The sequence below is a fragment of the Stutzerimonas tianxiuensis genome (genome assembly GCF_053470365.1).
Window position 1 is genome coordinate 1 of sequence record NZ_JBPVWS010000010.1, and the last position, 114,219, is coordinate 114,219.

The following is a 114,219-nucleotide window of genomic DNA, read 5'->3' on the forward strand; positions in this document are numbered from 1 at the left end:
CCTGAACCGCCGTATACGGAACCGTACGTACGGTGGTGTGAGAGGACGGCGGATGTGAATCCGCCTCCTACTCGATCTGTCAGGCCTTGTCGCGCTCCAATAAAGGCTTCAGGAAATGACCGGTATGTGACTGGGTCATCGAGGCGACTTGTTCAGGGGTGCCGGTTGCGATGATCTGTCCGCCCTTCGAGCCTCCTTCCGGCCCTAAATCCACGAGCCAGTCAGCGGTCTTGATGACGTCAAGGTTGTGTTCGATTACCACAACAGTATTGCCGTGGTCGCGAAGACGGTGAAGTACGTCAAGGAGTTGCTGGATATCCGCGAAGTGCAGGCCAGTGGTTGGCTCGTCGAGGATGTACAGGGTTTTGCCCGTGTCGCGCTTGGAAAGCTCTCGGGATAGCTTGACGCGCTGAGCTTCGCCGCCGGACAGCGTGGTCGCACTCTGTCCCAGCTTTATATAAGACAGCCCTACGTCCATTAGCGTTTGCAGCTTACGCGCCACCGCAGGCACGGGATCGAAGAACTCCCTGGCTTCCTCAATGGTCATGCCCAGCACTTCGGTAATGCTTTTGCCCTTGTACTTCACCTCGAGCGTTTCGCGGTTGTACCGCTTGCCTTTGCACACATCACAGGGCACATAGATGTCGGGCAGAAAATGCATTTCTACCTTGATCACGCCGTCGCCTTGGCAGGCTTCGCAGCGCCCGCCCTTCACGTTGAAGGAGAAGCGCCCGGGTCCGTAGCCCCTCGAGCGTGCTTCCGGTACGCCAGCAAACAGTTCGCGAATGGGCGTGAAGAGGCCGGTGTAGGTGGCCGGGTTAGAGCGAGGCGTCCTTCCAATCGGGCTCTGATCAATGTCCACGACCTTGTCCAGGTGCTGGAGGCCGTCGAACGAGTCGTGTGGTGCCACTTCCAGTGTTGTAGCGCCGTTCAAGGCTGTGGCGGTGATCGGGAAAAGCGTGTTGTTGATCAGCGTCGACTTACCCGAACCCGAAACGCCCGTGATGCAGGTAAGCAGGCCGACAGGGATCTCCAGATCCACATTGCGCAGATTATTGCCCCGCGCGCCCTTGAGTTTGAGCAGCTTGCCTGGATCGCGCGGTGTACGTTCGGCTGGATAGAGAATCTTTACCCGGCCAGATAAATACCCACCGGTCAGCGAAGCAGGGTTGGACATCACTTCGTCGGGCGTGCCTTCTGCGACGATTTGCCCGCCATGCACGCCGGCGCCTGGGCCAATGTCGACGACGTAGTCTGCCAGGCGTATAGCGTCCTCATCGTGCTCGACGACAATCACTGTGTTGCCTATGTCGCGGAGGTGGCGAAGGGTGCCCAGCAGGCGTTCGTTGTCTCGCTGGTGTAGGCCAATCGAAGGCTCGTCGAGGATGTACATGACGCCGACCAGGCCTGCACCGATCTGGCTCGCCAGGCGGATGCGCTGGGCTTCGCCGCCGGACAGCGTGTCAGCGCTGCGGTCCAGGGTCAGGTAGTCCAGCCCAACGTTCACCAGGAATTGCAGTCGCTCGCAGATCTCCTTGAGAATCTTGTCTGCGATTTCGCCGCGACGGCCCGGTAGCGTGAGTCCAGCGAAATATTCTGTGGCGTCGCCAATCGGCAGCCCGGTCACTGCCGGTAGCGTCTTGTCCCCGACCCAGACATGGCGAGCTTCGCGGCGCAGCCGAGTACCACGGCACTCCGGGCAGGGCTGGGTGCTGAGATACTTGGCGAGTTCTTCACGTACCGAGTTGGATTCGGTTTCGCGGTAGCGGCGTTCGAGGTTGGGGATGATGCCTTCGAAAGGGTGCGATCGCTTTACGATGTCGCCGCGGTCGTTTAGATAGCGGAAGTCGACATTTTCCTTGCCGCTGCCACGCAGAACATATTTCTGCTGCTCGGCGGGCAGAGCATCAAACGGCTCGTCGAGGCTGAACCCGTAATGCGAGGCGAGTGAGCCGAGCATCTGGAAGTAATAAACATTGCGCCGATCCCAGCCGCGGATAGCGCCTTCAGCCAGTGTTAGCTCGCCATTGACCAGGCGCTTGGCGTCGAAGAATTGTTTGACGCCAAGGCCATCACAGGTTGGACAGGCCCCGGCTGGATTGTTGAAAGAGAAGAGCTTTGGCTCCAGCTCACTGATCGAGTGTCCACAGACGGGGCAGGCGAAGCGAGCAGAGAAAATCATCTCTTCGCTGTCGTCCTCTTCTTCCATCGGCGCGACCAAGGCGATGCCGTCGGCCAGTTTCAGCGCCGTTTCGAACGATTCGGCGAGGCGCTGCTGCAGGTCGTTGCGGACCTTGAAACGGTCCACCACAACGTCGATGGAGTGCTTCTTCTGCTTGTCCAGCTTCGGCAGTTCATCGAGCTCGTAGAGTCGACCGTTGACCCGAGCGCGTACAAAACCCTGCGCGCGTAATTCATCGAATACCGCCAGATGCTCGCCCTTGCGCTCGCGGATGACCGGCGCAAGAAGCATCAGCTTGCGACCTTCAGGAAGCGCGAGGACCTGGTCGACCATCTGGCTGACCGTTTGGGCTTCCAGCGGGGCGTCATGGTCAGGGCAGCGTGGCGTGCCCGCACGTGCATAGAGCAGCCGCAGGTAGTCGTAGATCTCGGTGATGGTGCCGACGGTGGAACGTGGGTTGTGGGAGGTCGACTTCTGCTCGATGGATATGGCCGGCGAGAGCCCTTCGATGGTATCGACGTCGGGCTTTTCCATCATCGAGAGAAACTGCCGGGCATATGCCGACAGAGACTCGACGTAGCGGCGCTGGCCCTCGGCATAAAGTGTGTCGAAGGCCAGCGAGGACTTGCCCGAACCAGACAGGCCTGTGATCACGATCAGTTTGTCGCGTGGCAAGGTCAGGTCGATGTTTTTCAGGTTGTGGGTCCGAGCCCCACGAATCAGAATCTTGTCCAAAGCAGCCTCGCATGGCGGGCGAAAACCCGAAAGTATACGGCCAGGGGCGACATCGCGGCAAAGTAGCGAACCTGTGCCGAGCAGGGGATGACTGCTAGAATCGCCGCCGGTTAATTCAAGCGAGACCCCACATGCAGGATCCTTACAGCGAGCGCATGAGCGCTAGCGAAACCCGCGCAGCCTCCGGCTTAGCCTTGGTTTTCGCGTTTCGCATGCTCGGCATGTTCATGGTGCTGCCGGTGCTAGCAACCTATGGTATGGATCTGCAGGGTGCAACGCCGGCACTCATTGGTCTCGCCATTGGTGCTTATGGTTTGACCCAGGCGGTGCTGCAAATTCCGTTCGGAATCATTTCCGATCGAATTGGCCGTCTTCCGGTGATCTATTTCGGGCTGTTGATCTTTGCTGCTGGCGCTGCATTTGCCGCGACGGCCGACACCATCTGGGGAGTGATAGCCGGTCGTGTCCTGCAGGGGGCGGGTGCGATCTCGGCCGCGGTAATGGCCCTGTTGTCCGATCTGACCCGTGAGCAGCATCGCACCAAGGCAATGGCGATGATCGGCATGAGTATCGGGGTGTCGTTCGCGGTGGCGATGGTTGTCGGCCCGCTGCTGACGAGTGCATTCGGACTTTCCGGGCTGTTTTGGGTGACGGCTGGTATGGCAGCGCTAGGCATGCTGGTCGTAGCCGTACTTCCGCGCGCGCCAGCACATATCCGGCACCGGGAATCCGGAGTCGCCCGGCAGGCGCTGGGTGCAACGCTCCGCCATTCCGATCTGTTGCGGCTTGATTTCAGTATTTTCGCGCTGCATGCCGTTCTCATGGCCAGCTTCGTCGCGTTACCGCTGGCGCTGGTGAATGAAGCCGCCCTGCCCAAGGAGGAGCACTGGTGGGTGTACCTTACCGCGCTGGTAGTAGGTTTCTTCGGTATGGTGCCTTTCATTATCTATGGTGAAAAGAAGCGTCAGATGAGGCGCATCGTCCTGGGTGCGGTCGCGGTGCTGGTACTTTCCGAGTTGTTCCTCTGGTGGTTCGGCGATCGGCTCTGGTCGTTGGTCGGCGGCATGATCGTCTTCTTCATCGCTTTCAACTTGCTGGAAGCTTCATTGCCGTCACTGATCAGCAAGGTCGCCCCGGCGGGTGGCAAGGGAACGGCGATGGGGATCTATTCAACGAGTCAGTTCCTTGGTTCCGGCCTGGGCGGCGTGCTCGGCGGCTGGCTCTACCAGCTGGGTGGTCTAGGGACGGTGTTCGCAGGGTGTGCAGCGCTGTGTGCGCTCTGGTTTGTTGTGACCTGGAGCATGCGAGAGCCGCCATACGTCACGGGGCTGCGTCTGCCGCTGTCCGCCGGTGCGGCGCGTAATCCAGCACTTACGGAGCAGATGATGGCGATCCCGGGCGTATCCGACGCGGTGGTGATCGTCGAGGAGGCCGCTGCTTATGTGAAGGTGGACATGAAGGTGCTGGATCGAGCTGCGCTGGATCACCTGGTGGCCTGAAGGAAAGGCGCCAGATTTTCGGTATGTAGGTTTGGCTTTGGCCTTCGTCCGGTCGCGCCGGTTGGCCCACTTCGGGCGGTAGGGTAAGATTGCCGGTCATTGGCTGTTTCCCGCATGCGGATTCGAGCCAACCACCTTCATGTTTGAGCAAAGGAGTTACCCATGGCCAGAGGGGTGAACAAAGTCATCTTGATCGGCAATGTCGGCGGCGACCCGGAAACCCGCTACATGCCCAATGGCAATGCGGTGACCAACATCACGCTGGCCACTACCGACAGCTGGAAGGACAAGCAGACCGGCCAGCAGCAGGAGCGCACCGAGTGGCACCGCGTCGTGCTGTTCGGCAAGGTTGCCGAGATTGCTGGCGAATACCTGCGCAAGGGCTCGCAGTGCTACATCGAAGGCCGCCTGCAGACCCGTGAGTGGGAAAAGGACGGCGTTAAACGCTATACCACCGAGGTGGTTGTGGACATGGGCGGGACCATGCAGTTGCTTGGTGGCCGTGGTGGTAGCTCCGACGATGCGCCGCGTCAATCCCAGCCGCGCCCGCAGCGTGAATCCCAACCGCAGCAGCAGTCGCGCCCGCAGTCTCAGCCACAACCCGCTCAGCAGCCTGCGCCGGACTACGACAGCTTCGACGACGATATTCCGTTCTAGAGTTCACTCCATGCGAATGCGCCTGATGCTGTTGGGCGGCGGTAATGCCCTGGGTCAGGCGCTTATCCGCCTGGGTGCCGAGGAAGACATTGGCTTCCTCGCGCCGCGCCCGCCCAGTCAGGGCTGGGATGCGCCAAGTCTGACCACTTTGCTCGACGATAACCGTCCGGATATCGTGATCAACCTCGCCTATTACTTCGACTGGTTCCAGAGCGGGCGGGTCGATGAAACGGCGCTGACCAAGCAGGAGCGCGCCGTAGAGCGCCTGGCCGAGCTGGGGCAGCATCATCAGTTCGTATTGATGCAGCCGTCCAGCTACCGTGTTTTTGATGGGGCCCGAACGACTTCTTACAGCGAAAAAGACGAAGTGGCGCCGCTGGACGCGCGTAGCTGTGCCCTATGGCGTATGGAGCAGAGCGTGCGTGCGCTTTGCCCTCGGCACGTTCTTCTGCGCTTTGGCTGGTTGCTGGACGACAGTTCGGACGGCTTGCTAGGCCGTTTCCTTCAGCGTCTTGAGCAGAGCGAGGAGCTTTGTCTCGCCGATGACCGTCGTGGCAATCCTACGCCGGTGGAAGATGCGGCGCGGGTCATCCTGGCTGTGCTGAAGCAATTGGATTGTCAGGCGCCACTTTGGGGAACCTATCACTATGGTGGGCATGAGGCGTCAACCCCACTGGTGGTTGGTCAGGCGCTCCTGACCGAGGCGGCCAGTCATCGCCCGCTGGCGGTTGAAAGCCTGACCCCCATCGCTCATGCAGCTTGCTCAGATGCAGCAGACGAGCCACAGCACGGCGTGTTGGCTTGCAAGAAAATATTCAACACCTTTGGCATCAAGCCGCGTGCCTGGCGCACGGGGCTGCCGAGCTTACTGGAGCGTTATTACCGTCATGGCTGAACTGCCTGTTCTGGTTACCGGAGGGGCCGGGTTCATCGGCTCTAACCTTGTTGATGCACTTGTTGCTCGAGGCTGCGCCGTTCGGGTATTGGACAATCTGTCTACCGGCAAGCGCAGCAATTTGCCGGATGATGCGGGCGTTGAGCTGATCGTTGGCGACGTCGCGGATGCACAAACCGTATGCGATGCCGTTCGGGGATGTCGCGCCGTTGTGCATCTTGCGGCTGTGGCATCGGTACAGGCCTCGGTCGATGATCCGGTTGGCACGCATCAGAGCAATCTAGTGGGAACCCTGAATCTCTGTGAGGCGATGCGGCAAGCAGGTATACGCCGGGTTCTTTTCGCCTCGAGTGCGGCGGTATACGGTAACAACGGGGAGGGCGAGCCCATCGGTGAAGAGACGCCGAAAGCGCCGCTGACGCCCTATGCTGCAGACAAGCTGGCCAGCGAACACTATCTGGATTTCTACCGGCGTCAGCATGGACTTGAGCCGGTAGTCTTCCGTTTTTTCAATATCTATGGCCCCCGCCAGGATCCGTCTTCACCCTATTCGGGCGTGATCAGCATCTTTACCGAGCGTGCCCAGAAGGGCTTGCCTATCGCCGTTTTTGGCGACGGCGAGCAGACGCGCGACTTCGTGTATGTCGGCGATCTCGTCGAGCTTCTCATGCAGGCGCTGGAGTCGTCGGTGGTGCCGGAGGGCGCTGTGAATGTCGGACTGAACCAGGCGACCTCGCTGAACCAGCTGCTTGATGCAGTGGGTGAGGTGCTTGGCGAATTACCCGAGGTGAAATACCAGGCAGCGCGGCAGGGGGACATCCGTCATTCCCGTGCTAATAATACGAGGCTGCAGCAGCGCTATCGCTTACCAGAGCCTGCTACCGGAATGCGTGAAGGTCTGGTCAAATTGCTAGGTTTGTAGCGATTCGCGGAAACAGAAAAAGGCGCCGAATGGCGCCTTTGTTTTGTCAGAGGTTCGGCAGTGCCGATGACTTCAGAACTTGTAGCCGAGACCGACCATGTAGACCATTGGATCGACGTCAACATCGACTTTGACCTTGGCGCCGCCGAAGTTCGTTGTGCCTGTCGTATCGATGTCGATATAGCGAACCTGGGCGTTGACCATCACATTGTCGGTCAGCATGTAATCCATGCCCACTTGCGCAGCCAAGCCCCACGAGTCCTTCATGTCCAGGCCGCTGAAGCCCTTGCCCTCAGCTTCGCTGCTGAGCTTGTCATCGAAGAACCAGGTGTAGTTGATGCCAGCGCCGACGTAGGGTTGGAACGCTGACTTGCTGTCGAGCGGGTAGTACACGACGCTGAGGGTCGGTGGCAGATGCTTGAGTTCGCCCAGCTTGCCGTTCAACGATGCAAAACCGCCGGGCATGCCAGCAACACCGACGTCATGAGTGAAGGGGCTGGCGGCGAGCAGTTCGATACCGATTTTGTCGGTAACCATGTAGGCGAAGTTCAGACCCAGCTGGGTGTCGCTATCGAGCGTAGCCTTGGTGCCGGCAACGCTCGTGGAGAGGGCGCCTACCCAGATGTCACTGCTTTCCTCGTGCGGATCAACAGTAATCGCACCAGCACGCAGAAGTACATCACCAGCCTGGTAGGCCTGGGCGAAGGGGGAGGCGAGAGCTACGGCCAGCACGGACGCGGTAAACAGGGTCTTGCGCATAATGGAAACTCCATCGAGACATGGTGTGTTGCGACTGGTGGCCATGGTAGGACGTGCGGACGTGGCGACTTTGATCCAGCTCAACGAAACGCTCCGCTTTGCCCCGGCTGCGACGTAATGCCCGGGTTGCCTTCCTTTGCGGATCTAGATGATAATGTTTCTCTTTTCTGGTCTGACCTTCGTCTGCAAGGACCCATCAATGCAAGCCCTAATACCCCGACTCTTGGCGGTAGCCGTGTTGCCCTGCTGCATGCAGCTCCATGCAGCTCCGCTGGACGCTGCGCTAGAAGAGAGCCAGCAACTGGCCGCCGAAGCCAAGGCGTCGCAGGCGCGTATCGAGCAACTCGATGACGCGACGCGGCAGATGCTCACCGAATACCGCAATGCCGTTCAGCAGGCAGAGGCCCTGAAGGCCTACAACGAGCAGTTGGTCGAGCTGACCGCTGCGCAGCGCAAGGAGCTGGACGGGTTTCAGCGTCAGCTGGACAGCATCGAGCGTACCCAGGAAGCCGTTGCGCCGCAGATGGGGCGGATGATCGAAGTGCTTGAGGAGTTCATCGCGGCAGACCTTCCGTTCCTCCCCGACGAGCGCGCCGATCGCCTCGCCAGCCTGCAGGACATGCAGGCGCGCGCTGACGTCAGCCTTGCTGAGAAATATCGCCGCATCCTCGAGGCCTACCAGATCGAGAGTGACTACGGCCGGACCCTGGAAGCCTGGCGCGGCGAGCTGCCGGTCGAAGGCGGCAGTCGCAGCGTCGAATTCCTGCGTCTGGGTCGGACGATGCTTTATTACCAGACACTCGATGCACACGAGAGCGGTTGGTGGAACCCGAAGACCCGCGCCTGGGAAATACTCGATGGCAGCGCGCGTCGGCCAATCACCAAGGCGATCGCCATTGCTCGTCAACAGCAAGCCCCGACCTGGCTCGAACTGCCCATCAAGACCCTGGCCAAGGAGGCTGCGCAATGAGCCGCTTGTTGACGTTATTGCTCATCGGACTGTTGCCGGCAATGGTTCAGGCTGCCGAGCCCCTGAGCCCCGACCAGTTGCTCCAGCGTATTCGCAGCGAGCGCGCCGCGGAAGTCGACGCCATGCAAGCGCGGGAGCAGGCCTTCATTCAGAATCGCAGCGAGCACGCGCAACTGCTGGCGCGAGCCAATGCTGCGCTTGAAAAACAGAAAGCCGAAGCTGAGCGTCTGAAAACTGAATTCGATCGTCAGGAAGCCGAGTTGGCCGAGCAGGAAAAGCTGCTGGCTCAGCGCGTCGGTCATCTCGGTGAACTGTTTGGTGTGGTCAGGCAGAGCGCTGGTGACATCGCCGGGCAATGGCAGGACAGTCTGCTCAATGCCCTGTATCCGGAGCGTTTGCAGCGCCTGCGGGCGTTGGCGGAAAGCCGCACGCTGCCGTCGGCCGATGATCTGGACAGCTTCTGGATGACGCTGCTTGAGGACCTTACGGCCAGTGGTCAGGTGGAGCGTGTAGAGCTGCCGGTAGTCGGCGTCGACGGGCAGCGCAGCACCCAGCCGGTTCTGCGGGTCGGTAACTTCTCGGCATTCACCGATGATAATTTCCTGCGCTACGACAGCGACGCTCGCGAGTTGCTGACGCCGAGCCGTCAGCCTTCCGGCATGGGAACGGTCAAAGACTATATGAACAGCAGCGAGGCGTTGGCCACGCTGCCGATCGACCCGAGCCGTGGTTCGTTGCTGGCTCAGCTGCAGCGCCAGCCCCAATTGTGGGACCGTGTCCAGCAAGGTGGTCTGGTCGGCTGGGTCATTCTCGTCCTGGGTGCCATCGGCCTGATCCTTGCGGTATGGCGCATGGTCTATCTGGCTCGGGTTGGACGAGCGGTAAACCGGCAAACGCGCGAACTCAATCAGCCGCGTGACGATAATCCATTGGGCCGCATCATCGGTGTGCTGGGGCCGAAGCCCCAACTGTCAGACCTCGAGACCCTTGAGCTGAAGCTCGACGAGGCGATCCTCCAGGAAACACCACCACTCGAGCGCGGCCAGCCGCTGCTTAAGCTACTCAGCGCCGTCGCGCCGCTACTCGGCCTGCTGGGCACGGTGACCGGGATGATCGTGACCTTCCAGGCAATTACACAGAGTGGCGGCGGGGATTCTCGGCTAATGGCCGACGGTATTTCCCAGGCGTTGGTTACTACGGTGCTGGGACTGGTGGTGGCGATACCGCTGTTGTTCCTACACAGCCTGCTGGCCAGCCGCAGTAAGGCGCTGATCCAGCTGCTCGAACAGCAAAGCGCTGGGCTGATCGCGCTGCATCTGTCGGGGACTCCGCGTCGTGACTGATCTGCATGGCCAATGGCTGCGTTTGGTCGACAGCGGTTATGCGCTGCTCGACTTCATGGCGGCGGGTGGCGCGGTGATGTGGGCGCTGGCCGCCTTGTGCGTGCTGTATTGGACGCTGGTCTTCGAGCGGTTGTGGTTCATGCGCCGGGTGTTTCCGCGCTGGGTGGAAGCCCGCCGCGAGGCCTGGTCACGCCTGGGTAATGATTCCGGTAGCTGGCAACGCGCCGTGCGTAGCGCCTGGCTGGCGCAGGCCCAGCAGCAACTGGCCGGACCCTTGCGCATGAGCAAGACGCTGGTGGCGATGTACCCGCTGCTTGGATTGCTGGGCACCGTCAGCGGAATGATTGCGGTATTCGATGTGCTGGCGCTTAACGGCACCGGCAACCCGCGCGGCATGGCCGCGGGCGTCTGGCAGGCGACACTGCCGACCATGGCCGGCATGGTGCTGGCCATCACTGGACTGTTTAGCCTGGCGCGTCTCGAACGTATTTCGCGCCAGGCTCTCGACCGGCTGGCCGACCAGCTGCGTCACGATTGAGGATTAACGGATGCGTATGCGTCGTCACCACTACCAGCAGGAAGAAGATACCGGCATCGACCTGACGCCGATGCTCGACGTGGTTTTCATCATGCTGATTTTTTTCATCGTCACCAGCTCCTTTATCAAGGAATCCGGTGTCGAGGTTCAGCGGCCGCAGGCCGACACCGCCAGCGCGCAGGAAAAGGGCAATATCCTGATTGCGGTGACGGCGGATGGTCAGGTCTGGATCGACAAGCAGGCCGTGGACGTACGCAGCGTCAGGGCCCACGTCGAGCGCATGCGCGTCGACCAGCCGGAAGGTGCCGTCGTGGTGCAGGCCGATCAGGATGCGCGCACGGGCCTTGTGGTTCAGGTGATGGATCAGGCACGTCTCGCCGGGGTTCAGGACGTGGCCCTGGCCGCCAGTTCGGGAGCGCAGTGATGGTTCGTGGGCTGACCCGCGTCGGGTTGTCCTTCATCGCTGCCTGCGTGGTGGCGTTGCTGTTGTTTGCGCTGATGCTGAGCATGGTCAACCCGCCCCGTAGCGAGGTGACCGACGACCCGGTGGCCATTGCTAATTTCGTGCGGATGGACAATCGCAACGAAAGCACTGCCACCCGCTCGCGGCAGCAGGCACCGCAACCGCCTCAACCAAAGACACCCCAAACCCCCACGCCGCCGACCCCGAGCATGGCCACTCCGAGCGCCAATCTGCCGAAGCTCGATTTGCCCCTGCCGAACATCGACACCGGTGTATCGGTCGCCAGCGCGCCAGCGCCCAGCCTCGCCGGGCTGACAGCCGCGTCCGCTCCGGCAGCACCTCCTGCGCCAGCCGCTCCTTCGGCAGACGAGACGGCAGGACAGTCCGGTCCCGAGCAGGAAGTCATGCCGCTCAATGATGTTCGTCCCGAATACCCTTATCGGGCGCGTCAGCGCGGTATCGAAGGCCATATCAAACTCGCCTTCACCATCACCGCCGCCGGTAAGGTTGAAAACATCCGCGTGCTGGAGGCTTCGCCGTCGAATGTGTTCGATCGCGAGGCCCGCCGTGCCGCGGCCCGCTGGCGTTTCGCCCCGCGCACCGAAAACGGTTCGGCCGTCTCGCGTGAAGCCGTGAAAACCCTGCATTTCCGCCTGCAAGGAGAACGCTGACATGCCCCGTTTGCTGTTGTTGATCTCGTTGTTGTTCGCTGCATCGGCTCAGGCTGCCCAGAGCGTTGATCCCTCGGTGTTCAAAGCATTGGAACGAGCCCAGAGTGCGCAGGAGAAGGGCGACTATGGCGCTGCGCATCGCGCGCTGAAACAGGCCGAGGCAAAGCCAGGCAGTGCCGAGGAAGCCTTGTTATGGCGAAGCCGGGCGTATCTGGCCTGGGCTGAAGGCAACAATCGTCAAGCGCTGGAGCTACTCGACAAGGCGATCGCCAGTGGCAAGCTGGACGAGGCAATTCTGCCGAACGAGCGGCTCAATCTGGCGAAACTCAACCTGGTCGAACGCCGCTATGCCAAGGTCGTCAGCCTGCTGGGCTCACCCGCCAATGCAAGCGAAGAAGTGCTGCAGATGCTGGTGCAGGCTTATCAGGGGCTCGGGCAGCATGCCAAGGCATTGCCACTGGCCGAACGCTATGTCCAGGCCAACCCCAACGCGGCCGACACCTGGTTGCAGTTTCTGGTAGCCGGTAACGCTGAGCTGAAGCGTTACGAGACAGCAGAGCGCTGGCAAAGCAGGCTTCTAGCCCGTCATCCGGATCAAGCCAAGAGCTGGCGGCAGTTGGCGGGCTTGCAGCAGATGGCTGGCGATGAAGACAAGGCGCTGGCAACCCTCCGTGCGGCTCATGTCAAAGGTCTTCGATTTACTGAGGCCGAACTGGACAATCTAGTCTTGCTTGCCAGCGCCGCGGGTCAGCCCTGGCAAGGTGCCAAGCTGCTTCAGGGCATGCTTGACTCACGCCTTCTTCCCAGTGATGCCAAGCGGCGCGAACGTCTGGGGATGCTCTGGTGGCAAGCGCGTGAGCGTTCGCAGGCGGCGCAGATCTACCGCAATCTGGCGGCTCAATCCGGTAGCGCCACGTTCTGGCTCAACGTCGCTCAGCTGGAGCTGGAGCAAGCCCATTGGCAGGCCGGGCTCGATGCGCTGAAGCAGGCCGAGCGCGCAGGCGCCGAGCGACGCAAGGTTCGCTCATGGCGGGAGTGGGCCGAAGGCGAGCTAAGCTTCGAGCGTCAGCGTCAGGTCGCCAGCACTCGCTGACGGTGATGGGACGAACTGAGAGGGCGCTTTCAGGCAGCGCTGAGATGTCCTGAACGAGCGCTGCGCACGCTGCGTAGTAGAGGCAAACAGAAACCCCGCACCGACGCGGGGTTTCGCTTTTCTGCGTGGTGATATGCGGATGCTGGTTAGCGAAGGGCAAGTTCGCCCGCTGTGATGTGCGAGGCTCAGTTATTACCGTGCGTCCACGATATGCGCTGTTACCTGCTGCCAGCTTGCAAGACGAAATCGATTGGTATCGCTCAATGACGCCGTTCAGCTAGTTGATAACGGCGTCGCAGCGCTGCCTTTATTCAAGCTCGTAGAGATAGATCTTCTGCGCTTCCATGCGATAGCCCGCATCGGCCAGTTCGCTGGTGGCGTGTTCGACTTTTAGCGGACCTTCAATCCAGAAGGGCTGGTACAGCTCGTCCACTTTCACCCCGAGCTCGCTGGAGGCATGCACGATCTGGTTGGACGGCGGTGGCGGCACATGAATGCAGGCGCCGAAATAGGGCACCAGCAGAAACTCGGTCACTCGTCCGTCCTCGCCCATGTTCAGCGGCACGATATAGCCAGGCAGCTTGACCTGAACGCCATCTAGTTCTTTGACGACCGGCTCGGCGGGCGATTGCTGAGCCGCAGCCGGGCCCGCTTCCGCAGCCAGCGCATCGGCCAATTGCGACATATCGTGGATCGCTACCGGCGGTGGCGGCGGCGGAGCGTCCGCTGGGATCAGGTCCGACCATTGCAGCTCTCGGACATCGGCAGCAGCGAAGGGCGCCGCCAGGGCGAGCAGGGTGGCAAAAAGCAGGCGAGACATGGAAATCCTCATAATCTGATCGACAGGCCGTCGGCCAGTGACTGCCGGTAAGCGCGCCACGCCGGCACACAGCCCATCAGCAGGCCAGCCAGCAGTATGCCCGCCAGCAATGACCACTCATAGGCGCTTGGCAGTGCCAGCGGCAGGTAGAGACCGTAGTGACTTTGCAGCGGCCCTTGCGCCACCGCAATGGCGATGTACAACAGCAGGAGCCCGAGCAGCGCGCCCGCGAGTGCCAGGCTGAGGGCTTCGACCACCAGCAGGCCGGCGATATGCCAGGGGCGTGCGCCCACCGAACGCAGTATCGCCATTTCCCGGCGCCGCTCGTTGAGGCTGGTGAGGATCGCCGTGAGCATGCCGATCAATCCGGTCAGCACGACAAATAACGACACCACGAACAGGGCCTGTTCAGCGGTGCCCATCAGGCTCCAGAGCTCCTGCAGCGCCACCCCGGGCAGAATTGCCAGCAGCGGCTCGCCGCGGAACTGGTTGATTTCACGTTGCAGGGTGAAGGTGGCGATCTTGCTGTTGAGGCCCAACATGAATGCGGTGATCTGTTTGGGCTGCAGATCCATCTGGCGCGCCTCTTCGGCATCGATGCGCGCCGCGCCGCGGGCTGGCATGCCGTTCTGCCAGTCGATATGCAGCGCTTCCATGCCCGCAAGGTTGATATGCAGCGTGCGGTCCACCGGCGTGCCGGTGCGTTTGAGGATTCCGACTACGTGAAAAGGCTTGTCGTCATGTTTGACCAGGCTGACCGTGGCGACGCCATGCGCCAGCACCAGTTGGTCGTCCAGCTTGTATTTCAGTGCCTCAGCTACTTCGGCGCCCAGCACCACTTCGAACGGATCGTCGGCGAATGGCCGGCCTTGCGCCAGTTGCAGGGGCTGCTTGCGGCCGTAACGGTAGTGCTCGAAATAGGCGCTGCTGGTGCCCATCACGCGATAACCGCGGTGAGAGTCACCCAGGGAAATAGGGATCGCCCAGCTGACTCGGGGGTGCTCGGCGAAGTGCTCGAAGCTCTCCCAGCGAATATTGTTGGTGGCGTTGCCGATACGGAACACCGAATAAAGCAGCAGGTTTACCGAGCCGGAGCGGGCGCCGACGATCAGGTCGGTGCCACTGATGGTGCTGGCGAAACTGGCCCGAGCCTCGGTGCGCACGCGCTCCACGGCGAGCAGCAGGCATACCGATAGCGCGATGGCGAAAACGGTGAGCAGAGCAGTGAAACGGCGGTTATTCAGGCTCGCCAAGGCCAGGCGCAACAGGTACATGGCCTACAACTCCGGGGCGCGTGCGGCGTGATTAAGGTCCGCCAGTGAGAGGCTACGGTCGAAAAGTGGCGCCAGGCTCTGGTCGTGGCTGACGAACAACAGGCTTGAACCGGCTTCTCGACACTCGGCAAACAGCAGTTGCAGGAAGGCTTCGCGGCTGTCGGCGTCGAGCGCCGAAGTGGGCTCGTCGGCAATTACCAGTTCCGGCTGACCGATCAGTGCACGCGCCGCGGCGACGCGTTGTTGCTGACCGATCGACAGTGCTTCGGCCCGTCGCTCAAGCAGGCTCTTCGGTAGGCCGAGATGCTGGAGCAGGCTTGCCGCTGCCTGCGCAACACTGCCGTGTCGCTGTCGTGCGCGTTCGGCTCGCGTCTTGGAAAAATGACAGGGCAAGCCGACGTTTTCAGCCACCGAAAGGAAGGGCAGCAGGTTGAACTGCTGAAAGATATAGCCAGTGTGATCGACCCGGAAACGATCCCGCGCACCGGCCGAAAGCGCTGCGAGATCGGTGCCGAGCAGCTGAACCGTTCCGCGCTGCGCTTTCTGCACGCCACCAATCAGGCCCAACAGGGTGGTCTTACCGCTGCCCGACGGCCCCTTGAGGAACAGGCTCTGGTTGGGTGCCAGCGTGAAGCTGGGAATGTCGAGCAGCTCCGCCTGGCCCGGCCAGGCGAAACCCAATTGGTGCAGTTCAAGCAGTGATGCGGTCATCGAGATGATCCGTGTCGGGCGAGCCGGGAGTTTACTGCGTCGAGCCAGGCGGCAGACAGGATCAGATCAGAAGGCTGCGCGTGGCTGGTCCGCGGTGAGTTGCACGCCCTGTTGACCCTTCGGACCGATCAGCTGTGCCTGGATCTTCTGCGTACCGGGGAACGCTTTGAACAAGCCTTGCAGATCGAGCGCCTTTAGCGCTTCGGGCGTGGCGCAATTGAAGTGGTAATGCGCGTGGATTTCGCTGTGCTGGCTTTCATGATCTTCATCGTGCTCGTGCTCGTGCTCGTGCTCATGGCCCTCGCCTTCGAATAGCGGGCTCTCCAGCTCGGATTCGGCCAGGGTGCAGCCTGCTGCTGCAGGCAGGCCGAACAGCCCGTTCGGCTGTTCCAGCTGTTTGCGTGCATCGGCGACCTTGCGCTTATCCGCTTCGCTGCTCGGCGCGTGCTCGAAACCCACCAGATTCATCGCCGGGCTGCGCAATTCGACTTCCAGCGTGGAACCGTCCAGCGCCGCGTCCAGTTCCGCTGCGCCATGCTCGTGGGCGCCGAGACTGTCGTGGTGCGCGTGGTCATGGTCATGGTCGTGATCAGAAGCCAGGACGAAACCGGGCAGTAACGCGAAAGGCAGGGCAAGTAGCAGACGGCGCATGGCAGACTCCATATCAATTAGTGGTTACGTTATAACAAATGTTTGCAGCCGCTGGCCAGTCTCAACGTCTCGTGGGAGCATGCGACCCAATGTCTTCAGGAGAGTGGCGATGATTCGAATTCGCGGCCATGTCGGCGAGCTGCCGGTGGACCTCAGCATTGAAATGGACGACCACGACTGGGCTCAGCTGGCGCGTCAGATGCCCGCCGCTCAGGCCGAGACCGCCCCGGTGCAACCGGCCGACAAGCCGACGGCTGATCCCCATTGGCACGAGGCGCAACGGTTGTTGCGCGCGGCGCAGAGCATGGACGGGCCGCAGCTGTTAGCGGAGCTGCAGGCTCTGGCCGGTAGCGCTCAGATGGGCAAGCGCCTGCTGGTGCGCTTGCGTCACTGCGCGCAGGTCAAGGTGGATAGCGGTGCGGATGCGCCGGTCTACCGCTGGATCGACTGAAGGGCTCAGCCGGCGTTCCGAATTAAAGACGTTGGGTCTGGAAGGTATCGCAGCGTGTAGGGTCGCCACTGTCGAAGCCGATACGAAACCACTTCACCCGTTGCGCAGAGGTGCCATGGGTGAAGGCATCCGGAACGACCCGGCCCTGACTTTGCTGCTGCAAACGATCATCGCCGATGGCGTTCGCCGCGTTCAACGCTTCCTCAAGATCCCCTTCCTCGAGCCAGTCATGACGTTGCTGGGCGTGGTTGGCCCAGACCCCGGCAAAGCAATCCGCCTGCAGCTCCTGGCGAACCAGCAAGCCGTTGTCACCCTCCATGCGCGCGCCGCGCTGACGGGCAGCCTGCATCTGTTGCGATACGCCCAGCAGCGTTTGCACATGGTGGCCGACCTCATGGGCGATCACGTAGGCCTGAGCGAAGTCGCCCGCGACCGAAAAGCGCGAGGCCATCTCATCGAAGAACTGCAGGTCGAGATACACCTGTTGGTCGCCCGGACAGTAGAAGGGGCCGACTGCCGAATTGGCGAAGCCACAGGCTGAGTTCACGCCACCACGAAAAAGCACCAGGGTAGGGTCTCGGTACTGCTGACCGGACTGCTGAAACAGAGCGCGCCAGGTGTCCTCGGTATCGCCCAGGATTGACTGAACGAAAGCAACCTGCGGGTCGTCGCCGTTGGCTGGGGCGCTGGACTGCTGGGTTGGTGTAGGACCGGACTGATCAGTCAGCTGACCGAGGATCTGCATCGGATCCTGGCCGGACAACAGGCCGATCACCACCACGATAGCGACGCCCGCCAGAGTCAGGCGCCCGCCACCGATGCCTCCGCTTCGGCCGCGAGCGTCCACCACATTGTCACTGCGACGAGCCTTTCTCCAGCGCATGCCTGAATCCCTCTGCCGGTTGCTGATTCTGGTCAGACCGGCCTCAGGGACTGCAAATTCAGCGACTCGTAGGCGTTTCGTCTGTTTCGTCAGTCTGCCGGGTACTCGGCCAGCACCGACTGCTCACCTTTGTTGCCCACGGCGATCACCTTGAACGCGTCTTTATGTTCGCCCATCTCCATACCGGGCGAGCCCATGGGCATGCCGGGCACCGCCGCACCGATCAGATCGGGTTGTGCTCGGAGCTTGAGGATGTCGGCAGCCGGGACGTGGCCTTCGACGAATTTTCCGTCGATCACGCCGGTATGGCATGAGCCCAGGCTATGAGGCACGCCGAGGCGGCTCTTGACTGCGGCCATGTCGGTTTCGACGTGATCGTCGACCTCAAAGCCGTTGGCTTCCAGGTGTTCTATCCATGCCTTGCAGCAACCGCAATTGGCGTCGCGGTGCACCTCGATGGCAATGGGGTCGGCGGCCTGCGCGAAGCTGGCGAACAAAGCGGTGACGAGCAGTAAACGGCGCATGGAAATTACTCCGGCGTGAAAGTGCGCAGCATATCCGCATGCTTGTGGCGGCCCAAGTCAGGTCATGTGAGCGAATGTCACAGGAGGCGGACGCGGGGAGGGCGGCGAACCAAAGCGGGGTGATCCGGTCGGATGTCCATCATGGTGCGGAGCCGCTGTCAGGAGAGTTTTCGATGCGTTTTGCCCGTTTCGTTCTGCTCGCGCAGGCGTTGGTGATGGCCTGCCTCAGTCTGGCCTACTGGCTGCGGCCTCACGAGATGGCCAATCTGAACGGCATGCTGTTAATGGAGACTGCATCGGTAAGCCATATGCGCGTCTACTACGGCGGCTTGCAGTTGGGGCTGGCGCTGTTCCTGATCTGGAGCGCGCGCGCACCGGAGCGAGCTCGCCCAGCCCTGATCATGCTGGTAATGACCATGGCCGCGCTGGTGCTGGGAAGGCTGGTGTCGCTCTGGGTGGACGGCGGTGAATTGGTCGGCTTCGATCTGGCCTCGATGCTCTACCGCGTACTGGCTGTAGTGCTTGCTGGCCTCGCTTGGCGCGCCGTGCGCGAGCTACCGGAGCCAGAGTCGGAGCGCCTCGAGCCTGCTACCCATCGGCTCGTCAGCGAATCACCGATGCCATTCAAGTTGGGTGACACCCCACCGCACGCAGAGCCTGGTCCAGGTGAGCCTTCACCTCAGCCGTTCCGTCGCGGAGATCCTGTCGCCTGATCTGAGTCCGGGTGGCCGAGGTCTGTCAGGTATCTGCCTGACGAATTGCCGGTGCGGCTGGTCGGATAAGTCTCTTCAGCCTGATGCACTCATCGGGCGCTTCCGGCCAGGCGTTCGTAATCCAAGGTCAGTTGTTCAAGCTTGCGCAGCAGCGAGTCGCTGGTGGTGACGATCACGGTAGGCACGAAGCGAGAATCGTCCGCCAAGGTGAAGCCGGCCCGGGCGAAACGCCATTGGGTATCGATCTTCTCGAGCTGACTAACGATTTGCGCGGTGTTCTGCGGCGCCGTTTTCAGCTCATTCAACCCCTGTTCGAACTCATTGACTGCAGCGTCGAAATCGCTGCGCAAGCGCTGCTCTGGCAGCTTCCAGCTCATGGCCAGGTAAAGCATGGCGATGCGCTGACTGAGCATGCGCTGGCGCCCGCTGCGGTTTACCAGCCGGGCGGCCTGACTGCCGCTGTGACGCTCGATCTGTCCGACCAGCGCTTCACTCTGGCTAAGGAGGCGGTCAGCCAGGCGCAGGAGTTCGGCGGATTGGCTGCGGTCCGGGCGGGTCAAAGCCAACTGACGATACTGGTGCCAGGTGTCAGTTGCTTCGTTCAATGCTTTGCGGATATCCCCGTCAGCGGCGTATTCATCGAGCCACTGAGCGTTCTCCTCGACGTTGGCAATGCTGTTGTCGAGCTGACTGGCGGCGAGGTCGACACGGGTGTCGGTGCCGATCATCAGGTAGGTCTTGGCGATGCGTTGGCTGAGCATGCGCTGCATGCCCGCGCGGTTGACTGCTTCTGCGTCGCTGATGCCGGCCTGACAGGGCAGGCTGCCGGACAGCAGACCGAGTAGCAGCGTGGTGATTAGCGAAATTTTCAACATGGAGCGCTCCTGACGTCCGGGCGGGCGCGATGCTGACCGATCGGTCAGTCGACGTGGGCGAGACGATAGAGCGCTGCGTGCTAACGGCATTGATGATTATCAAGGGCGCCGGAGCGCTGCTTCAGCCTGAGGCGTGGCGCACACAAACGCAGTGCAGAACGGGCGCTTCTGGCTCAGCCTTTGGCCTCGTGCTCCAAGACCCAGACCGCCGCTTCCACCCGCGACCGCAGGCCTAGCTTGTGCAGCAGATTTTTAACGTGGACCTTGACGGTGCCTTCGGTAATACCGAGTTTGCGCGCGATCATCTTGTTGCTCTGGCCTTTGGCAATCTGCCGCAGGACCTCTTTCTCGCGCTTGGTCAGGCTGGAGAACGGCACCTGCCCGGTGGGCTTGGGCCGCACCCGGATCGCTTCGGCGAGCACCTGGGTCAGTTCAGGACTCAAGGCCATACGGCCGGTCGCCGCCAGGCGGATCTGCTCGATCAGCTGTTCGGCGTCCATGTCCTTGAGCAGATAGCCGTCAGCACCGTTGCGCAGGGCTTCGAGGACATGGCCCTGCTCATCGGACACGGTAAACATCACGATGCGTGCGTCGATGTCCACGTCGCGCATGCGCCGGGTGGTTTCCAGCCCATCGATACCCGGCATGTTGAGGTCCATCAGGATGAGGTCGGGCTCGGTCTGTTGCGCAAGCGCGATGGCGTCCTCGCCGTTGCCCGCCTCAGCGACCACCTCAAGGTCATTTTCCAGTTCCAGCAGGTCACGCAGACCCCGACGCATCATGGGGTGGTCGTCGACCAGCAGGATTCGTGCAGTAGTCCCTTCGTTCATGCGTGACCCGTTCCTGTTTCAGGGGAGATGTGGCGGTAGGCGGGCGGGAACCGCAGGTACACCAAAGTGCCTCCCGCAGGGCGCCGACCGATGTTAATGGTGCCGTTGAGGCTGTTGGCTCGCTCGCGCAGGATGATCAGGCCATAGTGGCCGGCACGCTGCTCTTCAAGGCGGATGCCGATGCCGTCGTCCTCGATCTTGACGTGAATGGTGCCGACGCTGTCCTGGGTCAGGCTCAGCCAGCAGTGCTCCGCCTCGGCATGCTTGACCACGTTGCTAAGCGCTTCGCGGACGATCTGCAGGCAGTGCACTTCTTCGTTGGGCGTGAGCGGGCAGTGATCGAGTTGGTAGTCACTCTCGACCTGCAGCCCCGAGTTGGCGCTGAACTCCTGAACCGTGGCGTAGAGCGCCGGTTTGAGCCCGGGTTCGTTGACCTTGATGCGAAAGGTAGTGAGCAATTCGCGCAGCTGGCGATACGCTGAATTCAGCCCCTGCTCGATCTGCTGCACGCTGTCGTCCAGTTGCGCCTGGTCGCTCTGCTTCTGCATCAGCCGCTTGAGGCGTGCCAGTTGCAGTTTCTGCGCGGCTAGCGCCTGCGCCAGGGAATCGTGCAGCTCACGGGCAATCACCGCGCGCTCCTCCATCAAGGCCAGGCGCGCCTGTTTCTGGCCAAGTCGTGCCAGGCTCAGCGATGCGGCGAAGAGATCGGCCAGGGTCGTCAGCGGTAGCGTTTGCCAGGGCTGCAGTGGCTCGCCTGTGCGACTGGCCACCCGCAGCGAGCCCAGCTCGTCCGGCCCTGAGCGCAGCTCGAACGTCAGCAATTCTTCGCCAGTCGGCAGTCGGCCGGTCTGGTTCACCGGGCAGGCCTCGCACTGAGGCAGCTGGCAGTATTCCGGTGGCCGCAGATTGTGGGAGGTCATCGCCGTGTGGCTGCCCGCTTCGGAGGATCGGTTCAGGCACAGCGAAATCGGGCCGGTGTCGAGGATCTGCTGCACCTTGCTGAGTTGCGCGCCCATCATCTGGGTGGGGTCATCCGGCTTGCTGTAGAGCATCCGGGCACTGTCGAACAGCAGCTGCAGCGTCGCGTTGCTGCGAGTCAGGGCAGCGGTCTTGTCATCGACCTTCTGTTCCATGTCCGCGTAGAGGCCGGCCAATTCCTGGCTCATCTGGTTGAGCGTGCGGGCCAATAGGCTCAGCTCGGTATCGCCGGGAATCTGCACCTGGCCGCTGAAATCGCCCTTGCCGATATCGCGCGCCATCCGGGTCAGGCTCCGCAGCGGCGTGGCCAGGTTGTTGTGCAATCCGTAGATCAGCACAAAGGCGATCACCACGATGACGAACAGCGTACCGGCCTGCAGTGCGCGGATAACGCTGAGCTTGCCTTCCGAGGCCTCCTGCAGCGTGCGAACGAAGGTGTCCAGCTCGTTGACGAACGCTGGCGCCTCCCGACGGTACTCCTCCAGCCGCGCCGGTTGCGCATCGAGCAGGGGGCGCATGCCTTGCTCCCAGTGCTGCGACACCGCGGCGTGCAAAACCGGCAGACGGGTACCGTCGTGGCGGTGCAAGGCCGAGCGCAACGAAGGAGAACGCAACGTCTGCTGCAGGGTTTCAATGCGCTCATAGAGCAGGGCTTGCGAGCCGTGTTCGGCCGTGAAAGCCAGGCGGTAGGCCTGCATGCGCAGACTGCCAGCCTGATTGATCGCCTCGGCATCGCCTTCCAGGGCGTCCGCCAGGTAGAGGCTGGCAAGCATGCTGACCAGCGAGACACCGATGATCACCACGAAGGCTACCAACGTATTGAACACGATCGAGTGACGGGTGGAGAGCGGCTCGCTTTCGGTTGAAGACATGTTCGACTCGACGGTCAGGCGATGCCCCATTCTGCGCCTGGTCGGTCCAGCTGGCCACGGGTGAGAGCGTACCTCCAATGCTTTTGAACCCTCTTCTGAGGCGCCACCGCTGGCCGGCGCCACCACCTAACCTGCTGATTCATAGACTTTTTTATTGTTGAGATAGGGATACCTCGCAAGAGGTAGTCAGCCGGTGTGTGGCAAATCGCCATTCCCCCTGTGTTGACCACAGTCAAATTCGGATCGATCCCCCCCGCTTAGCGTGCAAGCCATTCCTGAACCCGCTGCGTTTGCCGGCCGGGTGTCTTGGCGCCAAGAGGATCGACCAATGAGCAATATCGAAAAGTGGGATGTGGAGGACCAGATCTTCTGGGACACCACTGGCAAGCGGGTCGCCAATCGCAATCTGTGGATCTCCATCCCGAGTCTGCTGATGGGCTTCGCCATCTGGCTGATGTGGGGCATCGTCACGGTGCAGATGCTCAACCTGGGCTTTCCGTTCGCGCCCGCCGAGTTGTTCACCCTGACCGCCATCGCCGGCCTCACCGGCGCCACCCTGCGCATTCCAGCGTCGTTCATGATCCGCATCGCTGGCGGGCGCAACACCATCTTCCTGACCACCGCACTGCTGATGATTCCTGCCGCCGGCGCGGGCATTGCCCTGCAGAGTCAGGACACACCGCTGTGGGTCTTTCAGCTGCTGGCCTTCCTCTCCGGTATCGGTGGCGGCAACTTCGCCTGCTCGATGAGCAACATCAGCACCTTCTTCCCGAAGAACCAGCAGGGATTGGCCCTGGGCCTCAACGCCGGCCTCGGTAACTTCGGTGTCACCACCATGCAGATCCTGATCCCGCTGGTGATGACTGCCGGTGTGTTCGGCTTTATCGCCGGTGACCCGATGACACTGGTCAAGGACAGCGGCACCTTGATCGGCGGCATTCCTGCCGGAACCGATACCTGGATTCAGAATGGCGGTTGGGTCTGGCTGCTGTTCCTGGTGCCGCTGGCCTTCGCCGGCTGGTTCGGCATGAACAACCTGCTGGTGATCTCGCCGACGCCGGGTTACCCGCTGAACGCGTTCGGCAAGATTCTTGGTCTCTACGCCGTGGCCTTTTTTGCCGCCGCCGTCGGCCTGTACCTGTACCTGCCTGCGCCGACCGGCCTCGGCGTGCTGAATATGTGGGGCGTGATGCTGCTGACCATCGGCGCGACGCTCGGCATGCTGCGCCTGCTGCCGGGCAGCATCAGCCCGAACATCAAGCGCCAGTTTGCGATCTTCCGCGACAAGCACACCTGGTCGATGAGCGTTCTCTACATCCTGACCTTCGGCTCGTTCATCGGCTTCTCCATGGCGCTGCCGCTGTCGATCACGGTGATCTTCGGTTTCATGAATGAGGTCGGCGCTGATGGCGTGGTGACCCGCGTCGCCAACCCCAACGCACCGAGTGCGCTGACCTACGCCTGGATCGGGCCGTTCATTGGCGCCCTGATCCGCCCGCTGGGCGGCTGGATTTCCGACAAGGTCGGCGGCTCCATCGTCACCCAAGTGATCTCGGTGGTCATGGTTGGTGCCTCGGTCGCGGCCGGCTACGTGATGCAGCAGGCCTACAGCTCGGCCCAGCCTGAAGAGTACTTCTTCCTGTTCCTGGTGCTGTTCCTGGTGCTGTTCGCCGCCAGCGGCATCGGCAACGGCTCGACCTTCCGCACCATCGGCGTCATCTACGACCGCGAGAAGGCCGGCCCGGTACTCGGCTGGACCTCCGCTGTCGCCGCCTACGGCTCCTTCGTCGCGCCGATCGTGATCGGCGAGCAGGTCAAGGCGGGCACCCCGGAAGTAGCCATGTACGGCTTCGCGGTGTTCTACGCGCTGTGCCTGATCCTCAACTGGTGGTTCTACCTGCGCCCCAACGCCTACGTGAAGAACCCCTAAGTCCGGAGAGCCGCCATGAACATCATGCTTGCCTACGACAACTCGCGTAACGCCAGGAAAGCCCTGGACGCCACCCTCGAGATGTTCGGTCCGCTCAACCCCCTGATCATGCTGATCGGGGTGGTGGAAGACACCCGCGATACCAGCGATTCGGCGGCCGAGCTCTACGAGCGTGAACGCCGCGAATTTCAGGCCTTCCTGCAGGAGGCGGCGGCCAAGGTCAGCGCTTTCGGCCTGGACGTCGACGTGATGCTCGCCGAAGGCGACGCCCGCAAGATGATTCTCAAGGCCGCCGAGCACAAGAAGCCCGACCTGCTGGTCATCGCGCGGCATTCCAACGAACCGGACGGCGGCTTCATCTCCCGCTCGCTGAATCTCTTGGTCGACGAGCTCGACTACATGACCTTCGGCAGCGTCAGCGCCTTCCTGGCCCGCCGGGCGCCTTGCCCGGTCCTGATTCAAGCCTGCCCCTGAGTGAGGAGCTCAACATGAGAGTTTCTACGCTGTTCGAATGGAAGCGCCCCGAGATCCGGGCCCTGCACCTGACCTGGATTGCCTTCTACATCTGTTTCTTCGTCTGGTTCGGCATGGCGCCGCTGGCCTCCAGCATGCTGAAAAGCGTGAACTGGCTGACGCCCGAGGACCTCAAGCTGTTCGCCATCGCCAACGTGGCGCTGACCATCCCGGCGCGCATCCTGGTCGGCATGGCGCTCGACCACTGGGGGCCGCGCCGGGTGTTCTCGGTGCTGCTGGTGACGATGGCGGCGCCCGCGCTGTTTTTCGCCTTTGGTGATAGCCGCACCCAGCTGCTGGTGTCGCGGCTGATCCTCGGCTCCATCGGCGCCAGCTTCGTGGTTGGCATCCACATGACCGCCATGTGGTTCAAGCCAAAGGACATCGGTTTCGCCGAAGGCTTCTACGCCGGCTGGGGCAACTTCGGTTCCGCCGCTGCCGCCATGAGCCTGCCGGCCATCGCCATCCATGCCTTCGGTGGGCCGGAAGGCTGGCGCTGGGCGATCGCCAGCTCGGCGATCATCATGGCCGTCTACGGCGTGTACTACTGGTTCGCGCTCACCGACGGCCCGGTCGGCACCATCCACCGCAAGCCGCACAAGGCCAGTGCGCTGGAAGTCAGCACCTGGGCCGACATGGTCAAGCTGATCATCTGGACCATCCCCATGGTCGGCGTGCTGGGGATCCTGGTCTGGCGCATCGAGGGGCTGGGTTACCTGGGTGCGACCGGCGCGGCGATCTGCTACTCGGTGATCGCGCTGGTGGTGATCTTCCAGGTGGTGCAGATCCTGCGGGTCAACATACCGATCCTGAAGAAGGGCGTGCCGGAAGACGACAAGTACCCCTTCAACACCGTGGCTGCGCTGAACTCCACCTACTTCGCCAACTTCGGTGCGGAGCTGGCGGTGGTGTCGATGCTGCCGATGTTCTTCGAGCTGACCTGGGGCCTGACCCCGACCACGGCGGGCATCATTGCCGCCTCCTTCGCCTTCGTGAACTTGGTGGCGCGGCCCATGGGCGGGCTGGTCTCCGACCGCTTCGGCAACCGCCGCTTCGTCATGCTCGCCTACATGCTCGGCATCGCCGTCGGGTTCTTCCTGATGGGGCTGATGAACGCGTCCTGGCCGCTGATCGTCGCCGTCGCCATCACCGTGGCCTGCTCGATGTTCGTCCAGGGCGCCGAGGGCGCGACCTTCGGCATCATCCCCTCGATCAAGCGCCGGGTCACCGGGCAGATCTCCGGCATGGCCGGGGCCTACGGCAACGTTGGCGCCGTCTGCTACCTGACCCTCTACACCTTCGTGACCCCTTCGCAGTTCTTCATGGTGATTGCCGCCGGTGCGTTCGTCAGCTTCGGGCTCTGCCTGCTTTGGCTGAAGGAGCCCGAGGGTGCGTTCTCCGACGAGTACTACGTGTCCAGCGTGGACCGCGAACTGGAGGCCCGCCAGAAGCTTGCGTCCTGACGTTTCTACCCTGATGCGCCGGTCCCAGAGATCGGCCAGCCGAGATTGATAAGCCGACCGGTCGGGCCCGTGGTTCGCAACCGGAGTGAGGAGAAATAACCAATGAGCCACTTGCTCGATCAACTGCGCTTCTTCAACAGGAAGCAAGGCGAGTTCGCCGACGGTCATGGCGAAACCCGCATCGAATCCCGCGACTGGGAGAACGTCTACCGCTCGCGCTGGCAGTACGACAAGATCGTGCGCTCCACCCACGGGGTGAACTGCACCGGTTCGTGCTCCTGGAAGATCTACGTGAAGAACGGCCTGATCACCTGGGAAACCCAGCAGACCGACTACCCACGCACCCGCAACGACTTGCCCAACCACGAGCCGCGTGGTTGCCCGCGCGGCGCAAGTTACAGCTGGTACATCTACAGCGCCAACCGCCTGAAATACCCCAAGGTGCGCAAACCGCTGCTCAAACTGTGGCGTGAGGCGCGGCGCAGCATGAGCCCGGTAGACGCCTGGGCCAGTATTGTCGAGGACAAGGCCAAAGCTGAGTCCTACAAGAGCAAGCGCGGCATGGGCGGTTTCATCCGTTCCAGCTGGGAAGAGGTCAACGAGATCATCGCCGCGGCCAACGTCTACACCGTCAAGCAGTACGGCCCGGACCGCGTCATTGGCTTTTCGCCAATCCCGGCCATGTCGATGGTTTCCTACGCGGCCGGTAGCCGTTACCTGTCGCTGATCGGTGGTGTGTGCCTGAGCTTCTACGACTGGTACTGCGACCTACCGCCGGCCTCGCCACAGGTGTGGGGCGAGCAGACCGACGTGCCGGAGTCGGCCGACTGGTACAACTCCAACTACATCATCGCCTGGGGCTCCAACGTCCCGCAGACCCGTACCCCGGACGCGCACTTCTTTACCGAAGTCCGTTACAAGGGCACCAAGACCGTCGCCATTACCCCGGACTACGCCGAAGTCGCCAAGCTCACCGACCTCTGGCTCAACCCCAAGCAGGGCACCGATGCCGCCCTGGCCCAGGCCTTCGCCCACGTCATCTTCAAGGAATTCCACCTGGAGACGCCGAGCGAATACTTCCGCGACTACGCCAAGCGCTACACCGACATGCCAGTGCTGGTGCGCCTGAACGAGAAGGACGGCAGCTACATTGCCGACCGCTTCCTGCGCGCCTCCGACCTCGCCGAAAACCTCGGCCAGGACAACAACCCCGAGTGGAAGACCATCGCCGTCGACGGCAGCACCGGCGAGCTGGTTTCGCCGCTCGGCTCCATCGGCTACCGCTGGGGCGAGAAGGGCAAGTGGAACATCGAAGCCCGTGAAGGCAAGGACGGCCGCGACGTTGACCTGGCCCTGACCCAGATCGAGGGCGGCGAGACGGCCGATGTTGCCTTCCCGTATTTCGGCGGCATCCTCCACGAGCACTTCCAGCACGCCGAAGGCGAAAGCATCCAGTTGCGCCGCGTCCCGGTGCGCAGCATCACCCTGGCCGACGGCAGCACTACCAAGGTCGCCACCGTGTTCGACCTGATGGCCGCCAACCTGGGCATCGACCGTGGTCTGGGGGGCGGCAACGTCGCCAAGAGCTACGACGACGCCAGCGTGCCGGGCACCCCGGCCTGGCAGGAAGTCATCACCGGCGTGGCGCGTGAGAAGGCGATCCAGATCGCTCGCGAATTTGCCGATAACGCCGACAAGACCCATGGCCGTTCCATGATCATCGTCGGTGCGGCGATGAACCACTGGTACCACATGGACATGAACTACCGCGGCCTGATCAACATGCTGATGTTGTGCGGCTGCGTCGGTCAGACCGGTGGCGGCTGGGCCCACTACGTCGGCCAGGAAAAACTGCGTCCGCAGTGCGGCTGGCTGCCGCTGGCCTTCGGCCTCGACTGGAGCCGTCCGCCGCGGCAGATGAACGGCACCAGCTTCTTCTACAACCACAGCTCGCAGTGGCGCCACGAGAAGATGAGCATTCACGAAGTGCTCTCGCCGCTGGCCGACAAATCGCAGTTCCCCGAGCACATGCTCGATTACAACATCCGTGCCGAACGCGCCGGCTGGCTGCCCAGCGCGCCGCAGCTCAACCGCAACCCGCTGCAGATCTGCCGTGATGCCGAAGCGGCCGGCATGTCGCCGGTGGACTACGTCACCCAGTCGCTCAAGGACGGCTCGCTGCGCTTCTCCTGCGAGCAGCCGGACAGCCCGGAAAACTTCCCGCGCAACATGTTCATCTGGCGCTCCAACCTGCTGGGCAGCTCGGGCAAGGGCCACGAGTACATGCTCAAGTACCTGCTGGGCACCAAGAACGGCGTGATGAACGAGGACCTCGGCAAGCGCGACGGCTTCAAGCCGCTCGAGGCCGAATGGCAGGACGACGGCGCCATCGGCAAGCTCGACCTGGTCACCACCCTCGACTTCCGCATGTCCTCGACCTGCGTGTACTCCGACATCGTCCTGCCGACCGCGACCTGGTACGAGAAGGACGACATGAACACCTCGGACATGCACCCCTTCATCCACCCGCTGTCGGCGGCCATCGACCCGGCGTGGGAAGCGCGTTCGGACTGGGAGATCTACAAGGGCATCGCCAAGGCCTTCTCGAAGATGGCCGAAGGTCACCTAGGGGTGGAGAAGGATCTGGTCACCGTACCGCTGCTGCACGACAGCCCCGGCGAACTGGCTCAGCCGTTCGGCGGCACCGACTGGAAAACTGCTGGCACAGATCCGCAGCCGGGCAAAAACTGCCCGAACATGGCGGTGGTCGAGCGCGACTATCCGGCCACCTACAAGAAGTTCACCTCCCTCGGCCCGCTGCTCGACAAGCTCGGCAACGGCGGCAAGGGCATCAACTGGAACACCCAGGCTGAAGTCGATTTCCTCGGCGAGCTGAACTACAAGGTGCGTGACGAGGGCGTCAGCCAGGGGCGTCCGCAGATCGAGTCGGCCATCGACGCGGCCGAGGTCATCCTCAGCCTCGCGCCGGAAACCAACGGTCACGTGGCGGTGAAGGCCTGGGCCGCGCTGTCGGAATTCACCGGCCGCGACCACAGCCACCTGGCGCTGCCCAAGGAGCATGAAGCGATCCGCTTCCGTGACATCCAGGCGCAGCCGCGCAAGATCATCTCCAGCCCGACCTGGTCAGGCCTGGAAGACGAGCATGTGTCGTACAACGCCGGCTACACCAACGTCCACGAGTTCATCCCGTGGCGCACCATCACCGGCCGCCAGCAGTTCTTCCAGGATCACCCCTGGATGCAGGCCTTCGGTGAGCAGCTGATGAGCTACCGGCCGCCGATCAACACCCGCACCATCGATTACGTGAAGGGCAAGAAGAGCAACGGCCATACCGAGATCGTCCTGAACTGGATCACCCCGCACCAGAAGTGGGGCATCCATAGCACCTACTCGGACAACCTGATCATGCTCACCCTGAGCCGTGGCGGCCCGATCGTGTGGATGAGCGAAGTCGACGCCAAGAAGGCCGGCATCGAGGACAACGACTGGATCGAGTGCTTCAACGCCAACGGCGCCCTGACGGCCCGTGCGGTGGTCAGCCAGCGCGTGATGGAAGGCATGGTGATGATGTACCACGCCCAGGAACGCATCGTGAACGTGCCCGGCAGCGAGACCACCAAGACCCGCGGCGGCCACCACAACTCGGTGACCCGCGTGGTGCTCAAGCCCACCCACATGATTGGTGGCTACGCCCAGCAGGCGTACGGCTTCAACTACTACGGCACCGTGGGTTGCAACCGCGACGAGTTCGTCGTGGTACGCAAGATGGCCAAGGTCGACTGGCTCGACGGCCCGAATGGCAACGACCTGCCACAACCCCTGCCGCAAGACATCTGAGGAATAGGCCATGAAGATTCGTTCACCCGAGGTGGCAGCGCATGGTCCCCGGACCATGCCCGCTCTGAAGATCAAGGCGCCGGTTGTGGAGGTTGCACAATGAAAATTCGTTCACCCAAGGTGGCAGCGCATGGTCCCCGGACCCTGCCCGCTCTGAAGATCGAGGCGCCATTTGTGGAGGCTGCACAATGAAAATTCGTTCACAAGTTGGCATGGTCCTGAACCTGGACAAGTGCATCGGCTGCCACACCTGCTCGATCACCTGCAAGAACGTCTGGACCAGCCGCGAAGGCATGGAATACGCCTGGTTTAACAACGTCGAGACCAAGCCCGGCATCGGCTACCCGAAAGAGTGGGAAAACCAGGACAAGTGGAAGGGCGGCTGGGTGCGCAATGGCGACGGCACCATCAACCCGCGCATCGGTGGCAAGTTCCGCGTGTTGGCGAACATCTTCGCCAACCCGGACCTGCCGACCATCGACGACTACTACGAGCCGTTCGATTTCGACTACCAGAACCTGCACACCGCGCCGATCTCCGAGCACCAGCCGGTGGCCCGGCCACGCTCGCTGATCTCCGGTCAGCGCATGGAGAAGATCGAGTGGGGCCCGAACTGGGAGGAAATCCTCGGCACCGAGTTCGCCAAGCGGCGCAAGGACAAGAACTTCGACAAGGTCCAGGCCGACATCTACGGGCAGTACGAAAACACCTTCATGATGTACCTGCCGCGCCTGTGCGAGCACTGCCTGAACCCAACCTGCGCCGCGTCCTGCCCGAGCGGGGCGATCTACAAGCGCGAGGAGGACGGCATCGTTCTCATCGACCAGGAGAAGTGCCGCGGCTGGCGCATGTGCATCAGCGGCTGCCCGTACAAGAAGATCTACTTCAACTGGAAGAGCGGCAAATCCGAGAAGTGCATTTTCTGCTTCCCGCGCATCGAGGCTGGCATGCCCACCGTCTGTGCCGAGACCTGCGTCGGCCGCATCCGCTACCTCGGCGTACTGTTGTACGACGCCGACCGCATCCATGAAGTGGCCAGCACGGTCAACGAGCAGGACCTTTACAAGAAGCAGCTGGAGATCTTCCTCGACCCGTCCGATCCGAAGGTCATCGAGCAGGCGCTCAACGATGGCGTGCCGATGTCGGTGATCGAAGCCGCGCAGAAGTCGCCGGTATACAAGATGGCCGTCGACTGGAAGCTGGCCCTGCCGCTGCACCCTGAATACCGCACGCTGCCGATGGTGTGGTACGTGCCGCCGCTGTCGCCAATCCAGAACGCCGCCGCAGCCGGCCACGTCAGCATGGACGGCGTGCTGCCGGACGTCGACAGCCTGCGCATTCCGCTGCGCTACCTGGCCAACCTGCTCACCGCGGGCGACGAGGAACCGGTCAAGCTGGCCCTCAAGCGCATGCTCGCCATGCGTGCCTACAAGCGCGCCGAGCAGGTCGATGGCGTGCAGGACCTTGAAGTACTGGACAGCGTCGGGTTGTCGGTGGCCCAGGTCGAGGACATGTACCGCTATCTCGCCATCGCCAACTACGAAGACCGCTACGTGATCCCGACCGCGCACCGCGAGGAGGCCATGAGCGACGCCTTCGCCGAGCGCTCCGGTTGCGGCTTCAGCTTTGGCAGCGGGTGCTCGGGCGCCTCGGACACCAACATGTTCGGCGCCAAGAAGGCCAACCGCCGCGACATCATCCAGACCGTCCAGCTGTGGGAGGACTGAGCCATGCGCATCCTTAAAGTGATATCCCTGCTGCTCGACTATCCCGACCAGCACTTGCGCGACGGCCACGCGGAGCTGGCTCAGGCCATCGGCGCGGCCCGCGAGATCAGCCCGGCGCAGCGCATCGCGTTGCGGCGCCTGCTTGATGAGCTGACCGAGGGCGACCTGATGGACGTGCAGGAGCGCTACACCGACCTGTTCGACCGCGGCCGCGCCCTGTCACTGCTGTTGTTCGAGCACGTGCACGGCGAATCCCGTGACCGCGGTCAGGCCATGGTCGACCTGATGGCGCAGTACACCGAGGCCGGTTTCGACATCGGCGTCCGCGAGCTGCCGGACTACATCCCGCTGTACCTCGAATACCTCGCCACCTGCGAGGACCTCGAAGCCCGCGAGGGGCTGGCCGACGTGTCGCACCTGCTGGCGCTGCTGGCGGCGCGTCTGCAGGAGCGCGAAAGCCCGCATGCCGCGTGCTTCGGCGCACTGCTGCAGATCGCTGGCGAGCCGGTACAGGAAACCCTGGCCGGCCTGCAGGAGCAGGTCGCCGCCGAGGAACGCGACGACTCGCTGGAAGCGCTGGACAGGATCTGGGAGGAGGAACAGGTCGATTTCCTGAAGGCCGAGCAGCAGGATCGCTGCCCATCCATGCCGAGCGGGCCGGGCAAGGCCCGCGAGGAAAGCCCGGTGCCGCTGCACTGGACCGATTTCAAGCATGACGGGCAGGCCGCCGCGCTCGCCCAGGAGGTGCGCAATGTCTAACTTCAATTTCCTGCTGTTCGGGGCCTACCCCTACATCGCCCTGGCCATCTGCCTGATCGGCAGCTGGGCGCGCTTCGACCTGTCGCAATACAGCTGGAAGGCTGGCTCCAGCCAGATGCTGTCGAACAACCGCATGCGCCTGGCGAGCAACCTGTTCCATGTCGGCATCCTCTTCATCCTGGCCGGCCATTTCGTAGGCCTGCTGATGCCCGAGGCGCTGTACCACCACTTCATCAGCAGCGGCCAGAAGCAGGTTGTGGCGATGGTGTCAGGTGGCTTCTTCGGCATTCTCTGCCTGATCGGTTTGTCGATGCTGATCCGTCGCCGCCTCACCGACGCCCGCGTGCGGGCCACCTCCAGTTCCAGCGACATCATGATTCTCTTCGTGCTGCTGGCGCAGCTGGTGCTGGGTCTGCTGACCATCGTCGCCTCCACCGGCCATCTGGACGGTTCGGTGATGGTGCTGCTGGGCACCTGGGCGCAGAGCCTGGTCACCCTGCAGCCAGTCAAGGCTGCGGGCGCCATCGAGTCGGTCGGCATCATCTACAAGCTGCACGTGTTCCTCGGCGTGACCCTGTTCGTGCTGTTCCCCTTCACCCGTCTGGTGCACATCGTCAGCGCGCCGGTGTGGTACCTGGGACGGCGCTACCAGATCGTTCGGCAGAAGGGCGTCAAACCGGCCATGCCACGCCCGCAGCGTCCGCGTACCTATGAAGCGCCGGCCCGCGAAACGTCCGCGCCTACGGCTGTACCCGGTTACGCCACGGCGAAGAGCAAGACCCCGGCGTGATGACTTGGCGGCTGGCGCACTTTGCGTCAGCCGTTCTGGCTGAATCGACCAAACCTTACATACGGCTTTAGCGAGGTGATCATCATGGGTTGTGGATGTGGTGGAAGCACAGGCGGAGGCGGCTGCGGTGGCGGCGCGCGTCCGGAGATCGAAGTGCCGGTCGATGCCCCGTTGTTCGAGGCGCTGGCGAACGAAGTTCAAACCCATACTGCGGCTGAACAGGCGCCCGGCGAACCCTCGCTGATCGCCAGCAGTGAACAGGAGTGGCCGCGGGTCCACGTCAACGGCGTGGCCATCGCCTCTCAGGCCATCGCTCAGGAACTGCAATATCACCCGGCCGAAAGCCGTGATGAGGCCGTCTACCTGGCGACCCAGGCGCTGGTGTTGCGCGAGCTGTTGCAGCAGCGCATCGGCGAGTTGGGGCTGGTGGTGCGAGCCGAGTCCGGCGAGAGCGAGGAAGAAGCGGCCACTCGCACCCTGATCGAGCAGGAAGTGCCACTGCCGCTGGCTGATGAGGCCGCCTGCCGGCAGTACTACAACGGCAACCAGCAGCGCTTCTTCAGCGCACCCTTGCTGGCCGCACGGCATATTCTGCTGGCCTGTCCGGCGGACGATGCCGAGGCCCGCAGTCTGGCGCGTGAACAGGCCTTGGAATTGATCAGGCAGCTGCAGGCCGCCCCGCAACGCTTCGCTGAACTGGCGCTGCAGCACTCGGCCTGTCCGTCGAAGGGCCAGGGCGGCGCGCTGGGGCAGATCAGCAAGGGCCAGACGGTGCCGGAGTTCGAGCGTCAGCTGTTCCGTCTGCCGGTAGGCCTGTGCCAGCAACCGCTGGAAAGCCGCTACGGCTACCACCTGGTGTTCGTCGACCAGCGCATCGAAGGCGAGCAGCTGCCCTACGAGGTCGTCGCCGGTTCGATCCGCGCCGAGCTCAACCAGCGGGTCTGGCAGATCGGCGTCAGCCAGTACCTGCAGAACCTGGTGGGGGCGGCGCACATCGATGGCATCCAGATGCAGGGCGCCGATACGCCATTGATGCAATAGCGGAGACTTAGCTCACGTAGGGTGGATGACGCTTCACCCATCCACCTTTGCGGGCTGGAAGTGGATCGAAGCGGCGGGACTCGCACCACCCCACCGGGTCGCGCCACCGGGCGGGGCCAATGGTGGATGAAAAAAGCGTCATCCACCCTACGAGGTTTCAGAGGTGTTCTCGATGACTGAACTACGCGATGCCCACGGCCGCCAGATCGATTACCTGCGCATGTCGGTGACCGACCGCTGCGACTTCCGCTGCGTCTACTGCATGGCCGAGGACATGACTTTCCTGCCGCGCCAGCAGGTGCTCGGCCTGGAGGAGCTGGAACGCATCGCGCGGATCTTCGTTGGCCTGGGGGTCAAGAAGATTCGCCTCACCGGCGGCGAACCGCTGGTGCGCCAGGGCATCGTCGGCCTCTGCGAACGCATCGCGGCACTGCCCGGTCTGCGCGAACTGGTGATGACCACCAACGGCTCACAACTGGTCAAGCTCGCTGCACCCTTGGCACGCGCCGGGGTCAAGCGGCTGAACATCAGCCTGGATAGTCTGGATGCAGCCAAATTTCACGCCATCACCCGCACCGGTCAGCTGCAGCAGGTGCTCGACGGCATCGAGGCGGCGCGCGATGTCGGCTTCGAGCGGATCAAGCTCAATGCTGTGGTGATGAAGGGCCGCAACGCCGAGGAAGTCGCCGACCTGGTGGACTTCGCCATCGCCGGTGGGCTGGACCTGAGCTTCATCGAGGAAATGCCGCTGGGTGACGTCGGTCGTTCGCGCGGCGAGAGTTTCTGCTCCAGTGACGAGGTCAAGGCGCTGATCGCCGAAAGGCACACGCTGATCGACTCGGCCGAGCAGAGCGGCGGCCCGGCACGTTACGTGCGCCTGCCGGAGCATCCGCAGACGCGCATCGGCTTCATCTCGCCGCATTCACACAATTTCTGCGCCACCTGCAACCGCGTGCGGCTGACGGTGGAAGGGCGCCTGCTGCTGTGCCTGGGCCACGAGAACGCCATTGACCTGCGTGCCTTGCTGCGTCGCCACCCGACCAGTGATCAGTCGGCGATCGATGCGATTCACGCCGCATTGCAGCGCAAGCCGTTGCGCCACGAATTCTCCAGTGGCGGGGAGGTCCAGGTATTGCGTTTCATGAACGTCAGCGGCGGTTGAGCCAACGACCCATGGGCTACGAGCCGACCGCTTAATTCGCTACCATCGAACGCCATTGCCGGTCTGACCCACATGCCCAGCTGCGGCGATCGGAGCTTGTTGCCGAAACCGCTGGTGCCATCGCCTGCAACGCTCACGGCACCACTCAGCGGCACCACTCAGCGCGCGCATACCTCCAAAGGGGAATGGGTTCGCATATGGCACGGGTGCAGCCTGTGCACACATCTTCAAAGGAGTTTCGAGCCATGGCTCATTTGTCCAACACCGAATTTCAGGCCCTGAGCATCGCGGTGCTTACGGTGAGCGACACCCGCAACATCGATTCCGACACATCCGGTCAGGCGCTGATCGACGGCCTGCAGAGCGCCGGCCATACCCTGGCCGAACGGGCCATCGTCAAGGACGACATCTGGCAGATCCGCGCCCGCGTCTGCAGCTGGATCGCCAGCGAGAACGTTCAGGTTGTGCTGGTGACCGGTGGTACCGGCTTCACCGCCCGCGACAACACTCCACAGGCGGTACAGCCGCTGCTGGACAAGGACGTCGACGGCTTCGGCGAACTGTTCCGCTACGTTTCGCTGGGCGAGATCGGCACCTCCACCGTGCAGTCCCGCGCGCTGGCCGGCATGAGCAATGGCACGCTGGTCTGCTGCCTGCCGGGCTCGACCAACGCCTGCCGTACCGCCTGGAACAAGATCCTCGTCGAGCAGCTGGACAGCCGCACCAAGCCCTGCAACTTTGTGCCGCACCTCAAGGCTTCCGCGGTCGAATACTGCGGGCCACGCTCATGAGCGCCGGTGGCTGCGACACCAGCGGCCTGAAGCCGGTCGACGAGGCCATCGCCGAACTGCTGGCGCGGGTGCCGGCGCTGCCGCCGGTGGAGCATGTGGCGCTGTCCGATGCCCTTGGCCGGGTGCTGGCCGAATCGCTCGACGCACCTTTTCCGGTGCCGGCCTGGGACAACAGTGCAATGGACGGCTACGCCCTGCGCGCGGCCGACCTGCCGGCCGACGGCGGTTGGCTGCCACTGGCCGGGCGCATCGCCGCCGGTGATGCGGCCGACCAGCAACTGCCTGCCGGCCACGCTGTGCGCATCTTTACCGGCGCGCCGCTGCCGCCGGGTGCCGACACCGTGGTGGCGCAGGAAGACTGCCAGGTCGAGGCGGACCGCGTGCATCTGCCCGGGGTTACCCCAGGCGCCCATGTGCGTCGGCAGGGCGAAGAGGTGAAGACCGGCGAGGCGGTGCTGCAAGCCGGCAAGCGCTTGCGACCGCAGGAAATCGGATTGCTGGCGAGCTTCGGCGTGGCCCGCGTCGCGGTCTATCGGCGGCTGCGCATCGGCTTGCTGTCCAGCGGCAACGAGCTGCGTGAGCCCGGCGAGCCGCTGGCGCCGGGACAGATCTACAACTCCAACCGCTATTGCCTGCTCAGCGTGCTGCGCAGTCTCGGGATGGAAGTGCACGACTACGAAATCCTCGTCGATGAGCTGGCCGCCAGCCGTGACGCCCTGGCGCTGGCAGCCTCCGAATGGGACATGTTGATCACCTCCGGTGGCGTCTCGGTCGGCGAGGAGGATCACCTCAAACAGGCGATCCGCGAACTGGGCGAGCTGCACATGTGGCGTCTGGCGATCCAGCCGGGCAAGCCGCTGGCGTTTGGCGAGGTCAATGGCAAACCGTGGATCGGCCTGCCAGGCAACCCTGCGGCGGCGCTGATCACCTCGCTGGTGGTGGCCCGGCCGTTCCTGCTCAGTGCCCAGGGTTGCACCGAGGTGTTGCCTAAGCCGCTGCGCCTGACCGCGGGCTTCGCCTGGCGCAAGCCGAACAACCGCCGCCAGTACCTGCGCGCTCGGTTGGAGCAGGTCGACGGTGAATTGCGCGTGTGCCTGCACCCGCGGCAGGGCTCGGCGATGCTGACCTCGGCCAGCTGGGCCGAAGGCCTGGCCCTCGTCGAACGCAACCGCACGTTGGAAGCGGGTGAAGTGGTGGAGTATCTGCCGTTCAGCGAACTGCTCGGCTGACACACGAAAACGCCCGGTCGATGAGGAGTCGGCCGGGCGTTTTCGTGCCTGGGTCAGCTTTGTCGCTGCGGCAGCATCCGTCGCAGAACGTCGTCGCGGCGAACGTAATGGTGAAACAGCGCGGCTGCGGCATGCAAACCGATCAGCCAGTAACCAAGCTCGGCCACGGTTTCGTGAATTTCCTTGATATCGCCGGCCAGGTTCTTGTCCGGCGAGAGCAGGGCCGGCAGTTCCAGGCCAAAGAAGGGAATCGGTTTGCCCGCAGCACTCAGTGTCAGCCAGCCCAGCAGTGGCAGGCCGATCATCAGGCCATACAACGCCAGGTGCGCCAGCTTGGCGAGACGTTGCTCCCAGGCTGCGCTGGCAATGGCGAGCGGCGCCGGGCGCAGCCATCTGGCCAGCAAACGCAGCCAGACCAGCATGAACACCGACAAGCCGAGCATGAAGTGCCACTGCTTGAGCAACTCGCGCGGCTCGCTGCCCTTGGCGAAATTACCCTTCAGTTCAATCGTTGCGTAGACCGCTGCAATCAGCAGCACCATCAGCCAGTGCAGGCCAATGGACAGCCGTCCGTAGCGTCTTGGCATCAGTTTCTCGTTCATTTCACCTACTCCGCGTGTGGATACTTGCCGCGAGTCTAGGCCTCGAAACTTAAGCGAAGCTTATCCGGGCAAGCGTCGCGACGATTCGACGCGGTGCCGCTGCCTAGCCTGCTTCAAGGCATGGTAGCGGCGGCTGATATGGCTCGCGTCGATGGAAGGTCGGCGCTGCGCGAAGGGCCTGGTTTTGGATCGGGAACAGGCTCAGGTTCGGGGGATACGTACAACCACGCGCAGTCCGCCCAATGACGAATCGAGCAGTTCGACAGTCGCGCCGTGCAGCTCGGCGATGCGCGCGACAATCGACAAGCCGAGCCCCGCGCCCCGGCCGTCGCCGAAGCGAACGAAGCGCTCGAACAGTTGCGCGCGCAAGTCGGGCGCAATGCCGGGCCCGCTGTCCGCGACCTCGAGGATCAAGTGCTCGGCGGTGCTGCGCAGCTGTACCTCGACCCGCCCGCCTGTGGGCGTGTAGGCCAGTGCGTTGCCGACCAGATTCTGCAACAGCGTCGCCAGGCTCGCGGCATCGCCGGTCAGCGTGCAGTCGGCGTGCTCATCAACTTCCAGCGCGAGCTCCTGTTCGCGGGCAATCGCCAATGGCGTCAACTCGGCGAGGGTGTCGCGTGTCAGCCGGCACAGGTCCAGCGGCGCCAGGCGCAGCTGCTGAGCGCTGGGCTCAAGCCGGGCGAGGGTCAGCAATTGCGTGACTACACGTGTTGTACGGTCAACCCCGGCAAGCAGCTGCCGGATCGCCTCGTCACGCTCGGCGTCGCTGCCGGCCTGCAGCGCGTTCTGAGCATGAACCCGAAGTACTGCCAGCGGCGTGCGCAGCTCGTGTGCCGCGTCAGCGATGAAGCGTTTTTCCCGCTCGACCAGTTGATTGACCTGCTGCAGCAGGCGGTTGAGCGAGGCGGCCACCGGCTCCAGTTCCGGCGGCAGCGGTGCCAGCAGCAGTGGCGCGAGGTTGTCCGGATCGCGACTCTTCAGCAGTTGCGCCATGTGTGCCAGCGGGCGCAAGCCCCAGCCCACCGCCAGCCAGATCAGCAGCGCCAGCAACGGCAGGCCGATCAGGTCGGGCAGCAGGCTGCGCCCGGCTATCTTGCCGACCAGCTCGCCGCGCACGTCATCGCGCTCGCTGACCAGAATCCACAGATCGTCTTCACGGTCTTGCAGCAGGAACAGGCGCCAGGCATGCCCATCGAGCTGCACGTCGTGATAACCGCCACTCAGGCCGCTGAAGGGCGGCGCCGAATCCGTCTTGGCCAGCTCCTGCAAGGCGCCGTTCGGCGCACCGGCGGACTGCAGCACGCTGCTGCCGTCTGCGGCATAGACCTGAAAGCCGAGTTTGGTTTCGTAATCGTGCCCGGGCACCCCCTGATCACGCCGCGCGTTCACCGCTGCGTCCAAGGCAGTCTGCAGTGCCTGGCGCGCTGACGGCTCCATCTCATGCATCACCAGCCCCTGCACCAGCCGCGCACTCTGCGCCAGCTGAGCGTCGAACAGCTCTTCGATTTCGTGGCGAGCGTCGCGGTAACTGCGCCAGGAGATCAGGCTCAGCGACAGCAGCAGGATGCCAAGTACCAGCACCAGAGTGCGGTTGCGGATGGAACGCCTCAGCATTTGTCCACCAGATAGCCGACCCCGCGCACGGTGCGGATCAGCTCGGGAAAGAACTTCTTGCGCAGGTGGTGGATGTGCACCTCCAGCGCGTTGCTCTCGACTTCCTCGTCCCAGCCGTAGAGCACCTGCTGCAGGCGATCACGGGTCAGTACGCGGCCGGGCTGTGCAATCAGCTCATGCAGCAGGACGAACTCCTTGCGCGGCAGGTTGATCGGCGTGCCCTGGTAACTGACCTGCTGGTTGACCGGGTCGAGCAGGATGCCGCGGTACTCCAGCACTGGTTCCGGGCGATTGAAGCTGCGCCGGAGCAGGGCGCGCAGGCGCGCCTTGAGCTCGGCGACATCGAAGGGCTTGACCAGATAATCGTCGGCGCCGGCGTCCAGCCCGGCAATGCGGTCACTGGTAGCATCGCGCGCGGTGAGTACCAGCACCGGGACGGGGTTAGCGCTGGCGCGCAGACGCTTGAGCACTTCCAGCCCGTCCATCCGCGGCAGGCCGAGGTCGAGAATGGCCAGCTCGAAGCTCTCGTGGCTCAATGCGTGCAGCGCGCTGGCGCCGTCCTGCAGCCAGTCCACCGTGTAGCCCTCGGGCTTCAGCGCGGTGCGGATGCCCTCACCGAGAGCACGATCATCTTCCACCAGCAGAATGCGCATGTCGTTCCTGTCGTCTTGAAGGGTTCGCGGCATTGCTGTGCATTCAACGCCGCCGCACCCGGTTATTCCAGCTTTTCCTTGACCTTCGCCAGCAGGGCCTGGGCTTCGTCGCGACGGCCAGCATCGGCAGTTTCGCGACCAGGGCGGGCGGGGGCGGCAAGGGCCTTCTCCAGTGCCGTGCGCGCTTCGTCATAGCGTTTCTGGCGCAAGAGGAAATCACCGTGGAAGTAATTCGGGTCGATGCCGTTCGGGTTCAGCGCCAGCGCCTGCTTGAACAGCGCTTTGGCCTTGTCCTCGTCACCGAAGCCGATTGGCCAGCCGGGCACCTGGTAGTAGAGGCTGGCGAGGCTGGTGTAGGCAGAGCCATCCAGCGCCTGTGGCTCAAGTTCGATGGCTGTTTCCAGTTCGGCCTTGGCCTGTTTGACCAGCCCCAGGGCGCCGAGCCCGCCCTTGGCGCCGGCCCAGGTGCTGAGCACGATGCCGTGCCAGATGTGCAACTCGGCAGCCTGGGGTTCGCCGGCCACCGCGCTTTCGGCCTCCGAGGCGAGCCTGGCGAAGGCCGCCTGGCGCTGTGTCGCGGGCAGCTGGTAGTTGATCTCCGCCCAGCGTGTCTGGATCTGGCGCAGCGATGACTCGCCGGCCGGGCTGAGCGCGAAGGAGGGTTGACTGGCCAACGCCAGCAGGACGCTGCACAGACCAAACAGACGCTTCATGGGTGTTCTCCGGTAGAGGTGGGTTGGGACGAGGGCGGCCGCGACTGGTCGGCACGGGCGAAGCGCTTGATCACCGGCAACTGCTTGCGCAGAGCCTGGTCGACCAGCCGTGGCAACAGGCCGTTGAGGCGCACGAAGAGTTTTTCCGGCCAGCCGAGGTAAAGCTCTTTGCGCTCGGTGGCGATGGCATGGACGATTTGTCGAGCGACTTCTTGCGGATCGTCCATCTCCACCTTCAGCGCGTCGTTCATCGCCACCACGTCGGCACTGTTCATCGCCGTGCGGGTGGCGCGTGGCGCGATGTAGAGCACCTTGACGTGACTGTCGGCCAGCTCGCGGCGCAGCGCCTCGGAGAAGCCGCGCAGGGCGAACTTGCTGGCGCAATAAGCGGCAAAGCCCGGGTAGCCGATGGAGCCGAAGGTCGAGCCAAGGTTGACCAGCAGCGCCTGCGGTTGCTGGCGCAGCAGCGGCAGCAGCAGATGGGTCAGCTGCAGCGTGGCGGTGACGTTGACGCCGATCAGCCGGGCGATGGCGTCCTCATCCTGCTGTTCGAGCAGGCTGAACTGGTTGATCCCGGCGGCATTGATCACGCCGTTTAGGCCGCCGAAACGCCGCGCGGCATCCAGCACGGTATGCCGGCCGCTGCGCTGGGTGAGGTCGGCGCAGACCACGCTGACCTGCGCCGGATAGCGGCGTGTCAGCGCCTCCAGGGCAAGGCTGTCGCGACCGACCAGCAGCAGCCGGGCGCAGCCCGCGCAAAGCTGCTCCACCAGCACCTGGCCGATTCCACCACTGGCGCCGGTGAGCAGAATGCGTGCTTCACGCAGTTGCATGGCTGTGCTCCGGCGCGCTCAGGCTGCGGAAGATGTCGCCGTAGAGGCGGTAGACGACGCGCGCGGTGTGCACCACGGCGGCCTTGTCGTCCTCGTCGTCGAGGCGGTTCATCAGCTTCTTGAAGAACTCGATGTGCTCCAGGTCCAGGCTGCCGTGCGAGGTCAGGTAGCTGAACGCCTTGGCCGGCAGGTCGAGCTTTTCCTGCAGCACGCCGGCGGCCTGGGTCGCCAGGGCGATGCTGGTGCCTTCGAGGACGTTGACCATGCCGAAGAAGCTCGCCGGGTTGTGTCGCGCGATGCGGTTGTAGACGTAGGCGACCATCAGTTCGGTGGGCAGTGCCGGCTGGCCGTGGCGCACCGCCTCGGCATCGCCGCCACAGGCGCGGATGTCGTTGAGGATCCATTCCTGATGGCCGATCTCTTCCTCGATGTACTCCGCGATGGCCTCGCGCAGCCATTCCAGCCGCTCCGGCAGGCGTGCGCCGCAGGCCATCAACAGCGGCACGGTGTGCTTGACGTGGTGGTAGGCCTGAGTCAGGAAAGCGATGTACTGCTCGCGTGTCGCGGTTCCGGCCAGCGCAGCGTGGATGATCGGTGCGCGGAGCAGGTATTCGCGTTCGGTATTGGTCTGGTGTTGCAACTGGTCGAAGAAATCCATGGTGAACCTCGAAAGTCAGGACGGAACGGCGTTGGTCGCCGATTGGTAATGGTTGAAGAGGGCGTTCCGACGTAGCCGGCCGTTGGCGGTGGCCAGGCCGTTGCCGGCGTTGAAGGGCTCAGCGGCGCGCAGCCAGTGGTGCACGCGGGCGTAGTCGGGCAGGCCGGCGTTGACCCGATCGACCGCTGCCTGAAGCTCGGCATCGCTCAGCTCGGGGCGGCGAGGTACGAGCACGGCGACGTTCTGCGCCAGCGCCTCGCCATGCAGCCAGGCCTGGGCGATGGCTGCCTGCTGTACCAGTTCTGCCTCCACCCACTCGGGATTGACGTTGCGTCCGTAGGCGGTGACGAACTGATGCTTCTTGCGCCCGTGCAGGATCAGGAAGCCGTCCTCGAAGTGGCCGAGGTCGCCGGTCGGCAGCCACTCGCCGACCTGCGGAGGTTCGCCGAGGTAGCCGAGCATATGCGGGCCGCGCACCAGTACCTCGCCATCGTCGGCCAAGCGCAGCTCGACGTGTGGCAGCGGCCGGCCGACCGTGCCGATGCGCCGCGCCTCGGGTGTGTTCAGGCAGACCACCGAGGCGCATTCGGACAAGCCGTAGCCCTCGAACACCGGCAGCCCGAGGCGTTCGGCGCGCTCCAGCAGTTGCGGCGCCACGCGACCGCCACCCACCGCGATAAAGCGCAGCGATGCGGGTAATGGCACGCCTTGCTCAGCCGCGCTGACCAGCGCCAGCAGCAGCTGCGGCAGCAGGATCAGGCTGTGCGGCTGGCTCGCGTTTAGCGTGGCGAGCAGGCGCGGCAGCTCGAAGCCCGCCGCGCCGCTGAAGCCGATCTCGGCCAGCGGGCGCAATTCGATCCGTGCACCGGCCAGCAGCGGCGCATAAAGCCCGGCGATGTTTTCCAGCAGGGTCGCCAGCGGCAGCACGCAGAGATGCTGGCGCACATCACACGGCAGGCTGGCCCGCCGCAGGCTCTCGGCCACCGCCAGTTGCGCCTCGGCATCCAGGCAGACGCCCTTGGGCTGGCCGGTGGTGCCGGAGGTATAGGTGATCTTCAGCGTGCCAGGCGGCACCGGCGTGACGGCATCCGGCTGGCGCTGCAGCAGGCCAGTGGCGGTCTGCTGGAAGCCGCAGCGCTCGCTGAGCGGGCTGGCGGTGCCGATCAGACAGTCGGTGCCGGCGTGCTGCAGCACGTGCTCCTGCTGCGCCGCGGAAAAGAATGCCGGCAGCGGCACGCAGACCAGCCCGGCGCGCAGCAGGGCCAGGTCCCACAGCGCCCACTCCACACCGTTATCCAGCGCCAAGGCGACGCGCTGCACGCCGAGCTGTTGCAGATGGCTGGCGCGCGCGGCCACCTCATGGCGCAGTTCGGCGTAGCTCAGTTGGCGCGGCCCTTCGCTCAGCGCGATGCCGGCGTGCTGGTCGAGTGTCGTCCAGAAGCGTTCAGCTGCAGGCTGCATGGGGCGCCTCCGTGGTGTCGAACAGCGGCTGATAGCCGAGTCGCGCATAGAGGCCGAGCTGCAGCAGGCGCTGGTGGCCGGGCAGGATCTCGCCGGCCATCAGCTGCGGCCGGCAGGCGTAGTAGCTGCCCCAGTCGGCCAGCTCCTCGCCCATGCGCGCCGGATCGGCCAGACCCAGCGGCAGCGGATCGAGCGCCAGGCGCTGGAAGCTGTTAAGCAGTGCCGGCGTGCCGGTGAACACCACCCAGCGAAAGCCCTGAGCGACCAGCAGATCGGTCAGCGCGACGATCAGCAGGCGCGCCGAGGCATTGCCGAAGGCGGCGAGGTTGCCGACCTCGACGATCTCCTCGCGCGGCACCGTACGCCCATGGCGCTGGCTCACGGCCTGCTCGATGGGCTCGTCCAGATAGCGTTCGAGAAACAGCGGCCGGCGCCGGGCGCTGCGCAGGCCAACCGCGCCCTGCACCTCGCCATTGTCGCCATGCAGGCCGAGCAGGCAGGGCATGAAATGACGCACCCGCGCCTGATAGTGCTCGGCGAAACGCTGGCGGATGAAGTCTTCCAGCGCTGTGCGCCGCTCGCCTGCATCGGCCTGCGCCAGTTGCAGCGTCAGTGATGGCTCACGGCCGATACGCGCCAGTACGTCAGTTTGATCAACCCAGGGCAGTTCCATCGGGGAACCTCGGTTAGAAGCCTGGGGCGATTGTTGGGTCGCAAACTTAAGGCAGCCTTAAGCCGGTTGCCGTGGTGCAACGATCCGTGCTGACGACGATTTTTTCACATGTGCCTGGCTATGCTCGGCCGCGTGGATCACGCCTCGCTCAGCCAGTAGGCCAGGGCGCTGGCGGCTAACACCCAGATGAGCACGACTGCTGCAGCGCCCGCCCGGCTGTTCGGGCGTGGCGTGTTTTCCCAGTCAAGTGCCTGAGCGCGGCACTCGCTGAGGATGGTGGGAGGCATCAGGCGTATGGCCAGCCAGATGCCCAGGGGCAACAGCAGCAGATCGTCGAGGTAGCCGAGCACTGGGATGAAGTCCGGAATCAGGTCGATCGGGCTCAGGGCATAGGCGACCACACAGACCAGTAACCCCCGCAACCACCAGGGCGTATCCGGGTGGCGAGCACAGCACCAGAGCGTCATGACGTCACGTTTGAGCTGGCGTGCCCAGCGCTGCAGGCGCGACGTGAGGCGAGACAGGCTGAACATTCGATTGCTCCTTTGTGCAGAACAGGCGGCAGCGCTAGCGATGAGGAAAGAACCGAGATGATGCAAGCAGGCTCTTACACCCGACAACGCCTGGGCGCGATGGTCCGCCGTCGCTACCGCTGGGTCGGCCTGACGGCTCTATTGTTCGCATTCGGTGCCACAGCAATAGCGCTGCACTGGAACGAGCGCTGGTACTTCAACCTGACCCGGCAGATGAACGTCACTCAACATGATCTGGCGAACCGCTGGTTGCCTGGCTATGCGGTATCCATCGATGGCAAGCCGGTAGAAGGCATCAGCCGGAACCTCTCGGCGGTCAGTTATGACGCGGATCTGGATCGCCTGCTAGCGGTGGTGAACGGCGGGCCGACTGAGTTGGTGGCGCTGAGCAAGAGCGGCGAGCTGCTCGAGCGCTATCCGCTGCAGGGTTTCGGCGACATCGAAGGCGTGACCTACATGGGGCACGGTCGCGTGGCCGTGTCCGATGAGCGAGCGCAACAGATCAGCATCTTCCGCTTGCCGACGCAGCCACGACCCATTGATGCGTCCGAGGCGCAGTTCTTCTCGCTCGGGATCAACCTAAACGGCAACAAGGGCTTCGAAGGGCTGACGTACGATGCAGCGGGCGACCGGCTGTTTATCGTCAAGGAACGCGACCCTCGGCAGCTGTACGAGGTCGGTGGAGTCGCTGCCAGCCTCGAGGGGCCGCTGCAGCTGACCATTCGCGACCGCAGCGACTGGATCGCGGACCAGGTGTTCGCCACCGATCTGTCAGACATTCACTTCGATGCCGTTACCGGTCACCTGATCCTGCTCAGCGACGAGTCGCGCTTGCTCATGGAACTCAGCGACAGCGGGCGCATGCTCAGCTATCGCAGCCTCAATCGCTGGTTCGGTGGTCTGCGGCATTCTGCGCCGCATCCCGAGGGCGTCACCCTTGATAACGATGGCACGCTGTTCGTCGTCAGCGAGCCCAATCTGTTCTACAGCTTCCGTCGTACTGGGGGCTAACGCCGGACAGCGCTTTCACACTTCGTTCACGCCCGCTTGACGAAACCCTGACAGCACGCAGATCAGACTTCGAAGCGTGCCGTGGTGGCCCTTGGCGCTTGCCGAGGGCTTCGTTTTCTCATGCCCGAGTGATCTCATGTCTTCTCGCCATTTGCGTCCACAACGCGCCAGTAATCGGCGTAACAGTTCTTCACCTCACCGTCGGGCACTGCTAACCATGATGCTCGCCGGACTCTCCCTGACCGGTTGCCAGAACGCATCGGAGCTGCTGGTCGCCGACGAATACCCGCCCGCATATGCCGATGGCTTTCGTGCCGGGTGCGGCAGCGGCCGCCAGGCTGCCGGCGCGCTGGCTCAGTTTCGCAAGGACGTCCCGCGCTACATGGACCAGCCGTTGTACGCCGAGGGTTGGAATGACGGCTATCGCCAATGCCAGGCGATGCAAATTGACACCGGTGGGCTGACAGCCTGGCGCAGCAATGCGCTGGAACGTGATCGCGACCGGGCATGGCGCCACCATGTGGATCAGGCCAAGGCAGAAGCTTTTCACCGCTGAGCGCATTCGTGGTCCATGGAAGGCGCACGAAACCAAGCCGGTGCGCCTCAAGGCCAGCCGCGGGTGACTAGCCCGCGGGTTCGGCCGCGAGCAGCGGCCGCTCGACCGGTGTCGCTCGATACAGCACCAGCCGGTAACAGGCCAGGCAGATCGTCCAGTCGAACAGCAGCGTCCACAGGTTGTGCGAGAAGAAATGCGCGCCCTGCATCACCCGCCCAATCGACAGCACCGTTCCCAACCCCAGCGCCGTCGCCAGGGCGATCCGGGCGGCACGCGGGCTGCGGTCGCGCAGCATGAAAAACAACGCCAGCAGCGAAAAGCCTGCCGAGGCGTGGCCGCCGGGCCAGCAGCGCCCCGGCTTGAGCGTCGGCGCGCGCTCGCTGAGCAGCGGCGTGAAGGTTTCAGCACCACCGAATTCCACCAGGCTCCACGGGCAATGCACGCCTGTGAGCGCCTTGAGCGGTGTGACGATGCTGGTCGACAGGCCCAACGCCAGCACCAGATAGCCCAGCGGCCGGCGCCACGGGGCCAGCCGCGTCGGCAGCAGACTGAGCAGGAAACCAGCGATGGCGAGTACGCCAAGCGCGATGACCGCTTGCTTGATCCGGTCATGCAGGACGTCTTCGAGCAGCCAGCTGTGGCGCCCGACGAAACCGACGCCGGGCTGATAGAACAGGTGCGACAGGGCAAAGTCGAGGTTGCTCGGCTCGCCCACCAGCAGCGCTACCATCAACAATCCCGGCAAGCCGAAGCCAAGGGCGAAGTTGAACGGGCGGCTCGCGGCAGGCGTGTTCGGCGCGACGGACATCTTTACTCCAGAGGCGCCGCGAAGGGCGCCGACAGGTTCAGCGCTGGCTGAGTTGGGTGGCGGTGGTTTGTGGGCGTTTCCAACCGAGCAGGGCGTGGCCGTAGTCGTAACTGGCGCCCTGGTAGTAGGCGATGTCGCGGCGCACCAGCGGGTCGTCCGGCGTGGCAGAGGACTCGTTGCTCGCCTGCAGCGCGTCGTCGTGGCGGCGTACGCAGCGGCGGGGGCTGAGGATGGCCAGGTCCTTGCCATCGAACAGGCCAAGGTGCTGGTAGTTCCCGATCAACGCCCGTCCCGGTTTGGCGTCGTCCCGCAGCAGGTTGCGGCCGAAAAAGGTCGATGCATAGTCCAAATTCAGCAGCCCGAGCAGCGTTGGCGCGATGTCGATCTGACTGGCAAGGGTGTTGATTTCGCGAGGCTCGACCAGTTCCGGCCCGTAGATGAACAGAGGAATGTGGTAGTTGGCGACCGGCAGATCCTGCGAGCCCGCGCTGCCTGCCGTGTGGTCGGCGACGATGATGAACAGGGTGTCCTTGAACCAGGGCTTGCTCTGGGCGTTGCGCAGGAACTCGCCGATGGTCGCGTCGGTGTATTTCACCGCGCCTTCACGGCCCTCGCCGGACGGAATATCGATGCGACCGTCCGGGTAGGTGTAGGGCCGGTGGTTGGAGGTAGTCATCATCTGCAGGAGAAAAGGCTTGCCGACGGCGTAATCGGCATCCGCCTCGCGAATCGCCAGCTGATAGAGGTCCTCGTCGGCCATGCCCCAGGCGTTCTTGAAGTGGATGTCGGCTTCGTCCGCGCTGCTCTGGTCCACTACGCGATAGCCGTTACCGCTGAAGAAAGCGCTCATGTTGTCGAAGTAACCGCGCCCGCCGTAAAGAAACACGCTGTCGTAGCCCTGCGCCCGCAGCTGTTGGCCGAGGCTGGCGAAACCGCTTTCACGGCCGATGCGCTTGACGATGGAGCGACCGGGCGTGGGCGGCACCGACAGGGTGATGGCTTCAAGGCCGCGGTCGGTGCGGGTGCCGGTGGCGTAGAACTTGTTGAAGAACAGGCTCTGTTGGCGCAGCCGGTCGAGGTTGGGCGTCAGCCCGCGCGTGTCGCCAAAGCTGCCGAGGTATTTTGCGCTGAGGCTTTCAACGGTGATCAGCACCACGTTGAGCTTGCGCAGCTGGCCGGGGTTGTCGATCACGCGGCGGATGTCCAACGGGTCCTGACCGATGAAGCGGGCGTTGGGCTCGCTCACCTCAGCGCGCAAGCTTGCGGCAACGTCGACCTCGGGCAACGTCGAGTAGAACTGCTGGTAATCCAGCTCATTGTTGCGAAACGCGGCGAAGAACTGGAACGGGCCGTTGCTCGCCAGCTCGCGCTGATACGGATTACCGCCAGTGCCGCGCGGAAAGTCCTGACCCACGAGCAATCCCGCGCCCAGGGCCGTCGCCAGCAGTCCGGCGAATGCCGTCGCGCGTCCGCGCCAGGGTAGGCTCGGTGACTCCAGTGCGCGACTAAGTGGGCGCTGCAACGCGGCAGTGGCGATCAATGCCACCAGCCCGATCAAAGCGAGCAACGCGTAGACCGGGTACGACTCGAGGATGTTGTTCACCACCTCATCGGAGTAGACCAGATAGTCCACCGCGATGAAGTTGAAGCGCACACCGAACTCGTCCCAGAACAGCCATTCGGCCACGGCGGTGAACAGCATGGCGTACAGGCTCAGGCCCATCAGCACCGTCAGCCAACGGCGGTGCCAGCGGCTGGCCCAGACCCGTTTTGGGCACAGCAGCAGATAAATCCCAAGGGGAAGCGCGGCAAATGCCAGGTAAGTGAGGTCGTAGACCATACCGAGGCCATAGACGCGCAATAGACCGATGGGGCCGCTGGCGGCTTCCTGCCAGTGGGCAAAAAGCAGGGCGCTACGGGTGATCAGGAAGATGCCCAGCCAGAGGCCGAGCAGCAGGGACAGATAACGAAGTTGAGCATGGCGCAGGAGTGTCATCGTATGATCCACAGGCAAGATTGAACGCGCCGAAGTCTGCGCACCCGCCTGTGAGCCCTTCGTAAAGAGGGCGTGAAAATTCCGTCATTTGCCTGCTAGCGAACCGATATGCGCATTCTGGTCATCGAAGACAACCGCGACATCCTGGCTAACGTCCTGGACTACCTGGAGCTCAAAGGCTATGTGGTCGATTGCGCTCAGGACGGACTAAGCGGCCTGCATCTGGCTGCCACCGAGCACTACGACCTGATCGTGCTGGACATCATGTTGCCTGGCATCGATGGGCTGCAGGTCTGCAAACGGCTGCGGGACGATGCCGGGCGGGACACCCCGATCATCATGCTAACGGCCCGTGATGCGCTTAATGATCGGCTGCAAGGGCTGGGTGCCGGCGCCGACGACTACCTGATCAAGCCGTTCGCGCTGTCGGAGCTGGTCGCCCGTATCGAGGCGATCCTGCGGCGCAGCCAGGGCTCGCGCAAACACAAACTGCATGTCGGTGATCTGCACTATGACCTCGATACCCTCCAGGCAACCCGCGCCGGGCAGCCGCTGCGATTGAATCCCATCGGCCACAAACTGCTGGCGATCCTCATGCAGAAAAGCCCGGCGGTGGTACGGCGCGAGCAGTTGGAGGAAGCGCTCTGGGGCAATGATGTTCCCGACAGCGACAGCCTGCGCAGCCATATTCACCAGCTACGCCAGGTACTCGACAAGCCGTTCGCGGCACCACTGCTGCACACCGTGCATGGCGTCGGTTTCCGTCTCGCGGAGCCTGAGCATGCTGGCTAAGCAACCCTTCGCGCGACGCATCGTCATCGCCTTCACGCTGATGACGCTGGTGGTCAGCGGGACCTTTTCCCTCGGAATCGTCGCGGTCGTGCATTTCATCGAGGAGCATCTGGTGACCCAGGAGCTGGGGCACGAATTGGACAGTGTGCTCAATGACGTCCTGGTGCACGGGGACGCACCACGGCTCGACGCGGTCACCCGATTCTTCGCCTCGAACCTGCCTGGCTACGCCATTCCCGAGGCGTTCAGGGGACTCGCCGATGGGTTCACCGAGCTGGTCCGTAACGAGGATGCCTACTACGTCTATCAACGCGAAATCGACGGCGCCAAGTATCTGCTGGTCGAGGAACAGCATGAATTCGAGGCGCGCGAGAACGCATTGTTCATGGTGGTGCTGGCCGGATTCGTGCTGAGCATCCTTGGTGCCTGGGGGCTTGGCTGGTTGATGGCGAGGAAAGTCATGGCCCCGCTGTCACGCCTGGCGCAGCAGGTTCGTCATCGCGATCAGCTGCATCCGCTGGCGCCACCACTGGCGTTGCAATATCCGGACGACGAGGTCGGCCATGTGGCGGCGGCGTTCGACAGTACCCTTGGCCAACTGCGCCAGAGCCTGGAGCGCGAGCGGCTGTTCACCAGCGATGTCAGCCATGAGCTGCGCACCCCTCTGATGGTCATCCTCGGCGCCTGCGAACTGCTCGATCAGACCGAGCTACCGGAAAAGTCGCGTACCCAGGCCCAGCGCATCGAGCGCGCCGCGCAGGAAATGCACGAGCTGGTGCAGACGTTCCTGATGCTGGCGCGGACCCGGCCGGAGCAGACCGCCTTTGCCGGCACCGCCAGCCTGCGCAGCGTGGCGCAGGAGCAGAGCGAGCGCTGGGCGCCGCTGTTTCTTGAAAAGGGGCTGACGTTCAATGTGGTCAGCGAAGGCGAGGACAGCGGCGAATACAACCTCACGCTGCTTGGCTCGGTGATGTCCAATCTGCTGCGCAATGCCCTGCATTACACCGACAGCGGCTCGGTGCGGCTGATTCTCGAAAACGCCGGCTTTCGCGTCGAAGACACTGGCATGGGCATTCCGCTGGAGCAGCAGGAACGCATGTTCCAGCCCTTCGTGCGCGGCGCCGACAGCCGGGGGGAGGGCCTGGGGTTAGGGCTGTCGCTGGTCAAGCGTATCTGCACACATCAGGGGTGGTCAGTGGGTGTAGCCCCTTGCGAGCCCAAGGGCAGCTGCTTCCAGGTGCGTCTGAAAAGCGATGGCGTTTGACGTTTTTTTCACATCCATTTGACAGAGCCTTGATGCGCGTCTCGATAGCGTGGTGTTTCGTTACCTATCGGAATGCCCGCCATGACGACATCGAGCCCCATCGAACTGGAGTTCTCGCGCAAGTACGACCGCCAGCACGCCTACGAATACCTGCATAAACACCATGACGGCCCTGCCCGGCGCCTGTCGCACTGGCGTGATGAGCAGATGGCGCGGCGCGCGCTGAAGATCGCCGGCGACCCCGATCTGGTACTCGACCTGCCGTGCGGCGCCGGGCGCTTCTGGCCGCTGCTGGCCGAGCACCCGAGCCGGATGATCTTTGCCGCCGACAACTCGGCTGACATGCTGGCGATTGCCGAGGCTGCGCAGCCGCGCGAGATCCTTTATCGGGTCGAGAGCTTTCAGACCTCGGCCTTCGCCATCGACATGGGCGACAACGCGGTAGACAGCATCTTCTGCATGCGCCTGCTGCACCACATCGCCGATCCGGCGCACCGGCTGGCGATGCTGCGCGAATTCCACCGCGTCACACGCGACACGCTGATCGTCTCGCTGTGGGTCGATGGCAACTACAAGGCCTGGAAGCGCAAGCGCCTGGAGCGTCGTCGGCCGGCGAAGGACAACCAGAACCGCTTCGTTGTCGAGCGTTCAGTGATCGAGGCGGAATTCGCCGAGGCCGGCTTCGATATCCTCGATCGCAGTGACTTCCTTCCGGGCTACGCCATGTGGCGGGTCTACGTGCTGCGCAAGCGGGGGTGAGCATGAGCCGACCACTCGTATTGCCGGCTCGTGAAGCGAGCACCAGCACCTTTCAACGCTGGTGGAACACCCAGGGCGAATGGGTCGAGGAGCCCAATCAGCGCCGCGCCGGCGAAAGCGGTGTGCAACGGATACGGCTGCGCGATCCGCAGCAGCCACTGCTGTACTGCAAACGCCAGATCGGCCATCTGTATCGCTCGTGGCTGCATCCGTTCGGCAGGCCCACGGTGCTGCGTGAACTTCAGGCGCTACAGGCCATCGGCCGACTCGGCGTGCGGGTACCCGAAGTTGTCTACTGCGGCACCCGGCAACTGGCCGGCCAGTGGCAGGCGCTGCTGGTGACGGCGGAACTGGAAGGCTTCATCAGCCTGGAAGACTGGTATCAACAGGGCCTGGGCGAGCGCTTTGGTACGGCGGTACAGGAACGCATGCTGGCTGCGGTCGGCATTAGCCTCGGGTGCATCCATCAGGCGCATTGGCAGCATGGTTGCTGCTATCCCAAGCACATTTTCGTCAAGGTTCACGGCGAAGGTGACGCGGCTGGAGTCGAGGTTGCCCTGCTCGATCTGGAGAAGAGCCGTCGCCGGCTTCGTCGCAGCGCCGCGGCACGGCATGACCTGCGCCAGCTCAGACGTCATCGCCAGGCCATGCCTGAACTGGACTGGCAACGATTGCTGGCCGCCCACCGCACCTTCAGCGAGTTGCACTGCGATGTCTGAGCCGACTTGCGTGGTTACCGATGCCATAAGCGGCGTTGACGTGCCAGTTGACGGTGCGGCGCTGAAGGGTCGCAGCGGACTGGCGCGGATCTGGTACGCCTCCGGCTATTCGGCGGCAGGTCTCAAGGCCGCTTATATGGGCGAAGCGGCATTCCGCCAGCTGGTGCTGCTGAATCTGCTGCTGATTCCTTTGGCGTTTCTGTTCGATGTCAGCCGCGTCGAACGTGCGGTGCTGATCGCCGTGGTATTTCTCGGCCTTATCATCGAACTGCTCAACTCGGCCATCGAGGCGACGGTCGATCGCATCTCCCTCGAACTGCACCCGCTTTCCAAACAGGCCAAGGATATGGGCAGCGCCGCGCAACTGCTGGCGCTGTGCCTGATCGGCCTGGTCTGGGCCGTGATTCTGATTCCCTGAAGGACGTACCCCATGCTTTCCTCAATGCGGCGACCCGGTCGACAGCGCCCGCTGCCCGGTTTCTATGGCTTGGCTGCGCACCTGCGGTTCACGTCTGCCAGTGCGCTGGCCTTGCTGGCGTTGTTTGCTCTGTTGCGCCTGGGGCTGCTGCTGTTCAACCGCGAGCTGATCGGCAGCACACCGCTGGGCAGTTTTTTCGAGGCATTCGGCAACGGCCTGCGCTTCGACCTGCGGGTGACGGTATACATCCTGCTACCGCTGCTGCTCGGCGTGCTGAGCGTGCGCGTGATGGCCGCCCGCGGGCTGCTGCGGCTGTGGGTCAGTGTGTGCGCCAGCCTGGCTATCCTACTCGGGTTGATCGAGCTGAACTTCTATCGCGAGTTTCATCAGCGCCTCAATAGCCTGGTATTCCAGTACCTGCAGGAAGATCCGGCCACCGTGCTGAGCATGCTTTGGCACGGCTTCCCGGTGCTGCAGCTGCTGGCGGCCTGGGGCGTGGTGAGCGCAGCGATGTTCGCCCTGTTCCGGTGGCTGGAGCGGCTGACCCGAGGTGCGCCGGTGCTTCATTCGACCAGCGCGAGCCGCGGCGGCGCGGCTTGGTATACCCGCACGGCAGTCTTCACCCTGCTGGTGCTGGTCTGCGTGGTGGCCGCGCGCGGGACGTTGCGCCAGGGGCCGCCGCTGCGCTGGGGCGATGCCTTCACTACCGAATCGATGTTCGCCAATCACCTCGGTCTGAATGCGACACTGTCGCTCTATGATGCCGCCAGGAACCGCTTGTCCAGCCACCGCGACAACAGCTGGAAGGCGACGCTTCCGAGCGATCAGGCGCAGTCGATCACCCGTGAGCTGTTGCTGACCGACAACGACCAACTGGTGGATGCCGAGCTGGCGCCGGTACGCCGCGATTTCCGGCCGCCAGTGGACGGGCAGCTGCCGGTGCGCAATGTGGTGGTGATCCTGATGGAAAGCTTCGCCGGGCGCTTCGTCGGCGCGCTGGGCAGCGGGGAAGGCATCACACCCAATTTCGACCGGCTTGCTGAGGATGGTCTGCTATTCAGCCGCTTCTTCGCCAACGGGACGCACACTCACCAGGGCATGTTCGCCAGCATGGCCTGCTTCCCCAACCTGCCGGGCTTCGAGTACCTGATGCAGACGCCTGAGGGCGGCAACCGTTTCTCCGGCTTGCCGCAACTGCTCAGCGCGCGGCAGTTCAACGACGTCTATGTCTACAACGGCGATTTCGCCTGGGACAACCAGTCCGGCTTCTTCAGCAATCAGGGCATGACCCGCTTCATCGGCCGTGGAGACTACGTCGATCCGGTCGTCGCGGATCCGACCTGGGGCGTCTCCGATCAGGACATGTTCGCCCGCGCGGCCGAGGAGCTGGGTCAGCTGGACCGCGGCAAACCGTTCTATGCGCTGCTGCAGACACTGTCCAACCACACGCCCTATGCGCTGCCGGAACAGCTGCCGGTCGCTCCGGTACAGGGGCATGGCAATCTGGATCAGCACCTGACCGCGATGCGCTATTCGGACTGGGCGCTGGGGCAATTCTTCGACAGGGTGCGTGGCGAGCCCTGGTACGCACAGACGCTGTTCGTGGTGGTCGGCGACCACGGCTTCGGGGTGCCGGAGGAGGTGACCGAGATGGACCTGTTCCGCTTCAACGTGCCGCTGCTGTTGATTGCGCCGGGCATTACCGAGCGTTTCGGCAGCCGTCGTGATGTGGTCGGGACGCAGGTCGACGTGGTGCCGACCATCATGGGCCGGCTTGGTGGCGAGGTCCGGCACCAGTGCTGGGGGCGCGATCTGCTCAGCCTGGCGGCGAACGACCCCGGCTTCGGCATCATTAAACCCTCGGGCAGCGACCAGACGGTGGCGATGATTCGCGGCGACCGCGTGCTGGTGCAGCCGAAGGAACAATCGGCGCGACTCTATCGCTATCGTCTGGGCGCCAACCCGCACGGCGAGCGTCTTGCGCCGGATAGCGATACGGCACAGTTGCAGCGCCAACTGGAAGCCTACCTGCAGACTGCGACGGCCAGTCTGCTGGGCAATCGCAGCGCGGATCGTGAGCGCGGGGCAGTGCCCGGCGGTGTTCCGCTGGCCAGAGCGGTGGTGCCGGCAGAGTCGTCCAGGCCGCCGATCCTGGTGCGCCAGGCGACCGAAGGCTGAGCCGATGTTCCGGTGACAAACGACTTACGGCTTGGCTTTATGGAAAAGGGGGTGGCGCTCAACGCGGGATCTTCACCTTGTCGTCATCGAAGTCGCCGCGCTCGGCGTCGCGGTGGCAGGCCACGCAGTTGGCGCGACCGCCGACTGACTCGCGGCGAAACTTGGCTTCGCTGACCTCGTCATGCTTCTGGTCGAACCAGCGCGTCTGGCTGATGCGCGGCGGTTCGCCGGCAGTCGGCGAGGGCTCGACCGGCAAGCGGTTGGCCGCCGAGGCGCGCAGCAGGAAGTCGAGGATTTCGCGCGCCTGTTCGGCATCGAGCGTGGCATTGCTGCCGTAGTGCTCATCGAGGGTCTGCATCTGCTGGCGCCAGGCCTCGGCCGGCAGCAGGCCCGGTGCGTAGAGCATGTGGCAGGCGGCGCATTCCTCCTTCCACACCAGCGGCGCGTCGCTCGGTATCGCCAGGCGCTTGGGTCGCTTGTAGCGCTTGCGGTCGTGGTCGTCGTCATCGGCGAAGCTGAGGCCGGCCAACGCCAGAGCCGAGGTCAGCCCGGCGACGGCAACCATGGATGCGATCTTCATGGCGCGCTCCTATTGGATGCTGTCGATCCAGCTGATGAAGTCGCCTTTTTCCTGCGCCGTGCATTCGCGGGCGAAGACGTCGTCGCAGTTGCGGCGGAACCACTTCTCGACCTTCTTAAGGTTGGTGAAACGCTCGGGATTGGTCGCTGGCGCCAGCGGCTCGACCTTGCGGTGAGCGGGCGTCTTGCCCGGCTGGCGTGGGTCGGCAGTGTGGCAGGTGGTGCAGCTCATGGTCTTGCCGTTGCGCTGCTCCTCGGCGAAGTACAGCGCCTTGCCGCGCTCGGTGGAAAAGCCGTTGAAGTTCGAATCCTGCTGACGGGCTTGCGCGGCGTAGCCGGCCAGCAGAGGATGTTCGGAACCAGCTAGCGCTGGCAGGCTCAGGCAGCAGGCGAGCGCGATGAGGTGGGCTTTCATGGTGCGGTCCTCCAGGATGGATGAGCGCAGCCTAGGCGCCCCGCCTTACGCCAAGCTGAATCTAGCCAGGTGATGGCATTCAGCTTGGCTTCAGCTGCGGGGCATACAAGGGAGGCATTCCCTATACCGAGGATTGCCGCCGTGGCTGCCTTCAACCGCTTTCGCTTGTTTCACTGGTTACTGGCCGGTTTCTTTCTTGGCGTCTATCTGAGCGGCGACGACGCAGAGCTGCTGCATATCTGGCTGGGCTATGGCCTGGTGGCATTGCTGATGTGGCGCCTATTGATTGTGCCGCTGCGCCTGCGCGGTTTTCCAAAGCTGCTGCCGCCGAAGGGGCAGCGCCGTAAGCCCGGCCTGTCGGCAATCGGCAAGTGGCTGACGGTCGGCGCGCTGGCGAGCTTTGCGTTGGCCAGCCTGATTGGGTTGGGGATGGTCGATAACGGCGACGTGCTTGGCGCATTGCCCGGCGTCGGCGCGGAGGTGTTCGGCGCCGCCAGCGACATCGACTTCATCGTCTGGCTGGATGAACCCGACGAAATGCACGAATTATTCGCCAACCTGGGACTGTGGCTGATCGGCCTGCATGTCGGTTACGTGCTGCTGTTTCGCCGCAAGATGGTGTGGCCGATGCTGCGCGGCCCGTCCTCGGCAGGACCGGCTCGGAGCCCGAGCACGACGTTGACTGCACCCGCACCAGCTCCCGTCTCAGGGGAGTTCACCCGGCTGCGCATCGCCTCACGCCAGGCCGAAACCGCCGACAGCTGCTCATTCATCCTGCAGGTCCCGGCCGCCCAGCGCGCACGCTTTGCCGCGCAGCCGGGGCAGTTCCTCACGCTGAAGGTGCCCTGTGGCGAGATGCCGCTGCTGCGCTGCTATTCGCTGTCGCAGCGGCCGCAGGGTGATGGCGCGCTGCGCATCACCGTCAAGCGCGTGCCTGGCGGGCGCGCATCGAACTGGCTGCTGGATACCCTGCAGGCGGGCGACTGTATCGAGGCGCTGCCGCCGGCCGGCCTGTTTGTGCCGCGCAACCTGGATGACGATCTGCTGCTGCTCGGTGCAGGCAGCGGTATCACGCCGCTGATGGCGATCCTGCAGGCGGCGCTGGTCGAGGGTAGCGGGCGGGTGTGCCTGTTCTGCGCCAGCCGCGATGCCGCTTCGCTGATCTTTGCCGAGGAGCTGGCTGAATGGTCCGCGCGATATCCCGAGCGCCTACAGCTTTGCATCTGGCTGGATGCAGAACAGGGCGTGCCTAGCGGCCCGGCCATTGCCGCGATGATTGCCGGTTGGGCTGCCGCCGACGCCTTTGTCTGCGGGCCGCAACCGTTCATGAACGCCGCCAGCGCCGCGCTGAGTGAACTGGGCGTGGAGGCCGCTCGCATCCATCTGGAGCGTTTTGGTACTGCTGTGTCGGCCGCCGCGCCGGGCGCACGGCGGAGTCGCCTGAAGGTGGCGCTCGACGGCCGTCATTATGAGCTGGATGTACGGCGCGGTGAGGTGCTGCTGGAGGCGATGGAACAGGCTGGCCTGCAACCACCGAATGCCTGCCGCTCGGGCGTCTGCGCCGTATGCAAATGCCGGGTGGTGGAAGGCAGCGTAAGGATGCGCAGCAATCAGGTGTTGAGCGAGCAGGAAGTACATCAGGGTTGGGCGCTGGCTTGCCAGGCCGAACCGAGGAGCGCCGAACTGCAGGTTGAGTACTGACGAGCGGATCTGCGAGTCCTAAGGCGGGTTACGCCTCAGCCTTGTCCACTTGGCCGGCCGCAAAGGCCAAGACCATGCCGCGGCCTGGCGGCGCGGAAATCGCTGGTCGCTCGCCACCCTGCGGCGCGGTGTGGCGAGGCGGGGTCAACGCTCCGTCATCGGCAGCTCGTGTGGCTGCCAGGCTGTCCACGAGCCGGGTCTCGATGTCATAGACGATGCGCAGGCCTTTTTCGCGCGTCGGGCCGGGGCTGCCGATCGGCTCGAGCATCAGCACCTATGCATCTCCGTAACGGCCGGATGGTGACAGAAGTAGAACGCCGACGAGTGTCGGCGTTTACCCGGTGGTCATTTGCGAACCAACAACACACCCGACTCCATGTGGTGCGTGTAGGGAAACTGGTCGAACAGGGCGCAGCGCTCGATGCGGTGGGTGTCGTGCAGCTGGGCGATGTTCGCCGCGAGGGTTTCCGGGTTGCAGGAAATGTAGAGGATGCGCTCGAAGCGGCGGGTCAGTTCGCAGGTGTCCGGGTCCATGCCGGCGCGGGGCGGATCGACGAACACGCTGCCGAAGGTGTAGCTCTTCAGGTCGATCCCCGCCAGGCGGCGGAACGGGCGCACTTCGTTCAGTGCCTGGGTCAGTTCCTCGGCCGACAGGCGAACCAGGCTGACGTTGTCGATGCCATTGTCATCGAGGTTGGCCAGCGCCGCGTTCACCGAGGACTTGCTGATCTCGGTCGCGAGCACCTTGGGCACCCGGGTTGCCAGCGGAAGGGTGAAGTTACCGTTACCGCAATAGAGTTCGAGTAGGTCGTCGTTTCGCTCGCCAAGGACGTCGTAGGCCCAGTTCAGCATCTTCTGGCACACCTCGCCGTTGGGCTGGGTGAAAGCGCCTTCGGGTTGGCGGTAGCTGAAGGTCCGCCCCGCAACGGTCAGCTGCTCGGTGACGTAGTCGCGGCCAATGACGATGCGCTTGCCTTTGGAGCGACCGACGATACTCACGCCAAGCTTCTCCGCGAGCTGTTCAGCTTCGGTCTGCCAGGCGTCGTTGAGCGGGCGGTGATAGGCGAGGGTGATCAGCGCGTCGCCGGACAGCGTGGTCAGAAATTCGACCTGGAACAGCTTGAAGCTCAGCGTCTCGCTGGCTTGCCAGGCGGCCTTGAGCTGCGGCATCAGCTCATTGATGCGGCGACTGGCGATAGGGAAGCTGTCGATCAGGATCGGCGTGTGCTTGTCGCCCTGCTCGAACATCGCGTAGTGGCGCTGGCCGTCTTCGCGCCACAGGCGGAACTCGGTGCGCAGGCGATAGTGTTCACGCGGTGAGTCGAAGACGTCCGGCGCGGGTGCGTCGAAGGGCGTCAGCAGTTCTACCAGCCGCGCGGCTTTCTCGGCGAGTTGGGCGTCGTAAGTGGCGGGATCGAACTGCGGAGCGCTCATGGGGACCCTTGGAGTAGTAGGTAAATCGTAGGGTGGATCGGGGCGCGCAGCTGGCGCTTCATCCATCCACCGTCTCCGCATGAAAGGTGGATGAAAAAAACGCCATCCACCCACGCAACCGGAGGGCGCGGATTGTACGGTCGTCAGCTCGGGTTGTCAGGACCGCTCGGGTCCTGCTCGGGGCTGCTTTGGTGGGCTGAGGCGGAAAGCCGCCCGGCCCACCCTAAGGTCGTCCCGAACGCAGGGTGCGGCCGGACGGGGTTCCGCTCCAACGGCAGGACGCGGCTGTCAGCCGGCGAACCAGCCCAGCTTGATCACGAACAGGATCGACAGGATCCACATCGCCGGGCTCAGGTCGCGCCAGCGGCCGGCCAGCAGCTTGATCGCGGTCCAAGCGATAAAGCCGAAGGCGATGCCGTTGGCGATGGAGAAGGTCAGCGGCATGGCCAGGGCGGCAATGGCCACCGGTGCGGCGACGGTGAGGTCTTCCCAGTCGATGTTGACCAGGCTGCTCATCATCAACACAGCAACAAACAACAGTGCCGGTGCGGTGGCGTAAGCCGGAACGGCGCCGGCCAGCGGGGCGAAGAACAGGCTGAGCAGGAACAGCAGGGCGACCACGCACGCGGTCAGGCCGGTGCGGCCACCGGCGCTGATGCCGGCGGCGGATTCGATGTAGCTGGTGGTGGTTGATGTGCCCAGGGCTGCGCCGGCCATGGTCGCGGTGCTGTCAGCCAGGAGGGCGCGGCCCAGGCGAGGCATGCGACCGTCCTTGTCCAGCAGATTGGCCTTTTGCGCCACGCCAATGAGCGTGCCGGAGGTGTCGAACAGGTCAACGAACAGGAAGGCAAAGATCACGCTGATCAGGCCGATGTCCAGCGCGCCCATGATGTCCAGTTGCATGAAGGTCGGCACCAGCGAAGGCGGCATCGACATGACGCCGTTGAGCTCGGAGAGGCCGAGGACGATCGACAGCACGGTGACCACCAGGATGCCGATCATCACCGCGCCGGTGACCTTGCGGTAAGCCAGGGCGGCAATCAGGAAGAAGCCCAGGCAGGCCAGCAGCGGGCCGCCGGCAGTCAGGTCACCCAGGCCGACCAGCGTGGCAGGATTGTCGACCACGATGCCGGCGTTTTTCAGCGCGATGATCGCCAGGAACAGGCCGATACCCGCTGCGATGCCCGAACGCAGCGCCAGCGGAATGCTGTGGATGATCCACTCGCGGATCTTGAAGATCGACAGCAGAAAGAAGATCGCGCCCGACAGGAACACCGCACCCAGCGCGGTCTGCCAGGTGTAGCCCATGGTCAACACCACGGTGTAGGTGAAGAAGGCGTTCAGGCCCATGCCCGGCGCCAGGGCGATCGGGTAGTTGGCAACCAGGCCCATGATCGCCGAGCCGATGGCCGCGGCCAGGCAGGTGGCGACGAATACCGCGCCGTGATCCATGCCGGTTTCGGCGAGGATGCTCGGGTTGACGAAGAGGATGTAGGCCATCGTCAGGAAGGTGGTGAGACCGGCGAGGATCTCGGTGCGCAGCGTGGTGTTGTGCGCCTTGAGTTGGAACAGCTTCTCCAGCATTTTGATTCCTCTTCTTGCCGGTCGATGATGCGTTGGGGTTGTCTCTCTGGACGACTTGCTCGTTACAGCAAAGCTTATCCGGGCGATGCCCGCAAAAGCGGCGCATCTTACACCGTCGTTCCAGCCGGTTGAATGTGATTAGAGTGACCCGTCGGTTCTGCTACGTTGGGCTCTGCCACCTCTGAGGCTGGCGCCTGTCCAAAGAGCCAACGGGTGCATCACGCGCCTGTGTCTGCACTGCGGTTTTCGAGGGTGAGATGTTCAAAAGATGCAGCCAAGAGTTCGGGCAGCCAGGTAGTCGAGGCCGCGGCTGGGGCGGAACCACCGCAAAGGAGCCTGTCTATGCCTGAGCCGATCATGGGGCTGTGCACGCTGGTGCTGGCAGCCGGCCAGGGCAGCCGCTACCGCGAGCTTGTCGATCAAGACAAGCTGCTCGCGCCCAGCCGTGATGCGCCTGCTGCACCCGGCGTGCTGGCCTCGACGCTCGAGTCGCTGGCAGGGGTCACGGAGCGACTGGTGGTGGTCACCCGCGAGGATAATCTTGCGCTGCGCGCGTGGCTTGATCAGCGGGCCGGATCGTTCGGTGCCGAGGTCTTTACGGTGCGCAGCAACGGCCTGGGCCACAGCCTGGCGCAGGCCATTGCGCAGTATCCGGCCGAGCAGGGCTGGCTGGTTGCGCTTGGGGACATGCCTTATATCCGCCGCGAAACCATCCGTGGCATTGCCGCTGAAATCCGCCAGGAGCGGCTGGTGGTGCCGCGCCATGTCGGGCAGCTTGGTCATCCGCGAGGCATCGGTAGTTGCTACCGCTCTCAGGTAATGGCACTCGACGGCGATCGCGGCGCGCAAGCCTTGTTCAGCGCGGGCCCAGTCACCGAAGTCGAGGTTGATGATGTTGGTGTGCTGCAGGACATCGACCGACCAGAGGATCGCCGAGACGCCTGAGGCCGGCGCGGTGCCGATCAGCGGTCGGTGCCTCGCGGGCTGCGGTTGAAGGGCCCAGCACAAACCTGTCGGCCCCTTCCGGTTCCTTCCGGCCCATCAGCTGAACGTTTTTTCCGACGTGGCAGTCGTACCCCTAAGCGCACGGACAGCGCACCTAATGCCTGAAGTTTTCGGCGATCCTGCACAGAACAGGCAGCCGAAGACTCCCAAACCGTGAGGCTGCCATGAGCGAAACATCTACCGCTGCAGGTGGGATTTCCGCCTGTTCCATTACCCTCCAACTGAACGGCCAGCGCCGCGAAGTCGAGGTCTATCCCTGGACCACACTGCTTGATCTGCTGCGCGAACAACTGCACCTGACGGGCACCAAGAAGGGCTGTGACCACGGCCAGTGCGGCGCCTGCACCGTGCTGCTCAACGGCAAGCGCATCAACAGCTGCCTGACCCTGGCCGTGATGCACGACGGCGCCCAGCTGACCACCATCGAAGGGCTGGCTGAGGGCGAGGAGCTGCACCCGATGCAAGCCGCCTTCGTCAAACACGACGCCTTTCAGTGCGGCTATTGCACGCCCGGGCAGATCTGCTCGGCGGTGGGCATGGTGGCCGAAGGACGGGTGCAATCGCGCGATGACCTGCGTGAGCAGATGAGCGGCAACGTCTGCCGCTGTGGCGCCTATCCGAACATCGTCGCAGCCATCGAGGATGCGACCGAAGAGACACGCGAGCGGCTTGCCGGTGCGAAGGAGGTGACGCCATGAATCCCTTCAGCTACGCACGCCCAAGCAGCGTCGAAGAAGCCATCGGGCAGTTCCGGCCGGAAAGCCGTTACATCGCCGGCGGCACCAACCTGCTCGATCTGATGAAGGAAAACGTCACCCGTCCGTCGCAGCTGATCGACATCACCCAGCTGCCGCTGGCGGATATTGAGGAGACGCCCGAGGGCGGTCTGCGCATCGGTGCGCTGGTCAGCAATGCGGATCTGGCCTGGCATCCGCTGGTGGAAGCACGCTATCCGCTCTTGTCACAGGCCATCCTGGCGGGCGCCTCGCCGCAGTTGCGCAACATGGCCACCACCGGCGGCAATCTGCTGCAGCGCACCCGTTGCTACTACTTCTACGATGCCACCACACCGTGCAACAAGCGCGAGCCCGGTACCGGCTGCTCGGCGCGCGAGGGCCTCAATCGCATCCACGCGATTCTCGGCCACAGCGACGCCTGCATCGCCGTCCATCCCTCCGACATGTGCGTGGCGATGGCGGCACTGGAGGCGGTGGTGCATGTGCAAGGGCAACGCGGCGAACGGCGCATTCCCATGGCCGACTTCCACCGCTTGCCGGGCCATGCGCCCGAGCAGGACAACACCCTGGTCGATGGCGAGCTCATCACTGCGGTCGAGTTGCCGCCACAGGACTTCTCCGCGCACAGCAGCTACCTCAAGCTGCGTGATCGTGCCTCCTATGCGTTTGCCCTGGTTTCGGTCGCTGCTGCACTGGAGATGGACGGCGACAGCATTCGCAGTGCCCGCATCGCCATGGGCGGCGTGGCGCACAAGCCTTGGCGCAAGAAGGAAGCGGAGGCGGCGCTGGTTGGCAAGACGGCTGACGAGGCTGCGTTCAGCGCCGCTGCCGACATTCTGCTCGAGGGTGCCAGCGGTTTCGAACACAACGCCTTCAAGATCGAACTGGGCCACCGCGCCATCGTCCGCGCCCTGACAGACGCCGCCAAAGGAGCCGCCCAATGAAACCAGCCAATTCCCCGTTCGGGCAGCCGCTCAACCGCGTCGATGGCCCGCTGAAAGTCACGGGTCAGGCGCATTACGCCGGTGAGTTCGATGTGCCCGGCCTGCTCTATGGCAGCGTGGTCAACAGCAGTATCGCGCGTGGTCGAATCATCAGCATCGACGCCAGCGCGGCCGAAGCGGTGCCGGGCGTTGCGCTGGTGTTGACCCACCAGAACCGTCCGCCCATTGCGAGCTACGACGATCCTTACGAGGACGACGATGCCGCCGACGGCTCGCCGTTCCGACCGCTGTTCAACGACCGTATTCTCTACAGCGGCCAGCCGATCGCGCTGGTCGTGGCGGAAAATCTCGAGCTGGCCCGTTATGCCGGCAGCCTGGTGCGCGTCGAGTACGAGCGCGAGCCCCATCACACCGACCTGCTCAGCGAACTGGAAACCATGCACAAGGCACCGGCTGACCTGCCGGAGCCGCGCGGTGACGTGGACAGCGCCCTGGCCAGCGCGCAGTTCAAGGTGGACGTGCAGTACACCACGCCGGTCGAGCACCACAATCCGATGGAGCCGCATGCCTCGACCGTTCACTACTTTCCCGAAGGCAACCTGGAAATCTACGACAAGACCCAGGGCGTGCAGAACTGCATGCGCTATCTGGAAGGCGTGTTCGACATGGAGGGCAAGATCCGCATCCTCTCGCCGTTTGTTGGCGGTGCCTTCGGTTCCGGCTTGCGTCCTCAGTACCAGCTGACGCTGGCGGTGATGGCGGCGCTCAAGCTAAAGCGTTCGGTGCGTGTCACCCTCAAACGCCAGCAGATGTTCACCTTTGGCTATCGTCCGCGCACTGTGCAGCGGCTGTCGATTGGCGCAAACGCCAGCGGAGAACTGCAGGCCATCACCCACCAGGCGATCGGTCAGACGTCCAGCTTCGAGGATTTCACCGAGCATGAGGTCGAGTGGTCCGGGATGCTCTACAAGTGCCCGAACGCCAGGCTCGACTATCAACTGGTGCCACTGGACGTCTACACGCCGCTGGACATGCGTGCGCCGGGCGCGACCATTGGCGTTTACGCCCTGGAAAGCGCCATGGATGAACTGGCCTACGCAGCGAACATCGACCCGCTGCAGTTGCGCCTGACCAACTACTCCGAGCGCAACGCCAACGAAGACAAGCCGTATTCCAGCAAGGAGCTGCGTCAGTGCTACGAGCAGGGCGCCGAGCGCTTCGGCTGGTCACGCCGTTCCATGGCGCCGCGCTCCATGCGCGATGGCAACCAGCTGATCGGCTGGGGCATGGCTACCGGGGTGTGGGAGGCCATGCAGATGCCAGCCGCCGCCAAGGCGTGCATGGAGCCCGACGGTCGGCTGGTGGTCAGCAGCGCCACCTCCGACATCGGTACTGGCACCTACACCGTCATGACCCAGATTGCCGCCGCGGCGATGGGCCTGCCCATGGAGCAGGTCGAGTTTCGCCTGGGTGATTCGAACCTGTCGCAGGCGCCGCTTGAGGGTGGCTCCTTCACGGTGTCTTCCGTTGGCACAGCCGTGCAGCAGGCGTGTGAAGGGCTGCAGGCGAAATTGCTCGACGCAGCGCAGCAGGCGCCGGTATCGCCTTTCACCGGGGCCAAGCTCGAGGATGTCGAGTTCGTCGACGGTCAGATGCGCTTGAAGGCCTCGCCAGAACATTGGGTCGAGTTGGCGGAGATCATCGCCGCCAACGGCGTGATCGAGTCGGAAGTCAGTGCCAAGCCGGGCGAAAAACGCAGTGAATACTCGATCTCTACGCATTCGGCGATCTTCGTTGAGGTGCGTGTGGACGAATCGCTGGGCACGGTGAAAGTCAGTCGCGTGGTCAGTGCCGTAGCGGCCGGGCGCGTGGTCAATCCGAAGACCGCGGGTAACCAGATCGCCGGCGGTGTGGTCTGGGGCATCGGCCAGGCGCTGCATGAGGAAACCATGATCGACCACAACCTCGGTCGTTACATGAACCACAACCTGTCCGAGTACCACGTCCCGATCAATGCCGATATCAATGACATCGACGTGTTCTTCGTCGAGGAGAAGGACGAAATCGTCAACGCGCTGGGCTCCAAGGGCGTCGGCGAAATCGGCATCGTCGGCGTGGCGGCGGCGGTGGGCAACGCCATCTACCATGCCACCGGCAAGCGGGTGAGGGACTTGCCGATTACCTTGGACAAGGTGTTGTAACCGGCCAGCCACGTGGAAAAGGCTGCGCCGTTTCCACCCTACGGTTGGCAGGCAACGGCTGTAGGGTGGAAGACCGCGAAGCGTCTTCCACCGAAACCGCTAATCCAGATCCCGATGTAGCTGGTCGCGGTTGGCCAGCGTCGGGAACAGCTTCATCCAGGTACCGGTGATAATCAGCGTGCCGACGCCACCGAGCACTACTGCCGGCACCGTGCCGAACCAGTGCGCCGTCAGGCCTGACTCGAATTCACCGAGCTGGTTGGACGCGCCAATGAATAGCCCATTGACTGCACTCACCCGGCCGCGCATCGCGTCCGGCGTTTCCAGCTGCACGAACGCCCCGCGGATCACCATGCTGATCATGTCCGCCGCGCCGAGAACGGCGAGCACGCCCATCGAGAGCCAGAACGAGGTCGACAGGCCGAAGGCGATGGTGGCCAGGCCGAACACCGCGACAGCGGCGAACATGACTCGGCCGACGCGCTTGTTGATCGGGTAACGCGCCAGCCAGAACGACATCAGCAACGCACCCACCGCGGGTGCCGAGCGCAGCAGCCCGAGCCCCCAGGGGCCGGTGAGCAGGATGTCCTTGGCGAACACCGGCAACAGCGCAGTGGCGCCACCCAGCAGCACGGCGAACATGTCCAGCGAGATGGCGCCGAAGATGTCCGGTCGGCTACGGATGAAACGCATCCCCGCGAGCAGATTGTCCATCGCCGGGCCGGTTTGTTTGGGCGGTGCCGGGCGTTTCGGCAGGCTCAGCATCAGGCTGCAGGCGAGGGCGAACAGCAGCGCGACCGGGACATAGACCCACAGCGGACCGATGGCGAAGAGCAGGCCGCCCAATGCCGGCGCGACGATGGTCGCCGTTTGCATGGCCGAGGATGAGGCGGCCACGGCAGCGGGAAACAGTTGGGTGGGCACCAGGCTGGGCAACAGTGCCTGGGTGGCGGGCCCTTCAAAAGCGCGCGCGCTGCCCAACAGAAAGGCCAGCACGAAGATCATCTCGCGGGTGACGCCAAGCCCACCGGCACCGAGCACCAAGGCCAACGCAATCAGGCCTTGCAGGGCCTGACACAGTGCCGCGACACGGCGGCGGTCGAAGCGGTCGGCGACGTGTCCGGTCCAGAGGATGAACAGCAGACGGGGAAAGAACTCAGCCAGCCCGACCAGCCCGAGATCCAGCACGCTCCCGGTCAGCTCGTACATGTGCCAGCCAATGGCCACGGCCAGCATCTGAAAGCCGCTGGCGGTGAACACGCGAGCAAACCAGAACTTGATGAAGGGGCGTTGGTGGCGCAGCAGGAGTTTGGCGTGTATGGACATCAGGTCGAGGCGCAAGGTGGGCAGTGGCGCAGATTAGCATTCAGTCGCGGTGGCGCTTTGAGGGAATCTGCCTGTTGAAAGCCGCACAGGGGAGACGAACGGGGTTTTGCCTGGCCCGCCAGCAGTCGAGACAGGTTGCGCTGGTGGGCTGAAGCCCACCCTACTTAGAAGAATACGCGTCGACTTTCCGCCGTAGGGTGGGCTTTAGCCCACCGTAGACGAGTTTTGGTGTCCGTGGCGGACTGGGTTCACCAATGCGCATGCAATCAGGCGTCGGGCTTCATTCAGGCAACAACCCGCGCTCTGCAAACACCGCCTTGGCGGTCGCCATGCCGTTCAATGCTGCAGGGAAACCGGCATAAACCGCCATCTGGATGATCACCTCAACGACCTGCTCCGGCGTGCAGCCGACGTTCAGCGCGCCGTGGATGTGCACGGCCAGCTGCGGTTGGCAATGGCCGAGCGTGGTCAGTGCTGCGACCGTGGCGAGCTCACGCTGGGGCAGGTCGAGGCCGGGGCGTTGGTAGATATCGCCGAAGGGGAATTCAATGACGTAACGGGCCAGATCCGGGGCGATGGCTTGCAGGCTGTCAATGACCTTGCGGCCGGCTTCGCCGTCGATTTCTTCGAGTTTGGCCAGGCCTTCGGTATAGCGGATCGATGCAGGCATGAATCAGTCCTCTCGGTTGGGTGAGAGGAAAGCCTGCGGGTTGGAGTCGACTCTAAGTCAAGCGGTTGTTTGCTGGCGATACAACTCGATCTTTTTCTGCAGCGCATCAAGGTGCTCACGGTCGCGCTGGAGACGTTCCTGCAGCTTCGCGGCGTGGGCTACGAGCAGTGCCTGACGCGCCTCAAGCGTGGAATCGCCAAGCTCGCGCAGATCGGCGTAGCGGATGATGTCGTCCAGCGCCATGTTCGTTTCTTTCAGACGCAAGATGAAACCGACCCATTCCAGATCGCGCGGGCCGTACACTCGACAGCCGCGGGCATCCCGAGCGACATGCCGCAGCAGGCCGATCTTTTCGTAGTAACGCAGGGTGTGGGCGGACAGGCCGGTTCGAGCGGCAAACTGCTGCACGCTCATCCGAACCGGCGTGTCGCTCATGGTTTGATCGCCCGCAAGATCACGAATTTCGGCGTCGCCGCGACCTGCTCGACCTTGCCAAACAGCCGCTTGAGCTTGAGGTGATAACCGAGGTGGCGGTTGCCGACGATCCATAGCTCGCCGCCTTTGCACAGTGCCGTTTTGGCCTGGGTGAACATCCGCCAGGCGAGAAAGTCGCCGACGACCTGCTGCTGATGGAAAGGGGGATTGCACAGCACCAGATCCAGCGAATCCATCGGCTGCTCGGCCAACCCATCGCCGGCGCGGATGTCGGCGGGCCGATCGCCGTGGATGGCCTGCCAGTTTTCCCGCGCCGACTGCACCGCCATGTAGCTCTCGTCCACCAGCGTCATCTGTGCTTGCGGATTGCCCAGCGCGTAGACGATGCCGAGCACACCATTGCCACAGCCCAGATCTGCGGCGCGCAGGTTGCCGAGCGCCTTGGGCAGATGCGGAAGAAAAGCCCGAGTGCCGATATCGAGGTCTTCGCGGCAGAACAGGTTGGCGTGGTTGAGCAGCTCGAGGGCTGGCTGATCAAGGCGATAGCGGGTCGGGTAGGGCGAGTGGGGTACGGGCTTGTCTTCGGGCGTTGCGGTGAGCAGACGCGCTTTCTTGACCGCCAGCGAGGCCTGCACCGGGCCGATGTATTTCTCCAGCAGGTCGCCGGCCGCGCGTGGCAGATGCTTGATCATCGCGGCGGCGATCACCTGAGCACCTGGCGCCAGCTGGCCGTGCAGCCGGATCAGCTGTTCCTCCAGCAAGGCAAGGGTCTTCGGTACGCGGATCAACACGCGGTCGAACGGACCCTGCGCCACTTCACTGGCTGGAACGAACGTCACGGCGTCGTCGGCCAGCGCGTTGCGCTGCAGGTTCTTTTCCAGCGCCAGGTGTGCCAGGTGCGAATCGCCGCTGCTGGTGACCTGTACATGCTGCGCCAGCGCACAGGCCAGGGCGCCGAAGCTGTCGTTGAGGATCAGTACCCGCGTTGTCGCAGCCAAGCCTTGCTCGTGCAGCTGCGCCAACAGGTATTCGTCAGCCGCATCGAACGCCTGCAAGGGTTCGTTGGGCTGTTCGGGCTGGCGGACCAGGTCGAGGCGGGCGTAGGGTGATTCGAGAATAGGCATAAGAACTGGCGGTGTTTATAGGCGTCGGAATGGAGTATCAAGGTCCCAGGCCGCGGAAAAACTAACTGCGTTGGCAATACTGCGTTAGAACCAGCCTCCAGAAAGTCGCTTGCGACTAACGCGCTTCAGCGCGGCCCGGAGGGCGAACGAAGTGAGTCATGCTCATTTAGAAAAACTAAACTCCGCTTCTTCGGCTGTTTCTGCCTTGTCTTGCCTGCCTCGTCTACGTTTTTCCACGGCCTGGGCACGTGGTTCGCCCAAGTTCGGAAGGAGTGAAGTATGACCGCCAGCGAAGAGAAGTTCACCCGCCAGCGTCTGCTCGAGGTGCAGACGCTGACGCCCAATCTGTTCACCTTACGTACCACCCGCGACCCGGGGTTTCGCTTCAACGCCGGGCAATTCGCGCGCCTGGGCGTCCGCAAGCCGAGCGGCAGCATCGTCTGGCGCGCCTATTCGATGGTCTCCGCGCCGCACGATGAGTTTCTCGATTTCTTCTCCATCGTGGTGCCGGGCGGCGAATTCACCAGCGAGCTGAGCCGCCTCGAACCCGGCGACGAGTTACTGGTGGACAAGCAGGCGTTCGGCTTTTTGACCCTCGACCGCTTCATCGACGGCCCCGACCTGTGGCTGCTGGGCACCGGTACCGGCATCGCGCCGTTTCTTTCGATCCTGCAGGACTTCGAAGTCTGGCAGCGGTTCGAGCGGATCATTCTGGTCTACAGCGCGCGCACGGTATCGGAACTGGCGTATCAACAGCTGATACGCGACCTGCCGCAGCGCGACTATCTGGAAGGGCTCGGCTCGAAGCTGACCTACCTGCCGGTGGTGACCCGCGAGCAGGTGCCTGGCGCGCTGCACGGTCGCGTCACCACGCTGATCGAGAGCGGCGAGCTGGAACGGGCCGCCGATCTGAAGCTGGAGCCGGAGCACTCGCGCATCATGCTCTGTGGTAACCCGCAGATGATCGAGGACACCCGCACTCTGCTGAAAACACGCGACCTCAACCTGAGCCTGACCCGGCGGCCGGGTCAGGTGGCGGTGGAGAATTACTGGTGACAGGCCGGCGGGATCAACGCTCGGGTCCGTCTTCGATCAGTTCGGCCTGTAGCCAGGTCACGAAGCTGCCGATCAGGCGCTGGCGCCGTTTGCGCTCGGGCAGCACGACGTAATAGCCGAACTCGGTTCGCACGCTTTCGCTGCAGACGCGGCAAAGCAGACCCTGCGCCAGGAGTTCATCGACCAGATGACGCCAGCCGATGGCGACGCCCTGGCCAGCGATCGCCGCCTGGATCAACAGGGTGTAATTGTCGAAGCGCAACATGCCCGAACTTGGGTTCTCGGTGATCCCGAGCGCGCGAAACAGGTTGTTCCAGTCGACCCAGCGTGAGCGGCTTTCCGGTCGCAAATGCAGCAGCGGCAGCCGCGAAAGCGCCGTCGGCGCCAGAGGCGTGGTCTCATTTTTCAGCAGCAGCGGGCTGCAGACGGGATAGACCTCCTCGTGAAACAGCAGATGCGCCTCGCCATGCCTGGAGCGGCCGTCGCCGAAGACGATGGCTACGTCGGTTTCCGAAGGCAGCACGCCCAGCCCACGCTCGCTGGTCACCAAGCTGACGTCCACCTCCGGATGCAACTGGTGAAAACGCTCCAGGCGCGGCATCAGCCAGTACGCGGCGAAGGCGAAATCGGTCGCGACCTGGAGCACCTCATGCTGCTGCTGCGCGGTGACCGCGGCAAGGCCAGCGTCCAGCGTGCCCAGACCCTGCTGTACATAGCTCAGCAGCAGCTCGCCGGCCTCGGTGAGGACGATGCCGCGATAGACGCGGTCGAACAGGCGAACCGCCAGCTGCTGTTCCAGACGCTTGATCTGCTGACTGATAGCCGGCTGTGTGCTGCCCAGCTCCAACGCGGCGGCGGTAAAGCTCTGTTGACGTGCAGCGGATTCGAATACCCGCAGCGTGTCCAGGGCGATGTGATCGAGACGGTTACGCATAAGCTTTGCTTATCCTAGTCATAGCGCGTGGCCGGGTTTACCGCAGAGTTATAGGGTCCAGACTCTGCATGACGCAATTTCGCATAAAAACAAGGCATGGACCGTTCGCACTATGAAGCGCCCCAACATTCTGTTCATCATGGCCGACCAGATGGCCGCTCCGATCCTGCCGATGCATGACCCGGCGTCGCCGATCAAACTGCCGCATCTCTCGCAACTGGCCGCCAGCGGCGTGGTGTTCGATTCGGCCTATTGCAACAGCCCGCTCTGCGCGCCGTCGCGCTTCACCTTGGTCAGTGGCCAACTGCCCAGCAAGATCGGCGCTTACGACAATGCTGCCGATTTTCCGGCCGACGTGCCGACCTACGCGCACTACCTGCGGCGGCTCGGTTATCGCACAGCGCTGTCCGGCAAGATGCATTTTTGCGGCCCCGATCAGCTGCACGGCTATGAGGAGCGGCTGACCAGCGACATCTATCCTGCCGACTATGGCTGGGCAGTGAACTGGGACGAGCCAGAGGTACGCCTGAGCTGGTACCACAACATGTCGTCGGTGCTGCAGGCCGGGCCCAGCGTGCGTACCAATCAGATGGATTTCGATGAGGAGGTGGTGTTCAAGGCGCAGCAGTACCTCTACGACTTCGTGCGCTCCGATAGCCACCAGCCGTTCTGCCTGACGGTCTCGATGACTCACCCGCACGATCCTTACACAATTCCCGAAGAGTACTGGAACCGCTACCGGGAAGAGGACATCCCGCTGCCGCGCCAGAGCATCGCCCAGGACGAGCAGGACCCGCACTCGCAGCGCCTGCTCAAGGTCATTGATCTGTGGGGCAAATCGCTGCCCGAACAGAAGATCAAGGATGCCCGCCGCGCTTACTTCGGCGCCTGCAGCTACATCGACGACAACGTTGGCAAGCTGCTGAAAACGCTCGAGGCGTGTGGCCTGGCCGAGGACACCATCGTGGTGTTCTCCGGTGACCATGGTGACCAGTTGGGCGAGCGGGGCCTCTGGTACAAGATGCACTGGTTCGAGATGGCCGCTCGCGTGCCGCTGATCATCCGTGCCCCGGGAATCGATCCGGCACGGATCGGCGCCTCGGTGTCGACCGCCGACCTGTTGCCGACCCTGGTTGAGCTGGCGGGCGGCACGCTGGAGGCCAACCTGCCGCTCGATGGTCGCTCGCTGCTGCCGCACCTGACCGGCCACGAGGGGCATGACGAGGTGTTCGGCGAATACATGGCCGAAGGCACCCTCAGCCCGCTGATGATGATCCGGCGCGGCGCCTACAAATTCATCTATTCGGAGCAGGATCCCTGTCTGTTGTTCGATCTGGTGAACGACGCGCAGGAGCGCGAGAACCTGATGAACTCCGCCGATCACCAGGTGCTTGCCGACGCCTTCCTGGCCGAGGCGCGGCAGCGCTGGGATATCCCGGCCATCCATGACCAGGTGCTCGCCAGCCAGCGCCGGCGGCGTCTGGTCAGCGAAGCGCTGAGCCTGGGCAAACTGACCAGCTGGGATCACCAGCCCTGGGTCGATGCCAGCCAGCAATACATGCGTAACCACATCGATCTGGACGATCTCGAGCGTCAGGCTCGCTACCCTAGACCCTGACATACAGCGCCGCTGCCCTCAGGCCGCGCGATACGGAACCCTTTCGAGCAGAGAGAAGGCAGAAGGACATGAGAAAAACGATAAGTGCAGTCATTGCCGGCAGCGTGATGTTGGCCGCCACGGGGCTTCAGGCTCAGGAAGACAAACAATGCGCCACGGTGCGTCTGGGCGATCCGGGCTGGAGTGACATCGCCGTCACCAATGGCATCGCGAGCCTGCTGCTCGAGGGCCTCGGTTACAAGCCGAAGGTCATGACCCTCGGCGTGCCGATCATCTTCGCCGGGCTGACCAAGGATCAGCTCGATGTCTTCCTGGGCAACTGGATGCCGGCGCAGCAGGACAACTACGACAAGTTCGTGGCCAGCGGTGAGATCGACGAGCACAGCGTCAACCTGACCGGTACCGAATACACCCTGGCGGTACCGACTTCGGTGTGGAGCGAGGGGGTAAAACGTTTCGAGGACCTGGACACGCACGCCGAGCTGTTCGACAAGACGATCTACGGGATCGCTGCCGGTGCGCCGGCGAATCTGTCGATCCAGAAGATGATCGAGCAAGACGAGTTCGGGCTGGGCGACTGGCGGCTGGTTGAATCCAGCGAGCAGGCGATGCTGGTGCAGGTCGGCCGCGCGGTGAAGCGCGACAAGGGCGTGGTCTTTCTCGGCTGGACGCCGCACCCGATGAACGTGCAGTACGACATCAAGTACCTCAAGGGTGGCGAGGCCTATTTCGGCGAGAGCGGCACGGTCAATACGTTGGTGCGCAAGGGCTATGCCGCACAGTGCCCGAATGTCGGCAAACTGCTGAGCAACCTCAAATTCACCCAGGAGATGGAGAACGCCATCATGGACGAGGTGCTGGCCAGAAACGCCAGCAACGACGCGGCGGTGAAGGCCTGGGTCAAGGCTCATCCCGAGGTGCTCGAAGGCTGGCTGCAAGGCGTCACGACCCGAGAGGGTGAAGACGGACTGGCCGCGGTGAAAGCCTCGCTCTGAGGTGTGCTGCGTAAGGCGGGCAAACGGAGCCCGGCGTCTGATATAACCGTCCCGGAACCTTCAGGTTCGCAGGGTGGATCACGCTTCATCGATCCACCGGGCGGTGGCAGAGGTGGATGAAAAGAGCGTCATCCACCCTACGTCATGAACGCTTGGTTCAACGATGCCTGATCCCTGGATGCGCGGGGCACTCGGCATTCTCCTCCGTGCCCCTCCATCAGCCTAGAAACACCGCGAAGCGTTTCATCCATAACGGGCACGAGCAGCTTTGTAGGGTGGATCACGCTTCATCGATCCACCGGGCGGAGGCAAAGGTGGAAAAAAGAGCGTCATCCACCTTACGTTATGGACGCCTGGTTAAGCGTTGCCTGATTCCTGAATACTCGCGGGGCACTCGGTATCCTCCTCCGTGCGCGCCCATCATCTTTCGAACACCGCTAAGCGTTCCCCATCAATACCCGAGCCGCCATCGCAGTGGTTGTTGAACGCAATCTCTCAACATCCACTGCGGCGAGTCCGGCGCTTAGACGCTTGTCGCCCTGAGTGCGGCCTCCGGTTGTGGCTGCGGTACGCTGCGCGCCGGGGCGTTTGCGGCGACGTAGTAGGACGCGGTGCTGCGGGGCAGCGGCGTGCGGCCGCGGATCCGGTCGGCGAGCTTCTCGGCCATCATGATGGTGGGTGCGTTGAGGTTGCCGGTGGTGATCAGCGGCATGATCGAAGCGTCGATCACCCGCAGCCCGTTGAGGCCGTGTACGCGGCCCTGACCGTCGACCACCGCCATGTCGTCCTCCCCCATCTTGCAGGAGCAGGACGGATGGAAGGCGGTTTCGGCGTGCTGGCGGACAAACTCATCCAGTTCGGCATCGCTCTGGACATCCGCGCCGGGGCTCAGCTCGCGACCGCGATAAGGGTCCAGCGCCGATTGCGCCATGATTTCCCGGGTGATGCGGATGCCGTCGCGGAATTCCTGCCAGTCCTGCTCGCAGGACATGTAATTGAACAGAATGCTCGGGTGCTGGCGCGGGTCCCTTGACCGTGCATGTACGCGCCCGCGGCTGGGCGAGCGCATGGAGCCGACGTGGGCCTGGAAGCCGTGCTCCTTTACCGCATTGCTGCCGTTGTAGTTAATCGCCACCGGCAGGAAGTGGTACTGGATGTTCGGCCATTCGAACTCGGCGCGTGAGCGAATGAAGCCGCCGGCCTCGAACTGATTGCTGGCGCCGATGCCTTTGCCGAGGAACAGCCATTCGGCGCCGATCAGCGGCTGGTTGTGCATCTGCAGGGCGGGGTAGAGCGAGACCGGCTGTTTGCAGGCGTACTGCAGGTACATCTCCAGGTGGTCCTGCAGGTTGGCGCCTACGCCCGGAAGCTCGTGGACGATCGGGATGCCGAGTTCGCGCAGCAGTGCGCCCGGGCCCACGCCCGAGCGTTGCAGGATCTGCGGCGAGGCGATGGCGCCGCTGCAGAGCAGCACTTCGCGGCGGGCGTGGACGGTCACTGGTGTGTCGCTGGTGCCGTGCAGGTAGGCCGCGCCGATGGCCCGCTTGCCGCTAAACAGGATGCGATCGGTCAGCGCATGGGTCACGATGGTCAGGTTCGGCCGGCCACGGGCCATGTCCAGATAGCCGCGCGCGGTGCTGGCGCGACGGCCGTTGGGGGTGACCGTGCGGTCCATCGGGCCGAAGCCTTCCTGGCGATAGCCGTTGAGGTCGTCGGTTTCCGGATAACCGGCCTGCACGCCGGCCTCGATCATGGCGCGGAACAGGGGGTTGTTGCCGGGCTTGGGCGTGCTCACGCTCACCGGACCGTCGCCGCCGTGGTAATCGTTGGGGCCGATGTCGCGGGTCTCGGCCTTGCGGAAGTAGGGCAGGCAGTCGAGGTAGCTCCAGTCTTCCAGACCGGGCGCCTTGGCCCAGCCGTCGTAGTCCATGGCGTTGCCACGGATGTAGCACATGCCATTGATCAGCGAGGAGCCACCCAGGCCCTTGCCGCGACCACATTCCATGCGGCGGTTGTTCATGTGCGGTTCGGAGTCGGTCTCGTAGGCCCAGTTATAGCGCCGGCCCTGTAGCGGAAAGGCGAGCGCGGCGGGCATCTGGGTACGGAAGTCCATCCGATAGTCGGGGCCTCCGGCTTCGAGCAGTAGCACGCTGACGTCGGCGTCTTCGGTCAGCCGGGTAGCCAGCACGTTACCGGCCGAGCCGGCGCCGATGATGATGTAGTCAAATTCCTTCACAGCCGCATTCTCCCGAATGGAGACCGGCAGTCTCGCGCCATCAGCAGGCACGAGAGCACGGCCCTTGCTTACGTTGCCGGTCAGAACGCCGAGACGAATTCGCCCAGTTCGACCTGTATCGACTTGGTGCGCGTGTAGTGCGCCAGGGTCGTCAGGCCGTTCTCGCGGCCTACGCCGGATTGCTTGTAGCCGCCTACGGGCATTTCGGCAGGCGATTCGCCCCAGGTGTTGATCCAGCAGATGCCCGCTTCGAGCTGATGAATGACCCGATGCGCACGTGCCAGATCCTGGGTGACGATTCCTGCGGCGAGGCCGTAGTCGGTGTCATTGGCACGGCGGATCACTTCCGCTTCGTCGTCAAAGATCAGGATGCTCATCACCGGACCGAAGATTTCCTCACGCACGATGCGCATCTCATCCCGGCAGTCACTGAACACGGTCGGCGCGACATAGGCGCCCTTGGCGTATTCGCCTTCGGTCACCCGCGTTCCGCCGCAAAGCAGGCGCGCACCCTCGGCACGGCCCGACTCGATGTAATCGAGCACGCTGTCCATGTGTGCGTAGCCCACCAGCGGGCCGAAGTTGGTTCGCTCATCCTGCGGATCACCCAGGCGGATACGCTTGACCCGCTCGAGCACCTTGGCTTCGAACCGCGCCTGCAGCGAACGCGGGATGAACACGCGGGTGCCGTTGGTGCACACCTGGCCGGCGCTGAAGAAGTTGGCCATGACCGCGATGTCTGCCGCACGGTTGAGATTGGCGTCTTCGAAGATGATCAGCGGCGACTTGCCGCCCAGTTCCATGGTCACGTCCTTGAGCGAGGAGCTGGAAGCGCTGGCCATGACCTGCTTGCCGGTGCGAGTGCCGCCGGTGAAGGAGATCTTCTCGATGCCCGGGTGCTCGGTGAGCCAGGTGCCGACTTCTCGGCCGCTGCCGGTGAGAACGTTGAACACGCCGTCCGGCAGGCCTGCCTCGGTATATATCTCGGCCAGCTTCAACGTGGTCAAGGAGGTCATTTCGCTGGGCTTGAAGATCATGGCGTTGCCGGCGGCCAGGGCCGGCGCGGACTTCCACAGCGCGATCTGGATCGGGTAGTTCCAGGCACCGATGCCCGCCACCACACCCAGCGGCTCGCGGCGGGTATAAACGAAACTGGTGTCGCGCAATGGGATTTGCTCGCCTTCGATGGCCGGAACCAGACCCGCGTAATACTCCAGTACATCGGCGCCGGTGACGATGTCCACGGCGCGGGTTTCGGTCAGTGGCTTGCCAGTGTCGAGGGTTTCCAGTTCGGCCAGTTCGTCGTTGCGTTCGCGCAGGATGTCCACCGCACGGCGCAGGATGCGTGAGCGCTGCATGGCGGTCATGGCGGCCCAGACCTTTTGTCCGGCAGCAGCGCTGGCGACCGCCTTGTCGACGTCATCACGCGAGGCTCGCTGCAATTCGGCGAGTACTTCGCCGGTCGCCGGGTTGACCGTCTCGAAGGTCGCGCCCCTGGTGGCGTCGACGTAACGGCCATCGATATAGAGTTGCTGCTGCTCGAAACGGGGCATGGTCATCCTCGCGCGGTGCGTGTGGAGAGGTGGGGAGCAGCTCAGCGGTTAGCCAGGAGCTGATCCAGGTAGTCGTCGGCCAGTTGCAGCGCCTGCTCGATGTCGAAGTCATCGCCGGCCAGCGCACCGCGCAACCAGAGACCGTCGATCAGTGCTGCCATGCCGCGCGCGGCCGAGCGTGCCTTTTCCTGGGGCAGGACACGGCGGAACTCGCAGCAGAGATTCGAATACAGGCGGTGGTCGTTGATTCGCTGCAAGCGGTGCAGGGAGGGCTGGTGCATGCTGAACGCCCAGAACGCCAGCCAGGTCTTCATCGCCGGGCCATTGACCTGGCTGTCGTCGAAGTTGCCTTCGATGATGGCTTTCAGATGTGCGCGAGGACTGTCGTCGGCAAGCTGCTCGCGGCGCGTGCGAACGGCCTGGTTGAGCGCCTTCATCAGGTGCCGCATGGTCGCTTCGAGCAGGCCGTTCTTGTCCTGGAAGTAGTGCGCGATGATGCCGTTCGACACCCCTGCCAGGCGCGCAATCATGGAGATGCTGGCGTCGCTCATGCCGACCTGGTCCACCGCCTCGAGCGTCGCGGTTATCAGCTGCTTGCGCCTTATAGGCTGCATACCAAGCTTGGGCATTTTTTGAGAATCCGGTCAGGTTTAGACTGGCAAACAGACTAGAGTCTTTTTATTGAACGCTCAATCAATAAAAGAGTGATTGTCGATATTCGGCATATTCGTGTCGCGCATCGAGTGCGGTGGACAGCTGCGCGGCCGATGCCACCCGCGAACCCGCGCGCCATGGCGTAGCGCATGCCGCAAGAGAGTTATTGATAGCGCCATACCCCATCTGACTGCGTGCCCGTATACGACCGTAGGGTGTCGAGCGCCGCCCGCCAAGGGCGGCGCTCGTGATGGGTGAAGAGCGGGGCGGTTATTCGAGCCACTCGGCGACGCGCTCCGGATGCTTTTCCACCCACTCGCGGGCGGCAGCTTCAGGCTTGGCGCCGTCGCGGATCGCCAGCATGACTTCGCCAACTTCCTCGGCGCCCCAGCTGAATTTCTTCAGGAAGGCTTCGGCTTCGGGAGCCTTGCTGGCAAGCCCCGGGTTGGCGACCGTATCGACGTGCTCGTCGTCACCGAAGACCTTCTTCGGGTCTTCCAGGAAGCGCAGATCCCACTTGGCGAACATCCAGTGTGGGATCCAGCCGGTGACGACGATCGGTTCCTTGGCCTTTTCCGCACGGGTCAGCGCGGTGGTCATGGCCGGGCCCGAGCTGGGCATCAGGCGCAGGTCCAGGTCGTACTGCTTGATCGCGTCCTCGGTCCGCCGCATGACACCGGCCCCGGCATCGATCCCGGTGATCTTGCCGTCGAATGCCTCGCTGTACTGGTTGAGGTCCTCGATGCTTTTCGCCTCCACGTAGGCCGGCACGATCAGGCCGATCTTGGCGCCTTCGTAGTTGGTGCCGAGCACCACGATCTTGTCCTTCAGTTTCTCGAAGTATTCGCCGTGGGTGGCTGGCAGCCAGGCGGAGAGGGTGGCGTCGAGGTCACCGCGCGCCACGCCCTGCCACATGATGGCCGGTTCGACCGGTTGCAGCTTGACGGTGTAGCCCAGCTTGCTTTGCAGAATTTCGCCCGCCACGTGGGTGGCGGCGACGCTGTCGTCCCAACCGTTGACGTAGCCGATTTTCAGCTCGGGCTTTTCCGCCGCCATGCTGGCCGCCATGCCGAGCGCCATGCTGGCGGCGCCGAGGCCGCAAAGGAGATGCTTGATCAGACTCATGCGTGTTAGCTCCATGTCAGGAAAAGTGGCAGTGATGCCGACCGGGGCCCATATCAGGGCTCAAGGTTGTTGCTGGCGCCTCACTTGCAAAGTGGGGCCCCACGCGCGGTTCCGATGCGCGACCTGCGCACCGATAGAGAAAGGGGTTGGATTGGCGCCAGCCGGTCAGGAGCCTGGCGTGTCTGCCGAAGCGTCCTGGCTGACTAGGTATCCCTCAGAGACCGACGAATTTCTTCACGGCCGCAACGCCGTCCTGACCGTCCCGAGTGGTCACCCCGGCCAGCCACTGGTCGAGGGCGTCCGGGTTGTCCTTGATCCATTGCTTGGCGACGGTCTGCGGATCGTCACGCTCAAGGGCCATCTGCATCAGCTCGCTTTCCATCGGCACGCTGAACTGCAGGTTCTGCAGCAGCTTCCCGACGTTCGAGCAGCGCTCCAGATAGCCTTGCGGCACCACGGTAAACACCTTGGCGGCACCGAAGTCAGGCCCGAACACCTCGTCGCCACCGGCGAGGTAGGTCAGGTCGTACTGGGAGTTCATCGGGTGGGGCGCCCAGCCGAGGAAGACCACCGGCTCCTTCTTCCGAATGGCACGTTGCACCTGGACCAGCATGCCGGCTTCGCTGGACTCGACCATGCGGAAGTCGCCGAGCCCGAACTGATCGTTCTTGATCATCTTCTCGATCAGCAGGTTGCCGTCGTTGCCCGGCTCGATCGCGTAGATCCGGCCGCCCAGCTGATCCTTGAACTTGGCAATGTCTTGGAAGCTTTTCAGACCCGCCTCGGCTGCATAGGTGGGCACCGCCAGGGTGTATTTGGCGCCCACCAGGTTGGGCGACTCGAGCACCTTGACGCCACCGTCCTTGGTGAACGGCTCGATGACCGCATCCATGGAGGGAGACCAATAGCCGAGAAATGCATCGATCTGCTTGTTTTTCACCCCGGTAAAGGCGATCGGTACCGACGCCATCACTTTGCTCGGGTCATAGCCCAGCCCTTCGGTCAGGACCATCGCAACCCCTGTGGTCGCGGCAATGTCGGCCCAGCCGATCTCGGCGAAACGCACCTTCTCGCAGCTTGCGGGTTCCTGTGCCCAAGCGCTTTGCAGCAGTGTGCAGGCGAGCAGGCCGATACCCGTTATCGTCTTGAACGTGGTCATTCTGATTTCCCTTTTTCCGAATGGGGTCGTTGCGATTACTGGCCCTGCGGTCTGAGCTTGGTCGTCACCCATGTGTACCAAGTAGCTTTCTGCGTGGCCCGTTTGGCGGTGCCAAAGCTTTCGGTGATCCGGTCCAGGATGATCGCCAGCAGAACCACCGCCATGCCGCTTTCGAAGCCGAGGCCGATGTCCAGTCGCTGAATGCTCGCCAGCACGTCATTGCCCAAGCCTCCGGCACCCACCATCGAGGCGATGATCACCATCGACAGCGCCATCATGATGGTCTGGTTCACCCCGGCCATGATCGACGGCATGGCATTCGGCAGCTGCACCTTGAACAGCAGCTGCCGGCCGTTGCAGCCGAACGATTGCCCAGCTTCGACGATCTCCTTGTTGACCTGACGGATGCCCAGGTTGGTCAGGCGCACGGCCGGCGGCATGGCGAAGATCACGGTGGCGATGATGCCGGGCACGCGGCCGAGGCCGAACAGCATCGCCGCCGGAATCAGGTAGACGAACGCCGGCATGGTCTGCATGAAGTCCAGGATCGGGCGGGTGATCATCGCCACGCGTTCGCTGCGTGCCGACCAGATGCCCAGCGGGATGCCGAGCAGCAGGCTGATGAGCGTCGCGGAGAAGGTCAGGCCGAGGGTCACCACGGTCTGCTCCCAGAAGCCGGTGAGCACAATGAGTACGAAGGACACAGCGGTAAAGGCGGCGAACCGGGCGCCGATGCGCCACAACCCGAGGCCAACGAAGAGGGCAATCAGCAGCCAGGCCGGCGGCAGCATCAGCAACGCTTCGATACCTTCGGAAAATCCGCTGACGACACCTCCGAGGCTGTCGAAGGCGCCGCTGTAGTTTTCCAGCAGGTGCTGGACGACGTCGTTGACCCAGCTTCCGAGATCGAGTTCTTTGCTCATGATCATTCCTCCTGCAGGCGAGTTAGAAGGCGGCCTTTACTGATGGCGCCCGCATAGAACCCCTGGCTGTCCACCACGGGCATGGGTCCCTCGTTATCCACCAGGCGTCCGATGATCTGATCCAGCGGCTGGTCTTCGGTGAGCGGGGCGATCTGCTTCAGCAGGTTGGCCTCGAGGGCACAGGTCCGGCCGTTCTCGACCAGCAAAGCCAGACGTTCCAGGCTGATCGAGCCGCGGAAGCGTTTTTCTTCATCGACGACGAAGGCGTAGTGCTTGTCCAGCGCCTGCAGGTCCTGACAGACCTTCAGGGCGTCCGGAGCCTTGCCGTTATGCACGTAGAGCGGGACGCTGTCGGCCTTGAGCTGGCCGGCGGTGAGGTAACGGCTGGTGTTGACGGTTTCGAAGAAGTTGCGCACGTAGCTGCTGGCGGGATTGTCGACCAGTTCCTGCGGCGTACCGACCTGAATCAGCTTGCCGCCTTCCATGATGCCGATGCGGTTACCGATGCGCATGGCCTCCTCGATGTCATGGGAGACAAAGATGATCGTGCGTCGGTGGGTCTTCTGCAGTTCCAGCAGGACGTCCTGCATCTCCCGGCGCTTGAGCGGGTCGAGCGCGGAAAAGGCCTCGTCCATGATGATCATCGAAGGGTTGACCGCCAGGGCACGGGCCAGGCCGACGCGCTGTTGCATGCCACCGGAGAGTTCGTGCGGAAACTTGTGTGCAAAGGTGTCGAGACCGACCTGCTTGAGCACCGTCATGGCGCGCTGCTCGCGCTCCTTGCGCCCGACGCCGGCGACCTCCAGGCCGAAGGCGGCGTTGTCCAGCACCGTGCGCGAGGGCATCAGGGCGAACGACTGGAAGACCATGCTCATGTCACGTCGACGCAGGTCGATGAGTTGCGAGTGGGGCAATTTGGCGACGTTCTGCCCATCGATGAAGACGTCTCCGGCGCTGGGCTCGATCAGGCGGTTGATCAGGCGTATCAGCGTGGATTTGCCGGAGCCGGACAGGCCCATCAGGACGAAGATTTCGCCTTCCTCGACGCTGAACGACACATCGCTAACGCCGATGACCGCGTTACGCTCGGCGAGAATCTTGTCCTTGCTCCAGCCTTGCTTGAGCAAGGTGATGGCTTCTTGTTCGTGTGGGCCGAAGACCTTGTACAGGTTCTCGACGACGATCTTTCCAGACTGCATGGGACGGTTCCCTCAGTAGACATCCAGCTCAGCTAAACGGAGGCCGCAAGCGCACGCAGCGCTCGACGGCTGTTGCCAACTGCTTAATGGCGTAATCGGTAGTCATGTACCGGGCTGAAGCGATCTTGCGGTCGCTCGACGCGCAGCAGTCGCCAGGCGAAATGAGCGACTCATCTCGCGCGTCTGCAGGCTCGGCGTCGTGGCGTCTCACCGCTGTGTCGTGACCGCTTCTACCCTTGGCAGTGCTAGTAAGTCCATCGTGGTTCGTACGCCCCCTGCGGAGCGGAACCGGTACCCATTATTGTTATCTGCTCAGCCGTTGGGGACGGCTGAAGCTACGTCGTGCAAGGCCTCCAATCACCGCCGCACCAGGCGCCGGCTGTGGAACATGACTCAACGATAGGCCGCTTTGGGCACGACAATTGTCGAGTTACGACGCCTACATACTGAACGGCGACATGCGTCCTTTTTTATTCATGAGCGAAAAAAATTCATCACGATGATGGTGCAGATTTCCGGCTGTTTGCTATGAAGTGAACCAATACGGCGCATTCGGCCAGTAAAAGAGGCGCTGGCAAGACCGTACTATGAGCGTAGGTCATGTTGTGGGGATCGGCTTGTTCCCATGGCTCGGAGCATATGGGATCTGCTCTGCATCCATCGGCCTTGACGCGGCCGCGCAATGCGGAATGGGGCAAGCGCCGCCGCAGCGACCTGAGTCAGATGGCAGCTAAAGGCGCGGCCCTTCGTTTATCTGTAGCTAACGCTCTCGTAATCAGCGACCGGTTGGTGGCGGTGGCCGTGCTTCCCCGTTCATGCGCGTCCAAGGTGGTTGCAGCTTGGCTGATGGCACCTTGAATAGCCGTTGCACCGGGCAAGACCGGCTGGTCATAAACTGGGCAACCTGACGGAATTGGGCATGACCACGTCGGTGCCAGACTTCTATGTGTTCGCAAAACCACCATGATGGCGCCTGTCTTCAGGGCTTCCAGTGGAGCGTTTAGCGTGGCGATCAGCGTATTCGACCTTTTCAAAATCGGCATCGGGCCTTCCAGTTCCCATACCGTCGGACCGATGCTCGCCGGGGCGCTTTTTGTCGATGCCTTGCGCGAGCGCCAAATGCTCGAGCGGGTATGTCGAGTCGAAGTGCGCCTGTATGGCTCGCTGTCGGCCACCGGGGTCGGGCATGGCACCGACAACGCCGTGATCATGGGCCTGATGGGCGAGCGACCGGACGTTATCGATCCGGAGCAGATCGCCCCGCGCATCGCCGCACTTCGATCCTGCGGCCAGCTACGGCTCGACGGGCAGTGGCCGATCGCGTTCGACTGGTCCAAAGACCTGCTCCTGCTCGAGGAAAATCTGCCGTATCACCCCAATGCCGTCACCTTCATCGCGTACGGACATTCCGGTGTGCTGCACGAGGACACCTACTACTCCGTCGGCGGTGGATTCGTGGTCAACGCCGAGCAGGCCGCTGCCGGGCTGCTGGACCAGGACCACACCGTACTGCCCTATGATTTTTCCAATGCTGTCGAACTGCTGGTGCTGTGCAAGCGCCACGGCATGCGCGTCAGTGAACTGATGATGGCCAACGAGATGGCCTGGCGCAGCGAGGCGGAGATTCGCCAGGGGCTGTTGCGCCTGTGGGAGGCGATGAAGCTGTGTGTCACCAATGGCTTGCGTCATGAAGGCATATTGCCCGGCGGGCTGAAGGTCCGGCGGCGTGCCGCCAGGCTGCACCAGAACCTGTTGGAGCTGGGCAAGCCGAACGTCATTGGCACGACTATGAGCGCCATGGAGTGGGTGAACCTGTTCGCCCTGGCGGTCAACGAGGAAAACGCAGCGGGCGGGCGCATGGTTACGGCGCCTACCAACGGCGCGGCCGGCATCATTCCGGCTGTGCTGCACTACTACATGAAATTCCATCCGGAAGCGTCCGATAACGACGTGGTCGACTACCTGCTCGCCGCGGCGTCGATTGGCATTCTGTGCAAGAAGAACGCCTCCATTTCGGGCGCTGAAGTGGGTTGTCAGGGTGAGGTGGGCTCCGCCTGCGCCATGGCCGCGGCTGGCCTGGCCGAACTGCTCGGCGCGACACCCGAGCAGTTGGAGAACGCGGCGGAAATCGGTCTTGAGCACAACCTGGGGCTTACCTGCGACCCCGTTGGCGGACTGGTTCAGGTGCCGTGTATCGAACGCAACGCGATCGCGGCGATGAAGGCGATCAATGCGGCGCAGATGGCGATGCGTGGTGACGGCGAGCATTTCATCTCGCTCGACCGTGTCATCCGCACGATGCGTGACACGGGTGCCGACATGCACGACAAGTACAAAGAAACGTCCCGTGGCGGCCTGGCGGTCAATGCCATCGAGTGCTGAGTCGAACGGGTGCATCGGGCCCTTCGTGACGGCCCGTTGCGGTGCATTCTTCGCCCAGCGCGGGCGCTCGAATTCAGTCACCTGCACCCCAACTGTTACCCAGCCCTGTTACCTGAGAGCGACAGTGTGCGGATCGCGCCAAAAGGCGCCCCACACTGCTACCAAAGTGCTCACAGGCAGATAACCCCGACCTTTACACTGTTCTATCTGCGTCACGCGAGGCGCATGACGGGGGCGTTTCAGAAGGTGCTAACTTTTAATTGAACGCGCATTCAAAGTAGGCACGCTGTTTGCCTTCTTTATAAGCAAAACCAGGCGCTAGCCAGCGCTGCACACTACAAGAAAAAGAGCCTCTTCGAAGGCTCGTGATAATTGCCTACCGTGAGGGTCCGTCATGTCACAGATCAACCCAGGGTCACAGCCCCCGAACCGGCTCCCACAGACCATCGGCTTCCTGCTGCTGGACAACTTCACCCTGATTTCCCTGGCCTCGGCCGTGGAACCGCTGAGGATGGCCAATCAGCTGTCCGGCAAAGAACTGTACCGCTGGTTCACCGTGACCCAGTCGGGACAGCCCGTCAGCGCCAGCGACGGCCTGCAGATCACGCCGGACGCCAGCTTCGAGACCTCGCCCAGCCTGGACAGCGTCATCGTCTGCGGCGGTGTGGATATTCAGCACAGCGTGACGCGCGAGCATCTGCACTGGCTGCAGACACAAGCGCGTCATGGCCGTCAGCTTGGCGCGGTATGCACCGGCAGCTGGGCGCTGGCCAAGGCCGGCTTGCTCGATGGTTTTGACTGCAGCGTGCACTGGGAATGCCTGGCCGCAATGCAGGAAGCCTTCCCGCGGACCTCCGTCACCCCTCGGCTGTTCTCCATCGACCGCAATCGCCACACCGCCTCCGGCGGCACCGCGCCCATGGATCTGATGCTGCAACTGATTGGCGCCCGGCATGGACGTGAGCTGGCCGCAGCCATCTCCGACATGTTCATGTACGAGCGCATCCGCAGTGAACAGGATCTTCAGCGCGTGCCCCTCAAGCACATGCTGGGCACCAACCAGCCGAAACTGCTGGAGATCGTGGCCCTGATGGAGGCCAACCTCGAAGAGCTGATCGACCTGGACGAACTGGCCTGCTACGTGAGCGTGTCGCGGCGCCAGCTCGAGCGACTGTTCCAGAAATACCTGCACTGCTCGCCGTCGCGCTATTACCTCAAGCTGCGGCTGATTCGTGCGCGCCAACTGCTCAAGCAGACGCCGATGTCGATCATCGAAGTGGCTTCGGTCTGCGGCTTCGTTTCGACCCCGCACTTCTCCAAGTGCTACCGCGAGTTCTTCGGCATTCCGCCGCGTGACGAACGCTCGGGCCAGCAGTCGGCGCAGGTTGTTGCGCTGATACCGCGTCCCGGCGAGGCCAGCAGAAATCCCGCCACTGTCGCCGCGTTGCAGCGTGCGCAGGGTGAATCGACATTCGCCAGCGTGCGCATCTGACGTAGCGCACGCTCTGGTTGATAAAGGTGGGTGACGATGTCATCCACCTTTTTTTTTGCAGTTTTATTTGGGTAGAGGCTGCGCACTGATTTGTGACGACACTGCCGGCTTCGGAACTGCTTGTTCGAGCTGTGGCCATGGCGCACCTGTGACGCTGCCATGCCACGTCACAGGTGATCCGCACGGTCTAGTTGGCGCGCACCAGTGCGGGAAGCAGATTGCGGCAGATGGCCTCGCGGACCGACGGTAGCAGGGTGGCAGAGCCGCCCAGCAGTTCCTCGACGAGACGACGTAGCGCCTGCGCGCGTTCCCGGGACAGGCCGACAATGGCGCGCTCACAGGCTTGTTCAGCCGAGAACCCACAGGGAATCTCAAAGCCCAGCGCCACCAGGCGGTCTCGAAAGTCGTCCTGGTCGATCAGATCGGCATGCATCATCGTTCTTGCTCCTTTGGCTTCGATAGGCGAGGCGGCTGGCTCAGCGCAGCACGCCTTCTTCGCGCAACAGTTTGAATATGGCTTCGGCGCCGACTTGCGGCGACACATCCTTGAGTACCTGTCCTGCACCGCCGGAGGTCTTGGCGGTGGCCGCTTTCATCCGTTCGGCGCCAGTCTTGGCCTTGATCACCTTGAGCCGCTTGGGGCGCGGGCGCGCCGGCTGTAGCTGCGCCTCGTCCAGCATGCTGTCTTCGATGACAGCCACATCCTCGGCGTGCAGCTCGCCACGGCGAGCCGGGCCGAAGGCATTCTGGCGTGCCGCCGGGGCAGCATTGTCGACGCAGGCAACGAACGGCAGGCGTACCTTCAACCGGCGCCGCTGACCGCGGGGCAAGGCCTGCAGGACTTGCGCCACACCGTTTTCGACCTTTTCCACCTCGGCCAGGCCGACCACCAATGGCCAGCCCAGGCGCTCGGCCAGCAGGTAAGGCAGGAGGCCGGAGCCTTCGCCGGTTTCTGCCTGGCTGCCGGTCAGCACCAGATGAACCCCGGCATCCAGCAGGTAATTGTTCAGCAGCGGCAGGGCGTCACAATGGCTGGGCTGCTCTAGCACAGTCATCTCGCCCAGGCCCATGCCCAGGTAAGCGCGCAGTGCCTCCTCTTGCGGATTACCGGCATGCAGCAGCTGCAGCTGGTCGCCCACCAGTCGCAGGCCAAGCTCGACTGCGCGGGCATCCTGCTCGGCACGGCGGGGGCGGCCCGAGGTCGGATGAGCGCCGACCGAGACCAGGGTGATGACGTTCAGGTCAGTCATGGCGCGACTCCGTAGGGTGGAAGACGCTGTCCTCTTCCACCATCAATGTGCCGTCGTTCCCTGCGGATGGGTGAAGCGTCATCCACCCTACGGGTTTTTCGTCAGTTCGCTGTTCATGCCGCATCGCGGGCGCCTCCTTGGCGGTATTCAGTGACCAGTTCGACCAGCGCAGCGAGGATCTCCCTGGAGTCCCCGATGACCGACAGGTCGGCACGCTTGATCATGTCGCAGCCAGGATCCATGTTTATCGCCACGACCTTGTCGCAAGCGCTGATGCCCTGCAGGTGCTGAATGGCGCCGGAAATGCCGATGGCCAGGTAGACCCGCGCGGTGACCCAGGTGCCGGTCGCGCCGACCTGACGGTTGCGAGGCATGAAGCCGTCGTCGACTGCCACGCGGGAGGCGCCTTCTGTGGCACCAAGCGCCTCAGCGGCATGGTGGAACTGGTCCCAGTCCTTGACGCCGTTGCCGCCGGAGAGAATGAACTCGGCTTCGGCCATGGGGATCAAGGCCGGGTCGACCGCCACCGCACCGAGGTCTTCGATGCGTGGCAGGCAGCGGGTGATCGGATGCTCGAGGGGCAGGGCACGCGCTTCGTGGCGGGTGTCGCTGACCGGATCGGCACACTCGACGGCGGCGAGAATCAGGCGTGGCGCCTGACGTACCAGGTCCTGCTGGCCAGCTCCGGCGCGGCCGATGCACTGGCTGTCGGCGACCTGCCAGACGCGGGTAGCCGCACGCTCGCCGAGCTTGGCACCGAGGCGGCGACCCAGTTCGCCACCGCCGGTGCGGCTGTCTGGCAGCAGCCAGTGGCGTGGCGCCAGCTGGCTTTCCACCGCGCTGAGGGCCAGCACCCGCGCTTCCGGCGCGTAGCCGTCGAAGGCCTCGCCCTCGATGTGCACCAAACGGTCGACGCCGGCGGTATCGAAGGCGGTTTCCTTGTACTCGCCAAAGACCACGGCGACCACGGCGCCGGAATCACCCGCCAGTTTGTTGGCCAGGCCGAGCAGATCCTTGTCGTGACTGGTGAGACGACCGCCGACCATGTCCGGCACCACCGCGATATGGAAGGCCGGCTGCTCGACCACGTGCAGCGGCAATTGCACCACCGCATTGGCCGCACTGCGCTTGGCGCTGCCGCCTTGCTGGGCGCCGCTGCGGTCGATGCGCTTGAGGCCATTGGGGCCGATGAAGCCGACCGCATGGGGATTCTTGCGCAGGAGGCCGTTGGGGCCAGCCCAGCTGGTTTCGCCGCCCGCTGCGGCCGAGGCCATGGCGGCGTGCAGCGGATGCAGACGGTTACGGGCGATCCACTCGGCGCGAGGGTCGCGGCGGATGATGTCGCTCATCAGTGCACCTCCAGGGATTCAGGCTTGGCCGCTGCGGACTTTTTTGCCGGGGCAGGTTTCTCCAGCAATACGTCGGCGACCAGTTCGGCGATGTCTTTGATCTGCGGCCGAGGCTCGACCACACCTTCGAGCATCGCGGTGCACTGCGGGCAGCCCACGGCCACCAGTTCGGCGCCGGTCTCCTTGATGTCCACCATGCGCATGTCGGGAATACGCTGCTTGCCGGGGATATCGGTGATCGGCGCGCCGCCACCACCGCCGCAGCAGCGGGAGCGGAAGCCGGAACGCTCCATTTCCTTGACCTCGATGCCGATGGCCTTGAGCACGCTGCGCGGCGCTTCGTACTCGCCGTTGTAGCGGCCTAGGTAGCAGGGGTCGTGATAGGTCACGCTGCCGCCCTTGTGCTGACCCAGGCTGAGTTTCTGCCCGCGGATCAGCTCTTCCATGTAGGTGCTGTGGTGCAGTACCTGATATTCGCCACCCAGTGCGCCGTATTCGTTCTTCAGCACATGGAAGCTGTGGGGGTCGCAGCTGACGATCTTGTTGAAACGGTACTTGGCCAGGGTCTCGATGTTGCGTCTGGCCAGCGACTGGAAGGTCGCTTCGTCACCCAGACGGCGTGCCACGTCGCCGCTGTCACGCTCCTCCAGGCCGAGGACGGCGAAGTCGACGTCGGCGGCCTTGAGCACCTTGACGAAGGCGCGCAGGGTGCGCTGGTTGCGCATGTCGAAGGCGCCGTCGCCGACCCAGAACAGCACGTCGACCTGCTTCTTCTCGCTCATCAGCGGCAGGTTGAGGTCGGCGGCCCAGTTGAGGCGACCACCGGGGGCGAAGCCGCCGGGGTTATCGGTGGCGATCAGGTTGTCCAGCACCTCGGCGCCCTTGTTTGGCGTCGCACCCTTTTCCAGGGTGAGGTGGCGGCGCATGTCGACGATGGCATCGACATGCTCGATCATCATCGGGCATTCCTCGACACAGGCGCGGCAGGTGGTGCAGGACCACAGTGTTTCCGCCTCTACCAGGCCCTTGCCTTCGGCAAAGACGATGGGCTGGTGCGGGTTGCCGCCGTGCTCGCCCACTGGAATGCCGGGATAGGGGCTGCCGAAGTAACCCTTGTCGCTGCCACCGGCGAGGCCGACGACCATGTCCTGAATCAGCTTCTTCGGGTTCAGCGGCTGGCCGGCGGCGAAGGCCGGGCACGCTGCCTCGCAACGACCGCACTGCACGCAAGCATCGAAGCCGAGCAGCTGGTTCCAGGTGAAGTCCTTGGGCTTTTCCACACCCAACGGTGCGTTCGGATCGGTCAGATCCAGGGCCTTGAGGCCGCTGGAACGGGCCGCGCTGGCGTTTTGCGGAGTGCGGAAACGCTCAGGACGTCGGTGCCAGGCCAGGTGCAGGGCACCGGCGAAGGCATGCTTCATCGGCCCGCCCCAGGTCATGCCGAAGAACATCTCCGACACACCCCAGGCCACGCCGAGCGCCAGCACGGCCGCGAGAATCCAGCCGCCGAAATCTGCCGGCAGGATGCCGGCCACCGGCAGGGTGGCGATGAAGAAGCTGAACGAGAACATCAGCAAGCTCTTCGGAAGGCGCATCCAGGGGCCTTTCGACAGCCGTGCCGGCGGGTTGCGGCGGCGTTTGGCAACAAACAGCGCACCGACAAACATCAGCACGCAGGCAGCGAGCAGGGCAAAGCCGAGAATCCGGCTCTGCAGACCGAAGCCGTGCACGATGATCGCCAGGACAGCCGCCAGGACAAAGCCGCCAGCCGTGGCCACGTGAGTCTTGGACATGTATTTGTCGCGTTCGACCACATGGTGCAGATCGACCAGGTAGCGCCGTGGCATGGCCATCAGGCCACCGATCCAGTCGACCTTGGTCGGCCGACCGCGGCGCCACATGGCGAAGCGCCTGCCTGCGCCGAGTACGGCAAGCGCGAGGGCGGCGAACAGGAGAATGGGAAGAATGGTATTCAACATGTGAGGCTCCCACCGCCAATGTCAGGGGATGATGCGTTTCAGTCCTTCGCCCCTCCGGAAAGAGGGTCAGGGTGATCAGTTGGTCCGCGGGACCGACCCTCACCCCAGCCCTCTCCCCAAAAAGGGAGAGGGAGCCAGACCGGGTCAGACCGTCAACGTTGCGCTGGACTTAAAAGTCCTTGCACAGCCGTAGCGCGTCATAGATCGCCGCGTGGGTGTTGCGCTGCGCGACGCAGTCGCCGATGCGGAACAGCAGGTAGCCTTCGCCGCTCTGCGAAAGGCAGGGCTGCGGCTGGATCGCGAACAATGCCTCGACGTCGATCTGGCCCTTGTTGCGCGAGCCTTCCTTGAGGGCGTAGTACAGGCGCTCGTCAGGACGCACACCGTTCTCCACCACCACCTGGTCGACCACCCGCTCTTCCTGCGCGCCGGTGTATTCGTTCTCCAGCACTGCCACCAGCTTGTCGCCCTCGCGGTAGACCTTTTCCAGCATCAGGTCGCCGGTCATGATCACTTCCTTCGGGTACAGGCTGCGGTAGTAGGTCGGGAAGCTGGTGCCGCCAATCGCCACGCCGGGCTTGATGTCATCGGTGACGATTTCTACCTTGGCGCCTTTTTCGGCGATGAAGTCGGCCACCGACATGCCGGTGAACTCGCAGATGGTGTCGTAGACCAGCACGTTGTTGCCGGGCGCCACCTTGCCGTCGAGGATGTCCCAGCTGCTGACAACCAGGCCTTCTTCCGCGCCCCAGTGCTCGTTCTGCTCGATGAACGGGTGGCCGCCGTTGGCCAGTACCACGATGTCCGGACGCAGATCGAGAATGGTCTCCGAATCCGCACCGGTACCCAGGCGAAGGTCGACGCCGAGGCGTGCGATTTCCAGCTGGAACCAGCGGGTGATGCCCGCCATCTGGTCACGTTGCGGTGCCTTGGCGGCGAGGTTGATCTGCCCGCCGAGGCTGTCCTTCTTCTCGAACAGGGTGACGTCATGGCCACGTTCGGCAGCGACACGTGCGGCCTCCATACCGGCCGGACCGCCGCCAACGATCACCACCTTGCGCTTGGGCCCGGTGGACTTCTCGATGATGTGCGGCAGGCCCATGTATTCCCGGCTGGTGGCCGCGTTCTGGATGCAGAGAACGTCCAGGCCCTGATACTGGCGGTCGATGCAGTAGTTGGCGCCGACGCACTGTTTGATCTGGTCCACCTGACCCATCTTGATCTTGGCGATCAGGTGCGGGTCGGCGATGTGGGCGCGGGTCATGCCGACCATGTCCACGTAGCCGCCCTCGAGGATGCGCTGGGCCTGGTTCGGGTCCTTGATGTTCTGCGCATGCAGGACCGGGACGTTGACCACTTCCTTGATGCCGGCGGCCAGGTGCAGGAACGGCTCCGGCGGATAGCTCATGTTTGGAATGACGTTGGCCAGGGTGTTGTGCGTATCGCAGCCTGAGCCGATCACGCCGAAGAAGTCGACCATGCCGGTGGCATCGTAGTACTTGGCGATCTCTTTCATGTCTTCGTGGGTGAGGCCGTCCGGATGGAACTCGTCACCGGTGATGCGCATGCCGACGCAGAAGTCGTCACCGACCTCGGCGCGCACGGCCTTGAGCACTTCCAGGCCGAACTTCATGCGGCCCTCGAAGGTGCCGCCCCATTCGTCGGTACGCTTGTTCACCCGCGGCGACCAGAACTGGTCGATCAGGTGCTGGTGCACGGCGGACAGCTCGACGCCATCCAGGCCGCCTTCCTTGGCGCGGCGTGCGGCCTGAGCGTAGTTGCCGATGATGCGCCAGATCTCTTCCGGCTCGATGGTCTTGCAGGTGGCGCGGTGTACGGGTTCGCGAATACCCGACGGCGACATCAGGGTTGGCCAGTTGAAGCCGTCCCAGCGCGAGCGGCGGCCCATGTGGGTAATCTGGATCATGATCTTGGCGCCATGCTTGTGCATGGCGTCAGCCAGGTTCTGGAAGTGAGGGATGATGCGGTCGGTGGCCAGGTTCACCGAAGACCACCATTCCTGCGGGCTGTCGATGGCGACGACCGAGGAGCCGCCGCAGATCGCCAGGCCGATGCCGCCCTTGGCTTTCTCTTCGTAATACTTCACATAACGCTCGGTGGTCATACCGCCGTCGGTGGCATAGACCTCGGCGTGGGCGGTGCTGATCACGCGGTTGCGGATGGTCAGTTTGCCGATCTGGATCGGCTGGAACATTGCTTCGAAAGCCATTGCGGCACCCTCACGGAAAAGCAGCCTAGCGTTTTCTTTGTGGGGGGCTTGCGCGACGATGCTGTCGCCACGAAGCCCCTCTCACATACCTTTTTTTAGAGTGGTTTGACGCGGAAAAGACCGTGATCGTGGCCTTCCTGCGAGGCGCCGTAGACCTGTTCGGCGACGGTGCGGATGCTGCTGCCCTGCGCCTGGAGAATCTGATCCATGGCGCCGGCGAACCAGCCGGTGAACATGTAATCCACCGGACGCCCGCATTTTCCGTAGACGTAGACGAATGCCGAGTGATCCAGGCGGACCTCGCAGGTGCCGGCGTCCAGGTCGATTGATTCGATCTTGAACAGGCCCCAGCCGCGCTGCGACAGGCGCTTCATGTAATGCTCGAAGACTTCCACGCCGACCAGCCCGTGGCATTCGGCTTCCTTCTCGCACCAGTGCCAGGCCGACTTGTAGCCAGCCTTGTAGAGGATCTCGGCATACTTTTCAGCGCCGAGCACTTCCTCGATGCCGATGTGGTTGTTGACAAAGAAATGCCGCGGCACGTAGAGCATCGGCAGGGCGTCGGTGGTCCAGACGCCGGTTTCGTCGTCGACCTGGATGGGCATTTCGGGTGCGTGGGTGGACATGTGTTTGAGCTCCAGAATTCGTTGTCTTGCTTGTTTGAACAGTGCTGATGAGCCTTGGCGAGCCCGCTGAGGGCGATGCCGCTATTGGTGCGCGCGGCAGGCTCCGGTATTCGTCATTCGCCCCAGACGTCCTTGAGGACCCGTACCCAGTTTTCGCCCATCACCTTGCGCACGGTGCGCTCGGGCATGCCGCGCTTGAGCAGGGTTTCGGTGAGGTTGGGGAATTCACCCACGGTGCGGATGCCCAGCGGGTTGACGATCTTGCCGAAGCGCGTCAGGCGGCGGGCGTAACCCTTGTCGTGGGTCAGCCACTCGAAGAAGTTCTGGTCGTGGCCCTGGGTGAAGTCGGTGCCGATGCCGATGGCGTCTTCGCCAACGATGTTCATCACGTACTCGATGGCCTCGGCGTAGTCGTCGATGGTCGAGTCGATGCCCTTGGCCAGGAAGGGCGCGAACATGGTCACGCCGACGAAACCGCCGTGGTCGGCGATGAACTTCAGCTCTTCGTCGGACTTGTTGCGCGGGTGCTCTTTCAGGCCGGATGGCAGGCAGTGCGAGTAGCAGACCGGTTTTTCCGATGCGAGGATGACTTCTTCGCTGGTCTTGCTGCCGACGTGGGAGAGGTCGCACATGATGCCGACGCGGTTCATCTCGGCGACGACTTCATGTCCGAACCCGGACAGCCCGCCGTCGCGCTCGTAGCAGCCGGTGCCGACCAGATTCTGGGTGTTGTAGCACATCTGCACGATGCCGACGCCGAGCTGCTTGAACACTTCGACGTAGCCGAGCTGGTCCTCGAAGGCGTGGGCGTTCTGGAAGCCGAACAGGATGCCTGTCTTGCCCAGTTCCTTGGCTTTGCGGATGTCGGCGGTGGTGCGCACCGGCATCACCAGGTCGCTGTTCTCGCGGATCAGCTTCTGGCTGGCGGCGATGTTGTTGACTGTGGCCTGGAACCCTTCCCATACCGAGACGGTGCAGTTGGCGGCCGTCAAACCACCCTTGCGCATGTCCTCGAACAGTTCGCGGTTCCATTTGGCGATGATCAGGCCGTCAATGACGATGCTGTCAGCGTGCAGTTCGGTTGGGTTCATCAGGTAACTCCCCAGTGCGGCTCATCGAATCGTTTGTCGATGCTTGGCGGCAGCTTATCCCTGGGGGGGATGTCGTCCCGATGCAAAAACGACTGGGGTATTGCTCAAAACGTCAACACGCGATAACCAGGCCGCTGGAGCAGCCATAGTGCTGATCCCGGCGCACGCCGCGGCGACCGGCTATCGGCTACAGCGCGGGCGGCAGGCTATTTTCGGCACATTGGTCGCGCTCGGAATACACCGACTCAACGAAGGACACCCTCGGATGCTCACGACCTATCGCACCCCAATCCGGCCCGAGTGGGTCGATTACAACAATCACCTGCGCGACGCCTTCTACCTGCTGATCTTCAGCTTTGCCACGGATGCGCTGATGGATCGGATCGGCCTCGACCAGGCCGGGCGCGAGCGCAGCGGGCACACCCTGTATACCCTCGAGTGCCATCTGAACTACCTGGCCGAGGTCAAGCTTGGGGCGGAAGTAGAGGTGCGCACGCAGCTGCTGAATCACGACCGCAAGCGGCTGCAGGTCTACCACGGTCTTTATCGGGCTGGTGAGGACAGCCTGCTGGCGGCCAACGAGCAGATGCTGATCAACATCGATCGACAGGCAGGCCGCTCGGCGCCGTTCGACGAGGCGGTGCTGGCGCAGGTGCAGGCGTTGCACGAGCTGCAGCAGGACCTGCCCAAGCCCGTTCACATCGGTCGGGTCATCGGCTTGCCTGGCTGAGGGCGGGAGAGGGCGATCAGGCGTGCAGCGGCACCTATGCCTCGGCCACGCTGAAACGCTGGCAAAATGCTCACCAAAAAAGGGGGAGCCAAAAGGCTCCCCAAAGTGCTCAACATCAGAGTCCTGCGGCCGATCCGCAAGACGAAACAACTGCTGATGACGGATCAGGCGGCGCTGAACATCTTGTGCGGGTCGATGACGAATTTCTTCGGCACGCCGGCATCGAACTCGCCGTAGCCCTGGGGCGCCTGGTCCAGGCTGATTACCTGCACGCCCACCACTTCGGCGATGTTGATGCGGTCCCACATGATTGCCTGCATCAGGGCGCGGTTGTATTTCATGACCGGAGTCTGGCCAGTGTGGAAGCTGTGCGACTTGGCCCAGCCGAGACCGAAACGGATGCTCAGGGCGCCCATCTTGGCTGCGGCGTCCACGGCGCCCGGATCTTCGGTGACGTACAGACCGGGAATACCGATCTTGCCGGCGACGCGAACCACACCCATCAGCGAGTTGAGCACAGTGGCCGGAGCCTCGTGCTTGGCGCCTTCATGGCCATGGCCACGCGCTTCGAAGCCTACGCAGTCAACCGCGCAGTCGACTTCCGGCTCGCCCAGCAGGGCGGCGATCTGCTCGTGCAGCGGAGTATCCAGCGACAGGTCGGCGATCTCGAAACCCTGCGCCTTGGCGTGAGCCAGACGGGCCGCGTTGAGGTCACCAACGATGACCACTGCGGCGCCCAGCAGGCGCGCCGAAGCGGCAGCTGCCAGGCCGACCGGGCCGGCGCCAGCGATGTACACCGAGCTGCCTGGGCCGACGCCGGCGGTGACCGCGCCGTGGTAGCCAGTCGGCAGGATGTCCGACAGGCAGGTCAGGTCGCGGATCTTTTCCATCGCCTTGTCGCGATTGGGCAGCTTGAGCAGGTTGAAGTCGGCGTAGGGGACCAGCACGTATTCGGCCTGGCCGCCGGTCCAGTCACCCATGTCGACATAGCCGTAAGCACCGCCGGCACGCGCCGGGTTGACGGTCAGGCAGACGCCGGTGTGCTGTTCCTTACAGGAACGGCAACGGCCGCAGGCAACGTTGAACGGTACCGAAACCAGGTCGCCGATCTGCAGGTGCTCAACATCGCTGCCTTTCTCGATGACTTCCCCGGTGATCTCGTGACCGAGCACCAGGCCGACCTGAGCGGTGGTGCGGCCGCGCACCATGTGCTGGTCCGAGCCGCAAATGTTGGTGGAAACGACGCGCAGGATCACTCCGTGCTCGATCTTGCGCCCGCGGGGGTCCTGCATTTTCGGATAGTCGATTTTCTGGACTTCGACCTTGCCTGCGCCGAGGTAAACGACGCCACGATTGTCAGCCATCTGCCTTTCTCCTTTGTTTTTGTGAATACAAGGCGCGACGGGAGGTCACGCGGGCTTGTAGTGGAGCTATGAAATTGCGACCGGGACCTACAGCACCACCGTTCGGTTAGCGTGCAGGAATACCCGGCGTTCGAGGAAATAGCCGACCGCCTTGGCCAGGGTCAGGCATTCGATGTCGCGGCCCTTGGCGATCAGGTCTTCGGGATAGTGGGTGTGGTCCACCGGCTCGACGCCCTGGGCGATGATCGGCCCTTCGTCGAGGTCGTTGTTGATGAAGTGCGCGGTGGCGCCGACCAGCTTGACGCCTTTCTGGTAGGCCTGATGGTAGGGCTTGGCGCCCTTGAAGCCGGGCAGCAACGAGTGGTGGATGTTGATGGCGCGGCCATCGAGCGTGCGGCACAGCTCGGGGGAGAGCACCTGCATGTAGCGGGCGAGCACTACAAGCTCCGCGCCGCTGTCCTCGATCACCTGCAGCACCTGACGCTCCTGCGCCTGCTTGTCGCGCGGATCGAGCGGAAAGTGGTGATAGGGAATGCCATGCCAGCGCGCCAGGGGTTCGAGGTCCGGGTGGTTGGAGACAACCGCGGCGATCTCCATCGGCAGCTGACCGATGCGCTGGCGGTACAGCAGATCGTTCAGGCAGTGATCGGACTTGGACACCATGATCACCACCTTGGCCCGGTAGCCCGGCGGTGTCAGCTCGGTGTGCATCCCGAAGGGCGTGACACGCTCGATCAGTCCCATGCGGAACTGCGACTCGTCGAAGCCCTCCGGCGCGCGAAATTCGACGCGGATGAAGAATCGGCTGACCAGACGATCATCGAAACTATGGTGCTCGGTGACGTAGCAGCCCTGTTCGAAGAGGTAGCGGGTCACCACATCGACCGTGCCGAGCAGGCTCGGACTGTGTGCGGTAAGGATCCAGGTGTCGGGCGTGCGGCTCATGGTTATCTCCCAAGCGGGGCGGGCATCGGTGGGCGTGTGGCTCACGCGTCAGCCGTCCCTTTCTGGTTGGCCGGGGTGGACGAACGCGTCGGCCACCCCGGCGACATCACGCCTCGATCGCCATCCCGTACTCGGCGCTGGCATCCTGCAACCAAAGCCAGATGTAGTCGGCGAAGCTGCGGCGCACCAGCAGTTCCCATACTTCCTCACCGGTACGCCGGATCACCAGCTGGCTCTTGGCGAAATGGGTGCCCACGGCCTTGCCCACCGGGAAGTTGCTCGGGTGCACGTCGTAGGGTGTCGACTTCATCAGCAGCTCGCGGGCCTTTTCGCCGGAGAGCTCGATCAGGGTTTGCCCGCCGCTGACATTGACCACCTGGATGTGCTGGCCGGCCAGCGCGTCGCGCAGGCGTTGCTCGGTGGCGAATTCCTCGCCCTGCGGCACGATCAGCAGCCACTCGTCCGGGCCCATCCACTGCAGCGAGGTCTCGCCGTTGGCCACCAGCGTCAGCGCGACCGGCAGTTCCATTCCGAGCGCCTGGTTAACGCCTTTGACGAAGGCCGGGTCGTGGGCGTCGCCGCGCAAGGTCAGGTGCCCGCGCAGCTTCTTTTCCCGCAGGCGAATGCCAGCGCCAGCACGGCCCTTGCCGACTAGCTCTGTCAGGCCGGCATGGTGCAACGGCGATTGCCCCTGGATGTTGTCCGGGCGTTGTTTGTACACGTTCACTGCGGTCATGGTTTACCTGCCTGGCGCCGTGCGGCGCCGTAGAATTCCGGGTGTACCGAGCGTGAGGCTGGCGCGCCAGCCTCACGTTCACCTCACACGTTCTGCCGCTCGCCTTTCGGGTCGTAGAACACCGAGCTGACGATCTCCGCTTCGATCACGCTGCCATCGACCAGCGGTGCGTAGACTCGCTCGCCGATGCGCTTGAGGCCGCCCTTGACCAGGCCCATGGCGAAGGAATTACCCATGGCCGCGCTCATGTAGCTGGAGGTCACGTGGCCCACCATGGTCATCGGGATGGGCTGCTTGGGATCGAATACCAGCTGCGCGCCCTCAGGCAGTACCTTCTTCGGATCCAGCGGCTTCAGGCCGACCAGCTGCTTGCGGTTTTCCTTGAGGCAATCCTCGCGGTTCATGCCACGCCAGCCGATCCAGGAGAACGGCTTGGTACGGCCGACACACCAGCCCATGTTCAGGTCGTCCGGGGTCACCGACCCATCGGTGTCCTGACCGACGATGATGAAGCCCTTCTCAGCGCGCAGAACGTGCATGGTCTCGGTGCCGTAAGGCGTCAGGCCGTGCTTCTTGCCTGCCTCGATGACCTGCTCCCACACATCCAGCGCATAGTCGGCCTGGACGTTGACTTCGTAACTCAGCTCACCGGTGAAGGAGATGCGGAAGACCCGTGCTGGCACGCCGCCTACCTTGCCTTCCTTCCAGGTCATGAACGGGAACGCATCCTTGTCCAGGTCGATGTCGGTGACCTCGGCCAGCAGCTTGCGGCTGTTGGGGCCGGTCAGGGTCATGGTCGCCCAGTGGTCAGTGACTGAAGTGAAGTACACCTTCAGCTCAGGCCACTCGGTCTGGTGGTAGATCTCCAGCCATTCCATCACCCGTGCCGCACCGCCGGTGGTGGTGGTCATCACGAAGTGGTTGTCGGCCAGACAAGCGGTCACGCCGTCGTCGAAGACCATGCCGTCTTCTTTGCACATCAGGCCGTAACGGGCCTTGCCCACATCCAGCTTAGTCCAGGCGTTGGTGTAGACGCGGTTGAGGAACTCGCGTGCGTCCGGACCCTGGATGTCGATCTTGCCAAGGGTGGAAGCGTCGAGGATGCCCACCGCGTTACGCACGGCCAGGCATTCGCGGGCCACGGCGGCATGCAGGTCTTCGCCCTTTTTGGGGAAATACCAGGGGCGCTTCCACTGACCGACGTCTTCAAACTCGGCGCCATTCTTGAGGTGCCAGGCCTGCATGGCGGTGTAACGCTTGGGCTCGAACAGCTCGTAGGTGTGAGGACCGGCGACCGCACCGAAGGTAATCGGCGTGTAGTTCGGCCGGAACATCGTGGTGCCCATCTCGGCGATGCTGATGCCCATCGAATGGGCGGCAATGGCCAGGCCATTGATGTTGCCGAGCTTGCCCTGGTCAGTACCGAAGCCCAGTGCGGTGTAGCGCTTGACGTGCTCGACCGACTCGAAGCCTTCGCGAGTAGCGATCTTGATACCGGCCGCGGTGACATCGTTCTGCAGGTCAACGAACTGCTTGGGCGCACGCTCGGTAGGTTTGTCGTGCGGGACCTGGAACAGCGCGACGCTGGCTTCCTCGACGCGTTGTTCGGCCTGCGGCACGCTGCCGCTGACAGCCTTGAAGCCGGTCTCGGCAGCCGCTGTGGCACCCGCTTCGAAGCCGTCGGCGAGCGCATCGCCAAGGGCAAACACGCCATTCACTGCGCCAGCGCAGGTGCGCTGCTGGAAGCCCTCGCCGGGCACGAAGGCCAGGAGGTCTTCACGCCAGACCGGACGACCGCCAAGGTGCGAGGCCAGGTGGACCACCGGGCTATAACCGCCGGAGCTGGCGATCAGATCGCAATCGATCACTTCGCCCTGGCTGACGACCTTGTGGCTGGCCAGGTCGATGGCGCAGATGCGCGCCCCGGTGACCCGCTTGCTGCCGCGCGCTTCAACCACCGCGCTGCCGGCAAGAATGCGAACGCCACGACGACGTGCTTCCTCGACCCAGGCACCCTTTGGATTGCTGCGTGCATCGGCCACCGCAGCCACTTGTTGGCCTGCGTCCAGCCAGTCGAGCACTGCCCGGTAGGCGTAGTCGTTGTTGGTCGACAGTACCAGCTGGCGGCCGGGGATCACGCCGTAGCGGCGCACGTAGGTGGAGACCGCATCGGCGAGCATGTTGCCGGGCACGTCGTTGTTCGAATACACCAGCGGACGCTCATGAGCTCCCGTGGCCAGCACGACGCGCTTGGCTCTAACGCGGTGCATGCGCTGACGAATCATCCGTTGGCCCAAGGCACCCTTGGGCGCGACTTCACCGAGGTGGTCGGTCAAACGCTGATGAATGGTCAGGAAGTTGTGGTCGTGGTAGCCGTTCACGGTGGAGCGTGGCAGCAGCGTCACTTCCGGCATTTTTTCCAGTTCGGCAATCACGCCGGCAGCCCATTCAGCGGCTGGCTTGCCGTCCAGGGTCTCGCGGGTGGCGAGCAGGCTGCCGCCGAATTCTTCCTGTTCGTCGGCCAGGATCACACGGGCGCCACTGCGACCGGCGGCCAACGCGGCTGCCAGTCCTGCCGGGCCAGCACCGACTACCAAAACATCGCAATGCTGGTTGAGGTGATCGTAGCGGTCAGGATCGTTCTCCGTGGGCGCGCGGCCCAGACCAGCGGCTTTACGAATGTACTTCTCGTAGGTCAGCCAGAGGTTCTGCGGGTACATGAAGGTCTTGTAGTAGAACCCGGGCGGCATCATCCCGCCGCCGACCTTGCCGAGAATGCCCATCAGGTCGGTGTTGACGCTCGGCCAGCCGTTCACGCTGCTGGCGGTCAGGCCTGGGTACAGCGCCTGCTGAGTGGCACGGATGTTCGGGATCTGCGCCGCTTCGGTGCTACCGATCTGCAGCACGGCATTGGGCTCTTCGGAACCGGCGGCAACGATGCCGCGCGGACGCGAATATTTGAAGCTGCGGCCGACCACGTCGACACCGTTGGCCAGCAAGGCGGCGGCCAGGCTGTCACCGGCGTAGCCCTGATAGGTCTCGCCATTGAAGGTGAAGGTCAGGGGCCGGTTACGGTCGATGCGGCCGCCCTGGGAAAGACGATTGACCTGGCTCATGCCTTTACTCCTTGCTCGGCAGCCTTCTTCGAGGCGAGCGATGCCTCGGTGACGCTGGGCTGTTCGCCGATCTTGTAAGTCTCGAGAATTGCGTAGCTCACCGTGTGACGGGTGACGTTGAAGTACTGGCGGCAACCGGCAGCGTGGATCCACAGCTCGTGATGGATGCCGCGCGGGTTGTCGCGGAAGAACAGGTACTCGCCCCATTCCTCATCGGTGCAGGCGTTCGGGTCCAGCGGGCGGGGGATGTGGGCCTGGCCGCCCGCGTGGAACTCTTCTTCGGAGCGCAATTCGCCACAGTGAGGGCAGAAAATATGCAGCATGGTCGGGTACCTCCAGAAAACCTACATCCCTCCGCCGTCGGCGGAGGGGCACAAAATCAGTGTGCGACCCCAGCCGCGCCGTGTTCGTCGATCAGCGCGCCGTTGTAGAAACGCTCGATCGAAAACGCCTTGGCCAGCGGGTGCATCTCGCCCTTGGCCAGGCTGGCGGCAAAGACGTGACCCGAGCCCGGCGTGGCCTTGAAGCCGCCGGTACCCCAACCGCAGTTGAAGAACAGGTTCTTGACCGGGGTCTTGGCGATGATCGGGCAGGCGTCCGGAGTGGTGTCGACGATGCCGCCCCACTGGCGGTTCATGCGCACCCGCGAGAGGATCGGGAACATCTCGACGATCGCCTGCAGGGTGTGCTCGATGGTGGGGTAGGAACCTCGCTGGCCGTAGCCGACGTAGCTGTCGATGCCGGCGCCGATGACCAGGTCGCCCTTGTCCGACTGGCTGATGTAGCCATGCACGGCGTTGGACATGATCACGGTATCGATGATCGGCTTGATCGGCTCGGAGACCAGCGCCTGCAGCGGGTGCGACTCGAGCGGCAGGCGGAAGCCGGCCAGCTTGGCCATGTGCCCGGAGTTACCGGCCGTGACCACGCCGACGCGCTTGCCGCCGATGAAACCCTTGTTGGTTTCCACGCCGATGCACACGCCGTTTTCCTTGCGGAAGCCGATCACTTCGGTCTGCTGGATCAGGTCGACGCCCAGGGCGTCGGCGGCGCGGGCATAACCCCAGGCCACTGCGTCGTGACGGGCAACGCCGCCGCGGCGCTGCAGCGAGGCGCCGAGGATTGGATAACGGGTGTTCTTAGAGCAGTCCAGGTAAGGGATCATCTCCGCCACCTGCCGGGAATCGACCACTTCACCGTCGATGCCGTTGAGGCGGTTGGCGCTGACCCGGCGCTCGATGTCGCGCATGTCCTGCAGGGTGTGACCGAGGTTGAACACGCCGCGCTGGGAAAACATTACGTTGTAGTTGATGTCCTGGGACAGGCCTTCCCACAGCTTCATCGCGTGTTCATAGAGACGTGCCGATTCGTCCCACAGGTAGTTGGAACGAACGATGGTGGTGTTGCGCGCGGTGTTGCCACCGCCCAACCAGCCTTTCTCGATGACGGCGACGTTCTTTACGCCGAACTGCTTCGCCAGGTAGTACGCCGTGGCCAGACCATGGCCGCCACCGCCGACGATGACCACATCGTAGACCGGCTTGGGCTTGGGGTTGCGCCACATGCGCTGCCAGTTTTCGTGATGGCTGAATGAGTGCTTGAGCAGGCCGAAGCCGGAATAACGTTGCATGTCGAATGCTCCTGGAAAAACGACCGCCTCGAAGCGGTTTTGCGACTCGTAGCGGGGTCACCCCCTCAGCGATCCACCAACAACTGGCGGTGGAAGACAGCAGCGCCTTCCACCTTTCGAATCAGCGGTACACCGGGTAGTCGGCGCACAGCCCTGCGACCTGGCGAGCCACCTGGGCCTCGACATCGTCATCACCGAGGTGATCGAGGATGTCGCAGATCCAGCCCGCGAGCTCGACGCTCTGGTCTTCCTTGAGTCCGCGGGTGGTGATGGCTGGTGTGCCGATCCGCAGCCCGGATGTGACGAACGGTGATTGCGGGTCGTTGGGTACGGCGTTCTTGTTGACGGTGATGCCGGTGCGCCCGAGGGCCGCGTCCGCATCTTTGCCGGTGATGCCTTGCTTGATCAGGCTGACCAGGAACAGGTGGTTGTCGGTGCCGCCCGAGACCACGTCGTAGCCGCGCTCGATGAACACCTTGGCCATGGCCTTGGCGTTGTTGATCACCTGCTGCTGGTATTCCTTGAACTCAGGCTCCAGGGCTTCCTTGAAGCACACGGCCTTGGCTGCGATGACGTGCATCAGCGGGCCGCCCTGGGCGCCCGGGAAGACCGCGGCGTTGAGCTTCTTCTCGATGTCCGGGTTGGACTTGGCCAAGATCAGGCCGCCACGTGGGCCGCGCAAGGTCTTGTGCGTGGTGGTGGTGACCACATCGGCGAACGGAATCGGGTTCGGGTACAAGCCGGCCGCGACCAGGCCCGCCACGTGCGCCATGTCGACGAACAGCAGCGCCCCGACCTTGTCGGCAATGGCGCGGAAGCGCGGGAAATCCAGAGTCTTCGAGTAGGCAGAGAAGCCGGCAACGATCATCTTCGGCTTGCTCTCGACCGCCAGGCGCTCGACCTCGTCGTAGTCGATCAGGCCGGTGTCGGTGTCGATGCCGTACTGAACGGCGTTGTACAGCTTGCCGGACGAGCTGACCTTGGCGCCGTGCGTCAAATGGCCGCCATGGGCCAGGCTCATGCCGAGAATGGTGTCGCCTGCGTTGAGCAGCGCCAGGTAGACGGCGCTGTTGGCCGAGGAGCCCGAATGCGGCTGGACGTTGGCGAAATCGGCGCCGAACAGCTCTTTGGCGCGATCGATGGCCAGCTGCTCGACCTTGTCGACGTGCTCGCAACCACCGTAGTAACGCTTGCCCGGATAGCCTTCGGCGTACTTGTTGGTCAGCCCGCTGCCCTGGGCCTGCATCACGCGCTTGCTGGTGTAGTTCTCCGAGGCGATCAGTTCGATGTGATGTTCCTGACGCGCTTCCTCGGCATCCATCGCCGCCAGAAGTACGTCGTCATAGCCCTGGATTTTGTCTTGCTTGCTGAACATCGCGGATCTCCTAAAGGCGCAACGGCGCCATTCGCCTCGGTGAAGGCCTTGGTGTGTCTGGATGCGATGGTAGGGCTGGGCCTTGGTGGGAAGATGCCTGCCTGCGTCTTGCGGGAGTTCGTTTGCGACATGCTGTCGTCGCTCTCGGAAATCTCGCGCAAGTAATCGGTCGCGCGCGCCGGCTGGCCGTTTGCGCACGCCGATTCCGCAGCGCAGAAGTCGCTTGCGCGTTGGGCCGGATGGGGTAACGCAGGGGCGATAAGGGTCGCGACGGGGCGGGGATGAGGTGTCAGAGGGGTCGATGGCGAGGCGATGCGCTGGCTGTGGCCGGCAAATCAGCCAGTCGAGCATGTCGCTTCTCAGTTGGGCGACATGCGCGATGAGCCTGCGCTACGCACGCTGTCAATGCAGCGCAGCGGTTGAGATGGGTGGCGCTGGGGATGCTGCACGGGGGAATGGCTCCGCCCGTGCAGCCCTGGCTCAGTAGTCGATGACCACGTCGCCCTGTGGCACGCTGCAGCACGACAGGATGTAGCCCTCGGCCACGTCCTCATCGGTGATGCCGCCGTTGTGCTCCATGACCACCTCGCCGGAGGTCTTCAATACCTTGCAGGTACCGCAGATGCCCATGCCGCAGGCCTTGGGAATGTGCAGGCCGAGCTGCGCGGCAGCCGAGTGGACGGTGTCGCGCGGGCCGACGCGAATGCTCTTGCCGGTCGCGGTGAATTCCACCTGATTCAGGTCGGCTAGCGGTACATCGGGCGCCTCGGCTGCCTGTTCGGCCAGTTCCTTGACGTCTTCGCGCACGTCTGCCGGCGTCGCACCGAAGGACTCCTCGTGATAGTGCTGCATGTCAAAGCCATTGGCCTGCAGCAGTCGCTTGACCGCGTTCATGTACGGGGTCGGGCCGCAGCAGAAGATCTCCCGGTCGGCGAAGTCCGGCGCGATCAGCTCCAGCATGCGCTGGTCGAGGTAGCCGCGATAACCGGCCCAGGCCTCGCCCATGCCGTGTTTCTCGCAAATGATGTGCAGGCTGAAGTTGTTGACCCGCGAGGCCATGTGCTCCAACTCGCGGTGAAAGATGATGTCCTTTGGCGAGCGGGCGCTGTGGACGAACACCATGTCGACGTTGGCGTTGGTGTCGAAGTACCAGCGGGCCATCGACATGACCGGTGTGATACCGACGCCACCGGACAGAAACAGGGCTCTCTCGGTAGGAAAGTCGATGGCGTTGAACAGCCCGACGGGGCCGTGCACCGGTAGCTGGTCACCCTCACTGAGGTTGTCATGCAGCCAGTTGGATACCTTGCCGCCGGGGATGCGCTTGATCGTCACCGAAAAGCTGTAAGGCACCGAGGGTGAGCTGGCGATGGTGTAGGAACGCATCACCTGCTGCCCTTCGATTTCAAGCTCGAGGGTCACGAACTGGCCCGGCTTGAAGAAATACATGATGGGTTGATCGGACATGAAACAAAAGGTGCGGACATCCCAGGTTTCCTGGATCACCTTCACGCAGCGCACCAGATGGCGGCCGTTGGTCCATGTCTGGGTATTGACCGGATTGAGGAAATTACTGGACATGCTCACCTCGATTGCGCGCTGCTACATCGACCCGTTGGGCCCCTTTTCCGGGACTGCGACTCCACGCCGCATAGCCCTTATGGCACAGAATTGTGCGTAACACGTCGCGGCGTCACTTACCTACCCGCGACATCGGCATGCTTATCGCGACCAGGCCGATGTCATGGGCGTTTGCGCGTCGGAAACGGATGCGCGCCTGTCGCCCATGGATAAGGTTTGCCTGTTGCGCCGCGACACACTCGGTTCCAGCCGAGCAGGGGGGTGATTCGCTGGAGCCGCTTCTCTATTTGACGGCGCTGATGCCGTCCGGCTCGCCGCCTTGCGTCGTAACCGAATAGCCACTTTTGTCGCCAGCCACAGACGCCTGCAAGGCGCGGCCGGCTTGAGGAGCAACCGATGGATGTCACTTCCAACCTGAGCCTGGGCGATCCACTCGAAGCCGCGCGCAAAGCCACGGCCGAGATGTTGCAGGCACGCGAGCCGAATTTTTCTCTGGCGCAGCCGTTCTATAGCGATGAACGGCTGTTCCAGATCGACATGCAGGAGATCTTCCATAAGGAATGGTTGATCGCCGGCATGACGTGCGAAATACCCGCCAAGGGCAATTTCCTGACCTTACAGATCGGCACTAACCCGATTCTGGTTATCCGCGGTGCGGAAGGTGCGGTCCATGCCTTCCATAACGTCTGTCGCCATCGTGGTTCACGGCTGTGCACCAGCGACAAGGGCAAGGTTGCCAAGCTGGTCTGCCCCTACCATCAGTGGACCTACGAGCTGGACGGTCGGCTGCTGTTCGCCGGCACCGAGATGGGCGCTGACTTCGATCTCAACCAGTACGGGTTGAAGCCGGTGCAGTGCAAGACGGCTGGCGGCTACATCTTCATCTCCCTGGCCGAGAACCCGCCAGCGATCGACGACTTCCTGGCCACCCTGTCGCATTACATGGAACCGTACGACATGGAGAACACCAAGGTGGCGGTACAGAGCACCCTGGTGGAAAAGGCCAACTGGAAGCTGGTGCTGGAAAACAACCGCGAGTGCTACCACTGCAACGGCGCGCATCCGGAATTGCTCAATACCTTGCTGGAGTGGGACGACGTCACCGATCCACGGGCCAGCCAGGCGTTCAAGGATCACGTTGCCGATTCCGCCGCCAAGTGGGAGGCGGAGAAGATTCCCTATGCCCACGCCAGCTTTGGTTTGCGTAACCGCATCGTGCGCATGCCGTTGCTCAAGGGCACGGTCTCGATGACCATGGACGGCAAGCAGGGCAGCAAGAAGCTCATGGGCCGCATTCAGAATCCCGAGCTCGGCTCCATGCGTATCCTCCATCTGCCGCATTCCTGGAACCACTGCATGGGTGATCACGTGATCGTCTTTACCGTGTGGCCGATCAGCGCGCAGGAGACCATGGTTACCACCAAGTGGATCGTTCACAAGGATGCGGTCGAAGGTGTCGACTACGACGTGGCGCGCCTGCGTCAGGTGTGGGACGCGACCAACGACCAGGACCGTCGCCTCGCGGAAGAGAACCAGCGCGGGATCAACTCGACGGCCTATCAGCCCGGCCCTTACTCGAAGACCTATGAGTTCGGTGTGGTCAACTTCATCGACTGGTACAGCGAGCGCATGCTGAACAACCTCGGCGCTGAGCCTGCGAGCTACCTGAAGCAGATCAACGACTAAGCGCCGGCGTTATCCGGTGGCGCGCCCGCTTGCAGGCGGGTGCGTTACCAGTACTTGCTGGGTGCGATGAGATTCATCGCACCGATGTGAACAGAAGGTCGCCAGCGTTATTGCGCTGGGCGATGGGGAACGCCGGGCTGAGCGGCAAAACCGGCGTTTTCAGCGACTGAGCGCTGACGATGCGAGGTGTTGTACGGTCAGTCCGCCAGCTCGTAGCGGTCCCTGCCGTTGCGCTTGGCGCGCAGCAGTGCCACATCGGCTCGGTTGATGGCGCTGGAGTAGTTTTCATCGTGTCGCAGCTGCGCCATGCCCAGGCTCACCGTTACCGACAGCGAGTCGTCATTGACCCGTACCCGCAGCTTGGCGACGGCTTGACGCAACCGCTCCATTATCCGCACTGCGCTTTCGGTCGAGGTCTCCGGCATCAGCAGGAGGAATTCTTCGCCACCCCAGCGGCCGCAGAGGTCATGCTCGCGGATCTCGGCTTCCATCACCCGCACCACTTCCATCAGCACATTGTCACCGACCTCATGACCATGGTCGTCATTGATGGCCTTGAAACGGTCGATGTCGACCATGACCACACACAGCGGACGTGAATAACGCTTGGCCCGTTCGGTTTCTTCGCGCAATCGCTCGGTAAGCAAGCGGCGGTTTGCGATGCCGGTGAGGGCGTCATGGGTGGAGGCTTCTTTCAGTGCGATGTTCAGGTCACGCAGCATTGTCTGATAACGATCTGAAATGCGTGCGACCTTTTCCAGCTGCCGCAGCTGCTTGTCGAAACGGGCCGAAAGGGTCATCTCGCGGTCGCGGACGATGCTCTGGTAGCCGTCGGAGACCCGGGCGATTCGCTCGATGCGGTTGAGCAGGCTGTGGTGTGCCTCCCACAGCTGACCCAGCGTTTCATGCAGTGGATGGCCTTGGTTCTCGGGGTCGGACAGCGACTCCAAAACCTGACTTTCCAGCGGATTCTGCCCGCGCATAAGGACCTTCTAATCGTGGCTGAGGATCATGAATGGAAAGGTGCAGTCTTCCTTGAACTCTTCGGCCAGCTCTACCACACGTTCGTTGCGACGGTCGTAGTGCCAGTTGACGGCCACTGCCTTGCCTTCCTGATGGGCCGCTTCGAGCAGGTCGAAGATGTCCATCACGGCTTTGATGCTGCTGGTGTTGAGGTAGAGCAGGTGCAGTTCCAGGCGCAGCGGGCGGCCGGCTTCGGCCAGGTAACGTTCGATCCACTCGATGACCTGATGGAAAAGCTCATAGGAGTTTTCCGGGTAGGAGTCGCCTTGCATGGCGAGCACGCCGGTTTCCCAGTCGGACTGAATGGCGGGCGATGACTGGCTGCCGGCAATGGAGAAATCATTCATGTGCAGTTGGCTCTTGTAAGTCAGATGACCGCGCTCAGGCTGATGAACGAGCGGCCGTTGGCGACGGTTTGCAGCGACGCTTTCAGCGGTTCGCTGGATTTGCGGGCGATGTCGATCAGGCCGAGTCCTGCGCCGCTGACAGTGTTGTCTTCGCGCGGTTTGCGCAATTGTTCCTTGTAACGAGCTTTGAGCTGCGTCTTGTCCAGGCGGGCCAGCTCTTCGATGGTGGCGATCAGCGCTTCGCCGTCCGCGGTCTCGATCAGGTTGCCGGCGGATACCACGTAGCGTCCGTCGGCATCGTTGCGGGCGACCACGACTGTCGCGCCGGCCTCCTGATCAGCCCAGTTACGCACCTTGGCGTAATGGCGAATGTTCTGGGTCATCTCGATGTACACGGCGAACACATCCATCGCCGACGACGGGTTGGCATGATCAGCCGCGAGGTAGTTACGCAGCGCGTTGCCGATTTCCTCGATCAGGCTGCGCGAAATCGGGCCGTTGAAGCACAGCATGATCTGCTGTCGGTTGTAGCTTTCGCGCATGGCGAACAGGTCAAGGGTTTCCATGGGGCAACTCGACTCCGGTGAATGGCGCTCAATCGAAACGGAAACACAACATCGTGATGTCGTCACGCTGGGGGTAATCGCCCTGGTATTCGTCCAGGGTGGCTTTGAACGCCGCCCCCTGTTCGTTCATGGGCAGGCGGGCATGACGCAGAATCATATCGGCGAAGCGGCTATTGCCGAAACCATAACCGAGCTCGCCACCTGCCTGGTCAAGGAAGCCATCGGTGGCCAGATAGAAGGTGCGGCCCGGCTTCAGCCCGACTTCGGCATTCCCGTACTCGCCTACGCGTCGGTCGCCAATGGCGCGGCGTCCGGCCGGCAGCTCCTCGAGGCTTTCGCCATCACTGTAGTAGAGCGCAACCTTGGCGCCAGCGTAGACCACCAGGCGGCGTCCGAAGTCGACGTAGGCGAGGCCTACGTCCATGTTGGTGGCGAGTGCCTGTTGGGTCGTGTCGTCGCGCAGCATCCTGCGCACGATGCCGTCAGTGCGCGCAAGAATAGCCGCCGGGTCGTGCAGGCCCGCATCGGCGATGGCTTGTTCGATGGCAGCGTGGGCGAGCATGGTCATCAGGGCGCCGGGCACCCCGTGGCCGGCGCAGTCGACCACGCCGAGCAGGCAGCCTTGTTCGGTGGCGCGATAGACGTAGAAGTCGCCGCCGACCACGTCGCGGGGGTGCCAGAGCACCGCGTAGCGCTCATCGAGATCGGCCACCAGTTGGCGCTTGGGCAAGATGGCGTGCTGGATAAGGCTGGCGTAATCGATCGAGTCCTCGATTTTCTTGTGTGCGGCGGCCATGTCGCGGTTGGCCTGCTGCAGTTCACGTGTGCGTTCGTCGACGCGGCTCTCCAGCTCGCTGGTATGGCTATGAATTTTCAGCGCCATGCTGCGAAACGCAGCGCTGAGTTCGCCGATCTCGTCGTCCCGTTCACTCGGCAGCGGCGCGTTGTAGTGTCCGGCAGCGATGGCCTGAGCGCTCTTGCGCAGTTGCCGCAACGGGCTGAGTACGCGACGGTCGACCAGCCAGGCGCCGCCCGCGATGAGCAGCAGCAATAGCAGCAATACGGCACCCAGCGCAGGCATTAGGGGCCTCAGTTCGATCACCTGGGCAGTTCTCAGATCCACGGCGCTGGCGACGAACCATTGCAGTTCCGGAATCCAGGTCAGCGCCAGCAGGCGTGGCTCGCCATCGAGACTCGCCTCCACCGTGGTCGTCTCGCCAGGGTGTTCGCGGCTGTAGCGCATCGCTTGCCGCAGTGCGTTGGCCTGGTCGATATCGTCGAGCTGGCCAAGCAGGCTGGTGGACAGCGAGCGGCCCTGGGAGGTGTCAGCGTTCAGGGTAACCAGGTTCTGATCAGGGTGGACCAGGATTGAGCCGTGGCTGTCGAGGACCATCGACTCGACGCCGGTTTTGTCCTCTTCGATGAACTGGGTTACGAACGCCTTGAGGCTGATGCCGGAGCCGACGATGCCGAGCGGGCGCTCACCATCCCGGACCAGGATGTTGAACCAGATCTTCAGGTCGCCAGTGACGGCCGAGCGGTCGACGTTGAGATGGTAGGGCGCATCCGAACGCAGGGTGACGTAAAACCATTCATCCTGCGGCGCGTCGGGCTTCATCTCATAGCGGGGCGCCTCGCTGGGAGGTTGCTGGTCGCCGTTGGAGTAGTAGCGGTTGCTCGCTGCGGATGCCGCAAAGTAGGAATGGTCACTCAGCGCGCGCTGATAACCGGCCGCTTCGCGGAAGAACAAAGCACGCTTGGCCGGATCGTTCTCATCGAGCAGCCAGGCACGGGTGATTTGAGATTCGGCAAGGCGTTGCGCCAAGGCCAATTCGCGGGTGACCGGTGCGAACAGCCGTTCGCGGTTGAGCTGAACCACGTTTCGCGCATAGGCTTCGCCAAAACGATTCTGCACGCCCTGCAACGCTTCGCGGCCCACCAGCACGGTGACGCCGATTGCAAGCAGGAAGGTCAATAGCAACGCCAGCAGTGACTTGCCGCGTATTCCCAGTGCTGCCATGGTGATCCTGACTTCCCTTGCAATTGCTGCCTGACATCCAAGTGTCGTGCCAAGCGTCGAAAACCGGGATTATCCGGCATCAGGCCAGTTGCCACCAGAGGCGCTTCGCCACACAAAAACGGAGCCTTTCGGCTCCGCTATGGTTTGCTACTGGGCAAGTTTCTTGTATTTCACCCGATGCGGCTGAGAAGCTGCATCGCCGAGGCGCTTCTTGCGATCGGCTTCGTACTCGGTGTAGTTGCCTTCGAAGAATACGATGCTGCCGTCATCCTCATAGGAGAGGATGTGCGTGGCGACACGGTCGAGGAACCAGCGATCGTGGGAGATCACGATGGCCGCGCCAGGGAAGTCCAGCAAGGCCTCTTCCAGCGAACGCAGGGTTTCCACGTCGAGGTCGTTGGAGGGTTCGTCGAGCAGCAGCACGTTGGCGCCTTCCTTCAGCGTCAATGCCAGGTGCAAGCGACCACGCTCACCGCCGGAAAGGTCTTTGACGAACTTCTGCTGGTCGCCGCCTTTGAAGTTGAAGCGCCCCACGTAGGTGCGCGAGGGCACCTCATAGTTGCCGATGCGGATCATGTCGGCGCCATCGGACACCGCTTCCCACACGGACTTGCTGCCATCGAGATCATCGCGGCTCTGGTCGACGCAGGCCACCTGCACCGTGTCGCCGATCTCGATGCTGCCTGAATCCGGCTGCTCCTTGCCCATGATCATGCGGAACAATGTCGACTTACCTGCGCCATTGCCACCGATCACGCCGACGATGGCACCCTTGGGCATGCTGAACGAAAGGTCGTCGATCAGTACACGGTCGCCGTAGCCCTTGGTCACATTGTGGAAATCGATGACCTTGTCACCCAGACGCGGGCCGGCAGGGATGTAGATTTCGTTGGTCTCGCTGCGCTTCTGGAATTCCTGCGACTGCAGTTCTTCGAAGCGCTGCAGGCGGGCCTTGGATTTCGCCTGGCGGGCCTTGGCGCCCTTGCGCACCCACTCCAGTTCTTCCTTCATGGCTTTTTCGTGGGCCGACTGCTGCTTGGATTCCTGCGCCAGACGGTTGGATTTCGCTTCCAGCCAGCCGGAGTAGTTACCCTCATAGGGGATGCCCTGGCCGCGGTCGAGTTCGAGAATCCAGCCGGCCACGTTATCGAGGAAGTAGCGGTCGTGGGTGATCGCGACGACAGTGCCGGTGAAGTCGTGGAGGAAGTGCTCCAGCCAGGCGACCGAGTCGGCGTCCAGGTGGTTGGTCGGCTCGTCCAGCAGCAGCATGTCGGGAGCCGA

General features: G+C 63.3%; 101 protein-coding genes and 1 pseudogene (1 of these 102 only partly in view). 43 read left to right on the top strand and 59 right to left on the bottom strand.

The features are described 5' to 3' along the window. Positions 1–79 precede the first annotated feature (79 nt). The gene (gene uvrA / locus ACSSNI_RS13725) at positions 80–2,917 is read right to left on the bottom strand and encodes an excinuclease ABC subunit UvrA (protein WP_159969085.1); all 2,838 of its coding nucleotides are present in this window, start codon (positions 2,915–2,917) and stop codon (positions 80–82) included. Between the two features lie 131 nt (positions 2,918–3,048). Between uvrA and ACSSNI_RS13730 the strand changes: the two genes are divergently transcribed. The 4 genes from ACSSNI_RS13730 (at position 3,049) to ACSSNI_RS13745 (ending at position 6,890) form a co-directional block, all read left to right on the top strand. Further along, on the top strand, positions 3,049–4,416 hold the full coding sequence (locus tag ACSSNI_RS13730; protein WP_200638210.1) for an MFS transporter: 1,368 nt from the start codon (positions 3,049–3,051) through the stop codon (positions 4,414–4,416). A gap of 162 nt (positions 4,417–4,578) precedes the next feature. Next, entirely contained in the window at positions 4,579–5,073 is a 495-nt protein-coding gene (locus tag ACSSNI_RS13735; RefSeq protein ID WP_019339955.1) for a single-stranded DNA-binding protein, read from the top strand. 10 nt (positions 5,074–5,083) lie between these two features. Further along, positions 5,084–5,968 carry a sugar nucleotide-binding protein gene (locus tag ACSSNI_RS13740; protein ID WP_200638212.1) on the top strand — a complete coding sequence of 295 codons (885 nt, stop codon included), beginning with the start codon at positions 5,084–5,086 and terminating at the stop codon, positions 5,966–5,968. After that, positions 5,961–6,890, top strand: a complete 930-nt coding sequence (locus tag ACSSNI_RS13745) for an NAD-dependent epimerase/dehydratase family protein (protein ID WP_200638213.1) — start codon at positions 5,961–5,963, stop codon at positions 6,888–6,890. The genes ACSSNI_RS13740 and ACSSNI_RS13745 overlap by 8 nt, the downstream gene beginning before the upstream one ends. A gap of 72 nt (positions 6,891–6,962) precedes the next feature. Here ACSSNI_RS13745 and ACSSNI_RS13750 read toward each other — a convergent pair whose 3' ends face one another. Continuing rightward, the gene (locus ACSSNI_RS13750) at positions 6,963–7,649 is read right to left on the bottom strand and encodes an OmpW/AlkL family protein (protein WP_200638214.1); all 687 of its coding nucleotides are present in this window, start codon (positions 7,647–7,649) and stop codon (positions 6,963–6,965) included. Between the two features lie 199 nt (positions 7,650–7,848). On the opposite strand from ACSSNI_RS13750, the gene ACSSNI_RS13755 reads away from it, so the two are divergent. Genes ACSSNI_RS13755 through ACSSNI_RS13780 form a run of 6 tightly spaced genes read left to right on the top strand, consistent with a single transcriptional unit; the run spans position 7,849 to position 12,727 of the window. Beyond that, on the top strand, positions 7,849–8,619 hold the full coding sequence (locus ACSSNI_RS13755) for a DUF3450 domain-containing protein (RefSeq protein ID WP_200638215.1): 771 nt from the start codon (positions 7,849–7,851) through the stop codon (positions 8,617–8,619). Next, positions 8,616–9,962, top strand: a complete 1,347-nt coding sequence (locus ACSSNI_RS13760) for a MotA/TolQ/ExbB proton channel family protein (protein ID WP_200638216.1) — start codon at positions 8,616–8,618, stop codon at positions 9,960–9,962. Before ACSSNI_RS13755 ends, ACSSNI_RS13760 begins: the two co-directional genes overlap by 4 nt. Further along, on the top strand, positions 9,955–10,500 hold the full coding sequence (locus ACSSNI_RS13765; protein WP_102838116.1) for a MotA/TolQ/ExbB proton channel family protein: 546 nt from the start codon (positions 9,955–9,957) through the stop codon (positions 10,498–10,500). The genes ACSSNI_RS13760 and ACSSNI_RS13765 overlap by 8 nt, the downstream gene beginning before the upstream one ends. Before the next feature lie 10 nt (positions 10,501–10,510). Further along, entirely contained in the window at positions 10,511–10,924 is a 414-nt protein-coding gene (locus tag ACSSNI_RS13770) for an ExbD/TolR family protein (RefSeq protein ID WP_200638217.1), read from the top strand. After that, complete coding sequence (locus ACSSNI_RS13775; protein ID WP_148926953.1) at positions 10,924–11,634, top strand: energy transducer TonB; 711 nt, start codon at positions 10,924–10,926, stop codon at positions 11,632–11,634. Before ACSSNI_RS13770 ends, ACSSNI_RS13775 begins: the two co-directional genes overlap by 1 nt. Before the next feature lies 1 nt (position 11,635). Further along, positions 11,636–12,727 (top strand): tetratricopeptide repeat protein, encoded by a 1,092-nt coding sequence (locus ACSSNI_RS13780; RefSeq protein ID WP_200638218.1) that lies wholly within the window; start codon positions 11,636–11,638, stop codon positions 12,725–12,727. 307 nt (positions 12,728–13,034) lie between these two features. Here the strand turns inward: ACSSNI_RS13780 and ACSSNI_RS13785 are convergent, their stop codons facing one another. From ACSSNI_RS13785 to ACSSNI_RS13800, 4 genes are all read right to left on the bottom strand, one after another. Further along, on the bottom strand, positions 13,035–13,547 hold the full coding sequence (locus ACSSNI_RS13785) for a DUF3299 domain-containing protein (RefSeq protein WP_200638219.1): 513 nt from the start codon (positions 13,545–13,547) through the stop codon (positions 13,035–13,037). A gap of 8 nt (positions 13,548–13,555) precedes the next feature. Then, the gene (locus ACSSNI_RS13790; protein WP_102838112.1) at positions 13,556–14,821 is read right to left on the bottom strand and encodes an ABC transporter permease; all 1,266 of its coding nucleotides are present in this window, start codon (positions 14,819–14,821) and stop codon (positions 13,556–13,558) included. Between the two features lie 3 nt (positions 14,822–14,824). Then, positions 14,825–15,532: an ABC transporter ATP-binding protein gene (locus tag ACSSNI_RS13795; protein ID WP_102838111.1), complete on the bottom strand. Its 708-nt coding sequence runs from the start codon at positions 15,530–15,532 to the stop codon at positions 14,825–14,827. 66 nt (positions 15,533–15,598) lie between these two features. After that, on the bottom strand, positions 15,599–16,183 hold the full coding sequence (locus tag ACSSNI_RS13800) for a DUF2796 domain-containing protein (RefSeq protein WP_200638220.1): 585 nt from the start codon (positions 16,181–16,183) through the stop codon (positions 15,599–15,601). 109 nt (positions 16,184–16,292) lie between these two features. Between ACSSNI_RS13800 and ACSSNI_RS13805 the strand changes: the two genes are divergently transcribed. Next, positions 16,293–16,634 carry a hypothetical protein gene (locus ACSSNI_RS13805; protein ID WP_148926948.1) on the top strand — a complete coding sequence of 114 codons (342 nt, stop codon included), beginning with the start codon at positions 16,293–16,295 and terminating at the stop codon, positions 16,632–16,634. Between the two features lie 22 nt (positions 16,635–16,656). Here the strand turns inward: ACSSNI_RS13805 and ypfJ are convergent, their stop codons facing one another. Together ypfJ and ACSSNI_RS13815 are read right to left on the bottom strand one after the other, a co-directional pair. Continuing rightward, on the bottom strand, positions 16,657–17,517 hold the full coding sequence (gene ypfJ / locus ACSSNI_RS13810) for a KPN_02809 family neutral zinc metallopeptidase (protein WP_200638222.1): 861 nt from the start codon (positions 17,515–17,517) through the stop codon (positions 16,657–16,659). Between the two features lie 89 nt (positions 17,518–17,606). After that, positions 17,607–18,041, bottom strand: a complete 435-nt coding sequence (locus ACSSNI_RS13815) for a DUF411 domain-containing protein (RefSeq protein WP_200638224.1) — start codon at positions 18,039–18,041, stop codon at positions 17,607–17,609. A 173-nt stretch (positions 18,042–18,214) separates the two neighbouring features. Here ACSSNI_RS13815 and ACSSNI_RS13820 point away from each other — a divergent pair, with 173 nt between their 5' ends. Beyond that, the gene (locus ACSSNI_RS13820; protein WP_159969069.1) at positions 18,215–18,754 is read left to right on the top strand and encodes a DUF4345 domain-containing protein; all 540 of its coding nucleotides are present in this window, start codon (positions 18,215–18,217) and stop codon (positions 18,752–18,754) included. An 89-nt stretch (positions 18,755–18,843) separates the two neighbouring features. Here the strand turns inward: ACSSNI_RS13820 and ACSSNI_RS13825 are convergent, their stop codons facing one another. The 3 genes and pseudogenes from ACSSNI_RS13825 to ACSSNI_RS13835 form a co-directional block, all read right to left on the bottom strand. Continuing rightward, positions 18,844–19,629 carry a type IV pili methyl-accepting chemotaxis transducer N-terminal domain-containing protein gene (locus ACSSNI_RS13825; protein ID WP_200638226.1) on the bottom strand — a complete coding sequence of 262 codons (786 nt, stop codon included), beginning with the start codon at positions 19,627–19,629 and terminating at the stop codon, positions 18,844–18,846. 173 nt (positions 19,630–19,802) lie between these two features. After that, positions 19,803–20,411: a two-component system response regulator NarL gene (gene narL, locus ACSSNI_RS13830; protein WP_234484583.1), complete on the bottom strand. Its 609-nt coding sequence runs from the start codon at positions 20,409–20,411 to the stop codon at positions 19,803–19,805. Further along, positions 20,389–22,416 (bottom strand): annotated as a pseudogene (locus tag ACSSNI_RS13835) (histidine kinase). Before ACSSNI_RS13835 ends, narL begins: the two are co-directional and overlap by 23 nt. A 221-nt stretch (positions 22,417–22,637) precedes the next feature. On the opposite strand from ACSSNI_RS13835, the gene ACSSNI_RS13840 reads away from it, so the two are divergent. From ACSSNI_RS13840 to ACSSNI_RS13890, 11 genes are all read left to right on the top strand, one after another. After that, positions 22,638–24,239, top strand: a complete 1,602-nt coding sequence (locus tag ACSSNI_RS13840) for an MFS transporter (protein WP_159969066.1) — start codon at positions 22,638–22,640, stop codon at positions 24,237–24,239. Between the two features lie 15 nt (positions 24,240–24,254). After that, positions 24,255–24,713 carry a universal stress protein gene (locus ACSSNI_RS13845; RefSeq protein WP_045430483.1) on the top strand — a complete coding sequence of 153 codons (459 nt, stop codon included), beginning with the start codon at positions 24,255–24,257 and terminating at the stop codon, positions 24,711–24,713. Positions 24,714–24,727: 14 nt separating this feature from the next. Continuing rightward, complete coding sequence (locus tag ACSSNI_RS13850; protein WP_045430481.1) at positions 24,728–26,215, top strand: MFS transporter; 1,488 nt, start codon at positions 24,728–24,730, stop codon at positions 26,213–26,215. A 102-nt stretch (positions 26,216–26,317) separates the two neighbouring features. After that, positions 26,318–30,073, top strand: a complete 3,756-nt coding sequence (locus ACSSNI_RS13855; protein ID WP_200638229.1) for a nitrate reductase subunit alpha — start codon at positions 26,318–26,320, stop codon at positions 30,071–30,073. Between the two features lie 188 nt (positions 30,074–30,261). Then, positions 30,262–31,800 (top strand): nitrate reductase subunit beta, encoded by a 1,539-nt coding sequence (narH, locus tag ACSSNI_RS13860; protein WP_200638231.1) that lies wholly within the window; start codon positions 30,262–30,264, stop codon positions 31,798–31,800. A 3-nt stretch (positions 31,801–31,803) separates the two neighbouring features. Continuing rightward, entirely contained in the window at positions 31,804–32,559 is a 756-nt protein-coding gene (gene narJ / locus ACSSNI_RS13865; protein WP_200638234.1) for a nitrate reductase molybdenum cofactor assembly chaperone, read from the top strand. Next, positions 32,552–33,349 carry a respiratory nitrate reductase subunit gamma gene (narI, locus tag ACSSNI_RS13870; protein ID WP_102838098.1) on the top strand — a complete coding sequence of 266 codons (798 nt, stop codon included), beginning with the start codon at positions 32,552–32,554 and terminating at the stop codon, positions 33,347–33,349. The genes narJ and narI overlap by 8 nt, the downstream gene beginning before the upstream one ends. A gap of 84 nt (positions 33,350–33,433) precedes the next feature. Next, positions 33,434–34,390 (top strand): peptidylprolyl isomerase, encoded by a 957-nt coding sequence (locus ACSSNI_RS13875; protein WP_200638236.1) that lies wholly within the window; start codon positions 33,434–33,436, stop codon positions 34,388–34,390. Between the two features lie 172 nt (positions 34,391–34,562). Further along, positions 34,563–35,552 carry a GTP 3',8-cyclase MoaA gene (moaA, locus tag ACSSNI_RS13880; RefSeq protein WP_200638238.1) on the top strand — a complete coding sequence of 330 codons (990 nt, stop codon included), beginning with the start codon at positions 34,563–34,565 and terminating at the stop codon, positions 35,550–35,552. 245 nt (positions 35,553–35,797) lie between these two features. Beyond that, complete coding sequence (gene moaB / locus ACSSNI_RS13885) at positions 35,798–36,343, top strand: molybdenum cofactor biosynthesis protein B (RefSeq protein WP_019339935.1); 546 nt, start codon at positions 35,798–35,800, stop codon at positions 36,341–36,343. Beyond that, complete coding sequence (locus ACSSNI_RS13890; RefSeq protein ID WP_200638240.1) at positions 36,340–37,572, top strand: molybdopterin molybdotransferase MoeA; 1,233 nt, start codon at positions 36,340–36,342, stop codon at positions 37,570–37,572. The genes moaB and ACSSNI_RS13890 overlap by 4 nt, the downstream gene beginning before the upstream one ends. 53 nt (positions 37,573–37,625) lie before the next feature. Here ACSSNI_RS13890 and ACSSNI_RS13895 read toward each other — a convergent pair whose 3' ends face one another. The 9 genes from ACSSNI_RS13895 to ACSSNI_RS13935 all read right to left on the bottom strand — a co-directional run bounded on the left by ACSSNI_RS13895 (position 37,626) and on the right by ACSSNI_RS13935 (position 45,312). Then, positions 37,626–38,174 (bottom strand): cytochrome b, encoded by a 549-nt coding sequence (locus tag ACSSNI_RS13895; RefSeq protein ID WP_102838094.1) that lies wholly within the window; start codon positions 38,172–38,174, stop codon positions 37,626–37,628. Between the two features lie 201 nt (positions 38,175–38,375). Continuing rightward, positions 38,376–39,788, bottom strand: a complete 1,413-nt coding sequence (locus ACSSNI_RS13900) for a sensor histidine kinase (RefSeq protein WP_200638243.1) — start codon at positions 39,786–39,788, stop codon at positions 38,376–38,378. Then, positions 39,782–40,441 (bottom strand): response regulator, encoded by a 660-nt coding sequence (locus ACSSNI_RS13905; protein ID WP_159969057.1) that lies wholly within the window; start codon positions 40,439–40,441, stop codon positions 39,782–39,784. The genes ACSSNI_RS13900 and ACSSNI_RS13905 overlap by 7 nt, the downstream gene beginning before the upstream one ends. 62 nt (positions 40,442–40,503) lie before the next feature. After that, positions 40,504–41,154: a tetratricopeptide repeat protein gene (locus tag ACSSNI_RS13910; protein WP_200638245.1), complete on the bottom strand. Its 651-nt coding sequence runs from the start codon at positions 41,152–41,154 to the stop codon at positions 40,504–40,506. Next, a complete protein-coding gene (locus ACSSNI_RS13915; protein ID WP_200638247.1) occupies positions 41,151–41,987 on the bottom strand; it encodes an SDR family oxidoreductase in 837 nt (278 codons plus the stop codon). Before ACSSNI_RS13915 ends, ACSSNI_RS13910 begins: the two co-directional genes overlap by 4 nt. Next, a complete protein-coding gene (locus ACSSNI_RS13920) occupies positions 41,974–42,645 on the bottom strand; it encodes a TenA family transcriptional regulator (RefSeq protein WP_200638249.1) in 672 nt (223 codons plus the stop codon). The genes ACSSNI_RS13915 and ACSSNI_RS13920 overlap by 14 nt, the downstream gene beginning before the upstream one ends. A gap of 15 nt (positions 42,646–42,660) precedes the next feature. Beyond that, positions 42,661–44,106: an AMP-binding protein gene (locus ACSSNI_RS13925; protein ID WP_200638251.1), complete on the bottom strand. Its 1,446-nt coding sequence runs from the start codon at positions 44,104–44,106 to the stop codon at positions 42,661–42,663. Next, positions 44,090–44,779: a thermostable hemolysin gene (locus tag ACSSNI_RS13930; RefSeq protein ID WP_200638253.1), complete on the bottom strand. Its 690-nt coding sequence runs from the start codon at positions 44,777–44,779 to the stop codon at positions 44,090–44,092. The genes ACSSNI_RS13925 and ACSSNI_RS13930 overlap by 17 nt, the downstream gene beginning before the upstream one ends. Positions 44,780–44,916: 137 nt before the next feature. Continuing rightward, on the bottom strand, positions 44,917–45,312 hold the full coding sequence (locus ACSSNI_RS13935; RefSeq protein WP_102838087.1) for a YkvA family protein: 396 nt from the start codon (positions 45,310–45,312) through the stop codon (positions 44,917–44,919). 57 nt (positions 45,313–45,369) lie between these two features. Between ACSSNI_RS13935 and ACSSNI_RS13940 the strand changes: the two genes are divergently transcribed. After that, positions 45,370–46,323: an SdiA-regulated domain-containing protein gene (locus ACSSNI_RS13940; RefSeq protein ID WP_102838086.1), complete on the top strand. Its 954-nt coding sequence runs from the start codon at positions 45,370–45,372 to the stop codon at positions 46,321–46,323. 217 nt (positions 46,324–46,540) lie between these two features. Beyond that, positions 46,541–46,879 (top strand): hypothetical protein, encoded by a 339-nt coding sequence (locus tag ACSSNI_RS13945; protein WP_102838085.1) that lies wholly within the window; start codon positions 46,541–46,543, stop codon positions 46,877–46,879. Positions 46,880–46,946: 67 nt separating this feature from the next. Here the strand turns inward: ACSSNI_RS13945 and ACSSNI_RS13950 are convergent, their stop codons facing one another. Further along, complete coding sequence (locus ACSSNI_RS13950) at positions 46,947–47,687, bottom strand: phosphatase PAP2 family protein (protein WP_102838084.1); 741 nt, start codon at positions 47,685–47,687, stop codon at positions 46,947–46,949. A gap of 37 nt (positions 47,688–47,724) precedes the next feature. Then, positions 47,725–49,683, bottom strand: coding sequence for an LTA synthase family protein (locus ACSSNI_RS13955; RefSeq protein WP_102838083.1), 1,959 nt, complete (start codon positions 49,681–49,683; stop codon positions 47,725–47,727). A 108-nt stretch (positions 49,684–49,791) separates the two neighbouring features. On the opposite strand from ACSSNI_RS13955, the gene ACSSNI_RS13960 reads away from it, so the two are divergent. The 6 genes from ACSSNI_RS13960 (at position 49,792) to ACSSNI_RS13985 (ending at position 55,813) form a co-directional block, all read left to right on the top strand. Continuing rightward, the gene (locus tag ACSSNI_RS13960) at positions 49,792–50,475 is read left to right on the top strand and encodes a response regulator transcription factor (RefSeq protein ID WP_014821492.1); all 684 of its coding nucleotides are present in this window, start codon (positions 49,792–49,794) and stop codon (positions 50,473–50,475) included. After that, on the top strand, positions 50,465–51,739 hold the full coding sequence (locus ACSSNI_RS13965; protein ID WP_014821491.1) for a sensor histidine kinase: 1,275 nt from the start codon (positions 50,465–50,467) through the stop codon (positions 51,737–51,739). Before ACSSNI_RS13960 ends, ACSSNI_RS13965 begins: the two co-directional genes overlap by 11 nt. An 81-nt stretch (positions 51,740–51,820) precedes the next feature. After that, positions 51,821–52,498 carry a class I SAM-dependent methyltransferase gene (locus tag ACSSNI_RS13970; RefSeq protein WP_102838082.1) on the top strand — a complete coding sequence of 226 codons (678 nt, stop codon included), beginning with the start codon at positions 51,821–51,823 and terminating at the stop codon, positions 52,496–52,498. A 2-nt stretch (positions 52,499–52,500) separates the two neighbouring features. Then, positions 52,501–53,217, top strand: coding sequence for a lipopolysaccharide kinase InaA family protein (locus ACSSNI_RS13975; protein WP_102838081.1), 717 nt, complete (start codon positions 52,501–52,503; stop codon positions 53,215–53,217). Then, entirely contained in the window at positions 53,210–53,635 is a 426-nt protein-coding gene (locus ACSSNI_RS13980; protein ID WP_234484520.1) for a diacylglycerol kinase, read from the top strand. Before ACSSNI_RS13975 ends, ACSSNI_RS13980 begins: the two co-directional genes overlap by 8 nt. A 12-nt stretch (positions 53,636–53,647) precedes the next feature. Beyond that, complete coding sequence (locus ACSSNI_RS13985; RefSeq protein WP_102838080.1) at positions 53,648–55,813, top strand: LTA synthase family protein; 2,166 nt, start codon at positions 53,648–53,650, stop codon at positions 55,811–55,813. Between the two features lie 58 nt (positions 55,814–55,871). Here ACSSNI_RS13985 and ACSSNI_RS13990 read toward each other — a convergent pair whose 3' ends face one another. Both ACSSNI_RS13990 and ACSSNI_RS13995 read right to left on the bottom strand, forming a co-directional pair. Continuing rightward, positions 55,872–56,393: a diheme cytochrome c gene (locus tag ACSSNI_RS13990; RefSeq protein WP_200638255.1), complete on the bottom strand. Its 522-nt coding sequence runs from the start codon at positions 56,391–56,393 to the stop codon at positions 55,872–55,874. A gap of 9 nt (positions 56,394–56,402) precedes the next feature. Next, complete coding sequence (locus tag ACSSNI_RS13995; protein ID WP_200638256.1) at positions 56,403–56,807, bottom strand: DUF1924 domain-containing protein; 405 nt, start codon at positions 56,805–56,807, stop codon at positions 56,403–56,405. 141 nt (positions 56,808–56,948) lie between these two features. Between ACSSNI_RS13995 and ACSSNI_RS14000 the strand changes: the two genes are divergently transcribed. Beyond that, entirely contained in the window at positions 56,949–58,508 is a 1,560-nt protein-coding gene (locus ACSSNI_RS14000) for a 2Fe-2S iron-sulfur cluster-binding protein (RefSeq protein WP_200638257.1), read from the top strand. A 28-nt stretch (positions 58,509–58,536) separates the two neighbouring features. On the opposite strand, the gene ACSSNI_RS14005 is transcribed toward ACSSNI_RS14000, so the two are convergent. From ACSSNI_RS14005 to ACSSNI_RS14015, 3 genes are all read right to left on the bottom strand, one after another. After that, positions 58,537–58,782, bottom strand: a complete 246-nt coding sequence (locus ACSSNI_RS14005) for a hypothetical protein (protein WP_102838076.1) — start codon at positions 58,780–58,782, stop codon at positions 58,537–58,539. 71 nt (positions 58,783–58,853) lie between these two features. Continuing rightward, positions 58,854–59,942 (bottom strand): tRNA (uridine(54)-C5)-methyltransferase TrmA, encoded by a 1,089-nt coding sequence (gene trmA / locus ACSSNI_RS14010; RefSeq protein WP_200638258.1) that lies wholly within the window; start codon positions 59,940–59,942, stop codon positions 58,854–58,856. A gap of 288 nt (positions 59,943–60,230) precedes the next feature. Continuing rightward, a complete protein-coding gene (locus ACSSNI_RS14015; RefSeq protein ID WP_200638259.1) occupies positions 60,231–61,526 on the bottom strand; it encodes an NCS2 family permease in 1,296 nt (431 codons plus the stop codon). 342 nt (positions 61,527–61,868) lie between these two features. Here ACSSNI_RS14015 and ACSSNI_RS14020 point away from each other — a divergent pair, with 342 nt between their 5' ends. The 4 genes from ACSSNI_RS14020 (at position 61,869) to ACSSNI_RS14035 (ending at position 66,413) form a co-directional block, all read left to right on the top strand. After that, positions 61,869–62,471, top strand: a complete 603-nt coding sequence (locus ACSSNI_RS14020) for a nucleotidyltransferase family protein (protein ID WP_200638260.1) — start codon at positions 61,869–61,871, stop codon at positions 62,469–62,471. Positions 62,472–62,695: 224 nt separating this feature from the next. Beyond that, a complete protein-coding gene (locus tag ACSSNI_RS14025) occupies positions 62,696–63,229 on the top strand; it encodes a (2Fe-2S)-binding protein (protein WP_148926922.1) in 534 nt (177 codons plus the stop codon). Continuing rightward, positions 63,226–64,212 carry an FAD binding domain-containing protein gene (locus ACSSNI_RS14030; protein ID WP_200638262.1) on the top strand — a complete coding sequence of 329 codons (987 nt, stop codon included), beginning with the start codon at positions 63,226–63,228 and terminating at the stop codon, positions 64,210–64,212. The genes ACSSNI_RS14025 and ACSSNI_RS14030 overlap by 4 nt, the downstream gene beginning before the upstream one ends. Beyond that, positions 64,209–66,413: a xanthine dehydrogenase family protein molybdopterin-binding subunit gene (locus tag ACSSNI_RS14035; RefSeq protein ID WP_200638264.1), complete on the top strand. Its 2,205-nt coding sequence runs from the start codon at positions 64,209–64,211 to the stop codon at positions 66,411–66,413. Before ACSSNI_RS14030 ends, ACSSNI_RS14035 begins: the two co-directional genes overlap by 4 nt. A 99-nt stretch (positions 66,414–66,512) precedes the next feature. On the opposite strand, the gene ACSSNI_RS14040 is transcribed toward ACSSNI_RS14035, so the two are convergent. The 4 genes from ACSSNI_RS14040 to ACSSNI_RS14055 all read right to left on the bottom strand — a co-directional run bounded on the left by ACSSNI_RS14040 (position 66,513) and on the right by ACSSNI_RS14055 (position 69,968). Continuing rightward, positions 66,513–67,739, bottom strand: coding sequence for an MFS transporter (locus tag ACSSNI_RS14040; RefSeq protein ID WP_200638266.1), 1,227 nt, complete (start codon positions 67,737–67,739; stop codon positions 66,513–66,515). 280 nt (positions 67,740–68,019) lie between these two features. After that, entirely contained in the window at positions 68,020–68,409 is a 390-nt protein-coding gene (locus tag ACSSNI_RS14045) for a carboxymuconolactone decarboxylase family protein (RefSeq protein WP_200638268.1), read from the bottom strand. A gap of 57 nt (positions 68,410–68,466) precedes the next feature. Beyond that, on the bottom strand, positions 68,467–68,844 hold the full coding sequence (locus ACSSNI_RS14050) for a MerR family transcriptional regulator (RefSeq protein ID WP_200638270.1): 378 nt from the start codon (positions 68,842–68,844) through the stop codon (positions 68,467–68,469). Next, positions 68,841–69,968 (bottom strand): methyltransferase, encoded by a 1,128-nt coding sequence (locus ACSSNI_RS14055; RefSeq protein ID WP_200638272.1) that lies wholly within the window; start codon positions 69,966–69,968, stop codon positions 68,841–68,843. The genes ACSSNI_RS14050 and ACSSNI_RS14055 overlap by 4 nt, the downstream gene beginning before the upstream one ends. Positions 69,969–70,247: 279 nt before the next feature. Between ACSSNI_RS14055 and ACSSNI_RS14060 the strand changes: the two genes are divergently transcribed. Beyond that, positions 70,248–71,024 (top strand): ferredoxin--NADP reductase, encoded by a 777-nt coding sequence (locus ACSSNI_RS14060; protein WP_200638274.1) that lies wholly within the window; start codon positions 70,248–70,250, stop codon positions 71,022–71,024. 13 nt (positions 71,025–71,037) lie between these two features. Here the strand turns inward: ACSSNI_RS14060 and ACSSNI_RS14065 are convergent, their stop codons facing one another. Further along, a complete protein-coding gene (locus tag ACSSNI_RS14065) occupies positions 71,038–71,958 on the bottom strand; it encodes a choline sulfate utilization transcriptional regulator (protein ID WP_200638276.1) in 921 nt (306 codons plus the stop codon). Between the two features lie 112 nt (positions 71,959–72,070). On the opposite strand from ACSSNI_RS14065, the gene betC reads away from it, so the two are divergent. Continuing rightward, the gene (betC, locus tag ACSSNI_RS14070; RefSeq protein WP_200638278.1) at positions 72,071–73,576 is read left to right on the top strand and encodes a choline-sulfatase; all 1,506 of its coding nucleotides are present in this window, start codon (positions 72,071–72,073) and stop codon (positions 73,574–73,576) included. 107 nt (positions 73,577–73,683) lie between these two features. Further along, positions 73,684–74,571 carry a choline ABC transporter substrate-binding protein gene (gene choX, locus ACSSNI_RS14075; RefSeq protein WP_234484584.1) on the top strand — a complete coding sequence of 296 codons (888 nt, stop codon included), beginning with the start codon at positions 73,684–73,686 and terminating at the stop codon, positions 74,569–74,571. Between the two features lie 523 nt (positions 74,572–75,094). Here the strand turns inward: choX and betA are convergent. From betA to ACSSNI_RS14110, 7 genes are all read right to left on the bottom strand, one after another. Further along, positions 75,095–76,807, bottom strand: coding sequence for a choline dehydrogenase (gene betA, locus ACSSNI_RS14080; protein WP_200638282.1), 1,713 nt, complete (start codon positions 76,805–76,807; stop codon positions 75,095–75,097). A gap of 80 nt (positions 76,808–76,887) precedes the next feature. Beyond that, complete coding sequence (gene betB, locus ACSSNI_RS14085; protein WP_200638284.1) at positions 76,888–78,360, bottom strand: betaine-aldehyde dehydrogenase; 1,473 nt, start codon at positions 78,358–78,360, stop codon at positions 76,888–76,890. 41 nt (positions 78,361–78,401) lie between these two features. Next, the gene (betI, locus tag ACSSNI_RS14090) at positions 78,402–78,989 is read right to left on the bottom strand and encodes a transcriptional regulator BetI (RefSeq protein WP_200638285.1); all 588 of its coding nucleotides are present in this window, start codon (positions 78,987–78,989) and stop codon (positions 78,402–78,404) included. Positions 78,990–79,284: 295 nt separating this feature from the next. After that, positions 79,285–80,139 (bottom strand): glycine betaine ABC transporter substrate-binding protein, encoded by an 855-nt coding sequence (locus ACSSNI_RS14095; RefSeq protein ID WP_200638286.1) that lies wholly within the window; start codon positions 80,137–80,139, stop codon positions 79,285–79,287. Between the two features lie 214 nt (positions 80,140–80,353). Further along, complete coding sequence (locus ACSSNI_RS14100; RefSeq protein WP_200638287.1) at positions 80,354–81,298, bottom strand: choline ABC transporter substrate-binding protein; 945 nt, start codon at positions 81,296–81,298, stop codon at positions 80,354–80,356. A 35-nt stretch (positions 81,299–81,333) separates the two neighbouring features. After that, positions 81,334–82,221, bottom strand: a complete 888-nt coding sequence (locus tag ACSSNI_RS14105; protein WP_178114603.1) for an ABC transporter permease — start codon at positions 82,219–82,221, stop codon at positions 81,334–81,336. Positions 82,222–82,223: 2 nt separating this feature from the next. Further along, positions 82,224–83,420: a quaternary amine ABC transporter ATP-binding protein gene (locus tag ACSSNI_RS14110; protein ID WP_148926906.1), complete on the bottom strand. Its 1,197-nt coding sequence runs from the start codon at positions 83,418–83,420 to the stop codon at positions 82,224–82,226. A 1,005-nt stretch (positions 83,421–84,425) separates the two neighbouring features. Here ACSSNI_RS14110 and ACSSNI_RS14115 point away from each other — a divergent pair. Both ACSSNI_RS14115 and gbdR read left to right on the top strand, forming a co-directional pair. Continuing rightward, entirely contained in the window at positions 84,426–85,802 is a 1,377-nt protein-coding gene (locus ACSSNI_RS14115; RefSeq protein WP_148926905.1) for an L-serine ammonia-lyase, read from the top strand. Positions 85,803–86,196: 394 nt separating this feature from the next. Continuing rightward, entirely contained in the window at positions 86,197–87,294 is a 1,098-nt protein-coding gene (gene gbdR, locus ACSSNI_RS14120; protein WP_102837938.1) for a choline metabolism transcriptional regulator GbdR, read from the top strand. 187 nt (positions 87,295–87,481) lie between these two features. Here the strand turns inward: gbdR and ACSSNI_RS14125 are convergent, their stop codons facing one another. The 7 genes from ACSSNI_RS14125 to ACSSNI_RS14155 form a co-directional block, all read right to left on the bottom strand. Then, positions 87,482–87,730 (bottom strand): hypothetical protein, encoded by a 249-nt coding sequence (locus tag ACSSNI_RS14125; RefSeq protein ID WP_102837937.1) that lies wholly within the window; start codon positions 87,728–87,730, stop codon positions 87,482–87,484. A gap of 40 nt (positions 87,731–87,770) precedes the next feature. Beyond that, positions 87,771–88,544, bottom strand: coding sequence for an electron transfer flavoprotein subunit beta (gene etfB, locus ACSSNI_RS14130; protein ID WP_200638288.1), 774 nt, complete (start codon positions 88,542–88,544; stop codon positions 87,771–87,773). 113 nt (positions 88,545–88,657) lie between these two features. Next, positions 88,658–89,893, bottom strand: a complete 1,236-nt coding sequence (gene etfA / locus ACSSNI_RS14135) for an electron transfer flavoprotein subunit alpha (RefSeq protein WP_200638289.1) — start codon at positions 89,891–89,893, stop codon at positions 88,658–88,660. Beyond that, the gene (dgcB, locus tag ACSSNI_RS14140; protein WP_448259510.1) at positions 89,893–91,872 is read right to left on the bottom strand and encodes a dimethylglycine demethylation protein DgcB; all 1,980 of its coding nucleotides are present in this window, start codon (positions 91,870–91,872) and stop codon (positions 89,893–89,895) included. The genes etfA and dgcB overlap by 1 nt, the downstream gene beginning before the upstream one ends. Before the next feature lie 169 nt (positions 91,873–92,041). Continuing rightward, positions 92,042–94,102 (bottom strand): dimethylglycine demethylation protein DgcA, encoded by a 2,061-nt coding sequence (gene dgcA / locus ACSSNI_RS14145; RefSeq protein WP_102837933.1) that lies wholly within the window; start codon positions 94,100–94,102, stop codon positions 92,042–92,044. Positions 94,103–94,197: 95 nt separating this feature from the next. Continuing rightward, the gene (locus ACSSNI_RS14150) at positions 94,198–94,728 is read right to left on the bottom strand and encodes a 4-vinyl reductase (protein WP_102837932.1); all 531 of its coding nucleotides are present in this window, start codon (positions 94,726–94,728) and stop codon (positions 94,198–94,200) included. 113 nt (positions 94,729–94,841) lie between these two features. Further along, the gene (locus ACSSNI_RS14155; RefSeq protein ID WP_101152634.1) at positions 94,842–95,819 is read right to left on the bottom strand and encodes a dipeptidase; all 978 of its coding nucleotides are present in this window, start codon (positions 95,817–95,819) and stop codon (positions 94,842–94,844) included. A 265-nt stretch (positions 95,820–96,084) separates the two neighbouring features. Here ACSSNI_RS14155 and ACSSNI_RS14160 point away from each other — a divergent pair, with 265 nt between their 5' ends. Then, positions 96,085–96,549, top strand: coding sequence for a thioesterase family protein (locus ACSSNI_RS14160; protein WP_200638293.1), 465 nt, complete (start codon positions 96,085–96,087; stop codon positions 96,547–96,549). Between the two features lie 164 nt (positions 96,550–96,713). Here the strand turns inward: ACSSNI_RS14160 and fdhA are convergent, their stop codons facing one another. The 8 genes from fdhA to gbcB all read right to left on the bottom strand — a co-directional run bounded on the left by fdhA (position 96,714) and on the right by gbcB (position 107,296). Continuing rightward, complete coding sequence (gene fdhA, locus ACSSNI_RS14165; protein WP_102837930.1) at positions 96,714–97,913, bottom strand: formaldehyde dehydrogenase, glutathione-independent; 1,200 nt, start codon at positions 97,911–97,913, stop codon at positions 96,714–96,716. Between the two features lie 87 nt (positions 97,914–98,000). Continuing rightward, complete coding sequence (gene purU / locus ACSSNI_RS14170; protein ID WP_200638294.1) at positions 98,001–98,858, bottom strand: formyltetrahydrofolate deformylase; 858 nt, start codon at positions 98,856–98,858, stop codon at positions 98,001–98,003. Between the two features lie 106 nt (positions 98,859–98,964). Next, positions 98,965–99,594: a sarcosine oxidase subunit gamma gene (locus tag ACSSNI_RS14175; protein WP_200638295.1), complete on the bottom strand. Its 630-nt coding sequence runs from the start codon at positions 99,592–99,594 to the stop codon at positions 98,965–98,967. Between the two features lie 83 nt (positions 99,595–99,677). Next, on the bottom strand, positions 99,678–102,710 hold the full coding sequence (locus tag ACSSNI_RS14180; protein ID WP_200638296.1) for a sarcosine oxidase subunit alpha: 3,033 nt from the start codon (positions 102,708–102,710) through the stop codon (positions 99,678–99,680). Continuing rightward, positions 102,707–103,033 (bottom strand): sarcosine oxidase subunit delta, encoded by a 327-nt coding sequence (locus ACSSNI_RS14185; protein WP_102837927.1) that lies wholly within the window; start codon positions 103,031–103,033, stop codon positions 102,707–102,709. The genes ACSSNI_RS14180 and ACSSNI_RS14185 overlap by 4 nt, the downstream gene beginning before the upstream one ends. 56 nt (positions 103,034–103,089) lie before the next feature. Next, complete coding sequence (locus ACSSNI_RS14190; RefSeq protein WP_102837926.1) at positions 103,090–104,340, bottom strand: sarcosine oxidase subunit beta family protein; 1,251 nt, start codon at positions 104,338–104,340, stop codon at positions 103,090–103,092. Between the two features lie 121 nt (positions 104,341–104,461). Continuing rightward, positions 104,462–105,715: a serine hydroxymethyltransferase gene (gene glyA / locus ACSSNI_RS14195; RefSeq protein ID WP_148926899.1), complete on the bottom strand. Its 1,254-nt coding sequence runs from the start codon at positions 105,713–105,715 to the stop codon at positions 104,462–104,464. A 480-nt stretch (positions 105,716–106,195) separates the two neighbouring features. Further along, positions 106,196–107,296 (bottom strand): glycine-betaine demethylase subunit GbcB, encoded by a 1,101-nt coding sequence (gene gbcB / locus ACSSNI_RS14200; RefSeq protein WP_102837924.1) that lies wholly within the window; start codon positions 107,294–107,296, stop codon positions 106,196–106,198. A gap of 396 nt (positions 107,297–107,692) precedes the next feature. Here gbcB and gbcA point away from each other — a divergent pair, with 396 nt between their 5' ends. Next, positions 107,693–108,982: a glycine-betaine demethylase subunit GbcA gene (gbcA, locus tag ACSSNI_RS14205; protein WP_102837923.1), complete on the top strand. Its 1,290-nt coding sequence runs from the start codon at positions 107,693–107,695 to the stop codon at positions 108,980–108,982. 197 nt (positions 108,983–109,179) lie between these two features. Here gbcA and siaD read toward each other — a convergent pair whose 3' ends face one another. The 5 genes from siaD to ettA form a co-directional block, all read right to left on the bottom strand. Then, positions 109,180–109,965 carry a biofilm regulation diguanylate cyclase SiaD gene (siaD, locus tag ACSSNI_RS14210; protein WP_148926897.1) on the bottom strand — a complete coding sequence of 262 codons (786 nt, stop codon included), beginning with the start codon at positions 109,963–109,965 and terminating at the stop codon, positions 109,180–109,182. Between the two features lie 9 nt (positions 109,966–109,974). After that, a complete protein-coding gene (gene siaC, locus ACSSNI_RS14215) occupies positions 109,975–110,352 on the bottom strand; it encodes a biofilm regulation phosphoprotein SiaC (protein ID WP_200638297.1) in 378 nt (125 codons plus the stop codon). A 20-nt stretch (positions 110,353–110,372) separates the two neighbouring features. After that, positions 110,373–110,918 carry a biofilm regulation protein kinase SiaB gene (gene siaB, locus ACSSNI_RS14220; protein WP_148926895.1) on the bottom strand — a complete coding sequence of 182 codons (546 nt, stop codon included), beginning with the start codon at positions 110,916–110,918 and terminating at the stop codon, positions 110,373–110,375. A 28-nt stretch (positions 110,919–110,946) separates the two neighbouring features. Further along, entirely contained in the window at positions 110,947–112,938 is a 1,992-nt protein-coding gene (gene siaA / locus ACSSNI_RS14225) for a biofilm regulation protein phosphatase SiaA (protein WP_200638298.1), read from the bottom strand. Between the two features lie 147 nt (positions 112,939–113,085). After that, positions 113,086–114,219, bottom strand: the 3' portion of a protein-coding gene (gene ettA / locus ACSSNI_RS14230) for an energy-dependent translational throttle protein EttA (protein WP_102837918.1). Its footprint extends 534 nt past the window's final position; only the last 1,134 of its 1,668 coding nucleotides appear in the window; its start codon lies off the right edge, out of view; it ends in the stop codon at positions 113,086–113,088.

Coding starts and splice junctions, on each gene's coding strand:
- ACSSNI_RS13730 (WP_200638210.1), top strand. CDS start 3,049: ATGCAGGATCCTTACAGCGAGCGCATGAGCGCTAGCGAAACCCGCGCA.
- ACSSNI_RS13735 (WP_019339955.1), top strand. CDS start 4,579: ATGGCCAGAGGGGTGAACAAAGTCATCTTGATCGGCAATGTCGGCGGC.
- ACSSNI_RS13740 (WP_200638212.1), top strand. CDS start 5,084: ATGCGAATGCGCCTGATGCTGTTGGGCGGCGGTAATGCCCTGGGTCAG.
- ACSSNI_RS13745 (WP_200638213.1), top strand. CDS start 5,961: ATGGCTGAACTGCCTGTTCTGGTTACCGGAGGGGCCGGGTTCATCGGC.
- ACSSNI_RS13750 (WP_200638214.1), bottom strand. CDS start 7,649: ATGCGCAAGACCCTGTTTACCGCGTCCGTGCTGGCCGTAGCTCTCGCC.
- ACSSNI_RS13755 (WP_200638215.1), top strand. CDS start 7,849: ATGCAAGCCCTAATACCCCGACTCTTGGCGGTAGCCGTGTTGCCCTGC.
- ACSSNI_RS13760 (WP_200638216.1), top strand. CDS start 8,616: ATGAGCCGCTTGTTGACGTTATTGCTCATCGGACTGTTGCCGGCAATG.
- ACSSNI_RS13770 (WP_200638217.1), top strand. CDS start 10,511: ATGCGTATGCGTCGTCACCACTACCAGCAGGAAGAAGATACCGGCATC.
- ACSSNI_RS13775 (WP_148926953.1), top strand. CDS start 10,924: ATGGTTCGTGGGCTGACCCGCGTCGGGTTGTCCTTCATCGCTGCCTGC.
- ACSSNI_RS13780 (WP_200638218.1), top strand. CDS start 11,636: ATGCCCCGTTTGCTGTTGTTGATCTCGTTGTTGTTCGCTGCATCGGCT.
- ACSSNI_RS13785 (WP_200638219.1), bottom strand. CDS start 13,547: ATGTCTCGCCTGCTTTTTGCCACCCTGCTCGCCCTGGCGGCGCCCTTC.
- ACSSNI_RS13790 (WP_102838112.1), bottom strand. CDS start 14,821: ATGTACCTGTTGCGCCTGGCCTTGGCGAGCCTGAATAACCGCCGTTTC.
- ACSSNI_RS13795 (WP_102838111.1), bottom strand. CDS start 15,532: ATGACCGCATCACTGCTTGAACTGCACCAATTGGGTTTCGCCTGGCCG.
- ACSSNI_RS13800 (WP_200638220.1), bottom strand. CDS start 16,183: ATGCGCCGTCTGCTACTTGCCCTGCCTTTCGCGTTACTGCCCGGTTTC.
- ACSSNI_RS13805 (WP_148926948.1), top strand. CDS start 16,293: ATGATTCGAATTCGCGGCCATGTCGGCGAGCTGCCGGTGGACCTCAGC.
- ypfJ (WP_200638222.1), bottom strand. CDS start 17,517: ATGCGCTGGAGAAAGGCTCGTCGCAGTGACAATGTGGTGGACGCTCGC.
- ACSSNI_RS13815 (WP_200638224.1), bottom strand. CDS start 18,041: ATGCGCCGTTTACTGCTCGTCACCGCTTTGTTCGCCAGCTTCGCGCAG.
- ACSSNI_RS13820 (WP_159969069.1), top strand. CDS start 18,215: ATGCGTTTTGCCCGTTTCGTTCTGCTCGCGCAGGCGTTGGTGATGGCC.
- ACSSNI_RS13825 (WP_200638226.1), bottom strand. CDS start 19,629: ATGTTGAAAATTTCGCTAATCACCACGCTGCTACTCGGTCTGCTGTCC.
- narL (WP_234484583.1), bottom strand. CDS start 20,411: ATGATGCGTCGGGGTCTGCGTGACCTGCTGGAACTGGAAAATGACCTT.
- ACSSNI_RS13840 (WP_159969066.1), top strand. CDS start 22,638: ATGAGCAATATCGAAAAGTGGGATGTGGAGGACCAGATCTTCTGGGAC.
- ACSSNI_RS13845 (WP_045430483.1), top strand. CDS start 24,255: ATGAACATCATGCTTGCCTACGACAACTCGCGTAACGCCAGGAAAGCC.
- ACSSNI_RS13850 (WP_045430481.1), top strand. CDS start 24,728: ATGAGAGTTTCTACGCTGTTCGAATGGAAGCGCCCCGAGATCCGGGCC.
- ACSSNI_RS13855 (WP_200638229.1), top strand. CDS start 26,318: ATGAGCCACTTGCTCGATCAACTGCGCTTCTTCAACAGGAAGCAAGGC.
- narH (WP_200638231.1), top strand. CDS start 30,262: ATGAAAATTCGTTCACAAGTTGGCATGGTCCTGAACCTGGACAAGTGC.
- narJ (WP_200638234.1), top strand. CDS start 31,804: ATGCGCATCCTTAAAGTGATATCCCTGCTGCTCGACTATCCCGACCAG.
- narI (WP_102838098.1), top strand. CDS start 32,552: ATGTCTAACTTCAATTTCCTGCTGTTCGGGGCCTACCCCTACATCGCC.
- ACSSNI_RS13875 (WP_200638236.1), top strand. CDS start 33,434: ATGGGTTGTGGATGTGGTGGAAGCACAGGCGGAGGCGGCTGCGGTGGC.
- moaA (WP_200638238.1), top strand. CDS start 34,563: ATGACTGAACTACGCGATGCCCACGGCCGCCAGATCGATTACCTGCGC.
- moaB (WP_019339935.1), top strand. CDS start 35,798: ATGGCTCATTTGTCCAACACCGAATTTCAGGCCCTGAGCATCGCGGTG.
- ACSSNI_RS13890 (WP_200638240.1), top strand. CDS start 36,340: ATGAGCGCCGGTGGCTGCGACACCAGCGGCCTGAAGCCGGTCGACGAG.
- ACSSNI_RS13895 (WP_102838094.1), bottom strand. CDS start 38,174: ATGAACGAGAAACTGATGCCAAGACGCTACGGACGGCTGTCCATTGGC.
- ACSSNI_RS13900 (WP_200638243.1), bottom strand. CDS start 39,788: ATGCTGAGGCGTTCCATCCGCAACCGCACTCTGGTGCTGGTACTTGGC.
- ACSSNI_RS13905 (WP_159969057.1), bottom strand. CDS start 40,441: ATGCGCATTCTGCTGGTGGAAGATGATCGTGCTCTCGGTGAGGGCATC.
- ACSSNI_RS13910 (WP_200638245.1), bottom strand. CDS start 41,154: ATGAAGCGTCTGTTTGGTCTGTGCAGCGTCCTGCTGGCGTTGGCCAGT.
- ACSSNI_RS13915 (WP_200638247.1), bottom strand. CDS start 41,987: ATGCAACTGCGTGAAGCACGCATTCTGCTCACCGGCGCCAGTGGTGGA.
- ACSSNI_RS13920 (WP_200638249.1), bottom strand. CDS start 42,645: ATGGATTTCTTCGACCAGTTGCAACACCAGACCAATACCGAACGCGAA.
- ACSSNI_RS13925 (WP_200638251.1), bottom strand. CDS start 44,106: ATGCAGCCTGCAGCTGAACGCTTCTGGACGACACTCGACCAGCACGCC.
- ACSSNI_RS13930 (WP_200638253.1), bottom strand. CDS start 44,779: ATGGAACTGCCCTGGGTTGATCAAACTGACGTACTGGCGCGTATCGGC.
- ACSSNI_RS13935 (WP_102838087.1), bottom strand. CDS start 45,312: ATGTTCAGCCTGTCTCGCCTCACGTCGCGCCTGCAGCGCTGGGCACGC.
- ACSSNI_RS13940 (WP_102838086.1), top strand. CDS start 45,370: ATGATGCAAGCAGGCTCTTACACCCGACAACGCCTGGGCGCGATGGTC.
- ACSSNI_RS13945 (WP_102838085.1), top strand. CDS start 46,541: ATGATGCTCGCCGGACTCTCCCTGACCGGTTGCCAGAACGCATCGGAG.
- ACSSNI_RS13950 (WP_102838084.1), bottom strand. CDS start 47,687: ATGTCCGTCGCGCCGAACACGCCTGCCGCGAGCCGCCCGTTCAACTTC.
- ACSSNI_RS13955 (WP_102838083.1), bottom strand. CDS start 49,683: ATGACACTCCTGCGCCATGCTCAACTTCGTTATCTGTCCCTGCTGCTC.
- ACSSNI_RS13960 (WP_014821492.1), top strand. CDS start 49,792: ATGCGCATTCTGGTCATCGAAGACAACCGCGACATCCTGGCTAACGTC.
- ACSSNI_RS13965 (WP_014821491.1), top strand. CDS start 50,465: ATGCTGGCTAAGCAACCCTTCGCGCGACGCATCGTCATCGCCTTCACG.
- ACSSNI_RS13970 (WP_102838082.1), top strand. CDS start 51,821: ATGACGACATCGAGCCCCATCGAACTGGAGTTCTCGCGCAAGTACGAC.
- ACSSNI_RS13975 (WP_102838081.1), top strand. CDS start 52,501: ATGAGCCGACCACTCGTATTGCCGGCTCGTGAAGCGAGCACCAGCACC.
- ACSSNI_RS13980 (WP_234484520.1), top strand. CDS start 53,210: ATGTCTGAGCCGACTTGCGTGGTTACCGATGCCATAAGCGGCGTTGAC.
- ACSSNI_RS13985 (WP_102838080.1), top strand. CDS start 53,648: ATGCTTTCCTCAATGCGGCGACCCGGTCGACAGCGCCCGCTGCCCGGT.
- ACSSNI_RS13990 (WP_200638255.1), bottom strand. CDS start 56,393: ATGAAGATCGCATCCATGGTTGCCGTCGCCGGGCTGACCTCGGCTCTG.
- ACSSNI_RS13995 (WP_200638256.1), bottom strand. CDS start 56,807: ATGAAAGCCCACCTCATCGCGCTCGCCTGCTGCCTGAGCCTGCCAGCG.
- trmA (WP_200638258.1), bottom strand. CDS start 59,942: ATGAGCGCTCCGCAGTTCGATCCCGCCACTTACGACGCCCAACTCGCC.
- ACSSNI_RS14015 (WP_200638259.1), bottom strand. CDS start 61,526: ATGCTGGAGAAGCTGTTCCAACTCAAGGCGCACAACACCACGCTGCGC.
- ACSSNI_RS14020 (WP_200638260.1), top strand. CDS start 61,869: ATGCCTGAGCCGATCATGGGGCTGTGCACGCTGGTGCTGGCAGCCGGC.
- ACSSNI_RS14025 (WP_148926922.1), top strand. CDS start 62,696: ATGAGCGAAACATCTACCGCTGCAGGTGGGATTTCCGCCTGTTCCATT.
- ACSSNI_RS14030 (WP_200638262.1), top strand. CDS start 63,226: ATGAATCCCTTCAGCTACGCACGCCCAAGCAGCGTCGAAGAAGCCATC.
- ACSSNI_RS14035 (WP_200638264.1), top strand. CDS start 64,209: ATGAAACCAGCCAATTCCCCGTTCGGGCAGCCGCTCAACCGCGTCGAT.
- ACSSNI_RS14040 (WP_200638266.1), bottom strand. CDS start 67,739: ATGTCCATACACGCCAAACTCCTGCTGCGCCACCAACGCCCCTTCATC.
- ACSSNI_RS14045 (WP_200638268.1), bottom strand. CDS start 68,409: ATGCCTGCATCGATCCGCTATACCGAAGGCCTGGCCAAACTCGAAGAA.
- ACSSNI_RS14050 (WP_200638270.1), bottom strand. CDS start 68,844: ATGAGCGACACGCCGGTTCGGATGAGCGTGCAGCAGTTTGCCGCTCGA.
- ACSSNI_RS14055 (WP_200638272.1), bottom strand. CDS start 69,968: ATGCCTATTCTCGAATCACCCTACGCCCGCCTCGACCTGGTCCGCCAG.
- ACSSNI_RS14060 (WP_200638274.1), top strand. CDS start 70,248: ATGACCGCCAGCGAAGAGAAGTTCACCCGCCAGCGTCTGCTCGAGGTG.
- ACSSNI_RS14065 (WP_200638276.1), bottom strand. CDS start 71,958: ATGCGTAACCGTCTCGATCACATCGCCCTGGACACGCTGCGGGTATTC.
- betC (WP_200638278.1), top strand. CDS start 72,071: ATGAAGCGCCCCAACATTCTGTTCATCATGGCCGACCAGATGGCCGCT.
- choX (WP_234484584.1), top strand. CDS start 73,684: ATGTTGGCCGCCACGGGGCTTCAGGCTCAGGAAGACAAACAATGCGCC.
- betB (WP_200638284.1), bottom strand. CDS start 78,360: ATGCCCCGTTTCGAGCAGCAGCAACTCTATATCGATGGCCGTTACGTC.
- betI (WP_200638285.1), bottom strand. CDS start 78,989: ATGCCCAAGCTTGGTATGCAGCCTATAAGGCGCAAGCAGCTGATAACC.
- ACSSNI_RS14095 (WP_200638286.1), bottom strand. CDS start 80,139: ATGAGTCTGATCAAGCATCTCCTTTGCGGCCTCGGCGCCGCCAGCATG.
- ACSSNI_RS14100 (WP_200638287.1), bottom strand. CDS start 81,298: ATGACCACGTTCAAGACGATAACGGGTATCGGCCTGCTCGCCTGCACA.
- ACSSNI_RS14105 (WP_178114603.1), bottom strand. CDS start 82,221: ATGAGCAAAGAACTCGATCTCGGAAGCTGGGTCAACGACGTCGTCCAG.
- ACSSNI_RS14110 (WP_148926906.1), bottom strand. CDS start 83,420: ATGCAGTCTGGAAAGATCGTCGTCGAGAACCTGTACAAGGTCTTCGGC.
- gbdR (WP_102837938.1), top strand. CDS start 86,197: ATGTCACAGATCAACCCAGGGTCACAGCCCCCGAACCGGCTCCCACAG.
- ACSSNI_RS14125 (WP_102837937.1), bottom strand. CDS start 87,730: ATGATGCATGCCGATCTGATCGACCAGGACGACTTTCGAGACCGCCTG.
- etfB (WP_200638288.1), bottom strand. CDS start 88,544: ATGACTGACCTGAACGTCATCACCCTGGTCTCGGTCGGCGCTCATCCG.
- etfA (WP_200638289.1), bottom strand. CDS start 89,893: ATGAGCGACATCATCCGCCGCGACCCTCGCGCCGAGTGGATCGCCCGT.
- dgcB (WP_448259510.1), bottom strand. CDS start 91,872: ATGTTGAATACCATTCTTCCCATTCTCCTGTTCGCCGCCCTCGCGCTT.
- dgcA (WP_102837933.1), bottom strand. CDS start 94,102: ATGGCTTTCGAAGCAATGTTCCAGCCGATCCAGATCGGCAAACTGACC.
- ACSSNI_RS14150 (WP_102837932.1), bottom strand. CDS start 94,728: ATGTCCACCCACGCACCCGAAATGCCCATCCAGGTCGACGACGAAACC.
- ACSSNI_RS14155 (WP_101152634.1), bottom strand. CDS start 95,819: ATGAACCCAACCGAACTGCACGCTGACAGCATCGTCATTGACGGCCTG.
- ACSSNI_RS14160 (WP_200638293.1), top strand. CDS start 96,085: ATGCTCACGACCTATCGCACCCCAATCCGGCCCGAGTGGGTCGATTAC.
- fdhA (WP_102837930.1), bottom strand. CDS start 97,913: ATGGCTGACAATCGTGGCGTCGTTTACCTCGGCGCAGGCAAGGTCGAA.
- purU (WP_200638294.1), bottom strand. CDS start 98,858: ATGAGCCGCACGCCCGACACCTGGATCCTTACCGCACACAGTCCGAGC.
- ACSSNI_RS14175 (WP_200638295.1), bottom strand. CDS start 99,594: ATGACCGCAGTGAACGTGTACAAACAACGCCCGGACAACATCCAGGGG.
- ACSSNI_RS14180 (WP_200638296.1), bottom strand. CDS start 102,710: ATGAGCCAGGTCAATCGTCTTTCCCAGGGCGGCCGCATCGACCGTAAC.
- ACSSNI_RS14185 (WP_102837927.1), bottom strand. CDS start 103,033: ATGCTGCATATTTTCTGCCCTCACTGTGGCGAATTGCGCTCCGAAGAA.
- ACSSNI_RS14190 (WP_102837926.1), bottom strand. CDS start 104,340: ATGCAACGTTATTCCGGCTTCGGCCTGCTCAAGCACTCATTCAGCCAT.
- glyA (WP_148926899.1), bottom strand. CDS start 105,715: ATGTTCAGCAAGCAAGACAAAATCCAGGGCTATGACGACGTACTTCTG.
- gbcB (WP_102837924.1), bottom strand. CDS start 107,296: ATGTCCAGTAATTTCCTCAATCCGGTCAATACCCAGACATGGACCAAC.
- gbcA (WP_102837923.1), top strand. CDS start 107,693: ATGGATGTCACTTCCAACCTGAGCCTGGGCGATCCACTCGAAGCCGCG.
- siaD (WP_148926897.1), bottom strand. CDS start 109,965: ATGCGCGGGCAGAATCCGCTGGAAAGTCAGGTTTTGGAGTCGCTGTCC.
- siaC (WP_200638297.1), bottom strand. CDS start 110,352: ATGAATGATTTCTCCATTGCCGGCAGCCAGTCATCGCCCGCCATTCAG.
- siaB (WP_148926895.1), bottom strand. CDS start 110,918: ATGGAAACCCTTGACCTGTTCGCCATGCGCGAAAGCTACAACCGACAG.
- siaA (WP_200638298.1), bottom strand. CDS start 112,938: ATGGCAGCACTGGGAATACGCGGCAAGTCACTGCTGGCGTTGCTATTG.